Here is a 97,301-nt window from a genome sequence, read left to right on the forward strand (position 1 = left end):
AGGAGTAGAATCTTGGCAGAAAGTTTGGATTTTATTTAAGTTTGGATTTCTGAATAAATCCTAAATTTGGGATTTGTTCCGACGGACTCGCGCAACTGATCTTTACCAGAGCAACATCGAACTCGAACTTGTCTCAAGGATACTCGGTCATGCATCGACCCAAACAACGAGGATTTACGCAAAGCCATCGCTTGAAATGCTGAAAGCAGCAATGGATAAGAGCAATCCTGAACTGAATATTGAGGAACCGTTATGGCCAGACGATGAGAATGAATTCGCCCGACTTTGTGGTCTTAGGTAAAACTGTTATTCTCATCTTTTGTCGTAGAAAAGTAAAACTCATGCACATCTTGACAAAAGATGAGGATAAAAATATCCTGAACATAAGGCATCGTTGTTATCAAGGGGAATGATTCCGTTGTTAAGGAATTCTCTCAGATACTGTTCCTGATTCAAACTATAAGCAACCGCTTTGCCGGTCTCTGAACTTTTATCAATCGCCGGAGAAACATTTTTAAGGTACTCAAAAAAAGCGTCCACTAATGGTTTTACATTCTTTTGACGCATCTTTTGTCTTTCTTTCGGCGGAAGCTCTTTGTACATGTTATCAACATGATATATGGCATCAATCCTGTCATGCGCTTCCTTGGCTACAGTTCCTTTTGCACGCTGAGCACTTACTGCCTTGATGAGGTTGCTGTACCGTCTTAAGCAATGAGCCCAGCACCCCGCAACCGTCAGCTTGTCAGGATTTTCGTTAGCCAGTTTGTGATAAGCCTGATACCCATCAGTCAAAAGTATGCCTGAATACCCCTTTAAGAATCGATCAGGGTTTTCGGAGCTCCTTGTCGGGCTGTACTCATAAAGGAACACCGGATGACAACCATATCTTGTGTCTGAATGGTATAGCCACATATAACTCTTGGCATTCTTGCCACGTACCTTAAGATCTTCTGTGACCTTAAAGAATGATTCATCAGCATGTATGAGCTTACTCTCATCAAGCATATGCGCATGCATCAGCTCATATAGAGGCTGGAAATACCTGTCGGCAGCTTTGATACACCATCCGGCCATATCTTGTGGTGAAAGATTTATGTCATTGGCCAGAAATGCGGTTGAAAGTCGGTTCAAAGGATTAGCATTTCCGTATTTTCCATTAATTATTCCTGATACAAGTGTTGAAGAAGCTATACTGTCTGAGCCGAAAAGTCTGCCTCTGCGTGGTCCTCGTGCGAACTCAACATTTCCATTCTTATCCGGAACAGAAGCATAAACCGCCACATGATATTCCTTGGCCAGGAAAGTGGCAGGACGCATTTCCACTTCTGTATAAGTTTCATCAGGCAGACGTTTGTATCCATTAGGAAATAGATCTTTTAATTCTTCTTCGGTTAATTCAATAGCCGGAATTATTTCTCTGGGAACATTGCTAAGGTTTTCTTTTTTTGATTTATAATGCTTTGGCCTCTTTACAATAACCTCTTCGGCTGTAGGCTCCTTTGAGCCTAATTCCTCAACCAATAATTCAGATTCATTGACTATACAGAAATGCTCAAAATCTATTGCCATCTGTCCCGGGATGGAATCAGATTTCTCTGTCTTGCGACCATAAAGTTTTCCTTTATTGACCGCGAGAGCCTCCTCTATATTTGTCAGCTTCTGCATGAGTTCAGTGTTCTGAGTCTTTAAAATCTCAAAACTTTCCAACAGCTGCTGATACATAAGAACAAGCACGTCTTTAGGTAAACTATTCAATTTCTCCGTAGTCAGTTTCTCTTCCATAAAAACAAAGATAACATCTACAAATCCTCTCTGCAAGCCATTCGGGGAAGGTTTTAAAAGTTGTGGATTTTCCTGAAATTCCGTACAAAAAAGGCGATGGATATCCACAAGAATCTCATGATATCCACCGCTTTCAATTCAATACGCCGTAGGTTGAAAGGGACGTATGCCAGGATATATATCAAACCCTTTCATAAGGTTATTAAAGCTTTCCTGCGTAAGAGAAATGGCTTCAGTTTCATTTTTGGGCCAATGAAATTTGCCATCACTCGTCCTCTTATAGAGAAGTAAATATCCATCCCGCTCATACAAAAGTCCCTTGATCCTATCAGATTTTGTTCCACAGAACAGAAATAATGACCCGTCTAATGGCTCCAATCCAAGATCTTCTCTTACTATAGCACATAGTCCTTCGATTCCACGTCGAAGATCAGTCCGGCCAGGTTTTACATACACGTGATTTACTTTTGAAATATCAAGGTCGTTAAGCATTACGAAGCTCCTTGATTAAAAGAGGTAATACATCGTAAGCATTTGATAATGGTATATCTACTGAAATGTTTCCGGAGTGCAGGACCATATATTCATTCTGATAGGATTTTTTATAATCCGACTCATACGTAGATTCAACCATGGAAAGTTCCTTCATAGGAGAAGATATTTCAACAAGCTTGTTCTTGTTGTCTATCGTAGATTCCATGACATTGGATAAAGCAGCACGTTTGACTTCTCTAAGCCAGTAATAATAAGCATCGTGTGTGATGTTGTGCTCGATAATCCAATCCTTTGTTTTTTGACCGGATGACTGACACTCCTTGATTATTCCAGCCCAATACTGCAAGCGGATCTGTTTGGTAGCCTTCCTCGTGTTCATTTAAACCCCCTTTGAGGAATTAAGTGTGTAAAGTGTTGACACTTTTCCCACTTTAGACACTTTTCCCACTAAAAATATGTTTAAATGAAATTTTTTCATGAATATGCCGCTGGCTCAAGAGTACGTGAGTTTTACTACTTACGAAAAAGGCAGTGACATCTGACGTATGCCTTACCGAACATCGCCGAACTTCACACGGTGGAATATATAGGCCTATACGAGAACGATAAGCCATTAGGTAAAGACGGATTGTTGTACGAAGGGGTTATGGTTTAGGACGACGATATTATACCATTTAAAGAAGAAACTCCGGAAAACCTGCGTAGAAATATGGCTAAAGACATACCAAATTCAAAATCTGCGTAAAAATATGGAATTATTTATACAAATCTGCGTTGAAATATGAGAAAACAAGCAGGAACTGAAAAAGAGTATAACTTCAGAATTGTTATTCTGCTTGAATGAAATAGTTAACGGGTCCCATCTACATCACGATTTTATGGATTTGGAGAGTGAAATTATACGATTGAATTTAATGATCATTTAACTTATCTTCCCACATTTAATGTGGGTCTGGCACCTTGAATTCTTTACAAATACGAGTATCGAAAAATTACCCGTTCAAAAATGAAATCACCTCCTATTTTTCAAGGCGGCTGCTCTGCCTGATTGGTGGCTTTTGCAACAGAAAACCATTTCTGTTAACAGCACAGGTGGACTCCTAATGGCAAAAATCAACCACCATTCCATGTGACAGAGCCTATAATTAAATGTCAGCCAGATCATCTCCAAACTCTCTTGTCATCTCTCCTGAATAGTCCGATATATACAAATATTTTTCGGGGCCGATAACAGAGTGGACCAATTTGTAATATCGGCAATTATCAGCCCTTTCACGCTGCTTTTTTAAGTGTTCGCTGTACTTGTCAGATACTTCTTTCGCAGCTTCTTCGCGCCCCATGTAATAGGCCATAAGTATCATTTTTTCTATGCTTGCTCGTCCTTCGGAAGATAAAATTGATGAATACTCGTGGGATTTTACAATATTTCTCACTCTATCTCTTATTGTCATTGTATATGCTCCTTTTTTGGGTTTACATCGGGGTGATCAAACAGATGTACGATCATTGCCATCGACAGAATTTACTTTGTTAGCTTTTATGTTTTTGTATAATTCTCGTTTAGACCTTATATCATTCAAAATTAAATCATAATAATAAATAAGCAGATCCATTTTGTATTCTTTGTAATGCTCCATTAAATTCAAACCGGTTTTAATGTTTACATTTTGGGGTATTTCTTTTATATGCTTAATTTGCTCTTCATTAAGTTTTACGGTTACTCCAATCCCGTACTTTTCCCAAAGGACATACGCATCATAATCTAATCTATATGCTCTATCCAGATCCTGAAGTATGCTCAGCTTTTTCCTTTTTTCCAAATACTCTTCTAATTCAGCTCGTAGATCTGAGGTAAGATCGACTCTATCACCGTCCAAGTAAATACACTTATGATTATCTCGTCCATATATTTTCTCGTTCCAGTCTGATTCCTTTATTATTTCCGGGGTCTCTATACCTACTCTAATGTCCTCTGCATTTCTTGTTCTTATTCTTTCTTTTCTTTTTTCTTCTTTAAAGCATTCACCGCATATCCCGTATTCTCTTAGATATTGTATTTTTTCCTCTTGTGCTCTTGAATTACCTGTGAGATTACACACTGCTTTATGTCCACAACTAAAATCAATACTAAGTCTACTCATTTTTACATTCTCCTTTTAATCAATCGAAATAATTACTTACAAAATCAACATGTGAGATTTTTTGAAAAAATATCATTTTTCGAAAAATAAATTTAACTTTTTATTTTTGCGTTTTTTTGCAAATTATTTCCGACACATTCCACGAGATGGAGCCCTAGTCTTTTCATCTTGATATACCTTTCCAAACAAAAATCCCTACCGTCTCAAAGCGGCCTTTGATTTTGGCTCGCTGAAACAGTAGGGATTATTTAAATCAAATCATAACTGGTGGTAGTCATTTACCATATCATACATTTCATCTTTTGATATACTCAGCACATTAGAGATGTCATCATCTGAAATGTTGCTTTTTAATAGATCATCATATATCCATGCATCCTTATAATATTTTGACAATATTTCCAACATCACATTTGCTCCGTCATCAAGCTCATCAAATTTATACAAGCCTCCTTCAAATATCTATCTCTTAGCTCGCATTTTACTGATAGAGAATAATCTTGCTATACTCTTGACAGTCATCCCCTTTTCAGCTAGCTCTGTAGCAATCTCCTCCCCAACCCATTTAATGTCCTTCTCGGTAAATGATCTTTTCTTTAGTCTCTCGTACTCCGGAGTTTTACTGGTTGCAAGAAACCTTAACACAGCCATTTTTGTTTCGTTTTTCATATTTTGTTTCCTCGATTGATATTTTATTTTTAATATAATATGTAAATTTGCGCGACAAAAATTACCAAAATCATCCCTTCTTGATTATGCTTTAGTACGCATCTATTTATTTCTGCCTGTCAGCTGTCTCAAATAGCTTTTGCATATATGCATATAAAAATCATTATTATAAACCGACCTAAGTTTTAGTAAATTAGAAAGTTATTTCTCGGACTTATTACATGTGCCTATAAAGGATGCCTAAAAAACAAGTCCTTTTCTGCTTTTCCCCGTTAGAGTTCGTGATACCTTTAATTATTTATGATGATGCCTTAAAGTTATAAATCGGCTTCATCACTTCGATCACATCTACAGATTCGGAAATGACATCTATTATGTCAGCCAAAGACTTATATGCCATTGGTGCCTCATCTAGAGTTGCCTCATTTACAGAGGTAGTATAGACATCTTTCATGGCTTCTCTATAATCTTCTATTGATAGATTGTTCTTTGCCACTGTTCTTGACATGATCCTTCCGGCACCGTGTGGTGCAGAGAAGTTCCACTCAGGATTTCCTTTTCCGATGGCTAGTACCGAACCATCCCTCATATTTATAGGAATGAGGACCTTTTCACCCTTATGAGCTGCTATTGACCCTTTTCTAAGTATCATCTCATCCGTATCTATATAATTATGGATAGTATGAAATGCATCTCCGCCGGAAAGACCGGTACGTTCAAGGATTATCTCAGCCATTTTTTCACGGTTTCTTTTTGCGAATTTCTGGCAGATCTCTATGTCGTGAAGATAGTCTTCAAGATACTTGCCTGATAAATAGCAGAGATCCTCAGGCATGGATGACGGATGCTCTATATACTTTCTGTTATAGAGTTCCTTTAAAGCTGTCTGGATTTCAGATCTGCGTCCCTGCTCTTTGTAAGTCCTGATAAGTTCCTCTCTTGCTGAAAGATAATCCCCTATTCCCTTTGCAAGATCAACTGCAAGAGTCTGATATAACTCAGCAACCTGTTTTCCGAGATTTCTCGAGCCTGAATGTATGACCATGAAGTTGCTTCCGTCTGATGCCTTATCTATCTCGATAAAGTGATTGCCTCCTCCAAGTGTGCCAAGGGATCTCTCAAGTCTTTTAGTCTCTTTAAGATCTCTGTAGCACTTAAGCCCTGTAAGATCAAATCGCTCTGTTCTCCCCTCCCAAACATCTCTGCCCGAAGGGATGTAATGAGCCGCTTCGTCAAATTTCTCGAGATCTATATCCTTCTTCCCGAGATCCACTGTATACATGCCGCAGCCAATGTCTACACCGACAACATTGGGCACCACCTTGTCTACAATGGTCATTGTGGTTCCGATGGTGCAGCCCTTCCCTGAATGGACATCCGGCATGATTCTTATCTTTGAACCTTCTGTCATAGGATAATCGCACATTCTTCTTATCTGCTCTATTGCGTCATCCTCCACTACTTTTGCGTAGCAGACAGCAGTATTGACTTTTCCTTTTATCTCAATTGTATTCATATTTTGCTGTTCTCCTTCACGCTGCGATCCTTTCGTATCGTGCCGATGAAAGGACGCTCATCATAAACTTATATGGTTCAAGATTTCCCTCTTTTAGCATTGAAAAAATCTGCGGATTGCAGCCTGATACAAGTGCTGCGCCCTGATCATTGATCCTGACAGGCTGCTGATGGTTACGGCTGTTGACATTCCAGAAGACTATCTGTGGAAGCCTGAAACCATACCTTCTGAATTCTGCCCTTGCATGCTCAAAATTCGTAGCCTGCGGATTTCCTGTACAGATGTCAAATTCCATATCAGAGATTATATAGAGTTTCTCCGGCATGTCGGTTTGTGTAAGATTATTGTTCACGGCTGTTTTCAGGATCAGCATAAATGTTTTTTCGATGTCTGTATTGCTGCACTCATTAAAGCTCATGCAGTAACGGATCTTTTCAACTATATCTCTTCCCTTGATCTCTATAAGTCTTGGGCTCCTGGAGAAGGTTATGAAATGATTATGGAATGCTCCGGTATTTCTTTCGGCAAAGTATACGCCTAAAGACTGTGCAACTGCCGCCGGCAAAGGCTTGCAGCCCCAATACATGGACCCGGAACCATCTACTACTACAAGAGAATTCTCCGAACCTGCGAAATTATCAAGAGCATTCCAGGTGGCATTCATGGCCCGTCTTTCATCCTCTGTAAATGTCTTTTTTTCAATTATAGGCGCTATGACATCATAGGGTGTGAGTGCCGAAGTATGTAAAGCACCCGGATCAGTTTCGGCTTTTGTTATAAAAGCCTTATATCTTTCCTCATCATTTCTGAGAAATGCTCTTCTGTATTTGTACAGTGCTTTTGACGGCTGCTTCTCATAGTCAAAGGTGTAATCTTTTTCCCTCAGGTTATTCTCGAGGATCTTTATCTGAGCTCTCAAAATTGCCAATGTTTTTCTGTATTCTGCCTCTGACATCCCTATTGCTTTTGCAATTCTCCTGGCTTTTCTCACAGCCTCTTTGTTGCTGGTATTTACAGAAGGAAGCCACTTTGCAAGGAGAGAGACATTGGCATCTGCTCCACGTTCAGATAGTGTTTTTGCATCTTCACATAATTTCTCATCTATGTAGGCCATCACTTCCTTCTCTACCGGAGTATCTAAAAGCGCAAGAAGATCATCGCAGCGTCCATATTCGGATACATTTCCGATATTCTTTTTTACAGATTCAGGCTCAGCAGATGCAAGATAGTTAAGTATCACTTTAAAGACCCTTCTCTCGCCAAGTCCGCCCCTTATATCTCTTGCAAAGAACAGGGTCTTCATGGCAAGGTCGGCATCTTCAGCATATGCCTTTACAAATCTATCAATTATATCTTCATCGGATGCATTTCTTAGTGCACCGATGGTCGCAAAAAGATCCAGACAGTCGGATTTTGTTGACCCATATGTAACTGCACCGTTCTCTGTTAAAGTTTTATTTGCTTCTTTCTTTAAAAAGTTCAACATATCCGCTACCTCCCGTTTTCATTATCAAATCACTAGATACATTCCTTTAAGTCAGAGGGTCTCTCACCCTCTCTTCGCCCGGTTAACCTCCGGGTGCCTTTATGTAAGCTAAACTTGGATTTATTTGCTGTTAGTATCTATCAGATTTTCATATGAGCTGACAGATCAGTGGCATCTGCCAGCCCCAAGATACAGTTTTTCAAGTCTCCTGCGGGCTCTTACCCCGCTAATGCCTAAGCTTTACCACAATGGCTTATCAGAAGAGTCAGATTATTGCTGCATGTATCTTCAATAGTATTTCAAACCAAGACACCTATCCTTTAAGGATATTCGGGATTTGAACCCAGTCCGGACCATCAGGTCCGGTGCTGACCAATAAGCTCTGTATTTGCTGTATGTGTCTTTTAGTTTTTGGTGATTTAATATTAACCCGGAATTACGGTGATGAACAGATGCAGTATTATGTCATCCCACGACCCCTATTGTTATTGATTATTCTATGTTTTCAACATATAATCACATATAATCGCAACCCCAAATCAGAGGTATCATATGACAGAAAAATTCAAAATATATCTTTCGGAAGACATCAAAACCAGACTCACAAACGATGCAGAGCTTTTCGAATTCTTCAAAAAGGATGGCTCTGTGAATCTTAATGCCTTCCTGAAGATTCTGATAGTGAATTATTTTGACCAGTACAGAAATGAAAAAGAAAAACTTTTAACCAGCATACGTCAGGATATTTCCGGGATTGTATCTATATCTGCCCATGATTCCGAAATACTTGCTGACAGGATTGTTAATACTTATCTGAAGGATGATATTGAAAAAAATGAAAAAAGCACAGCCATCACTTTGACTGTAAGCGGAGAATCATATGAAATTATAGGCATCATTGAGAATAATTTATTGAAGGACTCATCCCTCTCAGGGTATTTAAAAGATATGTTTGTTTCATACCTGTCTATACCCAGAAGCAACAGGGAGATTATCATTTTCAAAGATATTCAAAAAGCTATAGCTACTGCCATATCAGATAAAAAGATAATCACCTTTTCGACCACCTCATCCGAAAAAAGCACAACTTTTACAGTGGAACCTTATTTACTTGCTCCTTCCAAGGAAGAACAATGCAATTATCTGATATGTAACGATGCAAGAGCCCACATCCCAAGGACCTTCAGAATATCCAGGCTTAAAAGTATATTTATTACTTCTGCTGTTTTTCCTTTTGACGAGAATTTATACAGAGAATTACAGGACAAAGCACTCAGAAGTCCCCAGTCTGTTTCAAAAACTGTACAGGCTGTAGTGAAAATGAATTCCTTTGGAATCCGTAAGTTCAAAGTCGTCACAAAGAACCGTCCTGATATACTCAAAATAGAAGGTGATCTGTATTACTTTGACTGGCCTGAGCTTCAGCTTGAAGAATACTTTAAACGTTTCGGACGGGATGCTATAGTTCTGGAACCGGAATCATTAAGAGAACGATTAAAAAAATACTACAGCATGGCTTTAAGGGCATATAAGGACTGATACGTCTCTTACGCTCACACTTTGATTCTTTGCAGACTTTTATTTAGAGGATGATCGATGACTACCGGAAATTAAATCTATAAAATGCTCCTATTAAAAAAAGCATCGTACCTCATTGATACGATGCTTATATGCATATTTTTTTTATTCAAACATCATCTGAATTCATTCTCATAGCTCCCCGGATCATGAAATACAAGCATGAAAACCACATGTTCTCATCGTCTGAATCGTCCAACATCCTCTCAAATACGGCATTAATGACCTGCTGAAATCCAGGAGCAGCTAAGAGCATAAGATATGCTCCTCCTACGCGAGTATAAGTAGTCAGCTCAGCAAAGAGCTTTTCTAGTTTCTCGGTTTTATAATCATTGTACAACCCATTAATATTGCTGAGCTGCTGTAAAGCATCCTTAGCTCCTTCGGATTTGAAATTATTGAATTTAGTTTTGGTATATCCGTTAGCGTTTATGGCAATGAGCTCTTTAATTATTGCCACACAAGTCCTTACAATTCCCGTCATCTCATCGTCAGTGTATGCACACTTGAATTTTATGTCCTGGAGAGTAACCTCATAACAGTGTCCTTTTTCCATTTCCTCTTCGATTGCAAAATCATCCTGCATTCGCTCTACAAGTGTATCTGTATAATCATCCTGCAATAGTTCAAAGTCTGCTATTTTAAGCATTGTTTTCCTTCTTTCAAAGTCATTTGGTTCCCAAAATTACGTTTATAATCATTTTATTCTTAGAATTACATTGACCGTGTGAGTAAGATACACTGTACCATCAGCGGCTTTGAGATGTCATAAGTCTTTTATAAAATTCTCTTTGATCGCCCTTATCGCATATATGATATCCTGAGTATGCAACGAATCATAGGCCCAATATACACCTTCTATATCCATACTTTTCAGTCTACTCAACGCATCCGGATCATACAATTTCCAATACATGATCACATACCCCATCCAATATGCCGTTTCAGCATCAAACGGTATATCATCATTATTGCTTTTGACTTTATCTGTGACCTGCTCCAATATCTTTCCTGCGATACAATGATAACCCTCAGTATAGATACAATGCTCGTTCTCAAAATTCCGGAAAATCTCCGTATCCATGATTTTTTCAAGATAATCACATATATCCAACTTGTAATCCTTATAGGCAGATTCTACAGACCCTGCAAATGCACGGACTATTGATAGTTCATATCTTGGCAAGTACCGCTTATCACTGATCATAATAATCCTACCTCGACCGTCCCTACACCATTGATATCAGCATATTTGTAAGCCCATGTTGTATCAACGATTGTTCTATTGCATCTTGTTAGGGTTAAAACTGAGAATGAAAAAAATATAAATATCTTTTTCATTTTTACTGCTTTCTCGTTGGAATTTTAGATGCCTTAACGTATTACCAATAAGAATCATGTGCAAAATCAACTGCCATCATTGTTTTCAGTGAGGTCTTCTTCATCTTCACTTAGTATTATATTTCCTGCTTTTAACAGTTCATCTCGGAACAATTCTAGTAAAGCGACTTTCTCATCGTTAGAATGCGATATACACTCAATTGCTTCCATGCATATTTCTAACACATCACTTCGACTACAATTGTATCTTTGTACAAGTACTTTATCTGACACAGTAAGATACCAAGTAGATAGCATTTCAATCTTTGATATAATTATATGATACCCATCAGAATCTAAGCAACGGAAATCACAGACGAAACTTGATATCCTTGTTTTCGTAAGTGTATTTGATATAGCTAATAAAATAGCTCTCTCGGATTGTGTTGATAGAAACCTATTTGTAATAAGTGTTGGCTTCTCTATTGCTGGTGGTATGATTTCTAATATTCTGGGCCTTACCATGTAATCTCCTCTTAGCTTAATTATTGGTCAATGGTGATGTGATAATGCGGTGCAATTGCTATTAGGTTTGCGTAATCAGCCTCAGGATATTTATTTCATCCTTTGATATTGTACATCTCGGTACGCCTAAAGCATTATCTAATTGTTGTTGTGTTTCATTTATTGATTTCCGTATTTTTCTAAAATTGGCGGCAAATCCGTTAACGACCATGAGATCCCTCCTGTCGCATTAAACTGAGTATATCCTAAATAACCACACTGTACCGTTCCATTTTGGAACATAAATACAATTATAGCTCAGAGCATATTTTTTCTTATTGTCTTGAGGATATGGTCTCTTGCCTTAATATCGTACTTCTATCCAGTCTGGGGCCTGATCGGATGATAGACAGCCTTTGAGTCATTCAATTCGATTGACTGCCAGTATCTTTGATTGTGGTTTTGGTTTTGATTTTGCTTTTTCATTTTTCTTCTTGGTGTACATGTCATATGACTGCATTTGCTGCAGAACAGTCTTTTGAGAATCTTACGATTCAAAAGATCAATATGTATCGTGTCAGCTCCGGGATTAAACCTTTATCAGAAAATGAATCGCTGAAGGCTACATCAACGACCAGAGCAATGGAATGTGCTACTTTATTTTCTCATACAAGACCTGACGGATGTGTTTGGTACACTGCCGGAAACGGTGACAGTTATGGAGAGACTTTGGCAAAGAACATAAAAGACAGCAATGAGCTTGTAGACCGATGGATGAAGAGTCCAACTCATAGAGCTGTCCTTATGGATTACCGTTACAGCACTATTGCCATATCAGCGTATAGTTCAGAAAATGGATTCTATACAGCTGCAGAATTTGCATGAGATCTAATAAAAAAGAGAAGTAATAGCTTACTCCTTACATTTTTTAAATATACGTAAAAAATAATTATTGTCATTAATGCCACATTCTACTGCAATAGAAGCGACAGGAAGATTACTTTTTTTAAGTAATTGTTTTGATCGATCTATACGTACATCAATCGATTCTTTCCAAGAAAATAGTTGAGTCTGAACTAACAACTGATATGCTGCTTAATGCTGCAAAAGAATAATCAGATAACGATAAAAGCTCATCTTTAAAATAATTTGGAGATGGGTTTTTGTTAATTGTAGAGGCTATTTGTAATAAATGGTCCGCAGAAAAACTAATATTCTTCATAGCGATATACTTGATATTATTTGAAAAAGTGTCACCGTACTCTTGAGAATTTAGTCATGTGACGTTTCAAAAATAGTAATATCAAGTAGTCTCAATAGATATATTAGTATAGCAAAATAATCTTGCACAATTTAGTTCGAACATGATACTATGACAGAAACAAAGATCGCAAAGGCGCACCTTATTAGTTTTAGATAGGGCGCGCTTTTTTTATATATAAATTACTAAAAAACAAAGTGTAAAGGGGAGGTCATTATGCTACAAAAAATCGAAACCATCAATGGAATTGTTAATAGTTTCGTTTGGGGTCTTCCAATGCTTGTACTCTTAGTTGGAACCGGCATCCTTATGACATTGCTGACAAAGTGTTTCCAACTAACACATTTTATGTATTGGATTAAAAATACTCTTGGGGGGATTTTTAGCAACAAAACAATAACAGAACATACAGACAAATCAGATCGTCAGATCAGTCAGTTCCAGAGTCTTTGTACTGCACTTGCAGCAACAATCGGTACCGGCAACATTGCTGGTGTAGCAGCAGCCCTTGCGACTGGTGGTCCAGGATCGATTTTTTGGATGTGGATTACAGCATTCTTTGGAATGATGACCAATTACTCAGAGAATGTACTTGGTATATTTTATCGTAGGAAAAATTCTTATGGTGAGTGGTCCGGTGGTGCCATGTATTATCTCAGTGATGGCCTAGGAAGTAAAAAAGGATGTAAGTATATAGGTAAAACATTAGCTATAATGTTTGCAACGTTCTGCGTAATTGCATCCTTTGGCATAGGAAATATGAGCCAGATTAATTCTATTGCTGTAAATATGAATTCTGTTTTTGGTATCCCAATGATTGCTACAGGTATAGGATTAATGATAATTGCAGGGCTTGTAATTGTTGGAGGTATAAAAAGAATCGCTGCGGTAACAGAAAAGCTTGTTCCATTTATGGCTATTGCTTATACGTTAGGATCAATACTTATTGTGATTTTTAATTATACACAAGTAGCTCCTTCATTTGTTGCTATTTTTAAAGGAGCCTTTGCCCTTAAATCAGTAGGTGGTGGCATAGTTGGTTCTGGAGTACGTTCAGCTGTTACATGGGGAATGAAACGTGGCGTCTTTTCAAACGAAGCGGGACTTGGCTCGTCTGTAATGGTACATTCTGCATCTAATGTTAAAGAGCCTGCACAGCAGGGAATGTGGGGCATATTTGAGGTGTTTGCAGATACAATAGTAGTATGTACACTCACAGCTCTTGCAGTACTTACAAGTGGTGTTATGGATTTAAATACCGGTGCCATGGTTTCTCAAGCTGAGAAAACAGCTCTTGTATCAGAGTCATTTTCAGTAGTATTTGGACCGGCTGGAGGTGCATTTATAGCACTTGCAATTCTATTATTTGCTTTTTCAACAACATTAGGATGGAGTATATATGGTACAAAAGCATTCGAATATCTCTTTGGTACAAAAGCAACAATCGGATATAAGATTCTTTTTGTATTGTTCATAGCAATTGGAGCAACAATGAATCTTGAACTTGCGTGGGATCTTTCTGACACGTTTAATGGTCTCATGGCTATCCCTAATCTTATTGGTGTAATATCGTTAAGTGGAACAGTTTCTAAAATAACTAAAAATTATATAGATAGAAAAATAAATAGAAAAAATATAACTCCTATGTATTCAGCATTCCCAATAATACAAAAGGAACAAGAGGAAAGCGTTGAATCTGAAAAGACTAAATCTGCTACTATAAGAGATGCAGTATAGTTTATGTTTTGTATACATATCTCATTAGTTTATATATGATATTGATTTCCTCCAAAAAAATTTTCATAAAAGCTATAAAAATTTGGTCACAATAACTTGGAGAATTTCGCTAAAAAAAGAGTATTAGCCAGCTGTAAAACAGCCGGTTACTTCTCTTTTTTTATGTCATGGCACTTCAATAGTAAACCTATTTGATACTATATTCGAGCTTCCATGGATGATTTATATGAAGCAAAGTTGCCACAACAAGCATAAAAAACATGGAGAAATGTGAAAAAATGATAATCTTAAATCAACACGTATTGCGGAGGTGCTAGTGAATGATTTAATACACTGGCGAACCATTGTTCTTTTTCCGCAAAAAATGAGAGTGCCGAAACAGGGCGATTAATTCCCTATTTCGGCGCTCTCATTTTTTATGATTATGAATCTTATTAACAGATACAATACATGGATAATCAGCTATATTATAACAAGGTTGCCCCTTATCCAAATAAGTCTGTCTGCACACTATACAAGTGGCGCAAGACTTGTAAGAGCCATAGTCAGACTCTAAATATCCTATGCTTTATCATGATAAAACTTTATGCCTCTGCGTACTATCCAATACATCAAACTGTACCCCGATATCATCATGACGATAAATGTTAAAGCAGTAAGTATCACAGCAATAAGTATATTTATATACGGACATGACATCTAATATTTAAAGTGGTAAACAAAGTTACTGACTTTGTAAGCAATATCAAACGGTAACTTTGCAATCGTGATCACATAATATATTGCCTTAAGTAAATCCCTGGAAAAACGGACGGAATTTATTCCGGTGAGTATCGTTACATATATGCTGTAAGTAAGAGCAGCTGCCGTTATGCCATAAATGGCCTTTATTTTAAGAAGGTACTCATTCCGGCATGCAGTACTATTTTTCACAGTTAACTGTTTAGCTTTATGTTCAACAGCCTTGTCAATTTGACTCTTCATTTTTTGCGTATAAGTCCTGAGCTGCTCTGTTTCATTAATCTGCTTATCAAGTTCCTTTTCCTTTTTCTCATACTCATTTTTAACGGATGAGATCATCGTCGCTGTCTGCTCTCTCATACTGATTATTAAGTTCCTGAGCTGCTCGTTCTCCATGGCCAGTTCGTGACTCTGCTTCAGAATAAGCTCTGTTTCGCTCATCCCGCTGTCTCTCGGCCTTTCGTTTCCGCTCTTCTCTGATTCTGAGTTCATTTTGTCTTTTAAATTCATTTAATAATACCTCTTTGGATAAATTAAGATAGAACGTTTTATTAAGGGTACTTTCCCTCACCTTGTGACCATCCTCATTTATAAAAGTTATATGCTTCTTCTGTTCAGTCCATATTGTTTGCCATCCTCGCTCGGCCATTAGGTCAATGAACTCATCTCTGCTTGATGATTTATCCTTAGTTTCGAGTACAGAAAGGCCACAGTCCAAAACAAAACTTTTCTTCTCTCCGTTCTTAAGAAGATTATACTTATCCTTGCTCCATACAATGGTTTCTCCTTCTTTAAAACCGGTACCGTCAAAATGTTTTCCTTTTTCTGCGACCGTTAGGCCATGTTCTTTACATAGTTTATTTGTATAATCCTTTTGTGTCTGGAGGTCTTTTTTAGACTGATGGAGCTTATGCCCATCTAAAAAACTGACAGTATTAGAAACGATATGTAAATGTAGATGTTGTCGATCCTGATGTACGGTGATCAGATTTTGATAGTTCTTAAAAAAATGGTCCACGAATTCCCGGCCAATGCTTAATACCTGTTCAGGAGTCACATTCTCATCCTTGTGGAAACTGATAACATTGTGTGCATACATCCTTCCTGATTCTTTATCCTATAATCTTTTTTCATCTAGAAAAGCATTATAGACACCATCCTATGTTATCTTTTCTTCCGGATATGGCCCGGTAATATCTACGTAACCATCTCTGACCTTATCGTCATTAAGGACATATACGATCACATTTCTTAAAGCTTTTTTGGTTTTTGCCGATTTACTATTGACGACCTTATTGATTGCCATATCAAGTCACACTCCGTCCTGAATTCATTTGTACTTTTGTAAAATTCTTTTAATACTGCTTCGCCCGGAACAACTCCTGTGCTATTCATGAATTTTGTGATCTGATTAAGATTATTTGCCATACCACGGATCTGTCTTACCAAATCCGATAACGACATACTTATATCTTTCAATACCTCGATCTCATCAGAAGTGACGATCTTCGCGTTTGTTATGGCATTAATTATATATGCCTGCTGAGTGACACCTGCAGCTATGACTCTGTTTTCGAGCACTTGATACTCATCCGGACTTAATCTGATTGTGACTGCCTTACTACGTCTACGCTATGGTTTATTATTCATAATTCATCATCTCCATGTAAAACCACTAAACTCTATGTGTATCGATCTTGGGGTTCCAAGGGGTTTTAATCCCCTGGCAAGTTAGGAGCAGCCTTAAGGGCTGGTCCGGCTCATTTTGTGGCAACACAAAATGAGAAACTTGCAAAGGACAGCAAAGGCTGTCCGTGATGTAGGAAGAAGGAAGAAAAAGAAGGAAGAAACCAGCTTTTTTAGTAGAGATCACTTTTACAAAGAGCGTCTTCCTTGTGGAGAGGTTCTTTGCAAAAGTCTTCGATACTAAAAAAGCTTAAGGGGGTGGAAGCAACAGGAGAAAACGAGATTGAAAGATTGATTAATCTCTAACAATATCACGTAAGTGGTATCTGCATTTTTTATCTCATTATTATTGGTCCCATAACTATGTCCTAACAAATATTTTTTAGGCCAATAAAAGGAGCGAAAAAATCCAATATGGTTCGCCCACTTTGTCCGGACAAATAATTTATCGTCCTATCACATGAGCCTTTTAGCTTCTATTGGACGATAACACACCTGAAAACGTCCTGATGCCTTATCAGCAAGCAGTTTTTTTAAAGCACTCCCAAGAATGTTATCTATCACTTTTGACCTCTCACTATTTGCTAACTCAGCGCTTAAAAGCTCATCCATCATCCTGATCGTTTCTGTAGATAAGGTCATCTTCTTGACTTCTGTTTCTTTTCTTTTCCCATGTTCGATCCAGATGATCGAATCCTGATATTGATCTGTTAAGTCTTTCGCTCTATCGTCGACGATACCCTTCCGTAATCCGATTTTTTTACAAATATCCGCAAAATGACTACGCGAAAATTTGAAAGTCCCGTCGTCAAACAAGTCAGCTCTACGGTTCAAGTATTCATCCGCTAAACGCAGCTGCTCACTCCTTGGAAGATCAAGGAAGTCTTGCTCTGAAAATTGTGAATCCTTTCGATCGATCTTTCCTGTTCTTTTTTTCTTTTCAGTTTGTACTATGTTATCCATAATTCAATGCTCCTATTATGATCATTGTTCTTTCCATTCTTATTGTCGTCCCACCTAAAGGGCCCTACAAATATATTATGTGGGACCCATTTCTTTTTTTGGCCGATATTGCATACATCATCAAAATCAGTTTGCATGTTCCTTATTTGCGTTCATTTTCCTTCGTTTTAACTTTGTAACGTGATTCAAGAGAAATCATATAAGCTTGGCTATAATTGATATTTTTTCGCATACAAAAACACCTCAAATGTTTCGAGACATTATCATTCGAGGTGTAATATTTTATCTTTCATTCATACCGCTCATCCTTTTGTAGACCAAAAGGATGGCCTTACCCTGTCCATGCTGATTCCTATCCCCGATATGTCATAGAAACACAGTCTAAGAGGAAAATGAACCCATAGACAAGACTTAATGTTTATCCCTAAGAAAAAATGTATGTTATACATTATGTCCTTTACATTTGACTTATCTCAGGCGAATGCAGTTCAGCTTCCCACAAAGTGAGCTTTTGCTTTATGTTTAGCCAACTTTCTGATGATGTCCATGTTGCTTTTCCAATTCGAATTGCCATTTCAGGGCTTAGTAAAATTCGCTCATTAACTAATTCCGATAATGTCTTTCTGGAAAAGCTCATCGTATGACGGAGATTAATGTTATAATAGCCCTACCAAGAAGGATTCTATTTGGGAGGAATGGTTGAAACAATTTAATATTTTGTCGTTACGGAAAGGACATGTGTAATCAGGATTATTTCCGCAAGAAAAGCTAATTTCTACTTAAAGGAGCTATTATTATGACTGTGTTTTCGCTTAATGAAAATCAAAAGCCTTCGGAAGAAACCTTGAAGCGATTATCTGAATTAAAGGACGAAGACATCGTGTATGATGATGACAGCCCTGAAATGACGCCGAAAATGCTAAAAGCACTTGAATGTGCCGTTACCCAGAGAAATCGTTTTATAAAGTCAAAAGGTCAGTAATCACAAAAACTCTTGTGAGATTTTTATACTGTGTATGGTAACACAAGCTTCTTAAGGTCATGAAAGCAGGAAGGACCTGGTCAGAGGAGCAAACGGACGCTACAGTGGGAATCTTCGCTTCCAAGGAAAACAACCGTGAACAAAGGCGTAAAAAGCGCGAAGAACAGCTGGTGAAACAAAAAGAATATAAAAATATGTGAAATCCATAGTGGGGTTGTAACAATATCTCACATTAAATGGACTAATAATCCCGGATCAACTCCCGACTTGAGCGAAAAAACTGTAGAATTCTACAGTTTTGGTGTTTAGAATATGCATGATGCGATTCCTTGCGCCAAAGGACTATGCGAGTTATAATTGACAAAAGTGTAGAATTCTACAAAAAAGGAGATTATATGATTCGCCGGGATAAATATTTAAATCAACTGATATCAGCAAAAGAAAATGGATTTCCCAAAGTTATAACAGGAATCAGAAGATGTGGGAAATCATATCTTCTCAAAGAAATATTTAAAAGGTATCTAATTGAGGAAAATGTCCCTGAGGAGAATATTCTCATATTGGAACTTGACGACGACAGAAATCTTACTTACAGAGATCCGATAAATCTGGGGAACTATGTACGAAAGTATGCAGATGGTAAGGATAGATGTTATGTATTCTTAGATGAGATACAAAAGGTCTATTCGTTGATAAATCCAAATCTCACAGAAGGGAAGCATGTACTGGCTAGAAAAACAGATACTGAAGTGATCTCTTTTGTTGATGTGGTATTAGGACTATCAAGAGAAAAAAATATCGATCTCTATGTTACAGGGTCAAATTCAAAAATGTTATCCACTGACATTATCACAGAATTTCGAGATAAAGCCACAAACATTGCGCTTGGGCCCTTATCATTTGAAGAATTCTATGGTTATTTAGGAGGATCAGCCAGTGAAGCGATATATGAATATATGCAGTACGGGGGTATGCCACTTGCTGTTTTAAAAGAAGCTGAAGAAAAAAAAGATTATCTCAAAGGGCTGTTTGAAACCACTTATTTTCAAGATATTATTGAGCATAACAAGCTTAAGAAAAGCGAATCTCTTGATGAATTATGCAACATTGTAAGTACATCCACCGGAGAACTGCTGAATTCTGAAAAGATAGCAAATACCTATAAAAGTGTAAAAAAAGAGAAGATAGATAAGCAAACTGTAGAAAAGTATTTGGGATATTTCAAGGATGCATTCATTATCAGAGAAGCCAAGAGGTATGATCTTAAAGGGCGTGCTGAAATAGGCGCACTAAGGAAATATTACTTTATAGATACAGGATTGCGGAATGCAAGACTTAATTTTGCATTTCCGGACGAAGGGCAGATGCTTGAAAACATAGTTTACAACGAACTCATGTATAAAGGTTACTCTGTTAACGTTGGAAGTTTTGATACGGTCGAGAAGGATAAAAAAGGAAATTCTATAAGAAAGACAAACGAGGTCGATTTCTTTGCAAAAAAAGGTATTAAGCAGTATTACATTCAGGTTTCAGCAGATATTTCCAATGCAGAGACAAGGGCGAGAGAAGTAAGGCCATACCTTTTACTAAATGATGAAGTAAATAAAATTATAGTTATAAACAGGCCTATTAAAGAGAGCCTGGATGAAAATGGTTTCACAATTATTGGTATAACAGATTTCTTGCTTAAGTATATTTGAACCTGCGGAAGAAGTTCCGAGTGATCCATTAAGAAAAATGTACACTGACAGACTTCTTTATTACTGAATATAATTTTCACCCCAACTCGTCGAAAATCATATTCAGTAAAATAGTGATGAGTTATTGATGCCATTTCATATATTAAAATATCCGAATTTAAAACGATTTTCTTCTAGGCTTATCTGTCGGTGTCAAGCCAGCATCCCAATTGTCAAAAGGATTTTCATTACCATAATCAATATTCCAATCATTGCTATCGACAAAGTAATTGTGTGCCGGAAAATAAAGAAGCCTAACTCCTTGATCTCTCTGTGAATTACGGTATTTGAGCACATCAAATACCATCTTACGGTAGCCCCTTTCGTCACAAGCCTTTTTCTCCGCATCTACCTTGTCTTTATCCGACACATCAGTAACACCATGCCAGTTCCAGCCAATGAGCACACCGCCGGTATACTCTGTGTCACCACTCTCTTTGAATGATGCAGTCGAGATCTTATCATTATAGTTCGTCCTAGAGATACTTGATACAGTTAACACAGGCATTCCTATCTGAGATGCAAGGGATTTTAGAGTTGTCACTGCAATATCTGTCTTTGTTTTACGATCTGACTGTGATCTATCATCCGGATCGGCTTTAATGATTTGCAAATAATCAACAAAAACAACAATCTGTTCATTAGGATGACTTTTTTTGAACAGAGCAGCCACATTAGCCATATCCTTCGCACAGAGGCCGTTTAAGCCGGCCTCTATGATATATAAATTCTGTCCATAAGCCTCAAAATATTCATCTGAATACTCAGAGTATGCATCATATGATAACTTTTTAAACGTATTCAGCTGATCATCGTAAGACCAATATAGAACATCAGCGGCAGTTACCTTATTTTTACTTTTATCTTTAGTACTTGCCACAAATGACAGACTTGATATGGCTCTAGCAATGAATTCATCTGAACCCATTTCCAAAGAAAAATAAAGAACATTAACACCCTGCCTTGCTATATTTTGAGCCAAGCTCATCATGAACGCCGATTTACCGGTACTTGTCTCTGCAGCCATTATATAGAGCTCATTCGCAAGTCCGCCATTTAGTGCTTTATCCAAAGATAACCAACCGGTACTGATACGAGGTGAAGTGCTCTTGCAAGAATCTATAAAACAATCCTTCGAACTACCGACAGGTCGCATATTTTCCACGTACTTTTTTACATCTATCATAATCTCTCCGAATAATATTATAGTAATGAACTAAGAACTTCGTTCCATCTCAGGAAATAAAGGATGGCATCGGCAATGGCCTAAGCCTGATTGCCGTGCTTATCCGTTATAGTTACTTACATATACTTACAGTAACTTATACTACCAATGGCATATAAGCCTAAGCCCTTGAAAATACTAGCCTCAGGGCATTTTTAAAGTGTCTAGCGTGTACCCGTTTTTTCTTTAGCGTGTACCATCTTTTTCCTTAGCATGTACCGACTTTTTCCTTAGCGTGTACCATCTTTTTCCTTAGCATGAACACTTTTTTATTATTTACTTGGCAATACAGTCAGTTTAGGATCGTAATATATCTTGTAACCGATTATGGCTGAAGCTGGGTTATTAGTCCCATCTTCTCTGTATTCCTCATACTTAGTGATTGCATTTGCTTGCTTTAGACTTTCAAGGGTTCCTTTAACAATTTTGTTTATTTTGGGCTTAATTTTCACACGGAAATGTTCCGGATCCTCATTTTGGTATTTCAGATATCCAAGTTCCGGGAACAGACCTCTTTCCTCGCCCTCATTCTTGTCATACCACAGGAATGAGATTTTATTAGTTTTGATATTATTACTTTTTACGATCTGAGCGACTCGCTTGATTACATATCGCTTGATCAGTACCGCTTCGTCTGTATCACTGAATTGTTCCCGTGTCTCGAATAAATACGCGGGAACATCAACTATTTGATGGTTCATCTCGGCATACCTGTACAGCGCAGGCTTTTCAAGAACCGTATATGCGGTCATTACTTTGCCATTTGATTCGTATCGAGCTTCTATCTTGCCTAATGGAAGTAAATAACTCTCATATGTCCAACTATCTACAGGAGCTTTCCCTTTTTGTAGCTGATAAGCATTATATTCCTCCGTACAGTCAACCTTGATACGGACACCCTGGAGCTTTTTAATGCTTTCTTTTACTGTGGTAATTTTCTTTTCCGTGAGCTTTTGTTTGGGATTACCGGACATCACTCTCAGAATCCATTCGGGGGTAATAAGCATAATTCCTTGACTCATGATTGTATAAGCTGCATCCATTACGGAAAGATCGTATTGAGTTATATTAGTGCTGGATAAAGTAATATTTTGGTCAGACCATATATCGACTAGATTCACCACTCGTTCATTGATTTTTAAATCAAAACTATCTTCGTTTATATTGATTGGCCTTGTCGTTAAAATACGGCTTAACTTGGTGTTGTTCATATATTGTCGGTTGAAATTGAGCACAGGAAGTGCTTCTTCGTTCGTTACCATATTCGTTTACCTCTGATGATCTCACTGATTTTTCTTCAGTGAGATGTTTTTTTCTGTATAGACGGAGTTTTGTCGCTTGTCCTTCTTATTGCTCTTCTATTTCTGACGTGATGGTACTTGTAGAAAACAAACCGATTCCATCCTCTATTCTTAGAGCAGGTGTAAGTCTCATTCACGGAATAACTCGCGTACACTTAATATGTAGGTTTTTAGATTTTTATTTAAAAAAATCTGTTTTTGGCACTAAAAAAAGCTGCTCAAGAGCTAGAAAACTCTTGAGCAGCTTTTTTTCTTATTAGGTTTTAATAGCTTTCGGCCACCGATAGTACTTTTTCTACACACAGGGTACAATCAGACTATCTACAATAACCAGCAATACCATTAAGTACCTATAATCATTCATTCTATAGATAATTCTAAATCCGCTTTTACAGCTCCTAAACCGTGTTCACGACTATTTATGAGCAGCTTTTCTTCCATAATTTCACTACCAGTTTAATATATCTGTTTCTTCAACATATCTTTTAAGAGCATCGAAAGTCTCACAATCTGTTTTGCTAACATCATAAGAAACATTCATAAGTCCAGACGCTGCTTTTATAACCCATTTTATGGAAATTCTTTTACGTCGTACTGTTTCCCATTCTTTAAAATTCCCATAATTTCCTTATATCATATCTCGTAAATGAAATCACTCCATCATTACCATTGAGCTTCGTAATTTATATGGTTTCTGACATCATCATATATTCTAAAATATGTTCCCATGATATTACCAAATTCGTCAGATACATAGACTGTGTCGAATCCGTCAAATAATAGATATCTTATAGTGAGGCCCCCTTTATATTCACCTACAATTGTGCAAGGGGTGAATGGAATGATAGATGAAACTGTATCAACTGGTGCACCCTTATAGCTTTCTCCAATATAGACTTCATAATTTCCATTTTCAAATTTTGAAATATCGACATAATTGATTATTGGACCATTCGGATCATCATATACCATGTAAACACCCTCAGCAGGCACATATGTTCCTTCAGGTTCTTTGTATTCGTAAGCCATAGATCCAAAGCTGAAAAGAATGATAGAAACAATTGCAATGACTGTAATAGCTAATGATTTCTTCTTTAACATGATCCCTCCTATAAACTTTTGCTAATCCTATAACACCGAAGCAGACCTAATACCATTGTAAGTATTGTGGCAGCCTACCCTCCCATAAGCATTTCGGCTCAAAACTGAAATAAATAAATGATTTACAGATTACAAAAAAGCCAGGAGTCTGTACAGATCCCCCAGCTTTGTTATCTTAGATAATTAGGTTTATTTTATTACAGTGAATGCGATTATATCTGCTTCGAACATTTCTTTATTTAAATCATTGAGCGCAGAATCATCTTTAACTACTCCGTTCTCATCTGCGTCAACATCATGGAGTTCTGAATAGAGGTAATATGTCACACAACCTTTCGAATCAAACTTTTCTCCAGCCTCCAGATCTATTGTTAGAATATCATCATTTAATGTGTACCTTTTTACATAATGATGTCCGCTGGCATAAATATAATTTTCTGAAGCAGTGAGCGGATTAGCTGTGCCTCCGGATCTGACATAACCACCATCTTTTAGATTACCATCTTTATCAATCCAGAATACCTCAGCAATAGTAGCAGCTCTGGTACCTTTATCATCACCTTTAAATGTGTCCGGAGTTACAAGCAGTAAATCTTTGTCACCTATCTTAATCTCAGCATACCCCATGTCAGTTGCGAGCTTATTGATGAGTTGATCAAAATTATCACAATCACTTATATCGATAGAAATAGGCTCAACATAGATTGCTTCGTTCTCAGGCATGTTCGCGCCAGACTGGGTAGAAGGATCATAGATTGCTTCGGCAACTGCCTGAAGATCAAATCCTTCAAGATCTTTTGCTGTTGTGCCAAGTGAATAGGACGCTCCATACTCAATATCGTACCATGTGCACACATCAGCAGATTCCCCATCACCGATATACCTCTTATATTCAGCAGGCATAGTTCCGTCACCCCAATTGGAAAGAGTGATATCTTCAGTATTCCTCCAATCATAGTACATACCGGAAATGTCTTCAGCTTTTTCTCCTGTGACCTGCTCTCTTGCGGTAAAGCTCATCCCGTCAAGATCGAATGTCATCTGTACCAATGGTCCCGGTATTGCCATATCATCTTCTCCGGTTTTACAGATACTCCACTTAACGTTTTCAGCGCCATCCGGTGCCTTGAATAGTTTTGAGATTGTGGCAACTGCCTCATCATATGTGATGTCACGCCAAGGATTAGCAAGACCAGCTGATGTATCAGCTTCTAGTGTTTCAAGCTCTTTCTGGGTTTTTGTGGGTTCATCAGGAACGGCAGATTCTGCTTGTGTAGTTGCTTCAGGTACTGTGATATTGTTATTGCTTCCGCAACCAGAAACCGAAACAGCAATGGCTACTGCAATCATCATTATACATTTCTTTTTCATAGCATCCCCTCTATTTGAATATAATAATAAATCATGACTCTGTACTTGTCATCATTATTGTACATAGTCTTAGCTCATTGGTTTTTTAAACCTTTAAGAAACCTCATTAGAAGAGAAGAAAGCTATTTTCCATGCCTCTCCTATTTTTAGCGTTGTTCAATAACGCCGAAATACTTTGTGACATCAAAATCAAGATAATTAGAATCACTGCTACTATAATCGCATCCTTTAATAATTATACGAATAATATTTCCATTCGTGAAATACATACCATAAAACTAAAAGAAGAGGACAGATCGTCCTCTTCATGCTTTCTTATAATATCATATAGATCGGCTTCATACAGTTCCATCAAAGCGAACATTGTATCTGCCTGAGGATAACTACTGCCTTTTTCGTATTTATATATGGCCTGTACTGATCCTAGACAAAGATATTCCCTGACATAATCCACCGAAAGTTTTTTTGCAAGTCGTAATCGTTTTAAATTTGCTCCAACGACCTTCATATCATATTCCGGACGATACAACATATTATTCCTCCTACACCAAAAAAGGCAACATAAAAGGATCAACCGTGTCTATTACAGAATACATCCATGAATGTATTTTGTCACTCAACTACTACTTCAGTTTTATACCGCACCGAACCATAACTATTTTTGGAATTAGAAAGAATAATTATTATTTTGTTCTGCCTCAGAACTGATTAATGTATTTCTTAAACTCTTCAAAATCTTCTTTTGTCATAACGATATCAGAGTAACAGTAGTCCTTCCCTCGTATTATGAACCATAGCTTCTTAATTTTAATCTTAAATGCTCTCCAGGGATTCTTATCATATTCCGTATAGAAATTAGATTTCAGAAAGCATAGAAATCCATAGTAACCATCATCCATATCATCAATGCATATGCTGAACGCCTGACCACATTTGCAGTCACACGTAACCATCAGTTCCTTTTTATCCTTAGACATAAGTAATGACATAATCCGTCCTTTCCAAGAGCCAATATTTTTTCAATCCCACAAATTCCAGAACCATGTTTTAAAAAGATCCATTCCCCTATCTTTGCACTCATCCCTATACTCAGCGATCTTTCTTTCCTCTTCGTAATGCAAGTCAGATATATTCTTATATTCCGGGACATCTGATAACATGTACATTCTGTGGTATCCTTTTTCCTTTTCTTCAGCCCTATCTTCTTCTGTTTTTAGACCTTCACCAAAGAATCCATACTTGTCCGTAAATTCTTTTGAAGCTTTTTCATACTCTTCTTCATAAGGATTTGTTTTAGTACAGGTATCTTCATTTGCTTCTCTCAGGAGGAATATCATATCAGACAGAATTCCCTTCCATTTTTTCATACCTTCCTCATCGACATCTTCTGGAAATCCGGTACCAATCAATACCTGTGAGTAATCTCCCGGACTATCCGGATATCCATGTGCTGTATCCTTCAGATCCTCAAGCATGTTAGGTACGACATTTAAGAACCACCAGTCAATGGCCCATACATCCCTGTCGCAGTATCCGTACCTTATTCTCTGATATGCATTTTTAATATTTGTGCACCATCTCTTAACATGTCTTATGGGATTTAAAACGCCCCGTTCTTTGGGCACAAAGCAAGAACACCCCTTTTTTTTCATTTTATCACCTGAATAAATTTATAATTCCATGTCCGCAGCTAATATCCAATCAGATATTATGCCAGGTTATCTCGTTCTGCTAATATTATTGGTTATTTATGAAGAGTATAAATATTTATAGAACACTTTTCATTTAACTTATAGTTAAAAAAAGCCATGACAATTGATGTATGTGTATATAGCTCTACTTAAATCGCTTTCAGGGTCAATATAATCAAAGCATAATTAAATTTTTTAAAAACCAATACCACTATGAAATCTGTAAAAACAAACACTATCTGAATAATCTTATTCAGATTCGCTAACTGATTTGGACATTTAGGTAACGCAGCAAATAGTTAATATAATCTTTCGGAAATAAAAATAATTAATTTTTGAATCATTCTCAGATCTTTTTCGAGAAGTAAATATAGCGGATATACGTAAACGCTTACAATGATTGAGGTAAAAAAAAACAGGCTCACATCCTTTTTTTCATTGTTGATTTATTATATTAATTTCAAGATTTCCGCCCTCCTGAATTATCATTCTCTTCCAGAGCCGGAGTGATGCGGGCGGGAGTGGACAGATTTTTCCTGCAGAAACAAGAAAAAATCTGTCCTTGAAGATCCCTCTTCCGTCGCCATCGTTTCAACTGGTTTGGTCGGCCGTATTTCCAGACGCCTTTCGGCATGTCCAAAGTGATCTCAACTGCCCTCACTTCGATCCGTTTCCAGATCCGGACACTTTTCGAATGCCTGTAAAAGGCATTCCAGCTAACGGATCCCTCCGCTGAGCCCCCTTGCACCATAGTTTTAAGCATATCTCAAAACGAGACTTAGCCAATGGTCTTTTAGTGCTTCTTAACCATTTACGGGGAGCGTTTGGTAAATACGGCTAGACCTTTCACTCTCCGGCCCTCGTTATCGCATTGGCGGGGCTACCTTTTACGTTTTTACCCTGGCACGGCATCCAGTATTAAATAATTAAATTGTCATTTCCCAATATGTGGGGCAGATGAATAAAAACATTTTTTTTAGATGAATTTTGTATAGGTTTTTTTATAGATTTCAAAAATAAGTATAGTAAATTGCTATACTCTAATATTTTTTTATTCTAAACTACTCTCACCTACAATTAGACGTGTTTATTGCTTGGAATCCTCGCTGTTCTAAATTTCTTTTGAATGCGGATAGTATCTTCCATTAAGTCATAGAAAAAAGCAGCTACCTCTTTTGAGATAACTGCTTTATGTAAAATGATTATTATATTTCATCCTAGACATAATGTCCGAAATCCAATTCAAACCTATAAATCAGGGATACATACCGATATTTCTCGAAAGAGCCCCGTTTCTACGTCCTGAAACTATAGCAGCTCTTCCATTACTCCAGCAAAGAGCTGGTAAATCTTCAGCCACATTGTATACGTATTTAATGGTTTGATATTAATCTTCCAGAGTACTTCCATTGTGTCGTACGTAGAAGCTTTATCTAAGCATCCATGATAATCCTCGGTCGAGGTAGTCATTCCAGAACGTCCAATTATGCTTTCCGGGACCATCTTCAAAAAAGAAATCGGCATTTTCATTCTTAAGAAAATCTCTGAAATCCGTATTTGAATTATATAGTACATCCTCCGTGCCAATCGCCATATATAGTCTGGGTATTTTCCTACCCTCTTTCTTGAGTTTGGCAAATTGAACCTTCGGGTTCTTATCCGATTCCATAAGCTCTGTCAGATCTCCAAATACATCTGTGAGCATTTCTACGGACATAAGATTTGTTGCGGAATCATCCTGCTTTGCTATGGCATCCAAATGTAACGCTGAAGATAAGGCTATGCAATGTGAAAATCTTTCAGGGAAAGCGAATGCGGTATGGATTGCTCCATAGCCGCCCATCGATAATCCTCCTATTATGGAATCGTCTCTTTCTGAAAAATACCCGAAAACCTTATGGATGTAGTCCGGTAGCTCTTCTCCTACAAACTGGCAAAAATTGCCACCATCATATCCCTTATCCAGATAAAACGAATTTCCGGTTGTCGGCATGAATACAGCAAGGTTATACTGTATAGCCATCTCCTGAGCAACTCCACCAAACAACCAATCTGTATCTGTTCCGGTCAACCCATGCAGAAGCAACAGACTTTTTGTTGGTCGTTCATAATGCTTAGGCTCTCTAACCTCTGCCATTTCAACATCATTCGGCAATACAAAAGAAAAATTTGCGTGCTGCATGATACTCCTAGCATGAAATTCCATCCTGCCACTTGCCATATTTAGCCTCTTCTCTCCATCATACGCTTCATAACGAGCGCATCCAAATCATCGGTTCTCTGATTGAAATTTGCAAATTTGGTAGGATTTACAATCGCCGGAGCTGTTCTACCGTTTAATCTATCTTCAAACTCTTGAACTTGCTGCACTGTTGTAAATCCCCTATCGTGCCAGTTGATCGCCATCGCCCTTAAATAAGCAAATACAGTCTTACCCATATTTGCACAAAACTCAAGAAGGTACTCAATAAGTTCCGGAGACATCTTTAAGTCATTGTACATGAACTCCAAAACTTCAATCTGTCTACAATTAATTGGAGACGGAAGAATCTGTTCTGCCATTATAAGAATTTCATCAAAGGTCTTTTCGCTCATTACTGTGAAATCGTCTCTTTCTCCATACATAACTTCTGATAACTTGTATAGTCGCCTGGAATCTCTGGTTTTAACTCTTTCTTTCTCATTCTGAGTTCACATAAAAACTTATAAAGCCACTCATTGTCTTTTTCGTTTCCGAGAACGTCATCACCTCTAATGCACTGCTCAAGATAATTACTGAGAGTCCATATCGGCTCTTTTGCGAGCTTCAGGAAGATATTCTTTTTCTTATCATCAAGCTCGTAAAACTTAACAAACCACTGGGCATCCTCTATATCGGTATAGTTCTCAGAAATAATATTCTTCTTATTATCGATCACATCATATCTATTTTCGTCTGACGGATTAGGAATAACATAATGTTTTCCTACCTTATATCCATAAATGCCGTTTTTATATTCCTTTAATTTTATAGCCATGAAATTACTGATTCTCCCACATTGATTTTCTATTTATGATCTGATCGTTATCATAATTAAGATCACTCATTAACCTAAAAAATGGTGTGCTCTTAGTTTTATCAGGTGTCGCATTAATCTTTCTCCAATAGTGTCCGATCACGTCACAAGCCCACGCATCCATATTATTCTCGGAAATCCTATTTGGCGTTAGCTTCTCTTTGAGCATATCCACAAGAGCTACTACTTGAGCTTCGGTTACGCTTCCATATAAAATATCCAGAGTGCAAGGATATTTACTATTATTTAAAGCTTCTTCTTTTGCTTTTGCGAACTCATCCATTTGCTTATGATTCAGTTCCGGGAATGCATCTGCAAATGAAAGCTGTTCCGGTTCATCAACAATAGTTGGCTCTTCAACGAACCTTGCTTCTTCATTTTGATTAACCTTACTTTGAGAAATATAGAACTTGATAGCTGCGGTTCCACGATGAGTGACACCTGACAGGTCAACTCTCAAAGGTTCATAATCTATATGTAAATCACTGTATTTATTAATCTCTTCTTTCGCCGGTTCAAGAACATCACGCTTAAACAGAGAGTATTTTCCCCAGTTCTTGGGTATGATTACTACTCTCTTATGAGTCTTCTCGTTCTCTTCTGTTTTTGCAAGAATAACACGCAGATCTTTTTCTGAATCCGTATTGTACTCAAAAGTCCACTCAGAGTTATTAGAATAAGACTTGAGCAATTCATACAGACGCGGCGAATACTCTTTCTGCATCTGACTTATAGATCCGTACTTGTATCTAGTGATGTACTGGTTCGGCAGCTTATTATCAAGATCAAAAATATACCTAGCAACTGTTTTATGAAATGTAAGATGCATGATTCTTGTATCTGAATCAGTCTCAGCTAAATCAATCCATCCTGCAAGTTTCCAGTTGCCAGTACTTTTATCTCTCATCCACCATCTCTGTCGAGCAAGGCTTTGAACAATATTACGTGCTTCACTTAAGTTGCAATCAGGTCTATATCCAAGAGAGTTAAGGAATTTTCGGCAATCAAAAGAATACACTGTGTTAATATCATCAGTTAGTTTTATAAAACTAATAATAAAACTGAGTGCTTTGAATTGGTTCTTATCTAGGTTAAATCTTCCTTCCTGAATAAGCTCAGACATCTTTCGTATGGTATAATTACGTGGATCGTCTACTTTGACAGGTTTTCCGACTATTTTCTTTTTACGGTTTGATGGTCTCTCAAATTCCATATAACTCCCTAAAAACTATGACACTATGGTTTGGCCATGTTTCAACGTACCTTTTGTATATAGAATATATTATCCTGAACAAAGATTCAATAGCTCTCAGCCACATTCTCACGTACCTTTTGCATTTTATTCCACAATTTGACGTACCTTTTATCATCATCTCCATATTTACACGTACTTTTTATAAATTATTCCATATAATAACGTACCTTTTGAAATAATATCCATAATCTGACGTACCTTAATTATTAATACATCCATGTTTTCACGTTCCTTTTCGGCTAATTGTTCCAGATCTCTCTTAAAATTATCCATAAAACGACGTACTTTTTACCCCGATAAGTATTACAATAGACCATTTAAACCATATTTAGACGTACCTTTTGAAGTGCTTTTTTTATCCGCTCATTGGAGCACCTTTTATATTCTCCATGTTTAGACGTACCTCTCACCACTAAAGATACGCTGAATTATGGTCAATCTCAAATATTCCATGATTTCACGTACTTTTTATCCTGTTAAAATGCAAATTTATATTCATTGTCCATATTTTCACGTACCTTATACCTCAACATTCTACGATTTCCATAATTTGACGTACCTTTCTGTTATGATCAAGTAAGAATATTTAGTCCTGTTCCATATTTTCACGTACCTTTTTAGACCTGTGCACTGTTTCTTTTGTTGCCAAATTACTGGAAAGGATTATAATTTAGCCATAAATCAACGTACACTTTGAGTAAAATCACCTGGATTGCTACAAATCATCCATAATTCAACGTACTTTTATTCCTTAGAATCATATATTACATGCCATATTTTCACGTACCTTTTACCGCGCTATGACGCACCTTAATCCATACTGCCACGTACCATTGGCCATATTTTGACGTACTTTATTCCATATTCCGACGTACCTTTTCCGGAGTTTCTTCCTATAAGAAAATACTTTTAAATACTATATATACTTAAATATAACCACTACTACTATTTTTGTTGTGGTGGTTATACGCTTTGAACACAAAAAAGGAGCACCAAACGATGCTCCGTAATGATAATTATTATTTTGTATGTCCCTGGCAATATTCTATAAGCCTATTCATATCGCCCATCACTTCTTTAAGTTTTGAAATTTGATCCTGAGACAATGTAATCTTATCACGATATATAAGATTAGACATATTGTTCATGGCAAGATTAAGCTTATTTAACTTATCAGAGTATGCAAGTGCTACTGCTCTCTCTTCATCAGTTATCTCAGCATTTGATGATGTAGCTTTTGCTGCATCGTTAATAGTCTTTTTGCTTTGCTTTAATCTTCTTACAGCTTCGCTTTCTCGCTTCTGAGATTTTACCTTTTCTTCAAGGAGTGTATCACGCTGAGCTTCAAGTTCTTTAATCTTCCTAACTAAGATGTCTGAACTCATTCCGGTATAATTCGGATCATCTAGTCTTTCTTGATTTTTAGTGATATTAGATTCAATACTCTTAATCTGTTTATCTCTATTGTTGTCAATTTTTTGAATCTGCTTATCATTCTCAATCATTTCGTTGAGCTTATCTGGATCAATACTTGGTTTTGAAACTTTGTTATCAATCTGTTCGATTAATGTCTGATAAACTAAAACCTGATTTGATTCAGTTAGTCGTGAGAACTCTTCACATTGGTTCTGAGTAATGAACTCATTATCAAGTAATTCTCCAAGCTCGGGAATAAGTTTATTGCTGAACTTACGATACCTATATACTGTCAGAGCATTTGTATTAAGCTTCTGAGCAATATAGTTTGCTTTGTCCACCGGAAGCTTACCATTCTCTTCAAACAACTGAGTAAGTTCTACAACTGATTGTCTCCTCTGCTTCGGTGTAAGGCCCACTGTTTCGAGATTGAGAAGAATGTTTGCCATCTTAGCAGTTTTATCAGAAGTATTATCAGGCAGAACTATTGCAGGCATCTTTCCATCTTCGAAATTTGGATTTTCCTCAAGAATCTTACCAAACGCTCTCCAACGTCTATGGCCGGAAAGAATTTCATATTTTACTTCGTGAGGAATCTTACGAACTAAGATTGTAGACTGAAATCCGATGGTCTTAATACTCTGCACAAGATCATCTATATTCTCATCATCGTTTTCTCGGTTCTCTGTATAACGAACTAACTGATTGTAAGGAATATCAACTCTCTTTGAATCACTTACTATACTCTGTACTGCAGCTACTTGATGTTGCATTTTTTCCTTAGACAGTTTCATTTTTTCGATGTTAGTTGCAGCTCCCATTTGTAACGCAGTATAATCCACTTTACTCATCGATTTCTACCTTTACCTCTTTATTAACATACCCTTGTTTTGCCAGCATCTCATAATCATTCTTTGTAATCAAGTTGAGCTCCAATGCAAGGTTTATATAATCTGTTCCGATCTTACTATTCTTCTCCAAGAAATATATTGGTCTATAGAATGAACTACTGTTTTTATAAACTAATGCTGAACGTACCCATGTCTTCATGAATAAGTCTTGAAGAGAATCCATTAGTAATTTTCTTCTCTGCTTATACAGATTTGTATGACGCGGATCTATATTGCAGAGAAATACTCCAGCTATTTCAAAATCAGGATTGAAGTTCTGCTGTACATACTGAACTTTATCAAGCTCATCCTGGAGACCATCATTTGAAGCACCCTCTTCCTGAACAGGTACTATAAGTTTATCCGATGCTATCAAAGCGTTATCGCCAGCTTCAGAGTCTGAAGGATTTGTATCAATGAGGATGTAATCATAGAGGTGCTTAATCTTATCAAGTTCCCGAGCCAGAATTGTTCCTGAATTAATATTATTAGGAATCAAGTGTGTATACTTATAATCCATGAATGCATCTGATAATCGATCAATCTTCTTTTCGTTAGGCAAAACGTCCATTCCATACGGAGAATGAATTATTGCGTCTTGAATTTCGCACTTCCCCAGAAGCACATCTGAATAATCATTACCTTTATCTTCGTCGAAGTAGCATCCAAGAATCTGTGTAGCATTACTTTGTGGGTCTGCATCAATTACCAGTACACTATATCCGGCAAATGATAAGATTGTTGCAAAGGATACGGTAGAGCCCGTCTTCGAGCTGCCTCCCTTCCTGTTTCCAAGCACATACGTCGTACAATTATCTTTTCTCTTCATTTTTATCGCCTCGTGGGATTTAAAGTGTGTGGAAATTTTAGAAATGTTTTTTCATGATGAAAAACATGATTAAAAATTCGAACTGAATTTATAATAGCATTTAGTCACTTTATTTACAATACATATTCCATAAATTAATCCACAAATAATTCAACAAGATATTAAATCTTTTTTCTATTCACCAATTTATAACAGAGAATAAATTAATCAAATGAAAAATTTCAAGTAGCTATTTTCATGAAAAAACTAAGCGAAATTTAGAATTATTTTTTCACGATGAAAAACCTTGCTCAAAATTTTAGATATGGATTTTCATGATAAAAAATTCTCGCTTCATAAAATAGTTCAACACCATGAACCGTTTTTAAATTCTGATAATCTTTTTTCATGATGAAAAAAGATTATCAGAATTTTCTTTAAGCGTGCGGCCTGAATTATAATAATAAGTAATGAATGAATATGCTGTGTTATTTGAACGGAGGGGAAAATGCACATGTCATCAATTTTTAAAGAATATGGTATTCCAATAGATAAGACAAAATTAGTACGACATAATTTAATTAATGAAGATATTTCAAGGATAAACTGGTTTGGAATGATTGAGTGTTATCAGGCAACCCAAGGAAAAAATTTCTTTGACAAATGTAAGTACATTCATTCGTTTCTAAGTACTAATAGCACAGAGTCGTTGTTCATTGGTTAATATGAATTTATAGATTCTTTTACTGGGCCAGAAGTTCGTAAGATGATGCCAAAAGATTATCCTTGCCAAGACCATTTAAGTGAAAAGCATTATTACTATAATCTTAAATAATTAGATGTCATGAGTGATATGAATAACAAACTCATAGTCGAATTGGGCGGATTGACAAGAGCATGATGATACTGGGCAAAGAATGATAAACAAGTAATGCCCAAATCTAATAGAAATTAAAAATCATTTCCAGGATATGAAGGGGTTGATACTTAAATGTTGCGAATTTGAAAAAATTGTTAAGGGTAATAATGAATATAAAAAATAGAATGATGCTCTGGCCAATGTAGATGGGATATACCTCATTTGTGATACAAAACATCACAAACAGTATTTTGGGTTAACATACAAAGAAGATGGAATTCTAGCTAGATGGTCAGGCTACTATAAGATACATCATAGTGGATATAAATTGATCAAAGAACATTTGGCTAAGCATCCAAATGTTTTTTTTCAATTTACTATACTTAAACTCTTCCGGAATGGTTTATCAAGTAATGAAGTAACTAAAATTGATAATATATAAAAGGATAAACTCTGCACGAGAAACAAAGTTTTTCCTGAAGGAAGCCTGAAAATTTTGAGAGCTTTTATTCACAGTGAAAATATTGATCCAACATTTCAAGGCTGCTTTTTCATGGTGAAAATCTTAAAGCAAAATTTCAAAGAAGTTTTTTCATCATGAAAAACAAAGTACATAATTTTTGAAAGATAAATTATTTAAACAATGTTTCACGGATTTAATAGATTAGAGTGAAGAGAAAAATATAGATAGAACAAACCACGTAAAATAAAGGTTTTTGTGGTCTCTTATTAAGGTTTAACCTCTGTAAAATAACGATGTTTCACGGATAAATTGTCGTTGAAATAGCACTATCACGCTAGTATAATATATATGTGATAAATGTGGGAACGTGATATTGTGAGGACATGAATATGTTAAACGGAGTAAGAGTACCTGATGATGTTCTAAAAGATCAAAATGAAGAGATTGAGATTGATAACCTTATTATTCCTGATGAAAACATTAGCTTGATCAAACAGTCTAAATCATTCAGAACGTTGATGCTAGATATGACAGAACTTAAGGATAGTTTCCTGACAGTTGCTATCACTCCGAATAAGAAGTATATGTTAGTAGATGGGGTGCAGAGATATATTATCTATAGAGACTATTTTCATAAAGAAATAGCTAAGGTGGTAGTTATCAAAGAATCGATGAGCGAAGATGAAATATATAATCTTCGTTATGCAATAAGAAGCAGTATGAAAGAGAAAGGTCTTTCATATGAGATAAAGAGACTTCGGATAGTTCAGGACTTTTTGAGTAATTATGGGAGTCGATATAACAACGTACAGTCACTAAGCAGTATGCTTGATATGTCTATTCAAAATACATATCGCATGATTAAAATTAAAGATAACATCAATTCGAATCTTCTTGATCTTTGCCTAGAGAGGGGAGTGTCTGTTAGATCAGCCGAAGCCATCTCGACTTTATCTGAATCTATTCAGCTTGCGTTGTATGAGAAGCTGCTTACTAATGCGACCCTTAAGCCTTCTGAAAAAGTGATAAAGACCATACACGGTGCAGATAAGTCTATGGAGATTGAAGAGACGGACGAGAACAAAAACCGTATACCTGGAAGGACTTTAGGAAGAGCAAAGAGGGATAGGGAAATTATTGAGAATGCTATACAGTTTGATCAAAAGAAGGGGATAGCAATCAAGGATATAGATAATATCGCGGCTAAAATCACAATCAGCAACCTTATTGCTAAGCAGGAAGACGCAGTGAAAGCGTTAGAAAATCGAATCTATAAGGTCGACTATGAGGCGAACCCTGTAGACATATCAAGACTGCAAAATGTAATCCTTCGAATTAACTGCGTAATAGACATGCTAACCAAAAAAATGAATTAAATCAAAACATAAAATCTTTCACGGATGAATAATCCGGGCGGTAATACACCACCTGTCCGGTCATAGGATACCGCGATTCCTGAAGCAGGAAACCGCAATTTATCTTGTTACATATCCAGCCTGTCCAGTAAAATCCTGCTATCGCACCGCAGAAGCGGCAAGGGCTTGACAGGACAGCCTGTATATGATGTGAGGCAACTAAGCGGTTTCATGACATCTATTACCGCCCGGTGGATCGGTTTCCATTTATCCGGATTGTAGGTTTCCAGCCGCCGGAATATTCAACGGAATAGTAGTACTAAGTTAGGTCAATTTACAAAGTGTTTTTAATTGAACATGAAATATGATGATGTTATTGGTCAACAAGCTCTAAAATATCAAATCGTGTATGGTTAGGTTTCCCAAAATTATAATTGTAAATTGCATGTAATAGGGTTTCGCGTTAAGCGAAACCCTTTCTATTATATTGGGCGAATTGTGATTTATTTAACTTGTTAAAGATATTAATCCGCCTCAATATATCGATATTTCTCACTTGATTATTATATTTGATTTTGTTTTTGTGAAAACTTCCCCATATTACTTATGAAAATTATAAATAGAACAACAAGGAGCAGATATGGACAAAAAATTTATAAGCAGGAATAGCTATATGCCTGGCAGGCAAGGTGTCAACAACAGAGCAAAAAAATTTCGGATATTATGAAGGAGGCTAATGATTTGTCCCAAAATTGAACGGTACAGTGTGGTTATTTAGGATATACACAGTTTAATGCGACAGGAGGGATCTCATGGTCGTTAATGGATTTGCCGCCAATTTAAAAAAATTACGGAAATCAAAAAATGAAACACAACAACAATTAGCAAATGCTTTAGGCGTATCGAGGTGCACAGTATCAAAATGGGAAAATAAATATCTTGAGGCTGATTATGCAAACCTAATAGCAATTGCAGAGCATTATAGGATTACAATAGATCAATTGCTTAGATAAAGATAAAGAGACTTAAAAAAAGTTTAGAAGATCAGTATCAAAAGTAGATTAACGCTGAGTGGTTTAAATGTAGGGCGTAAGAGAAAAATGGAAAATAAAAAAGGATGGAGTTAGAAACGCCTGGCAAACGATCGTGAAGAACGAATTAAGCTTTAAGTATTATTTCGTCTTGTACTGATTGAGGATGATTACATAGTCAGGGTAGAGGATTAACGTTCGATTCTATAAATATGATAAATTAGATACTTGTAATGAATGATTATTCATCTAAAAGGTGAGGTTTTATATCTCATCTTTTTTTATTTGGCTCTGTCATTAATTGGGGTTGATATTCGCAAAATTCAACCTTTTATTGTGACAGAGCCAAATCTAAAAGAAGCGGCTTCTTTTTTTATAAATAGCATACGTTTATAGTGTATATATTGTTATTATACATTATTTAGGTATTATTGACATTTATACGTTATAAAGGTATAAATGCTTGAGTGAGAGGTATTTATATGTATATTGTTATCATTGGAGATATCAGGGATTCAAAAAAAATACAGGATCGTTTTACTGTTCAGAAAACACTCAAATCTATTCTTGAGGAGATAAATATAATTTACCAAAATGATATCGCTGCAAATTTCCTGATCACGTTGGGGGATGAATTTCAAGGCATATTGTCTCTTCCCAACCACATCATGGAAATTATTCATTACATAAAAAAACATATGTATCCTGTATCAATAAGGTTTGGTATAGGTTTTGGAGATATATCAACAGATATAAATATGGATGCAGCGATTGGGGCAGATGGACCTGCTTTTTATGCAGCAAGGAATGCTATAAATTCTCTTCATGACAGTGAACGAAAATTAAAGGGTCGTTCATCGGATGTAAAGATAGATTTTTACAACATGGATGACAGATTCCTTCTGAAAGAGAGTGTTAATGCATTGCTTTCACTTACCAAAATCATAGAATATGGGTGGAATGAAAACCAGAGAAGAACTGTATGGGAAATGATGGATACCGGAGAGACCCAGGAAGTGTGTGCAAAAAAAATGAACACAACTCAGCCAACCATAGCCCGCAGACTTTCGGATGCAAATTATCTTGTATATATTGATACACTTGAACTAATAAAAAAAGAAATGGAAAGGCTTATGGAATTGTATGACTAATGAACTTTGAATGCATTAAGCTGTATTTACTATAAATATAGAAATCTCGGCGTTTCTACAACAAGATCTATAATTTCTTTATTTATGCATCCGTTGAGTTTTAAGATCATCAAAGACTCATGTTCTTCGATGGCTATTATGCCAATGTATTCTACATTTGGTCTCATCTAAAAGACCATCGGCTTTAATTGACTTAAGGTATAATCCGAAGAAAGCATTGTTTTTATTTAGCTCTTCATAAAGGGCATCATCCCAGCGTATCTCTTCTTTATGACCGGAGAAATAAGCTGTATTTACATCTGCAAAGTATTCATATAATTCGGCATATCCCTGAGGGAGTCCTTCCTCTGCTTTTCTGTATGAGACATCCCACATGAACTGCTTTGCTTCGTCATAATGCGAAAAAGATAATGTCTCGGTGTGATAATCTAAGGTATTTCCGTTTATATCCAGAACTCCATACTGAAAAGGTGAGACGGAAAGGGCTGAGGTTGCCACCTCAGTCAAGCCTTTATTATTGGTTTTGGCATCCTGGATATGCATATGACCACTGAAATTTCCCAGAACACCGTATTTTTCATAAAGAGAACATAACCTCTCGTATCCGCCCATTACAAACCCATCTATAAAGATGCTGTTGTGTGCAAGTATATTTTGATGACTGACAGCATCACTTTTTTATCGGATGACTTGGCCTCCTCAAGCTGTTCTATGATCCATTCAAAAGTCTCGTCCGTAAGTATTCCCGGTGATTTTTCTGTGTTCACATCTACCATCAGCAGCCGGTAATTCGGACAAAGATCGTAAGTATAGCTTAGGGAATTCTTATCTCTATTTAAAGCCATGTTATATCCAAAGCTGTTGTAGATTTCAAGAAAACCAGCGGCATCAATACTTTCAACTAAATCATAACCATCACCACTGAAACGGGCTGCAGATTTAGAATCAATGTCATGATTTCCCGGTATTACAAGCAACTGTATCCCGGCATCTGATATTTTCCTGAGTTTTTTAGCCAATTTCTCATGACTTTCTTTGGCACCATTGAAGGTCAGATCTCCGGATAGTATTACTGCATCAGGATTTGATATGATCATTTGGTCAATAAAAGCATCTGTAATCTCTTCGATATACTGCATGGCTTTACCGTCTGCAGATTTTATGAGGCTGGTAAAATATGGTCCGTTGTCTGTCAGTTCCGGTGAAATATAATGAACATCCGAAGCTATATAAATTGTCATTTTTTCTCTATCAGTACTGACATACTTTTCTTTCTTGTAATATAAAAAACAGACACTCAGGGTCAACAGTAAGACAGTGATACTAATGAAAATGAGCTTTTTATTCATTCATCTTGCTTTCCTGTACTATTTAAATCAAATCATTTCAGCTTTAATAGTATCTTCCGTGGCGGCCATGGCCCGGAGTGTCATATCAAGCAGGTGATCCAGTTCCCATCCAAGTTGAACTGCGCCACGTTCGATCACATCTCTAGAGCATCCCGCCGCAAACCCTTTGCTCTTGTATTTCTTTTTAAGGGATTTAAGTTCCATGTCCTTTGTGCTTTTAGAAGGTCTCATCAGAGCTGCCGCCCATATCAAGCCGGTAAGCTCATCGGCAGCAAACAGGACTTTCTCCATTTCATGAACAGGCTCCACGTCTATTGTCACTCCACAACCTACAGTGATCCCATATCCATGAGAGCAGACAGAATGAATTATATCTTCACTTACCCCACCGCCCCTTAATAGCTCTGGCGCTTTAAGGCAGTGTTCTTCAGGATACAGCTCAAAATCTATGTCATGTAATAGTCCTACAATTCCCCAATGATCTGCTTCATCAGAATATCCAAGCTCATTTGCATACCATTTCATGACTGCTTCAACTGTTAAAGAATGCTGTATGTGGAATGGATCCTTATTGTATTTCTTTAACAGCTCAAATGCTTCATTTCTTGTGATCATAATATTTATCTCCATCTTTTTAATATCTAGTTCTGCCTGAAGTGACTTATTTAATTGCAACATCTATGTAAATACTTTTATTGTATGTGTATGTCAAAAAATATAAAAGAATATTTTTCTGATATCTAATGATAAAGAAAATGAATAACATACTGCTACTAGAGTAATGATATAAAAAAGAGGGTGTGTATAAAATCAAGGTTCTATATTTAGACCTACTAAAAACAACAATACGAGGGAGTTGGAAAGATGAAGGAGATTACAAGAAGAGAATTTTTACACAAAGCCGGAAAGACATTTGTAGGCGTAGCGGCATTTGCGGCAGTTCCGACATTAACCGGATGTGGGCAGGAAACTAAGGTTCCGGAGGCAACAACAGCCGCAACAGAATTATCATCAGAAGAACAGTCAACGACTGCTATTGAAAATAATGTGACCGATAACATCCCTGCGATAAGACTTCCTCTCGAGTGGCATGAACTTGATAAAAAAGAAGTACAGGCAAGGGTATATGAACAGTGGTTCAAGCTCGGAGGATGTGGAGCAGCTGTTTTTGATGGATTCCTTGGAGTACTCGCTGAGAAATACGGCTATCCATACAATCAGTTCCCACAGGAGATTGGTTTTTTAGGACATTCAGGATACACTTGTGGTTCTTATTGCGGAGCTCTTGGTGGGGCTACACTCGCCATCAGTTTATTTATCCCGAAGGATAATCAGGATGATGTTTTAAAGGAACTGCAGGCATGGTACACATCAACGGTACTGCCAATTTATGATGGTGAATACGATGATGTACACACCACTGCTCCTTCTGTGAACTGTGTGGATTCGCTTGGAACCTGGATGAGTGCGGCCGGAGTTGAAGAACGTAAGGATCCAAGAAGAAAGTCAAGATGTGCCGCATTGTCAGCAGATGTGGCTGCAAAGACAATCGAGCTCATCAATATCTTTTATGGTATTGAAAAACCGGCAGAAGCAGAAAACGCAGTAACTGAAACAGGAAATAATGATTATATTGGTACAGCTAAAGGAATAGAAGGAGATATACAGGTCAAAGTAACTGTAGATGGTGGAAAGATCAGCGATGTGAAGGTGATCTCTCATAATGAGACGCCAAACATTGGAACTAAAGCTATTGATACTATTCCTGAAAAATTCATTGGATTGGCTACTCCGGAGGAAATCGACTCGGTTGATGCCGTTTCAGGTGCAACGATCACGTCGAATGCGCTGAAAGAAGCTGTTAAGGATGCTCTATCACAGATAAAATAAACTGTCAGTATATTTGTTCTTTACCTTTTCTAAGATCCAATAAAGAGAGATTAATCCTAATGAGTCTTATTGGATATGTGCCGGCGTTTTTTTCTTGGTTATTGGGCGCATAATAATAAATAGTTTTTACTGTCTCATAATGGGGGACTGACTATATTTTACTTGACCGGACTTTCAATTGCTTTTTCTTCAAATGTCTCAAAAAATTCATCAAAACAGGAATAATCCTACATATTATAAGAGAAACAGTCAAATATGAATCTGGGCCAAAGTATATAATATTTGGCCCAGATACTATCATATGGCCCAATTACTATATGATTTGCCCCATTTAAAGGAGATAAGATGTCAGAGCAAGCAAAAGATACCCGAATAAATCTCAGTACTGTCAATACGGAAACAGTACAACGCATTTGCAGTGCAACAAAAGAGAATCACAAAACTTTAATTGAGAGGTTGCTCCACGCAGAAGAAAACCGTCTGAAGATGGAAGAGCTTTCTCAGGATGATACTGAGTACCTCAGTAAGATATCAAGATTATTTAACAGCTTTTATGATATTAGCACATCGTATATAAGATTAAAGGATGTATCAAAAGAAGAGCTTACTGCAAACTATAACAAAGAGATTGAACAGATGAAAAAGACCATCGAGTCTTTAACAGATAAAGATATAACGGCAAATAAGCTTATAAGCCAAAAGGATTCTGAAATATCAGAATTAAAGGATAAAATAGATTTACTAAACAAAGAATTGGCACGCACACAAGAAGAGAACAAAATAATGAAGAATTACGATGATTCTTTTAAAGAGATACTTATGTTGCTGCATAATCAGAAGAGCGTGCCTGTAGACAAGCAGTTGTGATACTCATAAAAGTATAGGAATAGTTAGATTAGTGATATATAAAGAGGCGGCCCTTTAAAAAAATATAAGGTAAATAGTATAATAAATATCAGTAAAGCCTTATATCAAGCGGAAAGTGGTTTGATTATATAATCAAACTAAAAGGCGAAAAGAAACTGGAAAAAAATTTTTTGAAAAGTACATGAAAACGTACATTAAGCCTGAATTATTCACTGAATAATTCAGGATAAGTTGTAAAAAAGCGTGTCCTGCAGTCAAGTTTATTTTTTCCAAATGTCAAAATCGTAATGCGATTTGGAAAATTTGCTCTCTTCCGACTATATATTCTTGATATTATACAAGATATAATATTCTAGAGTCGCCTCTATTTTTATGCCTGCTTGTATTGTATCTAACTATAATATCGAGAAGGACTTTGATTCAAAATATAATATCCTCAAATTTCTGTTCTTTAAGCTCTATAAAACAAGCCTATGTTCATTTACGATAAATCCGTCATGAGAAGCCCATACTCGCATGAGTATACAGTTGACGAATGATGTGTAATCGTAGTGAAGGAGGCTACTTCCTGACGAGTTTGTAGCCAAAGTTGTTAAGGATAAAAGAGTACTTAGCGAAGTGAAGATGGTAAACAGCCGAGCGAACTTCATTGCCATTTGACGCATATATACCTGTAAGTTATCATGAAATTATCTTCGGGAGTATAAGGAGACAAATCTATGAACATCAGGGAAGCTTATTATTTATGCACCATAGTGGAGGAGGGCAGTCTGAATAAGGCCTCCAAAGCTATGTATGTCGCACAGCCGTCCCTTAGTAAGTGCATCAAAAAAATAGAAAATGAATATGATATCACTATTTTTTCTCATAAACGCGGCAGCAAGATAATGCTTACTGAGGAGGGTAAACTTCTTTATAAACTGGCTTCTAAGATCGTAGATGCGGAAAAGGATTTTAAAAGTCAGCTGAATATACTCCATATGGTCAGTGAGCAGATGATATGTTTCGGAGCGCCTGTCAACAGAACCTTTTATCTTGCAGGTGAGATGCTCCAGTGGTTCTACAGTAACTATCCGGAATATCAGCTGGAATTAAGATCTGATCTCAGTGACAATCTTCTGAAAAAGCTAAAAGATCATTTGATTGATGTGATTTATATCTGTACAGATCAGATCGATCCGGACCTGTATTATGAAAAAATCAAGGACTCACATATAACCATCTATCTGTCAAAAGGAAGTGATCTGAAAAAGTATGCGACTGATATAGGTCTTGAACTGCCGGTCATCAGTCTCAGATACTTCAAAGGGGAGAACATAGCTGTCAATTCCGAAGGAAGCGCTAGCAGAAACGGCATCGATCAGTTATTGAATAAAACCGATATCCCGGTCCATCTTAAAGAACTGAGTAATCTTTATGCCCGTTTTGAATATGCCAATGCAGGTAAAGGTCATTGCCTGTACATAGGTGAAGAAGAAAACTGGATCCATCTTGAAAAGGACAGACTCCTTTATCTTGATCCTTCAGAAGATCTGGGATTTAAGCAATACCTGATATGCAGAAAAGGATTTGAAACAGACACAAAATATAAGCTCATACGTGAATGTATGGATTATATAAAGAATCTATAGTATATAGCGGAGAAAACATATGCCATATGGCTATATGTTTTCTCCGCTTTTCGTATTAGAAATCCTAAAAACACAGCCATATACTACATATATTGATATTTTGATTTGTGCATGAAAGAGAGGTTGATTTATGGCAGACGGCACAGTTTCAAAAGCATTTTCATTCAGATGGATCAATGGTCAATGTTTCCAGTTCCGCTTCAATAACGGAATATCTTTACTCACTGATCCATGGTACTCAAATGATGACAGCGGAATGTTCAATCATATAAAATTCCCTGACATCACAGTAGATGACCTTGGAAATGTAGATTATGTATTTTTAAATCATACACACCCGGATCATATCAACAATCTTCAGGAAGTTATGGATAAGTATCACCCGACTGTTATAACCCACAGCGGTAATGTCCTGGAGCTTATGAAGGCAATGAATGCTGTCACAACAGATATGTATCCTGTGGACTATGAAGGTCTTTACTATTTCGATGGCTTTGTTATGGAGACACACCATGCGACGCATCATTCCATGCCAAAACGTCTCCCACAGACTCTTCAGGCAGCATTAAAGGAATACCCTGATGACAAGAGAGCAACTCTTGACTGGATGGGCGGAACCTTCAACACAAATTTTGTTCTCACTACAGACAATGGTATGAGAGTAGCATTTATCGGCGGTAATGACGACGGAATGATCCAGCGTCTTCAGGGGCCGAACAAGCCTAATATCATCATCAGGAATAAGATGGCAAGTTCTGCGGTTAAAGATAATGTTGCGGAGAACTTCGCTGAATGGTTCGCTCAGGTGGATACACAGATGCTCATACCGATGCATTATGAAACATGGCTGTCCAACGATCCTGAATTTGCGGAGAACATGATAAAAGATATGAACCGCATCATGGAAGAAAAGGGTAAGGCCGGAAGAGTAGCTCCTATGATCCGGGGCAAATGGTACACACTTAATCTGTCGATCGTTCCGGAAGACTGATATTCATAAACAGCTGATAAAGTGCAGATATGGGAGTAAATCAGTCTTTATCAGATATACTTTTAGGGCACAAAAAGAAGGGTAAATATTATGAACACACAAATGGTTTTATGTCTATGCATTTTCTTGTTTATGCTGGTATCCTTTCTCTTGGGAAAGATACCTCTTGGTGCAACCGCATCCTGCGTTGCCATTTTACTTACACTGACAAAATGCGTTGAAGCAGAGGATGTTCTGGCAAGCATCGGAAACTCCAACACGGTCATCATCGCTACGATGATAGTTCTCGCCGCAGGACTCGGGCGTACATCATTTCCATCAAAAATCACTCAGGGCATCAGAAAGATAACAAAGGGCAACTATAAGCTTGCTTATCTCGGAGTTCTTCTTATCGGACTGGCGCTTACAAGCATGATTGCAAGCCCTATGGCTGCATATGCTATCGCTTTTCCTATCATGGATGTTGTATGTGATGAATTTGATGTACCGAGATCAAAGGGACAGTTCCCTCTGCTTGTGATCTGTATCGGATGCTGCGCTATACTTCCTCTTGGTGCTAGTATCAGCCAGGCAGCTGTTTTCAACGGTTTCATGGAGAATTACGGATTTACACAAAGCTTCACAGCTATGGATTTCTGTAAGGGAAGACTTCCTTTTATTCTTATCATCCTTCTCTGGGCTTATTTCATCGCACCTAAGATCACACCTGACAAGCCTGTAGTTGCTATCGATTCATCTCAGGGCAACAAAAAGGAACAGAAGCCACTTACGAAATCCGCAGATATCCTCGGTGTTATAATCTTCTTTGCAGTCATTTTTGGATATATCTTCAGTAAAAAGATCGGTGTCGCAACATGGCTCATTTCTTTTGCCGGTGTGATTCTCATGGTGATCTTCGGAACTCTAAGCAAGAAAGAAGCCATCGCTTCCATACCAGTGGACATCTGTCTCCTCTTTGTAGGTGCGAACACCATGGCAAAGGCATTGGTGGCAACAGGCACTGCAGATTATGTAGGTACAGTTATCACAAATGTGGTAGGTAACGGAGTCAGCACAGTGATGCTCCACACTATATTCTTCATTGTCCCTTTTATCCTTACGCAGATCATGCAGAATCAGAGCGTTATGAATGTTTTCGCTCCGATAGCATTACTTACCTGCAGCGCCTTTGGGGCCGATCCAAGAGGATGCCTTATCCTTATCGCTTCAGGTTCACTTACAGCGTTCATGACTCCTGCAGCAACAGCCGCAGTTCCTATGTGTATGAGTGCAGGAGGATATGACGTTAAGTCTCTTTTCAAGATGAGCGGAATCATCGCGACGCTTCTTGCTGTGGGTTACATCGCCTATGTAAGTATGGTATATCCGGCTTTTTGATCATTGATCAAGAAAGGTAATAAACATGGTTCCGAAAATAGATCAAAGCTTTATAAAAGAAAAGAGTATTTTTTATATTGATGGTGAGATCAAAGGAGAGGAAGGCAACAGACATATGTGTAATCAGATGTTTGTTGAAGCCTATTTTCCCATCGAAAAAAAGCATCCATATCCGGTCGTCATGATGCACGGTGCCGGACAGACCAATGTAAATTGGCTCATGACACCAGATGGACGTATGGGCTGGTCAGACTACTTTGTTTCTCAGGGATATGAGGTTTATCTTTGTGAGCAGCCTTCAAGGGGGCGGTCCGCCTATCATCCTGATGAAAACGGTCCACGAAGATTTCATCCTGTCCATGTTTTACAGAACAATTTTATGTCTGATAATGCGAACTGGCCTCAGTCCAGGCTTCATACTCAATGGCCCGGTTCCGGCAATATGGAGTTCGAAGATGAGATAGACCGGCAGTTTCTTGCCTCGCAGGTTGAATACCTTCCTAAAAACAGGGATTCTCAGATACTGATGCTTAATTCCGGAAAGAAACTTCTCGAAAAAATTGGACCTTCCATCTTACTTACTCATTCACAGGCAGGTCCATTCGGATGGTTACTGGCCGATGCAGTCCCGGAGCTTGTAAAAGGAATAATAGCACTGGAACCTTCCGGTCCTCCGTTTTCCCGTGATCCCGAAGCAAAGATCGCCGAAAACTTTGGAATAGCAGACCTTCCTCTGCATTTAGATCCGCCTGTGGGTTCTCTTTCAGAACTACAGATTGAAAAGAACATTACCGATGATTCAGCGCTGTGGGATGGTCTTGCATTTCAGGACCCGGCGCCTAAGCTTCCAAGATTAAAAGGTATACCTATCTGGCTTATAGTCAGTGAAGCGTCATATCATTCACAGTTTGATCATCTTACATCTCATGTTCTGGATCAGTGCGGTGTAGAACACTCTTTTATCCGCCTTGAAGATGTCGGAATAAGAGGAAACGGTCATATGATGATGTATGAAAAGAACAATCTGGAAATTGCAGACTATCTGATAGGTCTTTTAAAGGAGAAAAGTCTTTGAAACAAGTCTGACTATCCATATGTCATCCTAAGTATCTTGGAAAAAATATTTTATACTTATCTATATCACTGCTTTTTAGATATAGTACCGCCGCATCAGATCCCCCTCTGATGCGGTTTTTTAGAGCATCTGAATCTGTAGTATGTAAGGTCGCGATCATAAAAACCTACTGTTCAAATGATCGAGAGCAAAATATATCCTCCCCAGATTTTATGACATTGTTCACTGGATTTTGCCTGATGGCTACTTGATAATAGGACGGTTAGCTCTAGCGGTAATTAATGTGACATATCATAGTTAACAGCTGCCTGATAGTAGCTGCCAATAGTTGATGGTGCATTAAACAGAGCCGATAAAAGATATTTGTGCATATTGTGTATTTTAGTTGTGGTAGTATTGAGGCATTCAATTACATAATCTATGTGTGCACTGTCTAGTTTAAGAAATTTTGCTTTTACTAATTCTGCCGGATAGTCATTTTGCGCTATACGTATTGTTTCATTTTTACTAAGTACTGTTTCCAAAATGAGATCATAAATCCCGTCAATAATGTCAGCTCTGAGAGGATTCATTTTCTTTAGGGTATCTAGTTCAATGTTATTTTTTATCAGCTCAGCATATGCATTATAATCATCCATCGTAATCCCATCCCTAAGATTGATATGATTAGATGTCACTATGTCAGTATTATTTATATTATTATAATTAGTATTGGTTTTATCCAAGTCTAGACCTTTGGTTATCCCAATACTAGACTTTGGATTTATAACAGTCTGGACAGTTGAATTATCAATGCCAGAAATATAAGCATTATCTGTTGATTTCTGATCATCAGAAGGCTGACTGTTATTATCATCTTGTATAATGAGCATTGGATATATAATAGCTGGCTTTCCCTGGCCCTGCTTTTTGCGTTTAATAAGATTAAAATTCTCGAGTGATTTAAATAGTGCAACAACCTTGTTTCCTTTGCAGTTTAACATTTCCATCGCCTCCTGCTGTGAAAAGTATATGTAAGCTCTATTATCATCATCAAGCCATTTGTTTTTTAATGAGAGTGATATCCTGTCAAGCATTAGGCCATAAAGGACTTTTGCATCTATACATAGTTTTTTAAAGGAATCATCAGTAAATAAGAGCTTAGGTATCCTGTAAAAGCAAAGCATATCGCTTTCTTGGCTCGTGAAATAATCAAATCTAAAATTTGCGTTCATTTAATATCCCCCATCGTTGTATTTATATAAAAAGTACAGCTGGACAGTTACTACACTGCCCAGCCGATCAAATATTATTTGTTAATGGATCATTTTGTTCATAAAACCATAACTGTTGTGAAACAATGATACTTTGCCGACGTTAAGATTATTTATCAAACGTTACTAAATATTTAGTATCAGAGATTCTGAATGAATAGTCTGTATACCGGACGTCATCCGTGCGTGTATTTTGTTTTACATTTGCAATATGTGAGATGAGTCTAAAAATGATTTTTTATTTTTGCATTTATTCAAGTACAATATCTGTTCTTTCATTAGTGCCGGATAAAATCAAAAAGAAGAATTGATTTTGATCATTTTCAATAAACGCCAAGAAAAGAAGGTCTTATGTGACATGAGGGGTAGGAAGCTAATTGCACTTAGAGAAAAAATGTTATTTGAAATGCCTGGTATGAGATGTAACTTATGGAAAACTTAAGTTCATACGCATAGAAAGGCTTTCTCTTGAGGGAAAGGGGAGACATGAAGAACAGTAAAGTGTACCGTATTGAAAAAATTATGAGTCTGCCAGAGATTATACGACTATTTTTATGTCGGGATGGAATTAGAAGATGGGATATTCTGTGCGACCGTAGACGATGTCTTCAGATGCAGGCTGATAGTGAATTGAAATGAAAAGATGGTTTGGCTGCTTCAATGAGGAGATACATCCAAGTGTTGTGTACTGGCAGTGGTGAGCTAGGATGGTTGATGCGGAGCAGGTCTGGATTATCTACATGGACAATGTCATTTAAGAAGAGAAAAACGGAAAGCAAAAGGTCTTGAACAAGGTGAATCCCTAAAAGGCAGAAATAAGCTTGACAATAAGTGGTATAACACGTAATAGAAAAGAACTGATAAAAAAAAGGAATCCCTGGTTTGCTAGTCAGAGGATTCCCGTGTGTTATAATAAAAATGAAGATTCATTTTTATTATAGAGCATTAAATTTTCAAATATTCATTGCAGTAGGCACTAATATGTGCCTCGAGATTAGCGGACACAATAGTCATGAACAGTGAATTAGATACATCTTTTTTGGGTAGGCCGAACATAAGTTGCTTAATGGCACATTCTTCAGAATAAAGCCACGCCTCAAAGCAGTCGTTTTCTTCGTCATCAACAATGTCTATAGCAAATCCCTCTATATAGCATTTGTAGGATGCAATTGTTACTTTTTTCTTCTCCAGCATATTACGGATCCTTTCTTTAAATAGTGTTTTTTGTTATAAAGTAAGTTAGAGCCGCTAAAAAACTCTGACAGAATAAATATGCTGTGATGAGTTGGATAATAGATCATAAAAATATGTTTTTATATAGATACAATTAGCTTCCTTTATATTTTGGCAATAACAAAAGAAATGATTTATTTATGCCAAAGTGTTTTCACATAATGTAATATCTTGAGAATGTAGAAATAATGAGAAAGGCATCATGGTGGTGCTATTGGGAGGATGAATGCCTAAAGGTTATAATTTGAATCCGAATATACAAATGAAAATAGAGGATGAGCGTGCCGGGAGACTTGACTATGTTTATGAAACCTCCCTGTCCTTAAATGAGTGTCAGACCAGGATAGGAAGGAAAGTCTCCGGGAAATTATCAGAGTATGAAGCAGAGACTAAGGATGGGGTTTTATACATATTATTTGCTGATAATACTGAAAATACTGGCGGACTATATGTTGCACAACCTCAGAAATATGCCGTCAGATTTGAAAGCATGACGGATAAAACCGTTATAAGGGTCAGATACATCTGGGAGAATGACATGATAAGTGTTCAGTACTTATTAAGAGAAGATATTGACGACTTTTTCAGATCTCTGTTTGACGCTTATGTATCCGGGTCTGATAAAAAGGTCTGGATTAACTCTGCGGAGGAGTATGTTAGGAAAGATCCTTTGAGAATACATGGAACTAAATATTTTTGGGTGATCAGTGCCGCTTTTCTTATAGTGTGGTTTGTTCTTATTATATATACAAGTATTGGGAACTGAACGAACAATAGATCCCGTTTGTGCGGCTTTGAATGGCATTTTGATAATCTGAAAGCAAGTTCACGTTTACAGTCTATAAATAACGGTTAGGGTGTTCAAAGAATCAGTAGCTTTGGAGGTAAAGTCTAATGAGTCTGATATATAAGAAGGCAACGATAAAAGATCTAAATACTTTGGTAAAAACGAGGATAGAAGTATTGCGGGCGGCCAATGAACTTGATGATGATATAAGCATGGATGAAGTGGAACGGAAATCCGAAGAATACTATATAAATTCGTTGAACAGTGATAAACACACTGCTTACCTTGTTTTTGATAACGATTCTTTTGTCGGGACAGGAGGCGTAAGTTACTTTCAGGTGATGCCTACATACCATAATCCGACAGGAAAAAAAGCCTACATAATGAATATATATGTTAGACCTGATTACAGAAGGCGAGGAATAGCAACAAAGGTATTGGATTTGCTGGTAACAGATGCCAGAGAGAAGGGTATAACCGCTATCTCTTTAGAAGCTACGTGGATGGGACGCCCACTATATGAGAAATATGGTTTTGTGAAGATGCAAAATGAAATGGAATTGTTGGGCTGATGAAATTAAGTCTGGTTGAGTTGGTTGCTGACTTATCTTAAGTGGAAATGAATTACCCATCAGGGGGCGTTATAATATCTTATCCTAAAATGATCATTTAAAGGACAAAGCACCATGAAGCTCAATATGACGGAATAAGGATGGTTGATATTGCGAGATGGCTTAGTACTTCGCAAAAGTAAAAATAATTAAAAATGCGAAACAAAAGGGCCGTAGAATGATGTACCATTATAAGCATACCTGCAATGGGGAGTGTTTATCATGCAATCATAAGAGACAATACGGATGCAGATGTATTCCGTCTCCTAGAACAGGAAATATAATTATTTGTAGGGTGTTAATCGAAATGAACTAAATTGTAATGAAATAGGGGCACATACCACCAATTTATGACGGTATGTACCCTTTACATAAGTTTGATTCTATTCAAAACAGCTTGGCGCTATCTGTTTTTCTTATTCATATAGTTATTCATCAATAGGAACAGTAGAAAAGCTGTTCTAGCAAGTTAAGTCTAAGTAATCAATGTTCTTTTTTCCATCAGCTTCTGATATTTCAGATTTCTAATTACCATGTTCTTGTCAATCCGGATGCAGGAGTTAATGCAATACCTATCATTCCAGGCTCAGAAAAAATCGGTATATCTTTATTGACTACATAGCAGAGCTGTGCTCCGCGCTTGATGCAGTAATGATCCATCTCCCACTCATTGGGATAGTCACTGACGTATAAGTAATTTTCAAGTTCTCCAAAGTCAGTATAGGAATGGATTACATGATAGACGAGAGCGTTGGTAATCTTTTCGAATTTTGCGACTCTAGCTTTCTGCTCATCGTTAAGCCAATAGCAAGCTCCAAATGGAGGTGCACTTTCTGATACAATTCCCTCATCTTCAAACTGTTTGATTATCTCAGGGTAAATTCCCCACGCTTTCATTCGCTTTACTGCTTCTGCTTTCTTTTTATCTCTTGATACCTGCATTATTTTTTTGTTACACATAAAAATACTCCTAACTAATTTTTTTTTTTACACTTGCAATATGTGAGATAATTCGAAAAATGATTTTTTATTTATGTATTTATTTAAGTACAATATCAAGAGGCGTTCAGACAACAGCACTGATACCACTTGTGGTGAAAGCAAGTGAGACTTTAAGGGAGAATCCGCGTATCAATGATCCAAAGGCTTTAGATATTATCAGGCATCTGAATATTGATACAAAGCAATATGACAAATTTCTTTCGCATGAGGGAGTACGTACCATTATGCTGGATCGTAAGATAAAAGAGATTATAGAGAAACATCCTGATACAGTGATGGTAAATATTGGGGCAAGTTTTGATAACAGATTCTCAAGGGTTGATAACGGAAAGATATCATGTTATATCGAGTACAGATGGAGGGGACTTCGTTAAAATTGGGCTTTCGCGAAAAGATACGGAATTGGCTTCGATTGATGCCGGGAGATATATCGGAAAAAGAAGATTTAAAGCAGGTTTAATGAAATAATCCGCCAGGACTTACAGGGTCTTGGCGGCAGTCAGTCGTCTTAGGCAGCACGGTCCATAACTACGAGATAGTCGGTGTAGTCTATACTGAATGTATAGAGGACAGAGTTATCTGATTCCTCTCTTGTTAGATTCTCCATGTCTTCAACACATCAGCAGAATGAGCCGTTTTCGGTTCTGAAGTAGATGTCACCACGGCTAAAGTCTGTACTGGTTAATGTTACGGTGCTTTCCTCGTAGGAATCGAAAGAGATGGTCCTTTCAATATAAAGGGATTCCTTTCTTTCATAGGCGCCCTGAATGTCCTTACAGAACAGGGATGTTTCGTTTGTAATGTTCATGTCGTTTCTCCTTTAATTTTTTTACAAGAATAATTTTCTCACGGTTTTTCAAAAAAAGAATTTCTAGCACCAGTAAAAAATCATCCGGAGTAATTATGCGTTCGGATTTTTCTGTAAAATGTCTGCCGATAGTTATTTTGCATTTATTTAGTTTATCAAGGCTATTATTTCTAGCTAAATACAATGGTGGTATAGGTTAAGACAATCATGCACTTGTATTTTGCCTCAATAACCGGTGCATTTTTGTAATCACGAGGCATATTATACCGCTGTTCTGAGGATACTCTAAATCCTTGCACAAAAAAATCATATATTCATGCACGCCTTTTTATAGGACACATCATCTTGTATCGTTAGTGTCAAAAAACAAAAATCGCATTGTATTATGAAGTGGAAGTTTTTTATTAAAGGATGTATGATTATAATCGATTTTAAGAATATGTTAGAGGATGCAATCGATGGATTCAACGCTCATCAGGAATGAAATACTTTGTTATACATATGATGAAAAATACAAGAAGATAAAGTGGCTTGATCTATACTGTAAAGATAAGGCCGTGTTTTTCAGAAAGCTCAAGTCGGGAGAAGTATCACCTGATACAGTTCTTTTTTTTGAGATGTCTCAACAAAAGCTAGATGAAATAAAGGATTCTGTGAGTATTGCTTTTTTCAGGGAGCAAAAATGTCTAGAGCTGATTGATGACTTTGTATCGAATCAGGAGGAGCTTGCAAACAAGCAAGAAAAGTCAACGATTAAGCCTAAGAAAGAGGAAAATCTGGGTAAATGCTCAATAGAAGAGTATAAGGGTCAAAAGTTTACCGTGTTTACAGTGGGAAAAGGAAAGCTGGTTAAGTGTTCATGCTGTGGGAAAAACTGTGATAAATATGGTGAATATGAAAAATTACAAGGATTGGCTTGTGTTAAGTGTATTCATAAAAATATCGACGGAAAATCTTTAATTGAGAAGATTAAGACAGCCAGAAAAACCATTGTGCCGTCTTCGTATATAAATAACCTTATACAGCAAACACATAGAGGAAAGCTGAAATGGGTCGCAAAAGTTGCAAATGATGCTGGAATTGAGTATGCGAACTATGTTTCTACGGATGTAAAGAAGCGTAAAACTATATCATTAATTAGGATAATTTCTGATTCTGGAAAGAGGTATGTGTTAAAAGAAGATAATAACGTACAAAAACTGTATGGGTTGGAGGAATTAGAAAAAGAAATAATAAAAACAGATCCTCAGGTAGTCAGGGTTAAAGTCCATAAAAAGACCGCAGAAGAGCGAGAAGCTGAGATTGAGGCTTTACGGCTAAAGAAAGAGGAAGAAAAAAGAGAAGAAGCGAAAAAGAAAGCTGAAGCAGAACGTTTGGAATTAGAACGTATCGAAAGAAAAAAAGAAAAAGCAGAACAAAGTAGATTACAGGAAGAAGAGGAAGAAGAGGCAAAAAAGCGCAAAGAAATAGCTAGGGAGAGACAAAGAAAACTACAGGAAGAACTTGCAGCCCTGCCGCAAATTGGTATTAGAGATTTTGTTGTACGAAGATCAGTATTTAAGTGTATGCATAACAATCATAAAATAGAAAACATTGTAGCTGCTGTAAGCATAATAGATAATCAAAATGAGGAGCGGTTAGCTAGGATCAACGCGGGATTTTGTCCAGTATGCAAAGTGTATTTTGTAATGGAAAGCTCTTATGATAATTTAAAGAAGATGGGCATTCCATTATGCAGAATGAGTGATGAGAAGACATATTTAAAGAACTATTCCATTAATGGAATGATGCTAGCTCAAGAATCCATTTTAATGCAATATAACTATAATGTTAGTCAGGTTGAGGGACTAACAAGCGCAAGAAGACAAAAAATATTAGCAGTACTGATTGATAAGGGTATATTAAGTAAAAGTGAAATAATAAGTTATATTGATTTCTTTATTAGCCAAAGGCAGTATCAATCTAAGTATCAGATTGCAATATCGAAGTGGGAAATGGATAGAGAATTTGTAGAAAACTATCGCATAGGGGAGTACCATCAATATGGTATAAATGCCATATATAGAAAGTGATTTACAAAGGTTTGGGAAAGATCAAAACAAAAATATTCTCAGAATTCTTCTTTCTTCTTCTTTATAATCTGTCATTTTTAACGGACACCTCGTCGTGTATTGTATAGTCAGAAACAAATCGGACATACAGTCACGGGAGGTGTTTTTGATGTGTAGATTCATATATTGGTTGCGAAGAGGTTGGAGAATCCGGCAGAAGAGATGTGGACAGTGCTGTCTGACTTGCCCGTTTTATGAGGAGTGCAGTGGGGAATAGTGTTATTTAAAGGAATTATCATTCTGCAAGCCAGATTATGTGAATTGTTTTTTTGTGCTTATGTTGTTTGAACATACATAGGGGTATATAATTTATGGTATATTACATTGGATTAGTGGGCATTTTTCACTATTTAAAAGGGTACAATCATGGATTCATTGATGGGTGGTTTGAAGTTAATAGATAATGTAAATCAGACATTACGTGATGATTTAAGTAACGAGATTAAATCTGGCAGCAAGGTTTCTATAGCTGCAGCAAGTTTTTCAATTTACGCATATCAGGAATTAAAAAAAGAACTGGAGCAATGTGAAGAATTTAGGTTTATCTTCACGGCTCCTACTTTTGTTGCAGAAAAAGCGCAGAAAGAGAAACGGGAGTTTTATATCCCAAGAATGAACCGTGAACAGAATCTCTATGGTACAGAGTTTGAAATCAAGCTCCGTAATGAGATGACGCAGAAGGCCATTGCCAAGGAATGCGCTGAGTGGATTAAGAGAAAAGGTGTATTTAAGTCCAACGTCACACAGGAGAATATGCCGGGATTTATTCATACATCGGGAAAATCCTATGCACCTATCATGGAGTTTTCTACTGTAGACCTCGGATGCGAGAGAGGTAATAATGCCTACTCCATGATTCAGAAAATGGATGCGCCATTTTCACAGGAATACCTAAAGGTATTTGAAGAACTATGGAATGATAATAAGAAGCTCCAAGATGTCACAGATGTTGTATTGGAGAATATAACGACTGCATATAATGAAAACTCACCGGAATTTATATATTTCATGACATTGTATCATGTGTTTAGTGAGTTCCTTGAAGATATATCAGAGGATGTCCTTCCAAATGAGGCAACCGGATTCAAGCAGAGTAAAATCTGGAATCTGCTATACGATTTTCAGAAGGATGCTGTGCTTGCAATCATTAATAAACTTGAAAAATATAATGGCTGCATACTTGCTGACAGTGTAGGTCTTGGTAAGACTTTCACTGCTCTTGCCGTTGTCAAATACTATGAAAATAGGAATAAGACTGTGCTAGTTCTATGTCCAAAGAAGCTTGCTGAGAACTGGAACACATATAAGGATAATTATGTCAACAATCCTATAGCTTCGGACAGATTGAATTATGATGTTCTGTTTCATACAGACCTTTCAAGAAATGGGGGCTTCTCTAATGGGCTTGATCTAGACAGGCTCAACTGGGGTAACTATGACCTCGTTGTAATAGATGAGTCTCACAATTTCAGAAACGGAAGTGGAACACATAGCAATCATGTAGAGAACAGGTACAACAGACTGATGGATAGGATTATCCGTGCAGGAGTAAAGACAAAGGTTCTGATGCTGTCAGCGACACCTGTTAATAACAGGTTCAACGATTTAAAGAATCAGCTGGCACTTGCTTATGAAGGTGACTCTGATACTTTGAATGAAGCTCTTGATACAAAAAAGCCACTTGAAGAAATATTCCGTCAGGCCCAGAGAGCTTTTAATGAGTGGAGCAAGCTAGATGCCGAGGATAGAACTACAGATGCTCTTCTTAGAAATCTGGACTTTGATTTCTTCGAAGTGCTGGACAGCGTTACCATTGCAAGGTCAAGAAAGCATATTGAGAAGTATTACAATACTGCGAAAATAGGAAAGTTCCCTGAGAGATTAAAGCCGATCTCTAAATTTCCAAAGCTTACAGATCTAAACAACGCGATCAATTACAATGAGATATTCGAGCAGCTTACATTGCTAACACTATGTATATATACTCCTTCCAACTACATCTTCCCAAGTAAGATGCAGAAGTATATGGATCTTACCCATAATAAAGGTCAAAGCCTTACTCAGAAAGGACGTGAGGAAGGTATTAGGAAGTTGATGAGTATTAATATGCTCAAAAGATTGGAGAGCTCAGTTTATTCTTTCCAGCTAACCCTTACCAGAATAAAGGATCTTATCAATGGAACAATAGATGCCATTAATCGCTATGAGAAGTATGGAACAGCTAACCTTGATATGTATGAGCTGAATGAAGATGAGTTTGACATAGAGGATGAGAATACAGACTTCCGTGTAGGTAAGAAAGTAAAAATTGATCTTGCTGACATGGATTACAAAAGCTGGCGTGAGGAACTTAAAGCTGATGCATACATCTTGGAACTTTTAACTTCCATGGTTTCAGATATTACACCAGAGCATGACTTCAAATTGCAGGAGCTATTACAGCTTATTGAAAATAAGATAGAAAATCCTATCAACGTAGGGAACAAGAAGATTATAGTTTTCTCTGCATTTTCAGATACGGCTGAGTATCTATATGACAATGTAAGCGAGTTTGTTAAGAAGAAGTATGGCCTTGATACCGCAGTTATCACTGGTGCTATCGAAGGAAAGACCACAGTAAAGGGTATTAAACCTACCCTTAATAATGTGCTCACATGCTTCTCGCCAGTTTCAAAAAATAAAGAAGTACTCATGCCAAACAATCCGGCAGAGATAGATATACTGATTGCAACGGACTGTATTTCAGAAGGCCAGAACTTACAGGACTGTGATTACCTTGTTAATTATGATATCCATTGGAACCCTGTTCGCATCATTCAGAGATTTGGCCGAGTTGACCGTATTGGAAGTAGGAATCAGTACATTCAGCTTGTGAACTTTTGGCCGGATATGGATCTTGATGAATATATAAATCTCAAGAGCCGTGTTGAAACACGTATGAAGATATCCATTATGACCTCTACCGGTGATGATAACCTTATTAGCCCGGAAGAGAAAGGAGATCTGGAATACCGTAGAGCGCAGCTCAAGAGATTGCAGGAAGAGGTTGTTGACATAGAGGATATGTCCACAGGAATCTCCATAATGGACCTTGGGCTCAATGAGTTCAGATTGGATTTACTGGAGTATGTAAAGACTCATCATGATTTGGAGAAAAAGCCAAAGGGACTTCACGCTGTTGTAAGAGCATCGGAAGAAAATCCGGAAGGAATCATCTTCGTACTGAGGAATGTAAATAACAGTGTGAACATTGATAATCAGAACCGTATCCATCCATTCTACATGGTGTATATAAGTTCCGATGGAGAAGTGGTTTGCGATTATCTTAATCCTAAGCACCTTTTGGATACAATGAGGCTTTTGTGCAGAGGTGAATCTGAACCGATTAAAGAACTATGCACACAGTTCAATGAAGAAACCAATGATGGGAAAGATATGGCTGATATATCAGAACTGCTTAGTGATGCCATTACATCCATCATTGATACAAAGGAAGAAAGCGATATCGACAGTCTCTTTAAAAAAGGCGGAACATCTGCTCTTATGTCAGAAGTATCAGGCCTCGAAGATTTTGAGTTGATTTGTTTTATGGCTGTTAGGGAGTAGAGGAAGGAGAGCAATGCTTGGATTACCACAATCAACAGAATTCAATAAGCGTATACCAAAGCAAAAGTTTTATGAGAACCTTTCTATAAGCTCATCATTAAAGCAATCTTTTGTAGAACAGATAAAAAGTATTCACTGGAGAAACAAGATTGCTGCGAGTACAGTAAATATTGCTACAGGTTCTGAAGTAGAAGAGATAGAAGTTTTTGAAATCAAGCTCACCGGTGAGACTATTGATGAAGGAATCCTGAAACAGATGGATAAAGAGATACCTTATCATATTTTGTTTCTCTTGGAGTTTGATGAAAAGTATCAGGCATGGATCGGGTATAAAGAAGAAGCTCAATCCGGTAAAGGTATGTTCAAAGTCAATAATTACTATCACACAGAATGGATTAAGCTAAATGAACTACCCGTGAAGATGGAAGGACTATCTATCGATGCTGTCTATGAGAATTTTGTAAGGCAAATTGCTGGAGGAACATTAGAAACATCAAATCAAGAATCTCTCAAAGCGTCTATTGAAAGGAATAATAAACGGCAAGAACTACTAAAACAAATAGATAAATTACAGAAACAAGTCAGAAAAGAGAAACAGTTCAATGTTCAAATGCAGCTTAATGCAAAGCTAAAGACATTAAAAAAGGAGTTGGATAAGTTTAAATGAAACAAGAATATCTTCTTCTCAATATACATGATAAACAAAAAATCTCAAATTATAAGCCAGAAAGAGTGGGTTCAAAGCTTTTTTCGGTTGAAAACGGAAAATGCTGGTATGCAGAATTTTCTAATAATGAGAATAACTTGAAAACAGCTAAGAGTTTGGCTGAAGTTGATGAGTATGTGAGGAATAATTTTCAGGTAATAACACTGCAAAATGATAGTTCTAAGTATTTAAATGATAGACTATATCCATTAATGAGTAGCTTTGAACGCAAACTAAGAAAAATTCTTTATATGTTCAGTGCAATTAATAAAGATGATGAATCAGCAAAAAATATTGAGAAGCTTGAAGAGAAAGATTTTGGACAAATTTTTACCATCCTTTTCATAGATGATGGATTTATGTCAGCAGCCAAAACAATTATAAAAGAGACTAAGCGGGAAACTTTTTCAAAAGAAGAAATTATTCATATTTTGGAGAGTATAGATGAAAAAACAGTTTGGGATAAGCTTCTTGGAAAAAACATTGCGCCAACCTTAAGAAAGGAGTATCAGTTTGTACGTGAAGCTAGAAATGATATTATGCATTCTCATGATATAAGATGGGAAAAATATCAAAAAGCGGAGAAGCTGATTAGAAAAATAAATAGGGAACTTGATGAGGCGATAGATGATGTGCAAATCAAGGAAAATATAACAAAGAGTCAGCATAATTTCAATAAAACTTTGTCCGATGCACTGAGAGTACATGAACAGATTGCACGAGCATATGACAAATCAATGGTACAAATTCAAAATGAATTGGCAAACACTTTTAATCATGATTTTATTAGATTAGCACAAATAACTCAACAAATGGAGACTGCATTTCAATGGAGCAAAGAGATGGAGAAGGCAATAGAACAGTCTCGCAACTTAACAAATTCTATAGGTAAGTCTCAGGAACTTATAAAAGCAACAGAAAACGCTCAAAAGATAGCGGATTTGTATAGAGAGAATCCAGGTTTAGTGGAAGCAGAAAGACGTATTGAACGAATATCAAATATGGTTGAAGAGAATCCGGCTATTTTGGCTATACAAAATCAGGCAAGATATATGGCACGATTATCACAGACATGGGATAGAACTATAAACAATGGTATTATTGATAAAAAATCAAATGATAATGACGGAGGATTAAAAAATGGAGAAAATGAGAATGGAATCGATGGATATGACGGTTCAGAACATCGAGAAGATTGAGACATTATTTCCAAATTGTATTACAGAGTTCAAGGACTCCGAAGGAAATATAAAAAAGGCAATAAATTTTGATATCCTTCGTCAAATGCTTTCTAATGAAATTGTTGAGGGTCCTGAGGCGTATGAGTTTACATGGGTTGGAAAAAAGTCTGCAATCGTTGAAGCAAATAAGCCGATAAGGAAAACACTACGTCCTTGTAAAGAGGGTAGTGTCAATTGGGATGAAACTAAAAACTTATATATACAAGGTGATAATTTGGAGGTATTAAAACTTCTTCAGGAAAGTTATCTCGGGATGGTTAATATGATTTATATTGATCCGCCTTATAATACCGGAAGTAACCTAATTTATAAAAATAATTTTTTTCAAACAGAGGCAGAATTTCTAGAGGATGAGGGTGTATTTGATGATGATGGAAATAGACTAGTTGTTAATTCCAGGACAAACGGTAGATTTCATTCAGATTGGTGTACGATGATATATGCAAGACTTCTTTTGGCAAGAAATCTTCTTGCTAGTGATGGAATAATTGCGCTCACTATTGATGATAGTGAAATAGAAAATGTTACGGCAATAATGAATGAAGTATTTGGAGAGGAGAATCATTTAGCAACTATAATTATCAAAAACAATCCATCAGGAAGATCTACAGTTACTGGTGCATCCATTTCACATGAATATGCATTATTCTATGGAGCAAATACAAATGTGAAGTTGGGAAGACTTCCAAGAAATGACAAGCAAATAGCTCGTTATAAGGAAAAGGATGAAATAGGACAATTTGAATGGGTTAATTTCAGAAAGCATGGAGGATACAAGGAAGATGCGCCTTCTATGTACTATCCTATCTATATTAACAAAGAAAATATGACATTCAGAATTCCAAAATTGGAATGGAATGGTGATACAAAGGAATATACTGTATTAGAAAAACCAACAATAGAAGAAATTGTATCGTACCCTATTGATGAAAACGGCAGACCACGACGTTGGAAATGGAGTTTAGAAAGAGCAATTTCAGATACTTCGGATATGTGTGTTAGGTTGGATCGTGATAAGAACCCGGCTGTGTACATAAAAGCACGAATGAAAGATGAAGGAATGCTTCCGCTAACAGTATGGGATGAAAAACAATATTCATCCACTGAGTACGGAACAAATATGCTTACAAATCTTCTTGGAAAGCGTTATTTTGATTATCCAAAATCTATATATGCAGTTATGGATTGCTTAAGGATAGGTCATTCTGAACCAAATGGAATTTTTTTGGACTTCTTTTCTGGAAGTGCGACCACAGCAGAAGCTGTGATGCGTCTTAATGCAGAGGATGGCGGTAATAGACATTTTATTATGGTTCAATTACCAGAAAAAACAGATGAAAATTCAGAAGCATATAAAGATGGTTATAAGACCATTTGTGATATTGGAAAAGAAAGGATAAGAAGAGCTGGCAAAAAAATCATAGAAGAATCGTCGCTAAATCATAACGAATTAGATATAGGCTTTAGAAACTTTATTATATCAGATAGCAATATGAATGAAGTGTATTATAGCGCCGACAGATATTCTCAGGGTATGCTTGCAGCTATGGAATCAAACATCAAGTCTGACAGAACAGACCTAGATTTGCTTTTCGGATGTGTTCTTGAATGGGGATTACCATTGTCATTACCATATTCATCCGAAGAGATATCTGGCGTTAAGGTACATACTTATAATAATGGAGATTTAATGGCATGCTTCGATGAAAACGTGCCTGAAGATGTTGTTAAAGAAATTGCTAAGAGAAAGCCGTTAAGAGCTGTGTTTAGAGATAGCAGTTTTTCAAATAGTCCAGCAAAGATTAATGTTGGAGAAATATTTAAACTTTTGGCACCTGATACAACTGTCAAGGTTATTTAAGGAGTAATCCGAGATGAAGATACAATATAAACAACAAAAATTTCAGAGAGATGCAGCTCAAGCGGTTGTAGATGTATTTGCTGGACAGCCTTATGGTACTCCGACATATATGATGGACAGAGGATTTGAAGGCAAGATGACAGGCTCTAGTCAGACCTTTACACAGGCTTCTCTCATGGAAGATGCAGATTTTACAGGATGGAATAACATGAAGGTTATTCCGGAACTTAATGATGGGGTGATTCTTGAACAGATACAGAAGATTCAGCGATCCAATCAGATAAAGCAGTCAGACAAACTGGAAGGCAAGTATAATCTCACAATAGAAATGGAGACTGGTGTAGGTAAGACATATACATACATCAAGACCATGTATGAGCTTAATAAGCATTACGGTTGGAGCAAATTCATCGTAGTTGTTCCTAGTATTGCCATCCGTGAAGGTGTATATAAGTCGTTCCAGATGACACAGGACCATTTCGCAGAGGAATATGGAAAGAAGATCAGATTCTTTATCTATGACTCATCACAGCTTACAGATATAGATAGGTTTGCATCGGACAGCTCTATCAATGTAATGATCATCAATTCCCAAGCATTTAATGCAAAGGGAAAGGATGCCCGTCGTATTTATATGAAGCTCGATGAGTTTAGAAGTCGTAGACCTATAGATATCATAGCCAAGACAAATCCTATCGTAATCATAGATGAGCCTCAGTCTGTAGAAGGAAAGCAGACAAAGAAGAATCTCGAAGAGTTTAATCCATTAATGACTCTTCGTTATTCCGCTACCCATAAGGCAGACAGCATCTACAACATGATTTATCGTTTGGACGCTATGGAAGCTTATAATAAGAAGCTTGTTAAGAAGATTGCTGTTAAGGGTATCAGTGAATCCGGAAGTACGGCCACAACAGGGTATGTTTACTTATTGAGTATTAATCTTTCTGATAAGAATCCTACTGCAACAATCCAGTTTGATGTAAAGGGTGCTACGGGTATAAGGAAGGTCACAAAGACTGTTGGTGAAGGTTTCAATATATATCCTCATTCAGGAGAACTGGCCGAATATGCGGACAGATACGTTGTTCAGCATATAGATGGAAGAGATGATTCTGTAACCTTCTTGAACGGAACAAAAATATTTGTCGGAGATGTTATCGGAAAATACGATGAAGATCAGCTCCGGAGAATACAGATTAGAGAGACCATTATTTCTCATATTGAGAGAGAACGGCAGCTGTTCTCAAAGGGGATCAAGGTTCTTTCCTTGTTCTTTATAGATGAAGTAAAGAATTACCGTGAGTATGACGAAGCTGGAAATCAGATAAATGGTAAATACGCTGTTATGTTTGAAGAGGAATATAAGGATGTCCTCAAGAACATGCAGTTGGAGATTGGCGATGATGAATACTTAAAGTATCTTGACTCTATAGCTCCTGAGAATACTCATGCCGGATACTTTTCAATCGATAAGAAAGGCCATATGACAGATTCAAAGCTGTCTGATAAGAAAGAAAAGACATCAGATGATATTGATGCATATGACCTTATCATGAAGAATAAGGAACTTCTGTTAGAAAGAGACCCTAAGAAATCTCCTGTAAGATTTATCTTTTCACACTCAGCTCTTCGAGAAGGATGGGATAATCCTAACGTATTCCAGATCTGTACTTTGAAGCAGAGTGGAAGTGATGTACGTAAGCGTCAGGAAGTAGGTCGTGGTCTTCGTCTTTGTGTTAATCAGGACGGAGAAAGAATGGATGCCAATGTCCTTGGCGAAAATGTTCACAGTGTTAACGTGCTTACTGTCATTGCGAGTGAAAGCTATGACCAGTTTGCAAAGGGACTGCAGACTGAAATCGCCGAAGCTGTTGCTGACAGACCTAGAAAGGTTGAAAAGAGCCTGTTTGTTGGAAAAACAATTAAGGACAGCAATGGTGTCGAGTTTATCATTGATGATGCAATGGGGGATGATATACAGTACAACCTTATTGTCGAAAAGTACATCGACAGTAAAGGCCAGCTGACAGAGAAGTTCTATGAGGATGAGAAGACTCACAATATGAAATTCTCAGAGACCGTTGAACCATATGCTCAGGATATTATTGATATTCTCAAGTCAGTTTACGATGCGAAGGCTATGATGCCGGAAGATGCCCGTAAGAATAATGTTGAGCTTCATGTAGACAAGAATAAGATGGCAATGCCGGAGTTCAAGGAACTTTGGGATAAAATAAATTCCAAGTCTGTGTATGTTGTAGACTTTGATTCTGATGAGCTTGTGCGAAAAGCAATAGCTGAGCTGGATTCTAAACTTCGTGTATCCAAGATCAGGATCACCGTTCAGACCGGAAGCATGGAGAAGATAGATTCCAAGGAACAGATTTCCAGCGGTGATGCAATGAAGCTTGAAAAGACCAAAGAGTATAATTCATCTGAATCCATAAGCAGCTCTGTTACTTATGACCTGGTAGGAAAACTTGTTGAAGCTACCGGACTTACCAGAAAAGATATTGTCCGTATTCTGACGGGAATACAACCGGCGGTATTCGAGCAGTTCAAATACAATCCTGAGGAGTTCATTATCAAGGCAGGAAACCTTATAAATGAACAGAAGGCGACAGCAATCATACAGCACATCACATACAACATGATCGATGAAAAATATGATACTGATATTTTCACTGAGCCTACAATCAAGGGTAAGCTCGGCACAAATGCCATGAAAGCAAAACGTCACTTGTATGATCATATTGTTTATGATTCTATAAATGAAAAGGAATTTGCTGAAAAACTTGATACCTGTGAGGATGTAGCTGTATATGTGAAGCTTCCAAATGGCTTCTATATCAATACTCCGGTAGGACATTATAACCCTGACTGGGCTATTTCATTCAAAAAAGGCACTGTGAAGCATATTTACTTTATTGCTGAAACAAAGGGATCTATGGATACCATGCAGCTTAAAGAAATGGAAAACTCCAAGATTCACTGTGCAAGAGAGCATTTCAAGGCTATCAGCAGTGATTCGGTAAAGTACGATGTTGTTCATACCTATGAGGACCTTATGAATTTGCTTAAATAAAGGGAGGCACATTATGGCTGATTTTCAGTATGAAATAGTTGAGGAAATTGGCGTTCTTTCGGAGAACGCCAAAGGCTGGAGAAAAGAACTGAATAAGATTTCATGGAATGGTGCAGCACCAAAGTACGATATTCGCGAATGGGCGCCTGAACATGAAAAGATGGGCAAAGGAGTGACTCTTAACGAGGAAGAGTTTGCTGCTCTTAAAGTTTTGATGAACAGATAATAGAGAGGCGGTGCAAGAATGATTAATCATGAGAAATTAAAGGACAGTCTTGTAAAGTATAAGGCATCATTTGAAAAAAGATGGCCGGATGAACGTTACAAGTGGAGAGCTGTCAAATGGTTCCAGGAGCACTGGGACATCAATGCTGATAATTTCTATGAGATGTTTACTGTGGCAACAGATAAAACATTTAATCTTCTTGTGTCCATGAATAACTTTCCTCGTGGAATGATTCAGGTATATGCGGAACAGGACAAGGAAGCTGTTCGTGAGATGTTCATTGACTTATATGATGAATCTAAACCAGTAACAGACCGTATAGCAAGGTTTCAGGTTAGTGCGCAAGCCCTGTGTGACAGACTGTCTCCAGGCAAGCAGCACTATCAGAGACCTATGGCAATCACGGTCTACTTGTGGTTAAAATATCCCTCCAAATATGATGTGTTCAAATACTCTGTATGTAAGAGTACTTGTCAGTACCTTGAAAATACATTCATTCCAAAGAAGGGTAATATACCTGCAAATATAAAAGGGAATAAGGAACTTATAGATGAGATCCTTACCGAGGTAGAGAAGGATGAAGAACTTCTCACAATGTACAAGGCTAAGCTTGATGATAAGTGTTACTATGACCAGAATTACCGTACATTAGCATTCGACATATCCTTTTACATTGCAAATTATCTGAATGTCTCAGAAGAGAAAAAAGAAGAATGGTTGGCAGGGGACTATAATCCTGGAATCAGTAAAGAACAGTGGGTTAAGTTGCTTAATGATGACGAAGTATTTACAGATCAGGCATTAGAAATTGTGACCCGTATGAGGGATTACGGCGGTCAGGCTACGTGTTCACAACTCTCCACAAAATACGGTGAGACTGCGAATTTCTATAATTTGGGTTCAACTGCTCTGGCAAAACGTATTGCAAAGAAGACCGGTTGTGAGCTTAGAGTAGATGAAGAAGGAGTTACTCGTTACTGGTCATTGCTCTATATTGGAAGATATACAGACAAGGACGAAGAAGGAGCTTTCCTATGGAAGCTTAGAGACGAGCTCGCAGCCGCACTAGAAGAAGTTGATTTATCAGAAGTTGCGTTATATGCCGAGGCGGTAGATGAAAAGCAGTATTGGTGGCTGAATGCAAATCCGAAGATCTGGAGTTTTGCAGATATCAGTATTGGGGAAGTACAGAGCTATACACTATACAACGATAACGGAAATAAGCGCAGGATATTTCAGAATTTTCTCGATGCAAAACCTGGGGATCTTGTGATCGGCTATGAGTCTAATCCGGTAAAACAGGTTGTAGCCCTTGCAAGAATTAGTCAGGAAAACGATGGAAAGAATCTGTATTTTGAGAAGGTTGAAGGCCTAAGTGTACCCATTGACTATGCAGCTCTCAAGGATATTGCCGAGCTTGAAAGGATGGAATATTTCCAGAATCCTCAGGGAAGTCTTTTTAAGCTGACCAAGGGTGAGTATGACCTCATCATGGATATGATTCGTGAGGAGAATCCATTACCTGAGAACACAGAGCAGCTTGAGACTTACACAAGAGAAGATTTCCTGTCAGAAGTATATATGACAGGTGATAGCTACGATGCTCTAAAGAATATTCTTATGAAGAAACAGAATATCATCCTTCAGGGCGCACCCGGAGTCGGAAAAACTTTTGCGGCGAAAAGACTGGCATATTCTGTCATGGGAGTTAAGGATGAGAACAGGATAGAGTTTATTCAGTTCCATCAGAACTACTCTTATGAAGATTTCATTATGGGCTATAAACCTGTTGGAGAAGGTTTCGAGTTACAGTATGGAATCTTTTATAAGTTCTGCATGAAGGCGGCAAATAACCCGGAAGTGCCATATTTCTTCATCATTGATGAGATTAACAGAGGGAATATGAGTAAGATCTTCGGTGAGCTTTTGATGCTGATAGAGAAGGATTACAGAGGCACAAAGGCCACCATGGCTTACAATGGACTTCCTTTTGCTGTTCCTAAGAACCTTTATATAATTGGCATGATGAATACAGCGGATAGAAGCCTGGCGATGATTGACTATGCACTTAGAAGAAGATTCAGTTTCTTCCCAATGGAGCCGGGATTTGAGTCGGATGGATTCAGAAAATATCTTTCTGAGATTAATGATGATACGCTTTATGCGCTTATAGATGTGGTGTCAGCATTGAATAAGGCGATAAAAGAAGATCCTTCACTTGGCTCTGGATTCAGTATTGGCCATAGTTATTTCTGCGGTAAGAAGCCCGGTAATGAAGAGGATTTGGCAGGATGGATGACATCCATTGTTGATTATGACATTATTCCAATGTTGGAAGAGTACTGGTTTGATGAGCCTGATAAGATAAGGCTTTGGAGGAATCGACTGAACGGGGTATTTAATAGCTGATGACTAATGACAAAGGGATACTGATAAAAAATATATATTATATGCTGACATATGCATTTCAGGTCCTTCGTCAGTCTAACTATGACGATATTGCTGCGGAGGATTTTGATAATATTCACGATATGTTTGCGGCTATCCTTGGAAAGGGAGTGGCACAACAGTTAAAACACGGATTATATCGTAAATACGTGAACAGGATCGATGATCTTACAACGCTTCGGGGAAAACTTGATGTTCCGGGAACTGCAAGAAATAAGCTCCAGCATAAACAGAGATTGTCATGTGATTTTGATGAACTGTCAGAAAATAATCTTTTAAATCAGATTCTTAAAACAACCATGATGCTGCTCATAAAGCAGAAAAGTGTGAAATTAGAGAATAAGTCTGTCATTAAGAAGGATCTGTTATTCTTTGATAGCGTGGATTACATTGATCCGGTTATGATCAAGTGGGACAGGATACGATACCAGAGGAACAATCAGAATTACAGGATGCTTCTTAATATATGCAGACTCATTATAGATGGACTGCTCCTATCCACGGAGAAAGGAATCATCAAGATGGCTACATTCCTTGATGATCAGAGAATGAGCCATTTATATGAGAAGTTTATTCTCGAATACTACAGATATCATCATCCTGAACTTAGGGCTAACCCTGATCAGGTACAGTGGAATCTTGATGATGATAACGATATGTGGCTGCCGAATATGATTACGGATATAACATTGAAATCAAGGGATGGCAGAGTACTCATTCTGGATGCTAAGTATTACGGTCAGCAGATGCAGTCAAACTTTGATGTGCAGACATATAGAAATGCAAATCTATATCAGATTTATACATATGTAAAGAACTGGGATAAAGAGCAGACAGGAAATGTTTCGGGAATGTTACTATATGCAAAAACAGATGAAGAGTTCCAGCCATCTAATAGGTTTTCCATGGGCGGAAATAAGATAGCTGTCGGTTCATTGGACTTGAACCTTCCGTTTAAGGAAATAGCCGGACAGCTCGAGAAGATAGTAGCGGACTATTTTACTGAGGCGGTGTAGTTTAAAAGGAGACTACTGGTATGAGTAAAGATCTTTCTCTGATATTTGAAAATAAACCTAAACAATGGGGCCTAAGGGGAGACCCCTATCTTTGGGATGAGATGAAGGATGTATTTGCGGGTAAGACTACGGATATAACAGAAAGAGATCTGGCGGATGAAATATGTGAGTATTATGAGAAGGCTGTCGGTGAACCTTTGAAATATGGTTCCATGGTGTATGTTGAGCGATTTGCTCATGGAGGAATGTCCTCCGGACAAGTTTCCGGAGAATTTTGGATTTGTAAGGGAATTCCATTGCTGATTGATAATCTTAAAAAAGTAAAGTCAGGATATCCGGTTGTGACATTATGCGGAAGCACTCGCTTTAAGGAACAATTTATAGAAGTTCAGAAGAGACTTACATTGGAAGGAAACATTGTTATTAGTGTAGGCCTATTCGGTCATTCCGGAGATGATGAAGTTTGGGATGGGATGGACGAAGGTGCTATATCCAAAACAAAAGAAATGCTCGATGATATGCATAAGAGAAAGATTGACTTGGCAGATTCCATCTTTGTTATCAATGTTGGTGGATATATTGGAGACAGCACACGTTCGGAAATAGAATATGCAGAGGCACATGGTAAAGAAGTAAAATATCTCGAAGGATAAAAAATACATATAATAAAGGGTGCGTAAAATGAAGATATTACTAGTTATAGTTGCTTTTTGTGCTTATATGGTGCTTTGTTTAAGTGAATTAAGTTGGATAACGGAGTAGGACGAAAGCATGATTGCAAACATCTCTATGTCAATAAGCTACTTAACGATGTATAATCGTAAGTAGCTTATTTTTTGAGGTAAACAGTATGGTACAGCGATCGGTAGCGCTTTGTGATGGTGAATTAATAGGAATTGAGTCAATTTATAATATCATCAACGGAAAACCCATATATAAAAAAGGTGAAGTAGAAGCTCTAAGAGAGAAAGGACGACAAGGAAAATTGTTATGTCCTTGCGGATGCGGAGCTAAACTAATTCTTGCAGCCGGAGAGCTTAGATTAGCACATTTCAAAATTCATAATGATCAGAATAATCTTCCTTGCCATTGGATAGATGAAGGTGAAGAATCAATTGATTCTAAACTGGTTTTAAAGAACTGGCTAGAGACTGAACTTGGGACAACCGTACAATCACGTATTCCAATCAACAATGTGTCCGATAGTGATAGAAGGTTCGAATATACTTTCTTATCAAGTAGCAAAGAGATAGCCTTAAGTTATACACACAAAGAGGAAAATCTATCAGATGAAAAATTAAATGTTCTGTTTAGGAATAGCAATTTCAAGGTTATTCTTTTCACGAATCAAAATGATAATAAAGTTGACTGGCAATATCATGAATGGCTTATGAAGATACAAAATAGACAAGGATATTGTTTGTTATTGGATACGAGAGATGTAAAAAATGATGTTGCAAACTATGAGAAAGCAATCGTGAAAGCTATATTTTATGATGATATTCAGGGGACATGGAGAGAAAACTGTCTTGCAGAAGATTATCTAAAAGATTTTCATATTAACTCTGTTGGGGATATCTTAATTCATAAAGAATCATTAAAAACGTTGCTTGATAATAAGAGAAATGAGTTGATTCTTGAAGCACAACGAAGAAAAGAAGAATATGAAAAGCGTAGGAAATGGGAAGAGCTTCAAAAAAAGAGAGAAGATGAGACAAGAAGAAAACGAGATGAAGAACAAAGAAAAATCTTAGAAGAACAAGAAAAGGAATATCTTCGTAAGAAAAAACTTATGGAAGAACAACTTTTCAAAGAACAGCAAGCTGAAGAGATTCGTTTACAGAAGCTTAAAGAGAATTTCAAAAAAACCATAGCTGAGGAACTTGAAGGTTCTGGTGGATTGGTTTATGACCCAGACGGTAATAGATGGTTAAAGTGTAAATATTGTGGGAAGATAGATACAGAAGTAGCATTTCAAAGTTGGCAAGGGAATTTTGGAACATGTAAGGATTGTTTTGATGCATTGCCTCCAGAGGAAATATTTCAGAAACCTAGAGTAAGTGAAAAACCTTATGATCCAACTATTTGCCCTGAATGTGGTGGTAAACTTCGGTTAAGAACAAACCGTCTACGTGGAACACAGTTCTATGGCTGTAGTAATTATCCAAATTGTAGGTATACAAGAAGTGTTTAGGTAATTGATGATTTGCGTTGCACACTCGTGACTTTATTTGTGAGTAAGTATAATATAGGCTTTTCTATTAACGTTCATTTTAATATAATATAACTAATAAAAATATCTAAAGAGGGGGCCACAAATTATGGCAGACGAAGTTGTAAAAGCACCAGAAGTAACTCCTGTAGAAGCTCCAAAAGCAGAAACAGAAAAGAAGCCAGTAGCAAGAGGTCGTAAGAAGGGAACTGCTACTAAGGCCGCAACCACAAAGAAGACTGAGACTGTTGCTAAGAAGCCGGGTAGAAAACCGGGTTCTAAGACTACAACTAAGAAGGCTGACAAGAAACCTGCGGTTAATGTTGCACCAGCACTCGATCTGAATTACAAGGGAATCACTATTGAGTTTAATGACAAGAAGTATTCTCAGAAAGATCTCTTTGCTAGAGTTAACGCCTACATCAAACATCATCCATATATTGTCGCTCATGACATCGAACTTTTCATTAAGCCTGATGAGTCATGTTGCTATTTTACAGTTGATGGATTTAGTAATCCTGATTTCAGAATCGACCTGTAAGAAACTAAGACGAAGCATTGCTCGTGGTGCCTCGTCTTTTTTCAACACTGTAAAATTCTGTTCTAATGTTTGCCATATATTCAGGAGAGGTTTATGGAAATACGTTTGCCAAAAGAATACCTGATAAGAGAAGATAATGGATATATGCCTATATACATTCTCAAACCGCCAAAGGATGTAGAAGAACTTATTGGATATGTTCTGAAGATGCCTCAAAAGAATGTAGAAATCCTGACTGATTCTATAGTTTTATGCAATGGTAATGAATGGAATAAGAATCTCAGAGAGTACCGGTTCATGTTTGAAAAGGAAGTCAAAATCAAAGGAAGACCATCCAAGAGGTACAGATATACTGAGAGAGAAGCTTATATGCTTTATAAGCATATCGACGAACGAAAGATAAAGGCCAGAGCGGAAACGGTACAGAAAGGTTCTGGAAAACTCATACGTGCATCTTTTAGTTCTTATGACAACCATGCGATTGATAAGGTTACGGAATGGCTTATAGCTCCAGATTCAAACGATAAATGGGCGTATGAGTTTTATTATGATCCATTGAAGAACACCGGAAGACATAAGCGAAGTGCCAAAGGATTTTCCATCCTAGAGGAATATCCATTACCTGACATTGCTATCATAAAAAAGTCACGAGATAAGCTCCAATCTATGCTACATGAGTTGGATAACGTAAGGGATCTGAAGCTAATCAATGATAATTCAGTATACATCCGTGGTAAGAATGGCAAGCTTGCAAAGGCTGCTAATTCATCTGAATCCATTGCTTTTACGGCCTATAATATGCTTCCAGCAACTGTAAGAGAACGGAGAGAGAGTAATAATATATATTCCACACCTGAAGCAGAGAAGTTCATTGACCGTCTTATAGAACTTGGATCAGAGATAGAAAAAGAGTGTACCGACTTCTTAGAGAGCTACAGATCAGAACAGATAGCAAGGCTCACTAAAGAAATCAAGGACTTAATAGGAATAGACATAGAGACACTCATTTAGTGCCCTCGAATATCTTCATCCCCGGATTCCAATTCAAGATTATCTGATAGCCAAGGTCTTCAAGATACTTTCTGGTCTGTGTGGTTATGTCGGTGCCGTTAGTGATCAGAACGGATTTGTATGACTCATCAACTAATCCAGTCATGAATCCAACATCAGGAGCATAGAGCTTCCGGGGCTTTATACAGTACTTTATCCGGAACTGGACCGGAATATTGTTGGCATCTACAGCCCAAAATCTGCTCGGAGTATAGATTTGGAATTTCGTGAATCCCTCTTTCTTCAGTTGTTCCTGCACCGCAGTAGCAAACTCTTTGACCTTCATAGCTAAAATCCTTTTCTCATATTTATTCTCTAAGATACATCGGCCGGAATGGATGAATGATAAACATTAAGATAAGTGGATTTTCTTAAGACAAAAAGTGACCACCCAAGCCATAGTGCCTGAGCGGTCTTTTCTTATGCTACTAAATCCATTATGAGTGTGTATTCTGTCCCATCTAGAAAATAAGTATAGTACACCTTATCGTCCTCCACAAACCTTTCTAAATCTTCGATATAATAAGTCTTGATTTCGAGGTATCTTCCGGTTGTGGAGACGATATTGATTTCATTTTCTGATAAACAATATTCATCGATAACAAACGCTTCCGCATCGACAGAGTGAACAGTGTATTTTTCTAACTTTACCTCCGCTCCATAAATAATATTGTTTCCTAAATCTTCCATAAGATTAGCGAAATTAGAATTCATTTTTTATTTCTCCTTTGTTTTTTGTTCGTTCATGTAAATGATGCTAATGGTTGTATCGATATTAGTATTTCTGCGTGTACTAAAATGGATACATTTTCGTGATCAATATGAACTATCAGTTTTACCTTATTAATTATGAGAGATTAAAAATAAAAAAGTCTGATTTTAGAGGAACCGAAATTTTGAACTATTTATTTTCTAATCTGGCATAATCTTTTTTTACATTAAATGAACAATTGTTCTTGAAAAACGGCAAAATGAGATTATAATAATTCTAGAACGTAGGTTTTGTTTTTTGGAGGGTATTATGATAACTATGAAACCAAAGGCACAGGCTTTCCTGATAGAGAACAATAATCGAGTCATAGAAGTCCGAATTGTAAGTGTTAGTGATGGGATGAGTGTTGTAAGACCACTACATTCCAATGGTGGATTCAGAGTCAGAAACAATAGACTCTATGAAACTAAGGAAAAAGCCGAAGAGGTACTTACTAAGTTATCTCATAGGAGTGTCGTTCATAATGAGGAGAAACCAATATCAACAACTCAAGAATTAGTATTTATGCATCCACATTCGTTAGGTTGGTAGGAGTACATATATGAGTAAGAGATTTCCGGTAGATGTAATATTACAACATAATATAGACGGCACAATCATTCCGATCAGACTTAGATTTACTTCTGAAGAAGGAGAGAGGCAGGAATATACCGTGAAAGGATATAGGGATTTGTCTGGTCAGGAGACAAGAACAATGCCGGACGGAGTATTTGTTGGTGGAAATGACCTGGTCTATCAATGCAAACTTCTTGTAAATAATCAACAGAGAATGATATATCTTCATCGACAGCCGGATGGTTCATCTTGGTTCATGACTGTGATAAACTAAGTACATAAGCAAGCGTAAACTTAAAAACAAGAGAATGAGGCGCGGATATGGATGAGCAGGATGCAAAAGAATTTCGTTGTTGGCTGATTGAGAAAGGTTTTACTGAAGGTGGGGCTGACCAATTAATTAGAAGAATAAACGAAAAACGTCCGGACCGAGCAGACTTGTTACAATATCATAATTGGATCGGTGAGTTTGGCAAAGATAAATCTGGATACTACGCCCTTATAAGGGGGACAGATAACTAAGCTGTAATAATTATAAAAATAATGGATATGGTTGGTTGGATAAAAGACTTTATAGAAAAATTCGGAGAGTTCACGCTACCTTGTGAATACAACATAAAAAATCAGGATCTTATTTATGTCTCTGTGACTATTCATAAAAGAGAAGAGTATCTGACATATAGTGTTGAGGTCAATGCCAAAGTCGGAGATCCTATGATAGTTAAATCTGCTCCGCCTAAGCTAAGAGCTTATATAAATGAAAATATCGAACAGCTGCTAGATGAGGCTATAGTTCTCATATATCATGGATTTAACACCAATACTTATGTCGTTGAGGATTCGGACGGAATATTTATCGCAGAGATAAGTGACCTATATGAGAAACTATTAGTGTCTGGTTTGGAGCACGACTATACACAGATATACAACAGGACGATAAGTGGATTACCTGGACCAAAAAGATACTGTAATTCAAATGTCTTCTTCACGAGGATGGCAAAGAAAGAGAAACGATATTCTCTAAAGGACTCAATGAATTATCTTAAACTTAATAGGTATGAGTTCGCTCTAAAGGAACGGAGTAAAGAAGAAATTTCTGATCCAATTATTTCTGTGTCTACCCCGGACATTACTCGGAAATTCGGAAATGATAATAAGGAAACCTTCGACTTTGTGGTCGTAGAGCTTCTTCTGAGACACGATTTAGGTATACAGGATATGGATGCCTATGTGAAGGAGAACCTCCAGATGCTCAATAAGAGGGCATTGGATAAGATTGCTGTGAACAAGAAGTATCAGAGCTTCGATGTTCCGGTAGAGTATTTGAAGCTGTATAGTATCGGGACGCATATGAAGACCGGGGTGCGGATGATGTATGAGCTGAAGAATGTGAGTATATAGCAATAAGAGCGAGGAAAAGATATGAGCTTAATTCTTTATGTTATTGCAATTATTATCTGTGGCTGGCTTATTACGAAAATGATTCCAGTTATATTCAGATTTTCTATATATTGTTTTATTTGTATACCTGTATGGATATTATTATCTTTTATACCTGGATTCTATGATGAAAGTGGATTTATCATCTTATTATTTATCATAGCCTTTATAAGAACGTTCTTTAAGAACTCATCAAAGAATAAAAACCAGCCAAATGTTACCTATCCATCATATAATTATAATTTTGAAAGTTTTAAAAACTATGTTTTAAACAAGCGGACTGGTATAATACATGAAAAATGGAGCTCTTCGGCAGATACGATAAGTGAAAAGCATCGGAAAGAATTAAGTTATTCAGATGCTCAAGAGCTTATAAATAAGAGCAGAAAGTATCGATTCAAAGAATAATAAGTGAGGGCAAAGCATTATGGAAGTTGTTAAAAATGGAAAGACCTATGAAGTTACAGAGACTACTCAGAAATGGAGTATCAAAAATAAGCTGGGTATAATGGCTATATCTTATGATGTATCAAAGAAAGATTGCGCCACAATCGAAGAACTTCAGCAGTATGTTGATGAGACAGATATTTTGAATTAAAAGGAAGCATTACAATAGCGCTGGTACGTATGAAGATCCAGACGTGTATAATACGATTGATGTACGAGCTGAAGAGCTTTTGATCCTCTTGTATTATTAGGCAGATGGTGTTACACTAACCGTAATATCAGATGAATGTTTATAGTGTCAGGAGGGAAATATGATACTTCCAGTTATCGTAGCATGTGTAGTAGCTTCAACAACCTATTGGTTATTAAGCTGTAAAAGAAAATAATAAAGACAACAAGACCGCCCAAGCCTTAGTGCTGAGTGGTCTTTAAAAGGCTATCTATCAATGAATCAGCTCCGCCGGGGTGTTTTCTCAAGCGCACCTTTGGCGGAGCTTTTTTGAATACAAAAAAGACCGCAGTCTCCCGTCTTGAGAACGATAGTTCTCACGGTGCACGACCGCAGTCTTATACATACATGAATATATCACGAATGTCCATATTATACAGGCTATAGTCGCTCGCATTTGAAAATGGATTCCTGCGACATAGGACCACCACCTGTGGGGCATAGGATAACATAAGATTTGATGCCTTGCAATACCAAAAATTAATCATGTACACTCTTATGCTGGCATCTCAAGATAGAATCCCTGAAAAAAATCAGCACCGAGCTGTTTCATACAATCGAACTCGCCCTTAGTCTCAATGCCTTCAGCAACGATCTTAACTCCGCATTTATGAGAAGCTTCTATGATTTTATTACAATTCATCTGTTTAGCTTTATCAGAATCTACTCCGGTCAAAAGAGAGCGATCCAGCTTAATGATATTAGGTTTCATAAATTCAGCAATCTCTTCAGTGTTTAATCCAGATCCGAAGTCATCCAATGCAAGAAAGTTATCACATAAAGATATATGTTTACGTTTCAGAGCGGAAATTACAGGATCGAATTCAGGATATTCTAAAGTCTCTACAATAAAGTGAGGGAGGTTTGCGGAGAAATAATCCCCAAAAGCCTGTATTTCCTCGTCGGCAAAGGTCTCGCATGGGAATGAGTTTATAGAAGGCAATTCGGAATATCCACGAGCCCTGAATTCTTTCATAGCCCCAAACAGAGTGGCAACCTCTAGAGTATATAGCTCATTTCTACGGGTATATTCATTTATCAGCTCAGTGACGGTCATATTGAGAGGCCTCATCAGAGCCTCTCTTGCAAATACAGACTTCCCGTCAGGGTAGAAGATGGACTGGAAGACATAGTTGATCTTCAGCTCTGATAAAGCTGCGGACATTTTGGGCGAAAATGGAATATCGTTGAACTGTATCATCTAAACCTCATTTATTTAAGCAACTGCCGCTTTATGCTGTTTCGCTACAAAGTAGCTCATCATGGCAGAAAGATGACTATTTCCGAACTTTTCAAAATCAGGAATAGTTGTGGAAGAAGTAAATCTGCTCCAGGAAGACTTTAAAAACTCTCTGTAAGTGTTGTCAGTATCAATAATGGTTGCTTCAGCGATACGATCATCAAGCATATCCTTTGTGATTTTGAACATTACGGTTTCCTCCATTGAAATGAACAGATACATCAGATCAGGCAATAAACAAATTGCATGATCTCATCACAACATTCGCTATCTTACTACTGAGTAGCAATATGTCTATAGGGCCAATTATTATATTTTTATAAAAAAATTAAACTCTGTTAAATTGCAGGAATATGCAGTGAAAAATAAGGGATTAAGACGTAGCGTATGATGAAACTGTAGTCGGAATAACATATCCTGCGGAACAGATTATTACAGTAATCCATATATCTTCATATTTTGTAATGACACCTCTATATACCCGAAGTAGTTCTAAGTTATATACTCGTTAAAGAATGATTTAATGAACGAGGGATAGGTTGTGAAAGAAGAGAAAGTAACGATTAGAAGTCTGATAGTATATGGTTTATGTACCATAATTTGGGACTTTATACATATTCAGGCTATTTTTAATAAAGAATATGATGAGTCATTATTTAATTGTGTCTTGCATTTATTTTGTGTAATCTTATTTTCAAGCAGGTTAATAAAAATGTGTTTTGCTTACTATAAGCAAAAGAAAAATGAAACGCGAGAATTTGAATAAAAAAATAGCCGGTATAAAACCGACTACTTTGCGAATATTAAGCTGGACAGCCTTTCTGGTTAACAACTCCGATGTCTGCCAACGCCTTTTCGAATAATTCTTTCATCTGCTGATGTGTCAGTGAATCGTGTGGGGATTTTTTCAGATATGACCAAATAGTATGGTACAAAAAAAGAACCTCGAATCCATGAAGCTCACGCCATTTCATCTACCGTTCTTTGTTCATCACGAATCGTTTTGGATCTGTGAAGCACTCGCCACATCTCTTTAACTTGGTTATATTGTACGGGTATTTGTACAATTTGTCAACACATAATATTCAAAAAAATTAAGCGAATATATAAGTTTGGCAGTGAGGACAATTTCTTTATCATGTTTGTTTAGATTCATATAAATCAAGATATGTGACGATTCATTTACTGTGAACCTTTCTGATAGAAGGAGTACGGCATGTCAAAAGTAGATGAAAATTCATGGATTAGAAAAATCTTACATACAATAATGGCTTTAATTCCGGGAAATTCTAAAGTTAGAAGTGTAAATACTGAGGCGCAGACAGTTAATAATCAGAACGAAACCGATCCTTATAAATTGGACATAAAAAAAGTAGAATCGTTTGCATTAAGTGAAGAAAATGAGAAGAGTACAGCAATAGAATTAAACTCATATAGGCCTTATGATCCTAATGAGTATGTACGAGGACAGAAAAAAATTTTTTATATTACAGATCTTCATCTTACACATAAGTTGGCTCATCAAAATGCTTTTTCGTTTGAAGAAATATCAAAAGTAATTGACGGGATTACAGATACCATTGTGAGGGAATCAGGGAGTATTTTACTAATTGGAGGAGATGTTTCATCGGATTACAAGATATTTGAATTGTTTGTAAAGTCACTATATAGAAGAAATCATTCCGAGATGTTTGGTAATGTACAGCATATATTTTTTATATTAGGAAATCATGAATTATGGGATTTCCCGCGTCTGGGATTAAAGGAAATAGTATATAAGTACAAGAATTTGCTGGATAATTATGGAATGCATTTACTTCAGAATGAATTTGCTTGTTTTGACTTTAGAGAACAGCTTCAGATAGTGCCTATGGAAAAGATATTGTCATTATCTGATCAGGAGATACGCCAGAAACTACGCACATCAAGGATTAACATTATAGGTGGAATTGGTTTTTCTGGGTATAACAATGAACTAAATGCAAACAATGGCATATATCGATCAACAATAGATAGAAAACAAGAAATCGAAGAGAGCGATGTATTTAATGGCTTTTATAAAAAGATTATATCTGCAATTCCTGACAAGAAAGTCATTGTCTTTACACATATGCCGATGGATTGCTGGAGTGAAACAGTTGATTATCAGGATAAATATATTTACCTTAGTGGGCATACTCACAGAAACTATGTTTATGATGATGGAAATACCCGGATATATGCGGATAATCAAATTGGATATCACATTAATACTACGCATTTAAAGTTCTTTGATTATGACGAATTATTCGATTATTTTGCAGATTACACCGATGGTATATATGAAATATCACGAGATGACTATAGGATGTTTTATAGTGGGAAAAATAGGATGCTTAGGTTTAATAGGGACTTTGATGTACTCTATATGTTAAAGAAGAATGGATATTACTGCTTCTTCTTGAAAAGTAATAATACACTTAAGATTCTACATGGTGGAAGTATTACTAGTGTGGGAAGAAATGACATACAGTATTATTTCGATAATATGGATACCGTAATTCAAAAACTAAAAGAACCTCTTGATAAATATTCAGCAGTCCAGGAAAAAATCTCTCATAGTATAAAAAAACTTGGAGGTTCAGGTACTATACACGGCTGTATTATTGATATAGATTTCTATACTCATGTATATATAAATCCTATAGATTTAAAAATAACAGCATATGTAGCTATGAATATGATTGATAAGTATGTATATCCAGATATAGTGTCTTTGTTAAAAGATAGTCTTCCAGAAATGTATGCAAGGTACGAACAGCTCTTATCCGGCGGAAACAATACCCCTGTTCTATATGAGCAAGGTAACACTGATATAAGTAAGCAACCACAACTGTATCTTGACACAGATATATATAAAGCTTCAAGAGAAGTAAATAAATTACAAAGACTTGAGTCAAATATATTAACTACTTGGTATGATCCCAAACAATTGGATGGAAAAAGATTTTTAAAATAATTCTGTCTTACGTTCATTTATTATAAACTTTTGGATATTTGCCGACTTAATAAAGGAATGATCAGTTTTACAGGAGGGAGCCACCAATGAAGAATATTTTGAAATCATGTGTGATAACTATCTTTTTAACATTGTTATTTGCTTTTACAGCATTCGCACGGCTAGATGACAATGTTGGAACAAATGCCACTACTATATATCCTGGAACGTATTATCAGAAGAGCGAAATGTGTGTATTTTCAGGAGATGTATGGTCAGGAGGATCTTCTCAAGTGACAACGTATGGTGAGGATAATACGAATTACATTATCATTTCTGAGTACGGATCAATGCTTCTGTTTTACTGGGATACGGGATCGGGGAAAATGTCAGGAACACTAATCAGAAATGCTGATGGAACATACAAAGTCATTAATGATTCTCAAGCGGCAGGAAATGATCCACTTGGTTCTTTTATTGAGTCAATAACACCAGTATCTGATTCTGAAATAGTTATTTATAATATGTCAGAAGGTGATCAGGGAACAGATAATTACTTTACCATGGTCAAAGCAGGCTAATATATGTATAATAATAAAAAGCTCATTTGAAGGTTCTTAAGTGACCCTCAAATGAGCTAATTTCTAAAATTTAGACGGCAACATTTAATTGTTGCCGATGTTTCGTTAAACTAGGGTTTTGCGCAAACATATGTTCGTATATACAGCACCCGTCAAATGTAATTGTAAATGCTCAATTGTTAGACTTAATGCATAAATAAGCCTTTACCTTCGCAAAAGGAATAAAAAAAGTAAGGAGTCTCCTTTTTAAAGAGGCTCCTTTTAACGTGACATTGAATTGATTATTATGAAGGAATCAGCATACTTTCAACACAATCCTCCGGTAAACCGCTAGCGTTATTCGTTATTGCATATTCCCATCCATCTTCAGACGAATACTTGGTTATACTTGAAATGGTATACGCACCAAACTGTGGATATTCTACTAAAAGAACTTGATCACCAACCTTGTATTTTGGAGCTGGTGCATTCGCTTCGCTGACACCGCCAGATACCTTAGCCATCATATCATCATTAAATTCTATGTTCTTATTATCTGACATATCTGTTTCCTCCTTGTTGTGTTGTTCTTCTCATCAAAGGAATTGAATAATCTCCCATTTGGCTTGTCCTATTAGTTCAACTTTCACCCTTGTACCCGGCTCCAGCAGTTTTCCGATTGCCCAATAGTGAGCTCTTATATCTCGCCCGTCATCCGCATGTACCTTGTAAATCGTCGGATCTCCTGAAACACCAGGGCCAACTACTGTTCCTATTGCAGTACTTCCTCTTTCTTCAGCATTACCACCCGTAGCATTCGCCATCATCTTATCATTAAGTTCCATGTTCTTATTATCAGCCATTTTGGTTTCCTCCATAAGTTTTTTTGATTTTTTCTGTGCTTTAGAATCTTTCTTCGATTCATTGTTCCGTTTCTTTATGGTTCGACTTTACCATGTCTTCATTGAGGCTACAATAATTCCTGTTTATTCGGTCTTTTTTCATGTTTAATCGGTCTTAAAACTATTCCGATTATTTATTGAGAGCTTAAATTATTCAATCTTTTTGTTATTATTAATGCCTACAACAATGCATTAAATCCAATGACTGGTGATATCTAAATTCAGTTTGCAGGACTTAATGCTTAAGATACGCATTTCCTCAAAAGTTGAGCATTAAGTATTTCAAAAAAAGTGCCCAACTTCTGTTTGCCATACCCAATTTTCGGGATTGCGACGGAATTACGCCGGTTTTCAGGCATAAAAAAACGAGGTATTATGCAGTTACCTTTGCAAAACTGAAAATACCTCGAAATTAAGCATTTACCTTTTCAAGTGACGGTATATACAGCACCTTCCGAAAACTATTCATGAACAATATCTTGCGACTCTTCTGCGGTTTAAACTATATCTTGTAGAATCATTAAAGATATAGCTGTAAAATGTCAAAAGTTCGGCTTTTTACACCTTTCAGCTTTAATTTTTAAAGCTTCATTTTGTAAAAAGCCGACGATATTCAAGATAAAAATGTAAAAAGCCGAATATCGAAAAATAAAAGAGGTTCATTTATGTTTTGAGATATATTCAGCCATTGAGTCAGCTATTTTCTGTGGTTCCTTTTCAGGTTGTGTCATATATACTTCACCTTTAGTATCCTGCCATATTATAATGCCATCTGTACAAGTGTTTTCAATAACATACATGGTATTTGGAACTTTAGGATTTAGGACACGCTCTTTTTTTGTTAAAGCCACCACATTACGGTGTTCAGCATTAGCAATACCGGTTAACTCAATTCCATCTGCTATAATTGCACCGAATCTGGATAAATAATCCTTATATTCTTCAGCAAAGTTTACTCTTAATTGGAGTTCTGCGTCAGTTATCTGGGTATCTGATGCAGGTTTTAATGGTAACAAGTCTGGAAGACTATTGATTGTTTCAATTATCTGTTTCATTCTATATTACTCCTTACTCTGTTCAACTCTGGCTTTCCAATGTTCCTTTCGTTCTTGATCCCAATTATTTCCCTCTCCATGAACTTCTGATTCAATGGTATTATCATGCCATAAACTCTGATTTTTCTTTCCATCTTCATACTCGCCAGTTCTGTGTTCTTCCTCAGTTAATTCTACTAAAGGAGAATCTGCTTTCTGGCCAAGATGATGTAATTCAATAGGTTTACCTGTTTTACTATCCAATGGGGCTAAACCACGTTCCATACGCTCTCTGTTTGATATACCATCTTCGTCGGTATAATCAAGATCAATATTTTCTTTTATCAAACATTTTTTGCCATTTATCTCGACTTCTATTAAACCAGCTTTTTTAAGAATCTCATATTGCTTTATATTCTTAATACTGTCAATAATTTCGTCAGACCATCCAGTTTCATCTTTTATTCTCTGCTTTTCTTCGGCTGTCAAACCCTCTGCTTTTGTCTCTTTTTCTTCGGCTGCAAATAAACCCTTAGATTCATTTGTTTCATGATCTTTTACACCAAATTGTTCCAAAAGCGAAAATCGTGCAGCACGTTCAATATATGCTATGTCAGGTGGTATTATTATTTTTTCTTTTGAATTATCATTAATAATCTCTAAGGATTTAGGATATTCTTTAATATTAATTCCTGCATAATTGTATTCCAAGGAACTATTAATATTTTCAAAACCATTAATCATTTCAAAGAATCTCCTTTCACCATTTTTTCTATTTCATTCACGGTATAATCGCTTACTTTCAGAAAATATGAACGGATAGTTCCCGATAGTTCAGTATTTGTGGTCATAGTTCTTCTTATAAGTGATGCTATATTGATTTTGGCGTATTTAGATATATCTGTTCCATATAGTTTCTTCAATTCTGATTTTATCTTTTGGATATTCTCTTCATCTGGTGAATAAAGTACCGATTCCAAAAGAGGGCCAAAGTTATTATCTGGAAGAACTCCAGTACAGTAAATGCCTCGAACCATCATGGTTATTATATTTTCAGAAAGAAATCTAGCTTGGATTCTCCATTGATTACAACTATTAATTGGTGAAAAATAACAATTTATAAGCTCATTATAAAGACATTTCATTACCTCATCGCATGAAAGTTTACAGTTTGTTTCGTTTTCGCATAGTAATGTATTTAGTATAGAAATAACCATATTCTTTATTTTGGTACGTCCTCCAAGTATACTACGAACCATGCTTAAACTGATTTCATCAAAGCGATCATTCTTATTGTTATACAAAAGTTCGTCGCTCACAAAGTCGTCTAATTTATTAGTAGACCCCTGTTCATCCTTAAAATAATCTAAAATATGTACCGGTGCAGGTAATACCATACCTTCTTTATGGCAATATGCATATCCAGTTTCTAAAGAACCAAGTTGAATAGCATCTTTATTGGAAATACCTATAGTGTTTGCCATAGCTATTTGATCATCAATCGAAACAATACGTTGAACAATCTTGGTTGATGTATTTTTAATTACATCTGGTGCAAGCTTAGTAGGAATCTGTTCAGCAACTATCACACCTTGTCCATAAGAACGCATTTCGGCAATCATGTTAGTAAAATGTTCGACTGCTTTTCCTATTGGATTCCCTAAATGCTCTGTTGTCCTCTCTGTATTAACATTTTTTAATAATCTATGTGCTTCTTCAATTACAAGCAAATGTTTAAGACCCGATTCTTCTAATCCGTTTTTTTCTTTCTGAACCTGCCTATATTCATTTATGAATACAACTAAGAGTCCAACACTAAAGGCTTTATCAGAATCATCCGTAAGTCCGTCCAATTCAAATACTACATTCTTTTGTAATAATTCTTCAAAATCTATAAATTCATTTGTGTTAAATGTATAACCTTTAGTCCCAACGCATAAGTTTTCTAATCTAACCTTCATTGCAGTCTTGATATTTCCTGCAACTTCTCCATCATATTTAAGTTCTTCTTCAACATATCTTGCAATCTCGTCTTTCAAATCCTGCATAGTTGGGAATAAATACTTGTGAGATGTATTTGAGTATCTTTCTTTTATAATGTTAATATCAAATAAATCTATAGGACTATTCCTATTAACAAGTAGAGGATGGTAACCAAGAGTAAGATCCCAGCCTTTATTGCTATATACAGAGTGTAAACACTTTTCTAAAATATATGGCATCGGACCATAGAATGAAAATGAAGCATTAAACAAATCTTTAAGGTAATCAATGTGAGCCTGAGGACTAACTCCTGGCATAATATAAAAAGGATTTATCTTAGGTGCATTTATCTCAGGTCTTCCGAGAGTATAAACATCTTTATCCACGGTTAGATTACGATACTCTTTTTTGGCAGATTCAATTACAAGAAATGGTTTTTTAGATTCAAAAAGGATTTTCTTAACAGTGGTTGTTTTTCCGCTCCCTGTAATTCCGCACACAAAGGTATGTTTATTCAAATCAAGTTCACTAAGAGCAAATGGCATATTATTAAGTATACGTTTCCCATCTACTACATTACCAATTTTTATGACGTCGTCAAATGAACGACTAGCTATCAGTGGGAATTTTTTTTCAAGTTTTAATTCAAAATCAGGAACGCTTTCTGTAGGAACTGTACATAATAAACCAAGTTCAGCAGAATTAAGAAATGAACACAATGGGTTTTGCTTTTGACTATTAAGAAAATCGGGTATAACCAAAAGCTCAGATGTTTCTATCTCTGATTCAAATGCTAACATAGGCAGTTTTTCTGAATCAAGCTTCGATAATTCACCACATAAGCAGGCTTTTATAATATCTCGGGAATGTTTTTTTTCTGCCGAATAAGCTATTGCGGTTTGCCATATCCCATTATTTTGACCTGCTTTAAGCCTTTCTAAAGCACTATCTGCATAATTCATCAACTCTAAGGCAAAGCCATTTTGGATATCTCCAGATACAGTTTCTCCTTGTGTGATTGCATCTGATATAGATTTACTATAACCTTCAGAGTGTGATTTACCTTTACCAACTAAATTACCAATCAGTGTTCCTAATCCACCACCGACAGCTCCTCCAAGAGCTGTTCCAAGTCCAGTACCAATCACTGGAAGAGGAATTAAAAAAGTTCCTAGTATAGCTCCTGCAGCTGCACCGATGCTGGTTCCTGCACCACTGCCTACTTGTCCTGCCACACTATTTTTTGTATCTGTTGATGTGTCAGTTTCGGTTTTTGTCTCAGTATTGCTAGCTGATCTTGCAACATTTCTTTTACTTACAGCAAATGCCTGATCTCGTACTGAAATTAATTCAGTGATGTTTCTAGAAATTATTTCTCGATCTACCGGTTTTGCTATAAATAAAAGAGAATAATTTTGCCCATTTAAGCTGCGCATAATTGAAGACAGACTGAAGTTCTGTTTCTCACCATTAACATATAGAGAAGGTATTCCTGAAAGAATACCATAACAATTTGTTTTATTATTCTCACTAATAAATGATGGCTCAAATGAATCTAATTCGATACTAGAGAGCATACCCTGGGTAATGGATTTGACACTTTCGGTATCTTCATATGGATATGTTCCTATTACAAGATTAGTTATCCCATTTTTACTAATTAAACCGTATGCAATAGGCGTGTTTATAGAATATAAGGCTGTAAATAGTTTTTGAAAACGTTCACTAATATTATCGAATAGCTTTTCAACATTATCAGCCGTACAACTACTAATACGGAAAAAGGTCATACCTTTAAGTTGATCAGAACCTGATTTATCAAGATAATCCTTTATATTATTACTATCAACAAGATATGAAGGATAAACTAGTTGTAGGAACTTGGTTGTCTGTTCTCCTATAGTTTTACTATCATTATTGAACTCTTGAAGAATTTCTTTTTGGTTTTCTGTTAATATTTCACTACTCATATGGTATACCTCTCATATTGTGCATTTTATTTCTTCTACACGCATATTGAAATATCGTTCAACTTCGTCAAACCAGTCTATAAATTGTTTTTTTGCTTGCTCAAAGTAATCATTCAATGCATTTAGCATTGCTTTTTTTTCGCGCTTGGGTTCAATTGCATAGTAATCCGTCAGAGCTGTACCTATAGAGACAGCTATTAAAGTCCCTATAGGGATTGGAAAAAGGCTTGACAAAGATAATCCTGATATCAAAACATATCCCAATTCAGATACGCCCCCTATTACAAAAGTTATTCCACCTACCTTCAATGCTCTAGTTTCTCTAGATGTTTCGTTATAATTCACTGTTCCGGTAGCTGCAAACTGATATTTGCTTAATATCTCTTGGCGCAAATTAATTTCTGTAAATCTGTTTTGTTTAGAGATATCCTTGAAATAATCTGTATTCATTAAAGAGTCAGAAAGGTCAAAAAGCATATCACTCAATAATGATTTGCTTCTTGACGCCAATTCAGAACTTGCCAAATTTGTAACCTTTTGAGCAGCTTCGGTAGCTGTATTAGAATTGGACACAATAATATAAACTCTTTTTTTTAGGTCATCAAACATCGTATTAACTTTATCTTTGATTGAATCACTGTACATATTTCACGATACCCCCTTTTATCTTTTTTACATTGGATTGAGCGTCTGTTATTTTTTGTGATTGTTCTGTAAGTTCACGAATTATTTCTTGATTTTGTTCTGCGGTAATTTTTGCTTCCATGATGGCATCTAATTCGATTTTTTTAGCACTTGCATTCTTAGCAAGTTCATCAATGTACTTTGTCCGGATTTGTTCGATGAAATCTTCCAAATTACTTGTCAAATCATTCTTAATCACATCCAATCTATCCAGAATATTATTTTTTATCGCATTAAAGTGCCTATCTTGTACATAAACCGAATAGCGGTGCGTTCTTTTGAATGTTAAACCCTCTTCATATTTCTCTCTTTTATATGACTGTTCTTTCGTCGACTCCTTTATTTGCTCAAAAGTCTCTTTTGTAAAATTTGGTTGCAAAGATATAAAAGATATAGAACCTTTACCGCTTAAAGAGATTAGTTCTTTATCAAATTCTTCGACCACTTTATTTTGAAGGAACACGGTTAAAGTTTTAAAGTGATCTATCTTTTCCATTGAAATACGTTCCAACTCATTAAAGGCTCCGTTATCATTTGGATTTATCTTTGATACAGAGGATAAATAATCTTTTACTGAAGCGTCTGCTTCTGCTCGTATTATCCCGTTGTCTCCTCGAAATCGACGAACAACACTATCCACACCTCTACTTAATTTATTTTGTAGAATATCAAGTTCTTGCTTTACTTTTGCTATTTTAACGGCTAATTCCTTCGGATCCTCGGCTTTCTGTTTAAACATGTCAATTCGGGAATTCATATCATTCCAGAGTTTTTCATACATATTATTTATTGATTCCAATAATGATGCTAAAAGAATATAATGCGCTTTTCTTCCAAATGTTCCTAATGAATAATATATCTGATCAAACCTAGATTTCTCTTTCAATTTCGCAATAAAGTTTCCTGTGCCAAATACTCCGTTAGTTTCTGTGTACGCAGCTTTTACAAAATCATCTAAAGTGCCTTCTTTATTTAGTTTACGTAATTCATCTTCAATATTTTCTATACCAGAAAACTTTTTTGAATAGAGTTCAGCTTTACTATCAACAAAAAGAATATTATTTTTATCTAGTTTTGATGAAAACTTTTTATAAGCATCTTCTTCTAACCGGCGGATATCAGCTTCATTCTTTGCGGCGATATGTGTAAGAACCAAAAATAAGGCGCTCTTGTTTCTAGCTACACTTGCATTCTCCATGAATTGATTGAACTGTTCCGATTCAAGCGCTTGACCTATTACGGGTTTCAAGAAGATTATTGCATCTGCGTTCTCTATATATTGAGAAGTAATCTCGGAAACACCGCCTCTTGCACATACTCCAGGACTATCTATTATTTCAATTCCTCGGAGATCATCACCAAACGGAAACAACACTTCAATTTTAGTTACAATGTCATACCATTTATCTTTTCTTTCAGTGATATACGCTCTAATTCGGTCATTATAATTAGATATATTATGAATATTTGCAGCCTTAACCTCAGGAGACTTTAACATGGCTTCTACTTCTGCATTAGAAATGTATATTGGGACACCTTCTTCCTTAGCACGTAGACCTGACTTTACAATTATTTCACTATTTATGGTAGGGACGGGTATATCTCTATAGTCATCATCCAATGCTGCGTTTTCCTTTAAAAATGCACGGGACTCTTCCTCTCCTGTGATCTCCTGTGTTCTTCCATCAGCATAAGTTGCCTTAACTGAGAAGGTTTCTCCATATTTAATCTCTACAATAGCGCTTGTACACTGTTTGACATCCATTGGGAGCAGTTCAACTCCTAAATACGCATTTATAAAGGTGGATTTTCCACTTTTTGATTCACCTGCAATAAGAATATTGAATCTATCTGCTTTCACTCTTTCGGCCATGCTTTGTATAGATGTCAGCGGATTTCCAAGCCGTTCCATGGGGTCAGGCATTTCAATTTTCTTAGCATAAGCTTGTAAATCAGATACAAGGGACTCTAACTGTTTGTATGAAGAAAGAACTTCTTTCTTTCTAGACTGATAATCAACAACCATTTTTTCCTCCTTTTAAAAGATACAAACAATAAACTTATGTAATTTGTTACGTGTTATATATTTTTAGCATATTAACGATTTCTTCCTTTAATTCTGTTACAAATTCTTTAGGATAAATTGCCTTTATTTTACTTCCTTGTGACAGCAGAAACATATTAATACCAATACCGAATGTTTCGGCTTCTATAATTGCCACATTATCTTTTATATCGATAACTCGAGCTGTTGGGATTTTATCTAAAATAGCTTGTATTGAAGTTCCGTTATATTCAAACCTGATCTTTCGATACTCACCAGGAAACATGAATTGAATTTTGCTGCGAAGGTCACCTTCGTCAAAATCGTATTCCATGGGAATAACAAAGTGTTTTCTGTGCTCAACAACATTATTTATCCTGTCTATACGGTAATATAAAGGCTTCCAATTTTTATCGTCACATCTATAGGCAATCAGATAAAAGTAGAAATCAGAGAAAGTGATTGCAACTGGCATTAGCCTCCGGTCTACCCTCTCACGGTTTACCTTATAGTAATCAACAGTGATTTCAATCCGTTCATAAATGCATCTCGTTAGTTGCCAGAGATTATCAATAACACTTTCACAGTCATGATTAACCTCATGATAGTGGTACATCTCTTTCATAATGATCTTTTCAAGCATTATCCGGTCACTTTTGGATGTAAACTTTTTCAGCTTCCCGATAATCTCCAACATTTCCATTTTGCTGAAGGCCCTGCAACCTATCATCATTTTGATTATCGATATCAGCTCTTTACTAAGAAGGAAGTTATCAAACTCAAGGTAATATGATTTGGATGCGGCAGCGTATTTCAATTCAGTGTTCCCAACAAGTTCCCTGTTCTCAGACAGGAAATTCTTAATTTCACCAATATCTCTCGATATGCTCTTGTTTGATACGCTGTACTCGTCAGCCAGAGATTTAATTGAAATATTTTCCCCTTTCATAGCCCGGTAGAATATTTCAAGTAATCTATTCTTTTTGGTTTCTGATACACTCATACCTCATTCAGCTCCTTCTATAAATGAATCAATTAAAATGTCCCATAAATAGCCTCAATTTATAGTAAATGCTAAATCTGTATACACATTTACTATATCGGCATATTTCATGAAGTTATTAATGTGCCACCTTGGCATCACAAATCTAATTCCTGATTGTTGATGTACGGTTGAAACTGAAAACACATTAAAAATTGTAGCATACTGCTTTAAAACCTTTTGGAGGTTTATGATATAGACGTCCAAAATATGTAAACAATTCTTCTATGTTGTGCTGCTTTGATTCATATACACCTGTACTTTCTCTGTTTTGCGTATTTGATTTAATATCTTCGCGAGATCCATACTTATTATGGTATTCAGAAAGAATTCTTTTGAGCTTTTCTCTGAGATTATTTGACGCTTTCTCATTAGATGAGTATATTGAATTCAGCTGTTCGCTATATACTTTCAAAAATAAATTTATGAATTTCTGCTTAAATTCATACACTACACAGCTATATAGAATGGAATTCATTTCTTCAGCCTCTTTCCGTTTCTTGATAGTACCATTACGTCGGGTTAGAACTCTTAATCTTTCCTGTATGTAAGTTTGAAGATCCGGAACAATTTCTTTATCAAATGCTTCAAAATAGTTTGATATGAGTACTTTATCCTGATAAGAATTACATGAAACCTTAAGCACTGGAAACATACATTCAATCCCAAAGATGGATATTTTAACTGATGTCCTTATTGATTCCACCATCATATCTGTAAGGGTGTCGAATACTTCATAGCCTGTTTTTTTATTTGATAAGACTCTTAAATCCTGCCATCTAATTCTGTGTGAATATATTGATCTTTCAAATCTTTCAAGATATTGTTTTATATCACTATCTAAATCTCGATTAGCAATATCTGAATTGTTTGAATGAGAGTTATTTATTTCAATCAACTCTATGCAATCATTAATTATTTTCTCCATAACACTACATGCGGTGGCCTTAGTAGTAGAGGTCTCGGCTATATGTAGTGCACAGCTTATAATAGAACCTATTCTTTCTTCATTTTTTATTTCCGTTCTAATTTTATTCAATTCACCATGCAGATAATTATATGCGCTGTTAAATGCTTCTATTGTCACAGCTTCATTTTTATTGAAAAGCATTATTTAGCTCCTTTCGCTTTCGGGATTTATTGAAACAGAACATTTACTATATGTCTCTTCTTTAGATACAAAATATCATTTCATGTAGACAGAGGTATGTCCTAGCAAAAAAGAATATTATTTTCTTTATGGCTTTCTTAATCAAAGCATTTGTTCGCATAGATTAATAGATGTTTGAAAACAATTGAAAAAGCAGATGCAAGTAAAATTTAACCTACATCTGCTTTATAATCATTTTGTTCTTAGAATGACATTCGCTGAATGTGTTAGATAAACAGTCCCGTCTGTGGCCTTTATCTGGATCATGTCTGAATTCTCGTAATCAGTCCACGACGAGACCTCTACGGTTCCGATTCCATTAATGTCGGCATATTTGTAAGCCCAGGTAGTATCAACAATGGTTCTATTGCAGCCAGCAAGTAGTAAGCTCAAGAGCGATACGGAAATCAATATCTTTTTCATAACAAAACCTTCTTACGCTAAATTAATTATTGTTTATTTCTGGCCTGTAATCACTTCTAAACAATGTTATAGGCTGAAAATCAACAATCAAATAATGCTTCCATGGTTATCACATTATCAAAGAAAGTGCTATATTCATTGTATTTAAGGCCATAAGTAGTTATCAGTGTATTATGGATTACTTTACCAACAGATATTTCTTCCTCTAATAATCCTTGTCTGTTTATCAAAGTGCGGTGATATCCCTTATTTACTACAAATTCATTACTGTAAAACTTGGATTCACACATGTTTACAACATTATCAGCTCTTTCAATTATCATATCAATCTGCGTGCCATCGGTATCATCTGCCCTTTTTGACCACAGAGATTGGCTAGTATTTACCCCACTTATACCCAGTGCCTTTTTTATTTGATTCACGTGGTTAAAACAAACATTCTCAAAGGCAAAACCTCTCCATGAAATAATAGTTTGAGAAGTGAGATTTTCAAGCCAAAAAGAACTATCCAAGGAGCCTTTGCCTTTTACAAACTTTAAGAAAAACATACAGAACGGATCAACCAGTTTATAGCATTCATCCCGAGCGCCCATCCCGAAAGGTTCATATTTTATTACAAAGTCACTTGCTATTAATGCCTCTAAATCATCTGACAATGTACCTCCGGCGGATATTCCGGTTAACTGAGAAATTTCCTGTCTGGTATAACCGGCATTCTTAGTTCCAAGGCATTCTATGATAGATTTCATCTTGTCAGGATTCTTAAAAACGGATGCAAAAAGCCTGTCGTACTCCTTTTTCAAAGGTGCATCCTTAACAAAAAACATATTATCGACATTCTGTGCCAGGCTCTTGCCTCTTTCCAAATGCTTAAGGTAAAAAGGAATCCCCCCCATTATCATATATGCTTGGACGATGTCATATTCTGGAAGTTTCACACGCTTGCTCTCAATAAAGCTTTTGCATTCTTTTAAACTAAATGGTGATAACTTAATTTCATCAGTCAATCGTCCATATAATCCACCATGATTGTCAATTAGCTTATTTTTTATCCAAGTAGTAGCACTTCCACATACGATAACCATCAGGTTTTTTCGAAAGCATCCCCAGGTATTCCAAAATCCTTCAAAAGCTGTCAAAAATCCTGATTTTTGAGTATCCATCCATGGTAATTCATCCAAAAACACTACTTGGCGTTTCCCATTATCCTTTTCTTGAAGAAACATCTCCAACATAAGGAACGCATCAAGCCAATTATCAGGACATCTGCTCTTCTTCATTCCATGTAACAAAAGAGAATTATAAAAATGCTTAAGTTGCTTACGCAAAGGCGTTCCTCCAGCACTTTCATCAAGCTCTATAGGAGATAAACCTGCGTGATGAAAAGCCATCTTTCCGGCAAATGTCTCACTTACCAGGTAGGTTTTACCAACACGCCTTCTTCCATAAATAGCAACAAACTCAGCTTCACCGCTATTATACAGTTCATTTAATAGTTGTACTTCTTTCTCTCTTCCGATCATAGTATTGTCCTTTGTTGTTGATTCTCAGCCTATAACATATATTCTACACGCAATCAGGCTGAGAATCAACAGCGATTACCATCTACGACGATCCCAATCCAATTAATGTCGGAATATTTGTAAGCCCAGGTAGTATCTGGTTCTATTGCAGCCAGCAAGTAGTAAGCTCAAGAGCGATACAGAAATAAGCATCTTCTTCATAACAAAACCTCCAGGTAAAAGGGTGTGTTATAAATCATATCAAGACGTAAAACTATTCTTGACTATCTATAATCACTAGTTATATAATGATGTCTACTTGTTTGGAGGGTTTTCGTATCCTCAGATTTCGCCGCATAGATGTTTGGTCGCATCTATGCGGTATTTTAATAATCAACCCATTCGATTTGTTTTTCAATCTCCCAAAAGGTTTTACCATCAAATAATGGTTCTTTTAAGAATAGATTAACGCTTTCTTGATTAGAATAACCATCTATTTCCCAAAGAGTTTTACCGATACTCTGATTGCAGCTCTTCAGGAATGCTTACTTTAAAAGAGATCGGATATACCGTTTCTTCCCTTAACACTGCCGGTATCTATCAGAGCAAACAGTTTGAGGAAGTTCCTGTTGTCATTAAGAATGGTCATATCATGAATCCTGAGATCCTCAAGGTCGGTGATGCAATACTCTATGTAGGTAACGATCCGAAGAGACATCTTCAGATCGGCCATGTTGAGTGGATATACGAAGTTAAGGGCACTGCTGAAACCGTGAAGCCAAAGACAACTTATCCTGCATGGCTGGAATCTGCCGGGAGGTGGTTCTATCGTCTTGCTAATGGCAAGAATGCTCATGGTTGGTTAGAGATTCCTGAGAAAAAGAATCCCGCTAAGAAACACTGGTATTTCTTCAACAACAAGACCGGAGAAATGCTCACTGATACCTGGATCAAAGGACAGTCCAGCTGGTACTATGTCAATAAGGACGGTGCTATGCCTACAAGTACATGGATTCTTGGAAAAGATAAGAAGTGGTACTATGTCACTTCATCGGGTCTTATGGCGACTGACTCGTATATTCAGGATACGAAAGGCAGAGGTTTCTGCTATGTAGATAAGGACGGCATATGGGATGGCAGGTACCTTAATGCGGTCAACTCAGGGAATGTAGTATCTTGATGACTTGAAGGCTCAAGAATGGCACCTTCCAAGAAAATCTGAGTGTTATGCAGCCTTATACAAGAAGTTTTTATCAGTACAGTTTTAAGGGCTGCAATACGATGATAATTTCGTACTGCAGCCCTTTTTTTTCTTGCCCATTTATTTTGAAAGAAAGGAGGGCGAGCAGTGGTGGAACAGCCACTACTCGCTGTTAATGAAAGAAAATAAAATGATTAATAAGGAACATGGAACAATTTAGTATTCACTACTATATTCGGCACTAAAGGTTTTAATATAAATCAAAAAATAAAAAAGCCGGGACTTTTGCATCCCAGCCTTTTCACGAAAGGTAAAAACAACCATGTTTTTACTTAAAGAACATTTATAATATAGTAGGGAAAGCAACTAATACATCAGCAGAAAGCTGGCTGAACATGCAGCAAAAGCTTACTTTGTGGGAAGCTGAACAGCATTCGCCCGAGAACGTTATTTCTTTTCCTTGCCGTAATATAGAAGACACTACGTTGCTGCAAATGTGAACCTAACGTTATTTTTCATAACAAAAAGAAAGCTAGGATTTCCAAGCTTTCTTAAGTGTTTTAATTTTACAGTATTAATTTAAACTGGCA

91 protein-coding genes and 2 pseudogenes are annotated in these 97,301 nt (G+C 36.7%); 40 read left to right on the plus strand and 53 right to left on the minus strand.

What is annotated here, in order from left to right; translation table 11 throughout:
* Nucleotides 1-73: 73 nt before the first annotated feature.
* Complete coding sequence (locus tag BXO88_RS17250) at nucleotides 74-301, plus strand: tyrosine-type recombinase/integrase (protein WP_242945200.1); 228 nt, start codon at nucleotides 74-76, stop codon at nucleotides 299-301.
* A gap of 38 nt (nucleotides 302-339) precedes the next feature.
* On the opposite strand, the gene tnpC is transcribed toward BXO88_RS17250, so the two are convergent.
* The 9 genes from tnpC to BXO88_RS10660 form a co-directional block, all read right to left on the minus strand.
* Entirely contained in the window at nucleotides 340-1,758 is a 1,419-nt protein-coding gene (gene tnpC, locus BXO88_RS10620; RefSeq protein WP_168171686.1) for an IS66 family transposase, read from the minus strand.
* A 165-nt stretch (nucleotides 1,759-1,923) separates the two neighbouring features.
* Entirely contained in the window at nucleotides 1,924-2,277 is a 354-nt protein-coding gene (gene tnpB / locus BXO88_RS10625; protein ID WP_078037708.1) for an IS66 family insertion sequence element accessory protein TnpB, read from the minus strand.
* The gene (gene tnpA, locus BXO88_RS10630) at nucleotides 2,270-2,659 is read right to left on the minus strand and encodes an IS66 family insertion sequence element accessory protein TnpA (RefSeq protein WP_078037709.1); all 390 of its coding nucleotides are present in this window, start codon (nucleotides 2,657-2,659) and stop codon (nucleotides 2,270-2,272) included. Before tnpA ends, tnpB begins: the two co-directional genes overlap by 8 nt.
* Nucleotides 2,660-3,425: 766 nt before the next feature.
* Entirely contained in the window at nucleotides 3,426-3,731 is a 306-nt protein-coding gene (locus BXO88_RS10635; protein ID WP_078037710.1) for a hypothetical protein, read from the minus strand.
* A 36-nt stretch (nucleotides 3,732-3,767) separates the two neighbouring features.
* Nucleotides 3,768-4,421, minus strand: a complete 654-nt coding sequence (locus BXO88_RS10640; RefSeq protein WP_078037711.1) for a hypothetical protein — start codon at nucleotides 4,419-4,421, stop codon at nucleotides 3,768-3,770.
* A gap of 258 nt (nucleotides 4,422-4,679) precedes the next feature.
* Entirely contained in the window at nucleotides 4,680-4,868 is a 189-nt protein-coding gene (locus BXO88_RS10645) for a hypothetical protein (protein ID WP_078037712.1), read from the minus strand.
* Nucleotides 4,869-4,883: 15 nt separating this feature from the next.
* Entirely contained in the window at nucleotides 4,884-5,090 is a 207-nt protein-coding gene (locus BXO88_RS10650) for a hypothetical protein (protein WP_078037713.1), read from the minus strand.
* 298 nt (nucleotides 5,091-5,388) lie between these two features.
* A complete protein-coding gene (locus BXO88_RS10655) occupies nucleotides 5,389-6,606 on the minus strand; it encodes an RtcB family protein (protein ID WP_078037714.1) in 1,218 nt (405 codons plus the stop codon).
* 16 nt (nucleotides 6,607-6,622) lie between these two features.
* Nucleotides 6,623-8,092: a DUF2828 family protein gene (locus tag BXO88_RS10660; protein WP_078037715.1), complete on the minus strand. Its 1,470-nt coding sequence runs from the start codon at nucleotides 8,090-8,092 to the stop codon at nucleotides 6,623-6,625.
* A 552-nt stretch (nucleotides 8,093-8,644) separates the two neighbouring features.
* On the opposite strand from BXO88_RS10660, the gene BXO88_RS10665 reads away from it, so the two are divergent.
* Complete coding sequence (locus BXO88_RS10665) at nucleotides 8,645-9,631, plus strand: WYL domain-containing protein (protein ID WP_078037716.1); 987 nt, start codon at nucleotides 8,645-8,647, stop codon at nucleotides 9,629-9,631.
* A 148-nt stretch (nucleotides 9,632-9,779) separates the two neighbouring features.
* On the opposite strand, the gene BXO88_RS10670 is transcribed toward BXO88_RS10665, so the two are convergent.
* The 4 genes from BXO88_RS10670 to BXO88_RS16725 form a co-directional block, all read right to left on the minus strand.
* Nucleotides 9,780-10,319 carry a hypothetical protein gene (locus BXO88_RS10670; RefSeq protein WP_078037717.1) on the minus strand — a complete coding sequence of 180 codons (540 nt, stop codon included), beginning with the start codon at nucleotides 10,317-10,319 and terminating at the stop codon, nucleotides 9,780-9,782.
* 117 nt (nucleotides 10,320-10,436) lie between these two features.
* Nucleotides 10,437-10,877, minus strand: coding sequence for a hypothetical protein (locus tag BXO88_RS10675; RefSeq protein ID WP_078037718.1), 441 nt, complete (start codon nucleotides 10,875-10,877; stop codon nucleotides 10,437-10,439).
* 200 nt (nucleotides 10,878-11,077) lie between these two features.
* Entirely contained in the window at nucleotides 11,078-11,515 is a 438-nt protein-coding gene (locus BXO88_RS10680; RefSeq protein ID WP_078037719.1) for a hypothetical protein, read from the minus strand.
* 61 nt (nucleotides 11,516-11,576) lie between these two features.
* Nucleotides 11,577-11,726, minus strand: coding sequence for a hypothetical protein (locus BXO88_RS16725; RefSeq protein ID WP_206099986.1), 150 nt, complete (start codon nucleotides 11,724-11,726; stop codon nucleotides 11,577-11,579).
* Nucleotides 11,727-12,004: 278 nt separating this feature from the next.
* Here BXO88_RS16725 and BXO88_RS10685 point away from each other — a divergent pair, with 278 nt between their 5' ends.
* Nucleotides 12,005-12,379, plus strand: coding sequence for a CAP domain-containing protein (locus BXO88_RS10685; RefSeq protein WP_078037720.1), 375 nt, complete (start codon nucleotides 12,005-12,007; stop codon nucleotides 12,377-12,379).
* Between the two features lie 592 nt (nucleotides 12,380-12,971).
* Entirely contained in the window at nucleotides 12,972-14,492 is a 1,521-nt protein-coding gene (locus BXO88_RS10690; protein ID WP_078037721.1) for an alanine/glycine:cation symporter family protein, read from the plus strand.
* A 699-nt stretch (nucleotides 14,493-15,191) separates the two neighbouring features.
* Here the strand turns inward: BXO88_RS10690 and BXO88_RS16550 are convergent.
* The 5 genes and pseudogenes from BXO88_RS16550 to BXO88_RS10710 form a co-directional block, all read right to left on the minus strand.
* The gene (locus BXO88_RS16550; RefSeq protein WP_242945201.1) at nucleotides 15,192-15,743 is read right to left on the minus strand and encodes a hypothetical protein; all 552 of its coding nucleotides are present in this window, start codon (nucleotides 15,741-15,743) and stop codon (nucleotides 15,192-15,194) included.
* Between the two features lie 337 nt (nucleotides 15,744-16,080).
* A pseudogene (locus tag BXO88_RS17255) lies at nucleotides 16,081-16,335 on the minus strand (relaxase/mobilization nuclease domain-containing protein); the annotation flags it as partial.
* Nucleotides 16,336-16,392: 57 nt separating this feature from the next.
* The gene (locus BXO88_RS16555; protein WP_168171685.1) at nucleotides 16,393-16,539 is read right to left on the minus strand and encodes a hypothetical protein; all 147 of its coding nucleotides are present in this window, start codon (nucleotides 16,537-16,539) and stop codon (nucleotides 16,393-16,395) included.
* Nucleotides 16,485-16,853 (minus strand): annotated as a pseudogene (locus tag BXO88_RS17260) (plasmid mobilization protein); the annotation flags it as partial. The pseudogene BXO88_RS17260 and the gene BXO88_RS16555, both read right to left, overlap by 55 nt.
* 522 nt (nucleotides 16,854-17,375) lie before the next feature.
* Nucleotides 17,376-17,882 (minus strand): hypothetical protein, encoded by a 507-nt coding sequence (locus BXO88_RS10710; protein ID WP_078037725.1) that lies wholly within the window; start codon nucleotides 17,880-17,882, stop codon nucleotides 17,376-17,378.
* 796 nt (nucleotides 17,883-18,678) lie between these two features.
* Between BXO88_RS10710 and BXO88_RS10720 the strand changes: the two genes are divergently transcribed.
* Together BXO88_RS10720 and BXO88_RS10725 are read left to right on the plus strand one after the other, a co-directional pair.
* On the plus strand, nucleotides 18,679-18,864 hold the full coding sequence (locus BXO88_RS10720; protein WP_242945202.1) for a hypothetical protein: 186 nt from the start codon (nucleotides 18,679-18,681) through the stop codon (nucleotides 18,862-18,864).
* 395 nt (nucleotides 18,865-19,259) lie between these two features.
* Complete coding sequence (locus BXO88_RS10725) at nucleotides 19,260-20,564, plus strand: ATP-binding protein (RefSeq protein ID WP_168171687.1); 1,305 nt, start codon at nucleotides 19,260-19,262, stop codon at nucleotides 20,562-20,564.
* 157 nt (nucleotides 20,565-20,721) lie between these two features.
* Here BXO88_RS10725 and BXO88_RS10730 read toward each other — a convergent pair whose 3' ends face one another.
* The 13 genes from BXO88_RS10730 to BXO88_RS10795 form a co-directional block, all read right to left on the minus strand.
* Nucleotides 20,722-21,789, minus strand: a complete 1,068-nt coding sequence (locus BXO88_RS10730; RefSeq protein WP_078037729.1) for a DnaB-like helicase C-terminal domain-containing protein — start codon at nucleotides 21,787-21,789, stop codon at nucleotides 20,722-20,724.
* 311 nt (nucleotides 21,790-22,100) lie between these two features.
* Nucleotides 22,101-23,090 carry a hypothetical protein gene (locus tag BXO88_RS10735; RefSeq protein WP_078037730.1) on the minus strand — a complete coding sequence of 330 codons (990 nt, stop codon included), beginning with the start codon at nucleotides 23,088-23,090 and terminating at the stop codon, nucleotides 22,101-22,103.
* Nucleotides 23,091-23,792: 702 nt separating this feature from the next.
* A complete protein-coding gene (locus BXO88_RS10740; RefSeq protein ID WP_078037731.1) occupies nucleotides 23,793-24,230 on the minus strand; it encodes a hypothetical protein in 438 nt (145 codons plus the stop codon).
* Nucleotides 24,231-24,419: 189 nt separating this feature from the next.
* Nucleotides 24,420-25,601 carry a hypothetical protein gene (locus tag BXO88_RS10745; protein ID WP_078037732.1) on the minus strand — a complete coding sequence of 394 codons (1,182 nt, stop codon included), beginning with the start codon at nucleotides 25,599-25,601 and terminating at the stop codon, nucleotides 24,420-24,422.
* Between the two features lie 235 nt (nucleotides 25,602-25,836).
* Complete coding sequence (locus BXO88_RS10750) at nucleotides 25,837-26,133, minus strand: helix-turn-helix domain-containing protein (protein ID WP_078037733.1); 297 nt, start codon at nucleotides 26,131-26,133, stop codon at nucleotides 25,837-25,839.
* A gap of 166 nt (nucleotides 26,134-26,299) precedes the next feature.
* On the minus strand, nucleotides 26,300-26,590 hold the full coding sequence (locus tag BXO88_RS10755) for a hypothetical protein (protein WP_078037734.1): 291 nt from the start codon (nucleotides 26,588-26,590) through the stop codon (nucleotides 26,300-26,302).
* Nucleotides 26,591-26,620: 30 nt separating this feature from the next.
* Entirely contained in the window at nucleotides 26,621-27,253 is a 633-nt protein-coding gene (locus BXO88_RS10760) for a hypothetical protein (RefSeq protein ID WP_078037735.1), read from the minus strand.
* Between the two features lie 1,468 nt (nucleotides 27,254-28,721).
* Nucleotides 28,722-29,513 (minus strand): alpha/beta hydrolase, encoded by a 792-nt coding sequence (locus BXO88_RS10770; protein WP_078037737.1) that lies wholly within the window; start codon nucleotides 29,511-29,513, stop codon nucleotides 28,722-28,724.
* 2 nt (nucleotides 29,514-29,515) lie between these two features.
* Nucleotides 29,516-29,887: a DnaD domain-containing protein gene (locus BXO88_RS10775; RefSeq protein ID WP_168171688.1), complete on the minus strand. Its 372-nt coding sequence runs from the start codon at nucleotides 29,885-29,887 to the stop codon at nucleotides 29,516-29,518.
* A complete protein-coding gene (locus tag BXO88_RS10780) occupies nucleotides 29,887-30,309 on the minus strand; it encodes a hypothetical protein (protein WP_078037739.1) in 423 nt (140 codons plus the stop codon). Before BXO88_RS10780 ends, BXO88_RS10775 begins: the two co-directional genes overlap by 1 nt.
* Nucleotides 30,310-30,313: 4 nt before the next feature.
* The gene (locus tag BXO88_RS10785) at nucleotides 30,314-31,561 is read right to left on the minus strand and encodes a replication initiation protein (RefSeq protein ID WP_078037740.1); all 1,248 of its coding nucleotides are present in this window, start codon (nucleotides 31,559-31,561) and stop codon (nucleotides 30,314-30,316) included.
* 1,061 nt (nucleotides 31,562-32,622) lie between these two features.
* Nucleotides 32,623-33,870: a ParB/RepB/Spo0J family partition protein gene (locus BXO88_RS10790; protein ID WP_078037741.1), complete on the minus strand. Its 1,248-nt coding sequence runs from the start codon at nucleotides 33,868-33,870 to the stop codon at nucleotides 32,623-32,625.
* Nucleotides 33,863-34,738 (minus strand): ParA family protein, encoded by an 876-nt coding sequence (locus BXO88_RS10795; RefSeq protein ID WP_078037742.1) that lies wholly within the window; start codon nucleotides 34,736-34,738, stop codon nucleotides 33,863-33,865. The genes BXO88_RS10790 and BXO88_RS10795 overlap by 8 nt, the downstream gene beginning before the upstream one ends.
* 1,690 nt (nucleotides 34,739-36,428) lie before the next feature.
* Here BXO88_RS10795 and BXO88_RS10805 point away from each other — a divergent pair.
* The 3 genes from BXO88_RS10805 to BXO88_RS10815 all read left to right on the plus strand — a co-directional run bounded on the left by BXO88_RS10805 (nucleotide 36,429) and on the right by BXO88_RS10815 (nucleotide 39,576).
* The gene (locus BXO88_RS10805; protein WP_078037744.1) at nucleotides 36,429-37,415 is read left to right on the plus strand and encodes a hypothetical protein; all 987 of its coding nucleotides are present in this window, start codon (nucleotides 36,429-36,431) and stop codon (nucleotides 37,413-37,415) included.
* A 791-nt stretch (nucleotides 37,416-38,206) separates the two neighbouring features.
* Nucleotides 38,207-38,407, plus strand: a complete 201-nt coding sequence (locus BXO88_RS10810) for a helix-turn-helix domain-containing protein (RefSeq protein ID WP_078037745.1) — start codon at nucleotides 38,207-38,209, stop codon at nucleotides 38,405-38,407.
* A gap of 500 nt (nucleotides 38,408-38,907) precedes the next feature.
* Complete coding sequence (locus BXO88_RS10815) at nucleotides 38,908-39,576, plus strand: SatD family protein (protein WP_078037746.1); 669 nt, start codon at nucleotides 38,908-38,910, stop codon at nucleotides 39,574-39,576.
* Nucleotides 39,577-39,693: 117 nt separating this feature from the next.
* Here the strand turns inward: BXO88_RS10815 and BXO88_RS10820 are convergent, their stop codons facing one another.
* Genes BXO88_RS10820 through BXO88_RS10830 form a run of 3 tightly spaced genes read right to left on the minus strand, consistent with a single transcriptional unit; the run spans nucleotide 39,694 to nucleotide 41,540 of the window.
* A complete protein-coding gene (locus tag BXO88_RS10820; protein ID WP_078037747.1) occupies nucleotides 39,694-40,188 on the minus strand; it encodes a hypothetical protein in 495 nt (164 codons plus the stop codon).
* Between the two features lie 11 nt (nucleotides 40,189-40,199).
* Nucleotides 40,200-40,925, minus strand: coding sequence for a metallophosphoesterase family protein (locus BXO88_RS10825; RefSeq protein ID WP_078037748.1), 726 nt, complete (start codon nucleotides 40,923-40,925; stop codon nucleotides 40,200-40,202).
* Between the two features lie 27 nt (nucleotides 40,926-40,952).
* Nucleotides 40,953-41,540: a hydrolase gene (locus BXO88_RS10830; RefSeq protein WP_078037749.1), complete on the minus strand. Its 588-nt coding sequence runs from the start codon at nucleotides 41,538-41,540 to the stop codon at nucleotides 40,953-40,955.
* A 249-nt stretch (nucleotides 41,541-41,789) separates the two neighbouring features.
* Here BXO88_RS10830 and BXO88_RS10835 point away from each other — a divergent pair, with 249 nt between their 5' ends.
* The 6 genes from BXO88_RS10835 to BXO88_RS10860 all read left to right on the plus strand — a co-directional run bounded on the left by BXO88_RS10835 (nucleotide 41,790) and on the right by BXO88_RS10860 (nucleotide 48,756).
* A complete protein-coding gene (locus tag BXO88_RS10835; protein WP_078037750.1) occupies nucleotides 41,790-42,815 on the plus strand; it encodes a C-GCAxxG-C-C family (seleno)protein in 1,026 nt (341 codons plus the stop codon).
* A 345-nt stretch (nucleotides 42,816-43,160) separates the two neighbouring features.
* Nucleotides 43,161-43,682: a hypothetical protein gene (locus BXO88_RS10840; protein WP_078037751.1), complete on the plus strand. Its 522-nt coding sequence runs from the start codon at nucleotides 43,161-43,163 to the stop codon at nucleotides 43,680-43,682.
* Nucleotides 43,683-44,401: 719 nt separating this feature from the next.
* Entirely contained in the window at nucleotides 44,402-45,313 is a 912-nt protein-coding gene (locus BXO88_RS10845) for a LysR family transcriptional regulator (protein WP_078037752.1), read from the plus strand.
* Nucleotides 45,314-45,443: 130 nt separating this feature from the next.
* Nucleotides 45,444-46,304, plus strand: a complete 861-nt coding sequence (locus tag BXO88_RS10850; RefSeq protein ID WP_078037753.1) for an MBL fold metallo-hydrolase — start codon at nucleotides 45,444-45,446, stop codon at nucleotides 46,302-46,304.
* Nucleotides 46,305-46,394: 90 nt separating this feature from the next.
* On the plus strand, nucleotides 46,395-47,681 hold the full coding sequence (locus BXO88_RS10855) for an SLC13 family permease (protein ID WP_078037754.1): 1,287 nt from the start codon (nucleotides 46,395-46,397) through the stop codon (nucleotides 47,679-47,681).
* 25 nt (nucleotides 47,682-47,706) lie between these two features.
* Nucleotides 47,707-48,756, plus strand: a complete 1,050-nt coding sequence (locus BXO88_RS10860; protein WP_078037755.1) for an alpha/beta hydrolase — start codon at nucleotides 47,707-47,709, stop codon at nucleotides 48,754-48,756.
* A gap of 278 nt (nucleotides 48,757-49,034) precedes the next feature.
* Here BXO88_RS10860 and BXO88_RS10865 read toward each other — a convergent pair whose 3' ends face one another.
* Together BXO88_RS10865 and BXO88_RS10870 are read right to left on the minus strand one after the other, a co-directional pair.
* Nucleotides 49,035-49,970 (minus strand): DUF6017 domain-containing protein, encoded by a 936-nt coding sequence (locus BXO88_RS10865; protein ID WP_078037756.1) that lies wholly within the window; start codon nucleotides 49,968-49,970, stop codon nucleotides 49,035-49,037.
* 984 nt (nucleotides 49,971-50,954) lie between these two features.
* Nucleotides 50,955-51,203 (minus strand): hypothetical protein, encoded by a 249-nt coding sequence (locus BXO88_RS10870; RefSeq protein WP_078037757.1) that lies wholly within the window; start codon nucleotides 51,201-51,203, stop codon nucleotides 50,955-50,957.
* 265 nt (nucleotides 51,204-51,468) lie between these two features.
* On the opposite strand from BXO88_RS10870, the gene BXO88_RS10875 reads away from it, so the two are divergent.
* Entirely contained in the window at nucleotides 51,469-52,008 is a 540-nt protein-coding gene (locus tag BXO88_RS10875; protein ID WP_078037758.1) for a hypothetical protein, read from the plus strand.
* A 128-nt stretch (nucleotides 52,009-52,136) separates the two neighbouring features.
* Entirely contained in the window at nucleotides 52,137-52,601 is a 465-nt protein-coding gene (locus BXO88_RS10880; protein WP_078037759.1) for a GNAT family N-acetyltransferase, read from the plus strand.
* 567 nt (nucleotides 52,602-53,168) lie between these two features.
* Here the strand turns inward: BXO88_RS10880 and BXO88_RS10885 are convergent.
* Entirely contained in the window at nucleotides 53,169-53,600 is a 432-nt protein-coding gene (locus tag BXO88_RS10885) for a hypothetical protein (RefSeq protein ID WP_078037760.1), read from the minus strand.
* A 59-nt stretch (nucleotides 53,601-53,659) separates the two neighbouring features.
* On the opposite strand from BXO88_RS10885, the gene BXO88_RS10890 reads away from it, so the two are divergent.
* A complete protein-coding gene (locus BXO88_RS10890) occupies nucleotides 53,660-54,016 on the plus strand; it encodes a hypothetical protein (RefSeq protein ID WP_242945203.1) in 357 nt (118 codons plus the stop codon).
* 245 nt (nucleotides 54,017-54,261) lie between these two features.
* Here BXO88_RS10890 and BXO88_RS10895 read toward each other — a convergent pair whose 3' ends face one another.
* Nucleotides 54,262-54,450 carry a hypothetical protein gene (locus tag BXO88_RS10895; protein ID WP_078037761.1) on the minus strand — a complete coding sequence of 63 codons (189 nt, stop codon included), beginning with the start codon at nucleotides 54,448-54,450 and terminating at the stop codon, nucleotides 54,262-54,264.
* A gap of 458 nt (nucleotides 54,451-54,908) precedes the next feature.
* On the opposite strand from BXO88_RS10895, the gene BXO88_RS10900 reads away from it, so the two are divergent.
* From BXO88_RS10900 to BXO88_RS10960, 13 genes are all read left to right on the plus strand, one after another.
* Nucleotides 54,909-56,522 (plus strand): hypothetical protein, encoded by a 1,614-nt coding sequence (locus BXO88_RS10900; protein ID WP_078037762.1) that lies wholly within the window; start codon nucleotides 54,909-54,911, stop codon nucleotides 56,520-56,522.
* A 405-nt stretch (nucleotides 56,523-56,927) separates the two neighbouring features.
* Nucleotides 56,928-60,167, plus strand: coding sequence for a helicase-related protein (locus tag BXO88_RS10905; protein WP_242945204.1), 3,240 nt, complete (start codon nucleotides 56,928-56,930; stop codon nucleotides 60,165-60,167).
* 13 nt (nucleotides 60,168-60,180) lie between these two features.
* The gene (locus BXO88_RS10910; RefSeq protein ID WP_078037763.1) at nucleotides 60,181-60,834 is read left to right on the plus strand and encodes a DUF4391 domain-containing protein; all 654 of its coding nucleotides are present in this window, start codon (nucleotides 60,181-60,183) and stop codon (nucleotides 60,832-60,834) included.
* Entirely contained in the window at nucleotides 60,831-62,072 is a 1,242-nt protein-coding gene (locus tag BXO88_RS10915; RefSeq protein ID WP_078037764.1) for a hypothetical protein, read from the plus strand. The genes BXO88_RS10910 and BXO88_RS10915 overlap by 4 nt, the downstream gene beginning before the upstream one ends.
* Nucleotides 62,014-63,975, plus strand: a complete 1,962-nt coding sequence (locus tag BXO88_RS10920; RefSeq protein ID WP_078037765.1) for a site-specific DNA-methyltransferase — start codon at nucleotides 62,014-62,016, stop codon at nucleotides 63,973-63,975. Before BXO88_RS10915 ends, BXO88_RS10920 begins: the two co-directional genes overlap by 59 nt.
* A gap of 13 nt (nucleotides 63,976-63,988) precedes the next feature.
* Nucleotides 63,989-67,063: a type III restriction-modification system endonuclease gene (locus BXO88_RS10925; RefSeq protein ID WP_078037766.1), complete on the plus strand. Its 3,075-nt coding sequence runs from the start codon at nucleotides 63,989-63,991 to the stop codon at nucleotides 67,061-67,063.
* Between the two features lie 13 nt (nucleotides 67,064-67,076).
* Nucleotides 67,077-67,289, plus strand: a complete 213-nt coding sequence (locus tag BXO88_RS10930; RefSeq protein WP_078037767.1) for a YdbC family protein — start codon at nucleotides 67,077-67,079, stop codon at nucleotides 67,287-67,289.
* Nucleotides 67,290-67,307: 18 nt separating this feature from the next.
* Complete coding sequence (locus BXO88_RS10935) at nucleotides 67,308-69,698, plus strand: AAA family ATPase (protein ID WP_078037768.1); 2,391 nt, start codon at nucleotides 67,308-67,310, stop codon at nucleotides 69,696-69,698.
* Nucleotides 69,698-70,753: a 5-methylcytosine-specific restriction endonuclease system specificity protein McrC gene (gene mcrC / locus BXO88_RS10940; RefSeq protein WP_078037769.1), complete on the plus strand. Its 1,056-nt coding sequence runs from the start codon at nucleotides 69,698-69,700 to the stop codon at nucleotides 70,751-70,753. Before BXO88_RS10935 ends, mcrC begins: the two co-directional genes overlap by 1 nt.
* A 20-nt stretch (nucleotides 70,754-70,773) precedes the next feature.
* Complete coding sequence (locus tag BXO88_RS16880) at nucleotides 70,774-71,406, plus strand: hypothetical protein (RefSeq protein ID WP_242945205.1); 633 nt, start codon at nucleotides 70,774-70,776, stop codon at nucleotides 71,404-71,406.
* A 197-nt stretch (nucleotides 71,407-71,603) separates the two neighbouring features.
* Complete coding sequence (locus BXO88_RS10950; protein ID WP_078037770.1) at nucleotides 71,604-72,947, plus strand: topoisomerase DNA-binding C4 zinc finger domain-containing protein; 1,344 nt, start codon at nucleotides 71,604-71,606, stop codon at nucleotides 72,945-72,947.
* Between the two features lie 127 nt (nucleotides 72,948-73,074).
* A complete protein-coding gene (locus BXO88_RS10955; protein ID WP_078037771.1) occupies nucleotides 73,075-73,506 on the plus strand; it encodes a DUF6465 family protein in 432 nt (143 codons plus the stop codon).
* Nucleotides 73,507-73,599: 93 nt separating this feature from the next.
* Nucleotides 73,600-74,517, plus strand: coding sequence for a hypothetical protein (locus BXO88_RS10960; protein WP_078037772.1), 918 nt, complete (start codon nucleotides 73,600-73,602; stop codon nucleotides 74,515-74,517).
* Here the strand turns inward: BXO88_RS10960 and BXO88_RS10965 are convergent.
* Entirely contained in the window at nucleotides 74,510-74,842 is a 333-nt protein-coding gene (locus BXO88_RS10965; protein WP_078037773.1) for a hypothetical protein, read from the minus strand. The genes BXO88_RS10960 and BXO88_RS10965 overlap by 8 nt on opposite strands.
* A gap of 134 nt (nucleotides 74,843-74,976) precedes the next feature.
* Nucleotides 74,977-75,270 carry a hypothetical protein gene (locus tag BXO88_RS10970; protein ID WP_078037774.1) on the minus strand — a complete coding sequence of 98 codons (294 nt, stop codon included), beginning with the start codon at nucleotides 75,268-75,270 and terminating at the stop codon, nucleotides 74,977-74,979.
* A gap of 307 nt (nucleotides 75,271-75,577) precedes the next feature.
* On the opposite strand from BXO88_RS10970, the gene BXO88_RS10975 reads away from it, so the two are divergent.
* The 6 genes from BXO88_RS10975 (at nucleotide 75,578) to BXO88_RS16560 (ending at nucleotide 77,921) form a co-directional block, all read left to right on the plus strand.
* Entirely contained in the window at nucleotides 75,578-75,859 is a 282-nt protein-coding gene (locus BXO88_RS10975) for a hypothetical protein (RefSeq protein ID WP_078037775.1), read from the plus strand.
* Nucleotides 75,860-75,869: 10 nt separating this feature from the next.
* Nucleotides 75,870-76,157, plus strand: a complete 288-nt coding sequence (locus BXO88_RS10980; RefSeq protein ID WP_078037776.1) for a hypothetical protein — start codon at nucleotides 75,870-75,872, stop codon at nucleotides 76,155-76,157.
* A 47-nt stretch (nucleotides 76,158-76,204) separates the two neighbouring features.
* On the plus strand, nucleotides 76,205-76,405 hold the full coding sequence (locus BXO88_RS10985; RefSeq protein ID WP_078037777.1) for a hypothetical protein: 201 nt from the start codon (nucleotides 76,205-76,207) through the stop codon (nucleotides 76,403-76,405).
* Nucleotides 76,406-76,528: 123 nt separating this feature from the next.
* Entirely contained in the window at nucleotides 76,529-77,284 is a 756-nt protein-coding gene (locus tag BXO88_RS10990; RefSeq protein WP_139355574.1) for a hypothetical protein, read from the plus strand.
* Between the two features lie 21 nt (nucleotides 77,285-77,305).
* A complete protein-coding gene (locus BXO88_RS10995) occupies nucleotides 77,306-77,731 on the plus strand; it encodes a hypothetical protein (protein WP_078037779.1) in 426 nt (141 codons plus the stop codon).
* Nucleotides 77,732-77,750: 19 nt separating this feature from the next.
* On the plus strand, nucleotides 77,751-77,921 hold the full coding sequence (locus BXO88_RS16560; RefSeq protein WP_168171690.1) for a hypothetical protein: 171 nt from the start codon (nucleotides 77,751-77,753) through the stop codon (nucleotides 77,919-77,921).
* A 574-nt stretch (nucleotides 77,922-78,495) separates the two neighbouring features.
* On the opposite strand, the gene BXO88_RS11000 is transcribed toward BXO88_RS16560, so the two are convergent.
* Entirely contained in the window at nucleotides 78,496-79,200 is a 705-nt protein-coding gene (locus tag BXO88_RS11000) for an EAL domain-containing protein (RefSeq protein ID WP_078037780.1), read from the minus strand.
* 15 nt (nucleotides 79,201-79,215) lie between these two features.
* The gene (locus BXO88_RS11005; protein WP_078037781.1) at nucleotides 79,216-79,428 is read right to left on the minus strand and encodes a hypothetical protein; all 213 of its coding nucleotides are present in this window, start codon (nucleotides 79,426-79,428) and stop codon (nucleotides 79,216-79,218) included.
* A 1,027-nt stretch (nucleotides 79,429-80,455) separates the two neighbouring features.
* On the opposite strand from BXO88_RS11005, the gene BXO88_RS11010 reads away from it, so the two are divergent.
* Together BXO88_RS11010 and BXO88_RS11015 are read left to right on the plus strand one after the other, a co-directional pair.
* On the plus strand, nucleotides 80,456-82,237 hold the full coding sequence (locus BXO88_RS11010) for a metallophosphoesterase (protein WP_078037782.1): 1,782 nt from the start codon (nucleotides 80,456-80,458) through the stop codon (nucleotides 82,235-82,237).
* Nucleotides 82,238-82,323: 86 nt separating this feature from the next.
* Entirely contained in the window at nucleotides 82,324-82,797 is a 474-nt protein-coding gene (locus BXO88_RS11015) for a hypothetical protein (RefSeq protein ID WP_078037783.1), read from the plus strand.
* Between the two features lie 284 nt (nucleotides 82,798-83,081).
* Here BXO88_RS11015 and BXO88_RS11020 read toward each other — a convergent pair whose 3' ends face one another.
* The 11 genes from BXO88_RS11020 to BXO88_RS11070 form a co-directional block, all read right to left on the minus strand.
* On the minus strand, nucleotides 83,082-83,339 hold the full coding sequence (locus tag BXO88_RS11020; protein WP_078037784.1) for a hypothetical protein: 258 nt from the start codon (nucleotides 83,337-83,339) through the stop codon (nucleotides 83,082-83,084).
* Nucleotides 83,340-83,372: 33 nt separating this feature from the next.
* A complete protein-coding gene (locus BXO88_RS11025) occupies nucleotides 83,373-83,639 on the minus strand; it encodes a hypothetical protein (protein ID WP_078037785.1) in 267 nt (88 codons plus the stop codon).
* Nucleotides 83,640-84,337: 698 nt separating this feature from the next.
* On the minus strand, nucleotides 84,338-84,733 hold the full coding sequence (locus tag BXO88_RS11030; protein ID WP_078037786.1) for an SMI1/KNR4 family protein: 396 nt from the start codon (nucleotides 84,731-84,733) through the stop codon (nucleotides 84,338-84,340).
* Nucleotides 84,734-84,739: 6 nt separating this feature from the next.
* Nucleotides 84,740-85,456, minus strand: coding sequence for an HNH/ENDO VII family nuclease (locus BXO88_RS11035; protein ID WP_078037787.1), 717 nt, complete (start codon nucleotides 85,454-85,456; stop codon nucleotides 84,740-84,742).
* Nucleotides 85,453-88,665, minus strand: a complete 3,213-nt coding sequence (locus BXO88_RS11040; RefSeq protein ID WP_078037788.1) for an ATP-binding protein — start codon at nucleotides 88,663-88,665, stop codon at nucleotides 85,453-85,455. The genes BXO88_RS11035 and BXO88_RS11040 overlap by 4 nt, the downstream gene beginning before the upstream one ends.
* 12 nt (nucleotides 88,666-88,677) lie before the next feature.
* Entirely contained in the window at nucleotides 88,678-89,310 is a 633-nt protein-coding gene (locus tag BXO88_RS11045; protein ID WP_078037789.1) for a hypothetical protein, read from the minus strand.
* Entirely contained in the window at nucleotides 89,300-91,375 is a 2,076-nt protein-coding gene (locus tag BXO88_RS11050; protein ID WP_078037790.1) for a GTPase domain-containing protein, read from the minus strand. Before BXO88_RS11050 ends, BXO88_RS11045 begins: the two co-directional genes overlap by 11 nt.
* 46 nt (nucleotides 91,376-91,421) lie before the next feature.
* Complete coding sequence (locus BXO88_RS11055; protein ID WP_078037791.1) at nucleotides 91,422-92,396, minus strand: helix-turn-helix transcriptional regulator; 975 nt, start codon at nucleotides 92,394-92,396, stop codon at nucleotides 91,422-91,424.
* Between the two features lie 187 nt (nucleotides 92,397-92,583).
* Nucleotides 92,584-93,546, minus strand: a complete 963-nt coding sequence (locus BXO88_RS11060) for a hypothetical protein (RefSeq protein ID WP_078037792.1) — start codon at nucleotides 93,544-93,546, stop codon at nucleotides 92,584-92,586.
* A 231-nt stretch (nucleotides 93,547-93,777) separates the two neighbouring features.
* Nucleotides 93,778-94,008: a hypothetical protein gene (locus BXO88_RS11065; RefSeq protein ID WP_078037793.1), complete on the minus strand. Its 231-nt coding sequence runs from the start codon at nucleotides 94,006-94,008 to the stop codon at nucleotides 93,778-93,780.
* Nucleotides 94,009-94,088: 80 nt separating this feature from the next.
* Entirely contained in the window at nucleotides 94,089-95,531 is a 1,443-nt protein-coding gene (locus BXO88_RS11070; RefSeq protein ID WP_078037794.1) for an AAA family ATPase, read from the minus strand.
* A 520-nt stretch (nucleotides 95,532-96,051) separates the two neighbouring features.
* Between BXO88_RS11070 and BXO88_RS11075 the strand changes: the two genes are divergently transcribed.
* On the plus strand, nucleotides 96,052-96,690 hold the full coding sequence (locus BXO88_RS11075; protein ID WP_078037795.1) for a hypothetical protein: 639 nt from the start codon (nucleotides 96,052-96,054) through the stop codon (nucleotides 96,688-96,690).
* Nucleotides 96,691-97,301 lie beyond the last annotated feature (611 nt).

Source organism: Oribacterium sp. C9 (genome assembly GCF_002007235.1).
In the GTDB taxonomy this organism is placed as follows: Bacteria; Bacillota; Clostridia; order Lachnospirales; family Lachnospiraceae; genus Oribacterium.

What these genes read in the sequence shown, in the direction of transcription:
- tnpB (WP_078037708.1), bottom strand. Translation starts at nt 2,277, where the DNA reads ATGCTTAACGACCTTGATATTTCAAAAGTAAATCACGTGTATGTAAAA.
- tnpA (WP_078037709.1), bottom strand. Translation starts at nt 2,659, where the DNA reads ATGAACACGAGGAAGGCTACCAAACAGATCCGCTTGCAGTATTGGGCT.
- BXO88_RS10635 (WP_078037710.1), bottom strand. Translation starts at nt 3,731, where the DNA reads ATGACAATAAGAGATAGAGTGAGAAATATTGTAAAATCCCACGAGTAT.
- BXO88_RS10640 (WP_078037711.1), bottom strand. Translation starts at nt 4,421, where the DNA reads ATGAGTAGACTTAGTATTGATTTTAGTTGTGGACATAAAGCAGTGTGT.
- BXO88_RS10650 (WP_078037713.1), bottom strand. Translation starts at nt 5,090, where the DNA reads ATGAAAAACGAAACAAAAATGGCTGTGTTAAGGTTTCTTGCAACCAGT.
- BXO88_RS10655 (WP_078037714.1), bottom strand. Translation starts at nt 6,606, where the DNA reads ATGAATACAATTGAGATAAAAGGAAAAGTCAATACTGCTGTCTGCTAC.
- BXO88_RS10660 (WP_078037715.1), bottom strand. Translation starts at nt 8,092, where the DNA reads ATGTTGAACTTTTTAAAGAAAGAAGCAAATAAAACTTTAACAGAGAAC.
- BXO88_RS10665 (WP_078037716.1), top strand. Translation starts at nt 8,645, where the DNA reads ATGACAGAAAAATTCAAAATATATCTTTCGGAAGACATCAAAACCAGA.
- BXO88_RS10670 (WP_078037717.1), bottom strand. Translation starts at nt 10,319, where the DNA reads ATGCTTAAAATAGCAGACTTTGAACTATTGCAGGATGATTATACAGAT.
- BXO88_RS10675 (WP_078037718.1), bottom strand. Translation starts at nt 10,877, where the DNA reads ATGATCAGTGATAAGCGGTACTTGCCAAGATATGAACTATCAATAGTC.
- BXO88_RS10680 (WP_078037719.1), bottom strand. Translation starts at nt 11,515, where the DNA reads ATGGTAAGGCCCAGAATATTAGAAATCATACCACCAGCAATAGAGAAG.
- BXO88_RS16725 (WP_206099986.1), bottom strand. Translation starts at nt 11,726, where the DNA reads ATGGTCGTTAACGGATTTGCCGCCAATTTTAGAAAAATACGGAAATCA.
- BXO88_RS10685 (WP_078037720.1), top strand. Translation starts at nt 12,005, where the DNA reads ATGACTGCATTTGCTGCAGAACAGTCTTTTGAGAATCTTACGATTCAA.
- BXO88_RS10690 (WP_078037721.1), top strand. Translation starts at nt 12,972, where the DNA reads ATGCTACAAAAAATCGAAACCATCAATGGAATTGTTAATAGTTTCGTT.
- BXO88_RS16550 (WP_242945201.1), bottom strand. Translation starts at nt 15,743, where the DNA reads ATGAATTTAAAAGACAAAATGAACTCAGAATCAGAGAAGAGCGGAAAC.
- BXO88_RS16555 (WP_168171685.1), bottom strand. Translation starts at nt 16,539, where the DNA reads ATGGCAATCAATAAGGTCGTCAATAGTAAATCGGCAAAAACCAAAAAA.
- BXO88_RS10710 (WP_078037725.1), bottom strand. Translation starts at nt 17,882, where the DNA reads ATGGATAACATAGTACAAACTGAAAAGAAAAAAAGAACAGGAAAGATC.
- BXO88_RS10720 (WP_242945202.1), top strand. Translation starts at nt 18,679, where the DNA reads ATGACTGTGTTTTCGCTTAATGAAAATCAAAAGCCTTCGGAAGAAACC.
- BXO88_RS10725 (WP_168171687.1), top strand. Translation starts at nt 19,260, where the DNA reads ATGATTCGCCGGGATAAATATTTAAATCAACTGATATCAGCAAAAGAA.
- BXO88_RS10730 (WP_078037729.1), bottom strand. Translation starts at nt 21,789, where the DNA reads ATGATAGATGTAAAAAAGTACGTGGAAAATATGCGACCTGTCGGTAGT.
- BXO88_RS10735 (WP_078037730.1), bottom strand. Translation starts at nt 23,090, where the DNA reads ATGGTAACGAACGAAGAAGCACTTCCTGTGCTCAATTTCAACCGACAA.
- BXO88_RS10740 (WP_078037731.1), bottom strand. Translation starts at nt 24,230, where the DNA reads ATGTTAAAGAAGAAATCATTAGCTATTACAGTCATTGCAATTGTTTCT.
- BXO88_RS10745 (WP_078037732.1), bottom strand. Translation starts at nt 25,601, where the DNA reads ATGAAAAAGAAATGTATAATGATGATTGCAGTAGCCATTGCTGTTTCG.
- BXO88_RS10750 (WP_078037733.1), bottom strand. Translation starts at nt 26,133, where the DNA reads ATGTTGTATCGTCCGGAATATGATATGAAGGTCGTTGGAGCAAATTTA.
- BXO88_RS10755 (WP_078037734.1), bottom strand. Translation starts at nt 26,590, where the DNA reads ATGTCATTACTTATGTCTAAGGATAAAAAGGAACTGATGGTTACGTGT.
- BXO88_RS10760 (WP_078037735.1), bottom strand. Translation starts at nt 27,253, where the DNA reads ATGAAAAAAAAGGGGTGTTCTTGCTTTGTGCCCAAAGAACGGGGCGTT.
- BXO88_RS10770 (WP_078037737.1), bottom strand. Translation starts at nt 29,513, where the DNA reads ATGGCAAGTGGCAGGATGGAATTTCATGCTAGGAGTATCATGCAGCAC.
- BXO88_RS10775 (WP_168171688.1), bottom strand. Translation starts at nt 29,887, where the DNA reads ATGAGCGAAAAGACCTTTGATGAAATTCTTATAATGGCAGAACAGATT.
- BXO88_RS10780 (WP_078037739.1), bottom strand. Translation starts at nt 30,309, where the DNA reads ATGGCTATAAAATTAAAGGAATATAAAAACGGCATTTATGGATATAAG.
- BXO88_RS10785 (WP_078037740.1), bottom strand. Translation starts at nt 31,561, where the DNA reads ATGGAATTTGAGAGACCATCAAACCGTAAAAAGAAAATAGTCGGAAAA.
- BXO88_RS10790 (WP_078037741.1), bottom strand. Translation starts at nt 33,870, where the DNA reads ATGAGTAAAGTGGATTATACTGCGTTACAAATGGGAGCTGCAACTAAC.
- BXO88_RS10795 (WP_078037742.1), bottom strand. Translation starts at nt 34,738, where the DNA reads ATGAAGAGAAAAGATAATTGTACGACGTATGTGCTTGGAAACAGGAAG.
- BXO88_RS10805 (WP_078037744.1), top strand. Translation starts at nt 36,429, where the DNA reads ATGTTAAACGGAGTAAGAGTACCTGATGATGTTCTAAAAGATCAAAAT.
- BXO88_RS10810 (WP_078037745.1), top strand. Translation starts at nt 38,207, where the DNA reads ATGGTCGTTAATGGATTTGCCGCCAATTTAAAAAAATTACGGAAATCA.
- BXO88_RS10815 (WP_078037746.1), top strand. Translation starts at nt 38,908, where the DNA reads ATGTATATTGTTATCATTGGAGATATCAGGGATTCAAAAAAAATACAG.
- BXO88_RS10820 (WP_078037747.1), bottom strand. Translation starts at nt 40,188, where the DNA reads ATGGGCGGATACGAGAGGTTATGTTCTCTTTATGAAAAATACGGTGTT.
- BXO88_RS10825 (WP_078037748.1), bottom strand. Translation starts at nt 40,925, where the DNA reads ATGAATAAAAAGCTCATTTTCATTAGTATCACTGTCTTACTGTTGACC.
- BXO88_RS10830 (WP_078037749.1), bottom strand. Translation starts at nt 41,540, where the DNA reads ATGATCACAAGAAATGAAGCATTTGAGCTGTTAAAGAAATACAATAAG.
- BXO88_RS10835 (WP_078037750.1), top strand. Translation starts at nt 41,790, where the DNA reads ATGAAGGAGATTACAAGAAGAGAATTTTTACACAAAGCCGGAAAGACA.
- BXO88_RS10840 (WP_078037751.1), top strand. Translation starts at nt 43,161, where the DNA reads ATGTCAGAGCAAGCAAAAGATACCCGAATAAATCTCAGTACTGTCAAT.
- BXO88_RS10845 (WP_078037752.1), top strand. Translation starts at nt 44,402, where the DNA reads ATGAACATCAGGGAAGCTTATTATTTATGCACCATAGTGGAGGAGGGC.
- BXO88_RS10850 (WP_078037753.1), top strand. Translation starts at nt 45,444, where the DNA reads ATGGCAGACGGCACAGTTTCAAAAGCATTTTCATTCAGATGGATCAAT.
- BXO88_RS10855 (WP_078037754.1), top strand. Translation starts at nt 46,395, where the DNA reads ATGAACACACAAATGGTTTTATGTCTATGCATTTTCTTGTTTATGCTG.
- BXO88_RS10860 (WP_078037755.1), top strand. Translation starts at nt 47,707, where the DNA reads ATGGTTCCGAAAATAGATCAAAGCTTTATAAAAGAAAAGAGTATTTTT.
- BXO88_RS10865 (WP_078037756.1), bottom strand. Translation starts at nt 49,970, where the DNA reads ATGAACGCAAATTTTAGATTTGATTATTTCACGAGCCAAGAAAGCGAT.
- BXO88_RS10870 (WP_078037757.1), bottom strand. Translation starts at nt 51,203, where the DNA reads ATGCTGGAGAAGAAAAAAGTAACAATTGCATCCTACAAATGCTATATA.
- BXO88_RS10875 (WP_078037758.1), top strand. Translation starts at nt 51,469, where the DNA reads ATGCCTAAAGGTTATAATTTGAATCCGAATATACAAATGAAAATAGAG.
- BXO88_RS10880 (WP_078037759.1), top strand. Translation starts at nt 52,137, where the DNA reads ATGAGTCTGATATATAAGAAGGCAACGATAAAAGATCTAAATACTTTG.
- BXO88_RS10885 (WP_078037760.1), bottom strand. Translation starts at nt 53,600, where the DNA reads ATGTGTAACAAAAAAATAATGCAGGTATCAAGAGATAAAAAGAAAGCA.
- BXO88_RS10890 (WP_242945203.1), top strand. Translation starts at nt 53,660, where the DNA reads ATGATTTTTTATTTATGTATTTATTTAAGTACAATATCAAGAGGCGTT.
- BXO88_RS10895 (WP_078037761.1), bottom strand. Translation starts at nt 54,450, where the DNA reads ATGAACATTACAAACGAAACATCCCTGTTCTGTAAGGACATTCAGGGC.
- BXO88_RS10900 (WP_078037762.1), top strand. Translation starts at nt 54,909, where the DNA reads ATGGATTCAACGCTCATCAGGAATGAAATACTTTGTTATACATATGAT.
- BXO88_RS10905 (WP_242945204.1), top strand. Translation starts at nt 56,928, where the DNA reads ATGGATTCATTGATGGGTGGTTTGAAGTTAATAGATAATGTAAATCAG.
- BXO88_RS10910 (WP_078037763.1), top strand. Translation starts at nt 60,181, where the DNA reads ATGCTTGGATTACCACAATCAACAGAATTCAATAAGCGTATACCAAAG.
- BXO88_RS10915 (WP_078037764.1), top strand. Translation starts at nt 60,831, where the DNA reads ATGAAACAAGAATATCTTCTTCTCAATATACATGATAAACAAAAAATC.
- BXO88_RS10920 (WP_078037765.1), top strand. Translation starts at nt 62,014, where the DNA reads ATGGAGAAAATGAGAATGGAATCGATGGATATGACGGTTCAGAACATC.
- BXO88_RS10925 (WP_078037766.1), top strand. Translation starts at nt 63,989, where the DNA reads ATGAAGATACAATATAAACAACAAAAATTTCAGAGAGATGCAGCTCAA.
- BXO88_RS10930 (WP_078037767.1), top strand. Translation starts at nt 67,077, where the DNA reads ATGGCTGATTTTCAGTATGAAATAGTTGAGGAAATTGGCGTTCTTTCG.
- BXO88_RS10935 (WP_078037768.1), top strand. Translation starts at nt 67,308, where the DNA reads ATGATTAATCATGAGAAATTAAAGGACAGTCTTGTAAAGTATAAGGCA.
- mcrC (WP_078037769.1), top strand. Translation starts at nt 69,698, where the DNA reads ATGACTAATGACAAAGGGATACTGATAAAAAATATATATTATATGCTG.
- BXO88_RS16880 (WP_242945205.1), top strand. Translation starts at nt 70,774, where the DNA reads ATGAGTAAAGATCTTTCTCTGATATTTGAAAATAAACCTAAACAATGG.
- BXO88_RS10950 (WP_078037770.1), top strand. Translation starts at nt 71,604, where the DNA reads ATGGTACAGCGATCGGTAGCGCTTTGTGATGGTGAATTAATAGGAATT.
- BXO88_RS10955 (WP_078037771.1), top strand. Translation starts at nt 73,075, where the DNA reads ATGGCAGACGAAGTTGTAAAAGCACCAGAAGTAACTCCTGTAGAAGCT.
- BXO88_RS10960 (WP_078037772.1), top strand. Translation starts at nt 73,600, where the DNA reads ATGGAAATACGTTTGCCAAAAGAATACCTGATAAGAGAAGATAATGGA.
- BXO88_RS10965 (WP_078037773.1), bottom strand. Translation starts at nt 74,842, where the DNA reads ATGAAGGTCAAAGAGTTTGCTACTGCGGTGCAGGAACAACTGAAGAAA.
- BXO88_RS10970 (WP_078037774.1), bottom strand. Translation starts at nt 75,270, where the DNA reads ATGAATTCTAATTTCGCTAATCTTATGGAAGATTTAGGAAACAATATT.
- BXO88_RS10975 (WP_078037775.1), top strand. Translation starts at nt 75,578, where the DNA reads ATGATAACTATGAAACCAAAGGCACAGGCTTTCCTGATAGAGAACAAT.
- BXO88_RS10980 (WP_078037776.1), top strand. Translation starts at nt 75,870, where the DNA reads ATGAGTAAGAGATTTCCGGTAGATGTAATATTACAACATAATATAGAC.
- BXO88_RS10985 (WP_078037777.1), top strand. Translation starts at nt 76,205, where the DNA reads ATGGATGAGCAGGATGCAAAAGAATTTCGTTGTTGGCTGATTGAGAAA.
- BXO88_RS10995 (WP_078037779.1), top strand. Translation starts at nt 77,306, where the DNA reads ATGAGCTTAATTCTTTATGTTATTGCAATTATTATCTGTGGCTGGCTT.
- BXO88_RS16560 (WP_168171690.1), top strand. Translation starts at nt 77,751, where the DNA reads ATGGAAGTTGTTAAAAATGGAAAGACCTATGAAGTTACAGAGACTACT.
- BXO88_RS11000 (WP_078037780.1), bottom strand. Translation starts at nt 79,200, where the DNA reads ATGATACAGTTCAACGATATTCCATTTTCGCCCAAAATGTCCGCAGCT.
- BXO88_RS11005 (WP_078037781.1), bottom strand. Translation starts at nt 79,428, where the DNA reads ATGTTCAAAATCACAAAGGATATGCTTGATGATCGTATCGCTGAAGCA.
- BXO88_RS11010 (WP_078037782.1), top strand. Translation starts at nt 80,456, where the DNA reads ATGTCAAAAGTAGATGAAAATTCATGGATTAGAAAAATCTTACATACA.
- BXO88_RS11015 (WP_078037783.1), top strand. Translation starts at nt 82,324, where the DNA reads ATGAAGAATATTTTGAAATCATGTGTGATAACTATCTTTTTAACATTG.
- BXO88_RS11020 (WP_078037784.1), bottom strand. Translation starts at nt 83,339, where the DNA reads ATGTCAGATAATAAGAACATAGAATTTAATGATGATATGATGGCTAAG.
- BXO88_RS11025 (WP_078037785.1), bottom strand. Translation starts at nt 83,639, where the DNA reads ATGGCTGATAATAAGAACATGGAACTTAATGATAAGATGATGGCGAAT.
- BXO88_RS11030 (WP_078037786.1), bottom strand. Translation starts at nt 84,733, where the DNA reads ATGAAACAGATAATTGAAACAATCAATAGTCTTCCAGACTTGTTACCA.
- BXO88_RS11035 (WP_078037787.1), bottom strand. Translation starts at nt 85,456, where the DNA reads ATGATTAATGGTTTTGAAAATATTAATAGTTCCTTGGAATACAATTAT.
- BXO88_RS11040 (WP_078037788.1), bottom strand. Translation starts at nt 88,665, where the DNA reads ATGAGTAGTGAAATATTAACAGAAAACCAAAAAGAAATTCTTCAAGAG.
- BXO88_RS11045 (WP_078037789.1), bottom strand. Translation starts at nt 89,310, where the DNA reads ATGTACAGTGATTCAATCAAAGATAAAGTTAATACGATGTTTGATGAC.
- BXO88_RS11050 (WP_078037790.1), bottom strand. Translation starts at nt 91,375, where the DNA reads ATGGTTGTTGATTATCAGTCTAGAAAGAAAGAAGTTCTTTCTTCATAC.
- BXO88_RS11055 (WP_078037791.1), bottom strand. Translation starts at nt 92,396, where the DNA reads ATGAGTGTATCAGAAACCAAAAAGAATAGATTACTTGAAATATTCTAC.
- BXO88_RS11060 (WP_078037792.1), bottom strand. Translation starts at nt 93,546, where the DNA reads ATGCTTTTCAATAAAAATGAAGCTGTGACAATAGAAGCATTTAACAGC.
- BXO88_RS11065 (WP_078037793.1), bottom strand. Translation starts at nt 94,008, where the DNA reads ATGAAAAAGATATTGATTTCCGTATCGCTCTTGAGCTTACTACTTGCT.
- BXO88_RS11070 (WP_078037794.1), bottom strand. Translation starts at nt 95,531, where the DNA reads ATGATCGGAAGAGAGAAAGAAGTACAACTATTAAATGAACTGTATAAT.
- BXO88_RS11075 (WP_078037795.1), top strand. Translation starts at nt 96,052, where the DNA reads ATGCTTACTTTAAAAGAGATCGGATATACCGTTTCTTCCCTTAACACT.